This window comes from Paenibacillus gyeongsangnamensis (assembly GCF_027533625.1).
Classification (GTDB): domain Bacteria; phylum Bacillota; class Bacilli; order Paenibacillales; family NBRC-103111; genus Paenibacillus_G; species Paenibacillus_G gyeongsangnamensis.
Genome location: NZ_JAQAGZ010000011.1, coordinates 115,343 through 230,685, shown reverse-complemented (window position 1 = coordinate 230,685; position 115,343 = coordinate 115,343). Strand labels below are relative to the sequence as shown.

Here is a 115,343-nt window from a genome sequence, read left to right as displayed (position 1 = left end):
CGAACCAGCAGGGCGAGCGCCGTGTAGGACTTGGCTCGATGGGCCTTGCGGAGCTGATGATCAAGCTTGGCATCCGCTACGGAAGTCCGGAATCGCTTGAATTCCTGGATAAAATATACGGCTTTATGGCGAAGGAAGCGTACCTCGCTTCTGCGGATATAGCGGAAGAGAAAGGCTCGTTCAAGCATTTCAAAGCCGACAAGTTCCTGCTAAGCGGCTTTATGAAAAATATGGTTGCCACATACCCTGAAGTCGGCGCGGCCATTCAGAAGAAAGGCATGCGCAACGTGACGGTCATTACACAAGCGCCGACGGGAAGCACAGGAACGATGGTCGGCACGTCTACGGGCATCGAGCCTTATTTCGCCTTCGAGTACTACCGTCAAAGCCGTCTCGGCTTCGACAAGCAGTACGTGCCGATCGCGCAGGAGTGGAAGGATGCGCATCCGAACGAGGAGCTGCCGGATTACTTCGTAACGGCGATGGATCTCTCCGCCGAGGACCATATCCGGGCGCAAGCGGCGATCCAGCGATGGGTCGACAGCTCGATCTCCAAGACGGCGAACTGTCCTGCCGATTTTACAGTGGAAGAGACGAAGCGGCTTTATGAGCTGGCCTTTGACCTTGGCTGCAAAGGCGTAACGATTTACCGCGACGGCAGCCGTGACGTTCAGGTGCTCAGCACCGATAAGAAGGAAGAGAAGACGGAACAGCCTAAAGAGGAAACGGCCGTTGCAGCGCCTGCGCCTGAAGCGAAGCCGGACGAAGATTCTCTGACGAACCTGACGAAGTCGCTTGCCGTGAACGTCGACGCCAAGACGGAGCAAGTGTTCGACAAGCAGTACAAGAAACGTCCGCAGGCTCTGCGCGGCGCGACCTACAAGTACAATACGCCATTTGGCATGGCTTATATAACGATCAATGATATGAACGGCAGCCCGAGCGAGATTTTCCTCAATGTGGGCAAAGCCGGCTCCGACGTCTTCGCGATGTCCGAGGCGCTCGGACGCGTATGCTCCCTGTTCCTGCGCTACGGCGATCACGGCAACAAGGTGCAGCTGCTCGTGAAGCACCTCAAGGGCATCGGCGGCTCCGGCGCGATCGGCTTCGGCGCGAACCGCGTCGAATCGATCGCCGACGCCGTAGCCAAGGCGCTTGAAGTCCATGGCGAAAGCGGCGAGAACGCAGACGATTACGTGACGGCCACGCAGGAGGTCGTCATGGAGACGACGGCGCAATACGCCGTCACCCGCAGCGCGGCCACTTCGCTGGACCTGTGCCCGTCCTGCGGTTCCGCCTCGCTGATCAACAGCGAGGGCTGCAAGAACTGCAGCCATTGCGGCTATAGCCGCTGCAGCTAAGAAAAGAGGCCTTCGGGCCTCTTTTTTGTTGTGAAATTCCAAAATTCATAAGAATTGTTCCAGAGTTCGTAAGAAGCTTTGTTCCATAATTCATAAGAATCGAAAAATATTCATTTATTTGTATAAAAATACAATAGGTTAGGCAATGATGATGTTCATTGCCTAACCTATTTTTGTGAAAAGAGATGAAATTCAATTGAAGCCTTTGTTAAACCGTCCCCAAATTTACACCGATGAGTCTGTAGAGGGGTATATGTATAGATTAGCCCAAGCGAATCATAGAGAAGTTAGCGAGTTAGAATTGAAGTATCCAACTCTAAATAGTGAAGAAAGAGACCAATTTCTAGTTAATTTGATCAATTTATCACGGCAGAATTTTTCTGATGCTAATTTATTATATAACTACCGTATAAACAGGTTAACATTGCCACAATGGAAGGAAAATCTTTACACAAGATTCTGTCCCAAATGCTTAGACAAATCTGCATATCATCGGATAATGTGGTGCCTAACACATCATACTTATTGTGTTACTCATTTAGTATATTTAGTCGATTGTTGCCCTAGATGTGATACAAAAACAACAATTATAGATACAGTAAAGGGAGTTTGTAGGTGCGAATATAGGCTTTCTCTAAGTAATACAGAAAGTATTGATATTGAATCCGGATTTTTAACTAATGAGGGAGAATTTAAACTTGTACAATCACCGTTTCTAATGTTAAAACTTACACCAACGGAGCAGATAAAAGCAATACAAAGATTGCTATATTGTCTACTAACGAAAACTAGTTTGGAAAAATTAGAACTTTCTCGTAAAGAAATAGATCTTCTTGCTTATGGATATTATTCAGACATCAAGATGTTGCATTTTTATTTGAATTTTGTCAGGGACCTTTTGAAGGATTGGCCATCATAATTAATTCTTTTTCTAAATAATAATTTAAAGAAAGATAAGGATGTGCAAGACTTCATGTTTGATTTAATTCACTTGATCTCAGATTCTCAACTCAAGAAAGAATTAATGAAAACATATAAAAGAGAGAAGAGTTTTTGTGGTAGATTCGTCAAATTTTTTCCAGAGCATATCTACTTTGATCGAGAGTTTGTTCCAATAATTGACCTTATGGAAAAATTCAATTATTCTCATAAGAGTTTATCGCTTATCATTAGAAAGCATGAAATTGAAACGATAGTCCACCCCCGTAATAAATTAATTCTTATTAATCAAAAATATATCAATATATTAGAAAATGAACCTATCCTAATAGAAAAATTAGAAGATTATGTCTCGTCCGCTAGGGTTTCTGATATTTGGAAAACAAGCGAATGGTCAGTAAAAATTCTTTGTCAAATGTTAAAAATATCTAGCAAGAAAATATTTGACGATAATTGTTACCCTTTTAAAAAAATAGAGAAATTAACCAAGAAGGTAAAAAATTATATTACTTCATATGATCTTAAAGAAAAATATATGTGGGATATAGAAACTTTGAACAGACATTTAAAAAGGAAAAACATTGAACCTATTCATTCTGACGATTCTTGGCAAGGGTATGTTTATTTAAAAGAAAAAGCACTTCAAGGAATTTATGATTTAAGTAATAACAAAGAAGATTATTTAAATCGAATTGGCACGATCGCCTTTCTAGGTCAGAAATTGTTTGAAACAGCTAAATTAGATATATATTATATATCATACGGAACAAGTAGATATCCTCATTATTTAAAATCCGAAATTGAGAAAATAAAAGAGCTTTATGATGATCTATGTAAAATTCACGATGAACAATCTATTTATAGGCAGGTGAAAGTATTAAGTAAGGAAAAGATTGTTAGATGAAAAAAGTTTTTCAGTAGTTTTCACCAGCAATATTTGATGTGTCTGGAGATAAAATAACTATGTCGCTGAATTCTCGACTATACGTTTCACTTTGCAAAATAGCATTGTTTATAATGGTAATGATACCGAGTTAAAAAATATGGAGGATATTTATGTCTGAGATTGATGATGATCTTAAGGTTGTTCCTTTTATAACCTTAAATAAAGTAAAGGAAAATCTAAGAAAACTTGAAATGACAGCAGGAATGACATTAGAAGAATTAAAGGAACAGATTTTGAAAGGAAAGATTTTGAACTATTCTCACGCTACCTTGGAAATATAGGAGGATTTTGAGACACTACGTAAGGAAATGGAGGAAAGAAATCCGAATGAGCGACTATTTGATGCGTAAAGATAATCGCGGAAGCCTTTAAGTAAGGTAAAGGTATATTGTGGCGACGTAGAGTGACAGCGTTCATTAAGCTCTAACGAAGAACGATAGTTCAACATCAAAACGGCTGCCGCGGGGTAGCCGTCATTGCGCTACCGAAGAACGAGAGCTCAAAAGTAAACCACGACAAGGCTGCCGCGAATGATCGGCAGCCTTTGTTAACCTAAACCATTCCTGTTAGGGCTAAGAATAGCCTTTGTCAAAAAAGGAGCACCTCGGTATGATGGGTTTGTCGACGGGTTAATCACCCAACACCATCAAGGAGGCGCTCTTATGGGTGCTGGCGACCTTAGACAGTATGCTCATGGACGTCAATTATTGCGTAAGGCAGGCTTGAACCTAGCCGAAAGCACTTCCGGGAAACGCAAGGGACAGATCGTTCTATCTAAAAGGCGATGCTGTTCGATAAAAATAAAGTGTTAGACTGGACTCCTTGAATTTACGGGCTTTATGAACCGAAAAATCGTCAACACCCTGAAAATAAGTGTTAGACTGACTCAAAAAAGAAACAGCGGCGGACTAGGACCCTAAAAATAAAGTCTTAGACTGTCGCTGTTTTATTACGCTATCGTCTTCCGTTTGTTCAAGATACACTGAAAAGTTCATTGCGGTTCTACCGCTGTTTACGCTCCAAACGGTTAATTAAGCGAATTGCCTTGCTGATGTCAGGGAGACTGTTAGCCAACGCATCTTCCGCACGTTCAAATTTATTACGGTTAACAAATCGCTTTGCTGCATTCAAATCCTTAATTGCACCATTGATTGCTCGTCTCGTTATGTCACAACCTCGTAAATTAGGACAACCAATGAAGCGCATTAATCTGACATTTCCTGTCACTGCCCTTTTATTATTCTTTTTACAAGAACAAGCCATAGCCATCTCACCTCCCCTTCTTAAAAGGAGATGCAGATTTATGGAAATTTGATTGGACTGTGGCAGACGATACCGTAAAACACTTCCACTTCTTCAGTTAACCTGCCCGTTTAATCCCCAAGTCTAGTCTATAACTCTATTTTCTCAGACGCTCCAACTCGTAGGGAATCATCCTGTGTTCCGACAGCTGCATGAGAATAATGTTCAAGTTAAGCGAATGAAGAAGCAGCAGTCGGTATTTAAACTGCTTGGAAAATTGGCACGCATCATCATCGGCATCGTTCAACGGGCAGAATCGTTTTCTCCTGAAAAAGCAGCCCCTACATCCATTCAAGCTGCCTAAGACGGATTAAACGATCACGTATATTGACTCATTCGCGGGATTTTACAAAGAAAGCACGGAGGACCGAGTTACTGCCCGATAAGGGCTCAGACCCGTCAGCTAAACGTTATCGGTCTCCACGCCTTGGACAGGTGTAACGAAGCATGTAAGGGCATAGACCCGTAGAGTCATGGGATGGTGAACCTCCAAGGAGATTGTGGAGTATGCGTGCAGAAGAATAACACTTGGAGAATTGTTCCGCACGCTTCTTCTGTTCCTGCATGCCCAGGATTGGAACAACGGTGTCTACTGAGCTTACTTTTCGATCAGCAACTTATTCCAAGGCGATGAAATCCTGCGAATGAGTGAGTATATGTGAGATAACCTTTAAAACCGAGGGACGGGCAGTAGAGCGTGGCAACAACCGGCTATTTTTGTTTGCTTATTTTTTGTTACATCTTGAGATCGCAGAGGCAGACGCTTTACCCTACTCGGTTTTATTATCACCTATTGGAACTGGGTCAGCATATTTTTTTAAGAAAGTAATATACAGCAAACTCATAATATGATAATAATAAAGCCAATGGAAGAAATAAACCTCTTCAATAAGGATGATCCTGAATGTCAACTCGTTGTAAGAACTGCGTTAAGACTACAGAATTAAAATATAAGTATGGTAAAAATAACAATAGTACTATTGAAGCATTCTCTCTAGAATTCTGTGATGACTGTTTTGTAACCATTTATTCGAACAATTTATTTAAAGAAATGACCAGTGGCAACAATTTGTTTAGGGTCTTAATGTTTTCGTTATTCGGCGCCCTAATTATAGCAATGGCTATAATACTAATACTTTATGGAATTATTATTGTAAATTTTGAATTATTAAATCCAAGTTACCTCTTAACGTCCTTGTTTTTTTTATTTTTCGGGATTTGGCTTGTAAGCATTCGTTTTTTATTAATAAATGTTACTAAATTCAGGACAAATATTAAGGTTAGAAAAAAGTTATCAGAAATAAATGATTTGACAAAACTTATTATTCAAGAAAAAGAAATAGCTGATCGAAAAAAACAAGAACAAATAAAAAAAGAGCGAGAGCGGACTGAGCGGGAAAAGCAAGAGCAAATTTGGAGGGAGCAGCAAAGGCAAGAGCAATTACGAAGAGAACAAGACAGACAAGAGCGGATTCGAAAAGCCCGAGAGAAAGAATATAAGATAAAAAATTGTGGGATCGAAGAAATAGATAAAATGGATGGAATTGATTTTGAAAAACGGTTAGAGAATTTATTTGTTGTCTTAGATTATAAAGTAACAGTAACACCTAAATCTGGAGATCAAGGTGTTGATTTGATTCTAAAAAAAGATAGCAAAAAAATTGCTGTGCAAGCTAAAAGATATAAAGGCAAGGTTGGGAATTCTGCCGTCCAAGAAATATTGGCCGGAAGAACATACTATGATTGTAGCGAGGGATGGGTAGTAACCACTTCGTATTTCACCGAATCGGCTAAAAACTTAGCCTCTAAAGTGAAAATTAAACTTATTGATAGGGAAGAACTTATTAAATTACTCATTCAACAACAAGAAAAGAGAGCTTAATTATGTTAATAACTGAACACAAAAGGAACTGATAATAATGGGAAACAATGAATTTACTGATTATTATAATATTTTAGGAGTTCACCAAACTGCTTCAAACGAAGAAATAAAGAAGGCTTTCCGATCAAAAGCAAAACATAAGCACCCTGACAGTGGAGGGCTAGAAAACGAGTTTATTTTATTAAAACAGGCTTATGATACTCTCACGGATCAATCCAAGAGGATTGAGTATGACAAGGAATTCAATACATACAGGGAGACTTATAGGAAAAATGATTCAAATTCAAATATTAATAATGTAATCGTTTCAAGTGGTTCTGATAATGCACCAAGTAAAAAGTTTCAGATGATTAATCTTGTTAAATATGTAGGTGCGTTTTCTGTCTTAATCGGAATAGTTGTAATGTTTTTTGCTTTTCTTAACAATGCTATTACCTCAAAGGCACATGTTCTGTCTTCTGTGGAACAAAAGCAGTGGATAGAAAACGATAAAATACTAAAGACAGAACCGCAACCGACTGCTGATAAAATAGAAGGGAAGCAATCGGAAAATAATGTCCCCAAAAAAGAATCACAAACAAGCGCCGTTAATGAAAGCAAAGAACCAAAACTAGATGCACAGAGTAGTAAACCTCAGATTGAGGGAAAGATCGAAGGGAACCCATCGAAAAATAATATTCCCCAAAAAGAACCACAAACAAGCGCAGTTAATGAAGGCAAAGAACCAAAATTAGAAGCGCAGAGCAGTAAACCTCCCATACAGACGACGGAACCCAAACCCTCAAAAGCTGAAACAAAAAACGAAGTGACAACAGTTGAAACTAGGGCACAAGAAGATACAATCCAAAGGGGCACATCGAAAGAAACTGTCAAAGCGATAATGGGAACACCAACGCGAATACTTGACGTCGGTCCTATAGCAACATGGTATTATGGAAGGTCTACAGTAACATTTACAAATGATAGGGTGACTGGCTGGGATAATAGTGGAGGCAATTTAAAATTGGTACAAGCGTCAACTGAGAGCGGAGGTTCTTTATCTACGGGTTCGACAACAAATGATGTCAAAGCGATAATGGGAACACCAACGCGAATACTAGACGTTGGTCCTATAGCAACATGGTATTATGGAAGGTCTACAGTAACATTTACAAATGACAGGGTCACTGGTTGGGATAATAGTGGAGGGAATTTAAAATTGGAGCAAACGTCGACTGAGAGTGGAGGTACTTTTTCTACGGGCTCAACGACAAAAGATGTCAAAGCGATAATGGGAACACCAACGCGCATACTTGACGTCGGTCCTATAGCTACATGGTATTATGGAAGATCGACCATATCTTTTACAAACGACAAGGTGAGTGGTTGGGACAATAGCGGCAATAATTTGAAATTAAGACATTAGGTACGATGGAAGTAAGCAACGGGTCATAGCACTTAAAATTCCATCCTCCAGGAGGACGCTCTACTATGAAGTTTAAATCACAAGACCGGCAAAATCAACTCATCGAAAAGATTACCGCTGAGCATTTGGTCGTCGGGATCGACATTGCGCAGGAAACCCATGTTGCACGTGCCGTAAACTTTCGCGGTATCGTGATCGGCAATCCATTATCCTTTTCAAATGACGAAGCAGGTTTTCACCAGTTCCTGCAATGGATCCAGCAGCTACAGACTGCCCATAAATTATCCATAACGATCGAGGGTATGGAACCGACCGGACACTACTGGCTCAACATATCCAAATGGCTTACAGAACGCCAGTTTGAAGTCTTTTTGGTGAATCCTCATCTCGTGAAGAAGAATAAAGAAAACCGTGACAATACGCCCTCAAAGAGCGATAAAAAGGATGCGCTTGTCATTGCCGACATGGTGAAAAACGGGTATTACTCATTCACACGCACCACTCCTGAGGCGTTTGAAGAGCTCCGTGTCTTACTCTCGAACCGAGACTTTGTGGTTAAGAGAATCGTATAAGTGCGAAAAACCAAATTCATCGCTGGGTTGACATTGTTTTTCCTGAGCTGCGTCAAGTCTTTAAGGACTTGATGTGTACCGGTTCCTTGGCCACACTTCGTCTTTTCCTAACGCCAGATGAGCTAAGTGAATTACAGCCGCAGGACATGATTCGAGGCTGGAAGTCGCTTATGAAGCGGCACTGTGGTGAGCGAAAGGCTCGCACTCTAATCACGCTGACTGGATGTTTTGTCGGTTCCAGACAAGCTACGCAAGCCTACAAGCTTCACTTGAAGCAACTGCTTGCAGAGTACGACCTTGCTTGTGCACAACAGCAGAAAGTTCTGCCTCTTCAGCAAGCTGCTAAAACTTTAATACCCGTTTCGTTGCACGTAAATTGGCTTATTCGCAGGATTTCAAAGAAAGTACGACGTACCGATGTGATTGAACCAAAGGGCACCGACCCGTAACGATAGCAAGACCGGCCTCCACCCCTTGGAAAGGCGTAACGAATGAGAGGGCATAGACCCGTTGTGACATGGGAGTGAGAACCTCCAGGGACGTCGTGGAGAATGCGTGCAGTATATGGAAATATATGGGGTGTTTACCTCACCCTCTATTTTAGTACGCCTTCATGTTGCCAAAGTTTAAAACGGGGAATCTCCTATTAACTTTCTTTCCTTTTAACAAGGGAAAATCCTGCGAATAAGCGAGCATACGTGAGAAAAGTGAATCGTACAGGAGGGAATTCAATAAAACAGCGGCAGTCTAGGACTTTAATTTTCACGTCCATGGCTGCCGCTGTTTCTATTTGCGTATTCCGGAAATGTTTGGACACTCATTCCGAAAAGATTTGGACACCTATTCCGGTAATATGTAGACAATCATTCCGAAAAGTATTGGACACTCATTCCGGAAATGTTTGGACAGTTTTTCTTTCCAGTTTCCCCTCTCAAGATGGCATCCACTTTTATCAAAGGTGTATCATTCCAATCTCGCGAATGTCTTCCGGGACACCAGCAGAAAGGAGTATACAGCAATGCCCAAACAAAGGAGGAGCGCCTTGCCACGCATCTTAGATGTTCTTCGCTTGGATGCCGAATCGGATCTAAGCGAAAGAGCCATCGCCCGTAGTTTATCTCTCTCCCCAAGTACCGTCGGCAATATCCTAGCCCGAGCTAAAGAAGCCGGTCTCACTTGGCCCGTTCCAGCACATTTGGACGAACGTAAAGTGGAATCCATGCTATTTCCAAAAGCAACGGGAATACCGAAGATACGAACAGAACCCGATTGGAGTCACTTGTATCAGGAGTCCAAGAGAAAAGGGGTCACCCTGCAGCTTCTCTGGCTCGAGTACAAGAACCTTCACCCGGAGGGCTACCAGTACAGCCAGTTTTGCGAGCGGTTTAACCAGTGGAAAAAGACGCAACAGCTCACCCTTCGGCAAGAGCACAAGGCCGGTGATAAGCTATTCATCGATTACGCGGGTCCCACAATTCCCGTGATCGATGTGGAAACCGGTGAAATCAAAGAAGCTCAGTTGTTCGTTGCCACGCTTGGAGCCAGCAATTACACCTATGTAGAGGCCCAGTGGGGACAAGATCTCCAATCCTTCATCAACGGCCACGTACGAGCGTTTCAGTACTTTGATGCTGTCCCTGAGCTTCTCGTGCCGGATAATCTGAAAGCCGCCGTCAAGCAAGCCGACCGTTATGAACCTGGGATCACTCGCACGTATTACGAACTGGCGTCCCACTATGGCTGCGCTATCCTGCCTGCCCGGCCGCGCAAACCAAAGGATAAAGCCAAGGTTGAGTCTGCAGTTCTGCTCGTAGAGCGCTGGATCCTTGCCGTGCTGCGAAACCGCCGGTTCTTTAGACTAGGCGAATTAAACGAAGGGATACGCGAACTGCTTGTCCGACTCAACGAGAAACCATTTCAAAAAATGGAGGGGTCTCGGAAGAGCTTGTTTGAGAGCCTGGACAAGCCCGCTATGAAGCCTTTGCCAGCTAAGCCTTATGAATTTGCCGTTTGGAAAATGGCCCGGGTTAACATCGACTACCATATCACGATTGATTATGTTCATTACAGCGTTCCCTACACGTTGGTGAAGCAAGAGGTGGATGTCCGCATGACCGAATTCGTCGTGGAAATCTACCACCACGGTAAACGCGTTGCCAGTCACCGTAAAGCCCATCGGAAGGGGCAGATGGTCACGGAGCCTGCTCACCGTCCGAAATCTCACCAAAAGCATATGGAGTGGACACCTTCTCGCTTGATCCAGTTGTCGAAGATTTCTTTCGGATTAAACCGGCGGTTAAACCGAAAGCAAAATTCATCAAAGTAAGACTGCAGATATGTTGAACCCAATCCATGATAGGTGCCCTGGATATAAGCCTTCACGTTTCCGATGATGATATGTAGCATCTTCAGAAAATCGTCTTTGTCTTCCTTGTAATAAGCTTTCGCTTCATGAACGAACCCAACTTCCATCAACCGTTTATAAGAACGGTGACCGTCCGAAACGATCATGCTGCCTGGTTGGATATGCTTTTTGGCTACCCGTTCAATCTCTTCGATCGTGACACCGTTGATCGTTTCGATCTTCAAAAATTCAGGGTGATTTTGGGCGTCTTTGGATAGAGCAATGACAGCCTTGGATTTATCGCTTCCGCGGCCGTCTTTTCCTTTACGGGGGGCTCCAAAGTAAGCATCATCCATTTCCACTACACCAGAGAGCATATAACCAGAGTCCCTGTCTTTCATCGCAGCGCGGATTTTCCGTAGCATATTGAACGCTGTACGGTAATTTAAGCCGAGAACATCAGAAAGCGACAATGCCGATTTACCGCGTTTGTCATGGGCGACAAGGTATATGGCCCAGAACCAAACCGTCAATGGTTGCTTGGTTTTATGGAAGAGTGTCCCCGCAGTAATAGACGCTTGATAATGACACTTACGGCACTCATAGAGCTGGCGCGTGCGAATGTAATAGTATTCCGTGTGGTTACACTTCAAACACGAGAAACCGTCTTTCCAGCGTTTACTCATGATGTACTCGGCACAATTTTCTTCTGTGCCAAAATACTTTAGAAAATCTAACAATGACAATGACTCTGCTTTCGCCATTTCAATCACACTCCGAACATATGTTTGTATCCATAATACCACACAAATGTTCGTATTTGAAGAGGCTACTGAGCAGAGTGCATAGTCAGAACAATAGTTCTTATAGGAGGAAGATATATGGTAAATTCCTTTCAAAAGTACTTAAGCAGAACCGTAGAAATCATATACTTCGGCTGCGACAATAAGATCACCCAGCGGCGAATCGAAGTCCGGGCTATCACCAGCCGGGACATTAAAGCGGTTTGCCTTGATCGGAAAGCGCCGCGGACTTTCTTGATCAGTAATATCTTGGCCGTGCAGCCATTGCGGAGGGCAGCATGAAGAACAACAAGTTGACGCCAGGAGGGAACCTTGTCTGGGAAGGGTCGCGCATGATGTTGCCCGAGCACAAGCAAGCTCTAATCAAACAGCGAATTAGCCTTAAGAAACAGACGCGGCCAGAATTGACTGAAGAAGAACAACAGGAGATGTTTGGCCGGCTGAAAGCATCTCGATCGGAGAAAATTGAAGTCACGATCACGGTTTACGGCGAGTATGAGAATCAGAGTTTTACCGGAATCGTTACCGGTATAGATCCTCGCCTTTACCTTGTTAAGTTAGAATTTAATCACGATTGGAAGTTATTCGATTTCACGGACATCATAGGGGTGGAATAACGGAAACTGCTACGCATCATCGCGAATTATTCAGCCGGCCTCAATAGGTATCCGTCCATCCATGAGCTTGAGATTAAGACTGGGCGGGATCCCAAGGTTATAATGGATTCTCTTGAGATCTTAACAAATGAGGGATACATTGAATGATCTCGGCAGGACCCGGATCGATTTCTACTTATCCAGGCATGGGAGCCGAAACAGTCTTTCCAGCGGACTAGTGAGGGATGGCGGTCTTGATGGGGAAGTCTGCTGTACGGATCGGAGTCTCGTTGGAAATATACGCGTAATTGTACTGTCTAATGAAAGTAATCATGCTCAGCTTCAATGGGGGATTTGAAAGTTGAAGGAATACATCTTGCTAATCGGAAGAACTCGTCTTCACTCGCTGAATTAACCATTCCGGACCATTACCGTTGGGTGAGTGTTATGCTTCTATGTTGAATGCCGCCACGCATGTCTATCGGTAACCATGATGCCGATTTCAACCGTCACAGGGACGCCATTCGGTTTGCTAAGGCTGCCATGGAATCGACAAGTCTATTGGAATCTTGAAATAGTTGGATGATTATCTTACAAGCTTGTCTTACAACGCAGTCCCTTGGGGAACAAGGGGTTAAAGAACATTGTAAGACAAAATGGGTTATGATCCCTTTATATTAGTAAAATGTGGCTGTTAAAATTATTTTTGTGCTTTTTATGGCCAGTTTTTTGGAGTTTGTCTTACAAGATTTATTCATACTGAACCTAAGATAAAGGCATCTTGTAAGACAAGTTGTAAGACATTTGGTTATTGTTTTTAGATGCTAAAGTGTTTCTTTATCAGTTTATCGTGTTTTTTTCTTGGCGAAACTTATTCTAATGAATTCTGCAACAAGGAAGTGAACCAATGAGGGTCCCTGCTCGAAAGATTAGGCCAGTTAGAGGAAGGAATTATCGATGTAAAATAAGCCGATCCAAAAGTCTCGGAATCACACACTCAGAAAGTTTGCTTGAGCGTGATTATGTAAGACTGTGTAACTTTGATCCGACAATTAAAGAGATACATTTTCAACCGATAGGAATTCGCTTCCATTACAAGGGAAGGAAAAGAAGATACTTTCCGGATTATTTAGTAATAACTAATGATAATGGTTATGTTCTTGTGGAAGTGAAACTTAAGAAGTTTGTGGATACCAACTTAAATAAAGCCAAATTCCTAGCAGCAAAGCAGTTATGCTCGGAAAAAGGATGGAATTTCCAAGTTGTAACCGAAGATCAGATTCGACCTGGGTATTTACAAAGGAATATAAAATTGTTGCTGGAGGTTAAATGTTTCGAATTAACCCCGTCTGTTTCTGAATACATAAAAACGATCATTAATTACCATGGTCCTTTAAGCGTAATGGAATTAAGAGAGGTATGTAAAATTGTCGATGCTTCACTAGTGATGCGAAATTTATTCAAGCTGATTTATGCTCAAGAAGTTTGTACGGAATTAATCGAACAGCAACTTACTGATAACTCGTTGTTATGGGTTCCACAATTTAGGGGGTCGTAATATGGCTAGATGCAGCTTTTCTTATGGAACAAAGTTTTTGTTAGATGATATGGAACACATAGTCAAACGAACAGAAAGAAATAGAGTTGTGGTGGAACTCATAAAATATAAACAGTTAAAAACATTTTCTTTACATGAATTAGAAGAAGCATGGGATGAAGAGCGACTAAAATTTGAGGACCCCGATAACCGCTTAAGTAATGTTAAGTTTGATTTGGAACAGTTAACTTTAGAGGAAAGAGCCAAAATAAAAATGAAATTAGAGGTTTTACAACCGATTATTAAAGGATACTTCCACACCATTAAATTAGATGAGTACCTTAGTTTACTTGTAAAGGAAAAAGGGATTAAAGTAAGTAAAGCAACATTTTATAAATGGAAAAAACTTTGGGAAAATCACGGGGACGGTAGATATTTGCTTGATCGTAAATCCGGTCCTAAAAGTCGATGGACTGAAACGGAAGTACTTGACTCACTAGAAAAAATTATGGAGGACAATCTTTATTCTGGTGAAGACATTTATTATCGATACGTGTATCGACTTTACAAAGATAGTATAAAAAAAATCAATGAGCTAAGAGAGGAAGATCAAAAAATTACATTAAGGTCTTTCCAGACAATATGGAGAATCATAAGAGAGAAGAGAAACCTGTATCGTCAAACTGTTGCAAGGGAAGGACATGTTGCGGCTAGACTTCAGCGTGATGGAGCGAAGAGTATGGTTGAACGACCAGAGAGACCATTACAAAGAGTAGAATTGGACTGGACACCGGTTGATATTTATTTAGTTGATCCCAAGAGTTTGGCCAGAAAAAGACCATGGTTGGTGTTTGCAATCGACGTGTACTCTGGTAATCCTTTGGGGTTCTATATTACATTCGAATACCCTGATTCCCTAGCTATAAAACAGTGTCTGCTTCATTGTTTTTTACCAAAAGTTTACCTTAAAAAGTTGTACCCTGATATACAGAATGAATGGACGGCTTATGGCATTCCGCAAGAACTTGTTATTGACAATGCGCCCTCGAACAATTCGAGAGAACTCGAAGAAGTATGTGAGATGTTTGGGATTGTTGCGCTTTACCCAGAGATCGAAGCAGGACATAAGAAAGGGACTGTTGAGAGATATTTAAAAACATTTAATGATCATATCCACACGCTAAAGGGTACAAGTTTTGCAAATATATATGAAAAAAAGAACTATGACTCAGAAGGGAAAGCTTGTATTACATTACAGGCATTCTATCATATTGCGCATATTATTATAGTTGACATGATATCCCACAACTGGAGCCATAGTCGTATTGGTGGGACACCTCATCAAATCTGGGAAAAGGCATATGATGAAGATCCCAGCTTAATGAAGGAATTACCGTTTACAAAAAAGGAAATTATAGTGGTACTCTGCGCAGGTAGAGAGAAGAGGATAATTCAAAATAAAGGGGTTGTTTTAGAGGAAGCTTGGTACTGGAGTGAGGAATTAATGAAACTTAGGTACCGAATGATTCAAGAAGGTGAAGAAAATAGACAGGTAACCATTCGATTTGATTATTCTAATGTAAAAAAAGTGTATGTTCAAAATCCTTTCGATAATACTTTCATCGAAGCATTTCTAGACATAAATGCAATTAAACAATTTGAAAAACATTATGGAGTAGAACCCTTACTTCCTATTCCTTTTCAGCAAATTAAAGCAATATGTCTGCAAGAGGGACGTAAACGTCGAGCTTTTGATGATACCCATATAATCGAAGCGACCAAACGAATTAAGGCAATCCAGGAAGAACAGGAAAAGGATAAAAGAAAAAAATATAAACAGACTTTAAAAGAAGAGGCAAGTATAATTGAAAATCTTGCTCTTAGTTCTTTTGATTATGAAGAATTAGGGGCACCTGAGGAGATAGATACTTTCCGATATGTTGGTGAACTCTCTGAAGCCGAGCTTAAAATTAGAAGGAAAAAAAGTAAAACAACTGATATTTATCAAGCTCAATCGAGAGATAATGTTATTGATGAAGAAGTGCAAAACAGCAAAACTGTGAATCTGCAACTCCCTTCTGATGATGACGATTTACCAATGTATGAAATTTCTCAATATAGGTAAGAGGAGGTGAAACATTGAATAGTAATACATATAACCGACTAGAGGGGAATCCAATTGAGGAACAGGAACTTAAACAAAGATTAAACGATTTCGATAAGATTGTTGTCCATCACAAGCTCTTTCAAGATCTCTATCAAGCAGTTCGGGAATGTCATGTATTGAAAAGAGGTGTGGTTATTCTAGGGGATACCGGGGCTGGGAAATCAACCTTATTCAAAACTTATGAAAGGGATTTTCAGAGAAAAACCAAGGTTAGAGTAAGGAATAAACATGAAGAAAATTACGAATCCGTTCCGGTCCTTCGAGTAGAGTTGGATTCAAACTCGAAACCATTAAATGTGGCTTCAAAGATGCTCGAGGAACTTGGTGACCCGTTTCATTATAAAGGGACAGAGAAGCAGCTGACATCAAGACTAAAAGCACATCTTATTGACGCTGAAGTAGAGTTAATTATAATTGATGAGCTCCAGCATCTAATTGATACTGATACACAACGAGTTATTAGAAAAGCCGCGGATTGGTTAAAACAACTGCTAAACGACGTGAATCTGCCTATAGTGTTCGGTGGTATAAAAGAGGATGCAAATCGAATATTTGCATCAAATAAACAACTGGATGAAAGATTCCCACACAAAGCCACATTTGATGGATTTATGTATAGAACTGAAGAGGAAAAGAGAGAATTTCGTGCTTTTCTAAAAAGTATCGATTACAAGATGCCCTTCCCAGACCGGTCACATATTTATGATCCACTATTAGCTGAAAAGATATATTATGCAACACTTGGCATTCCAAGGACATTAAATCATCTATTTCACCATTCTATTAAATTTGCATTGAAACAAGGTATGGATACGTTGGCGGAAATGCATTTAGAATATGGTTTCAGTCTTTTATCTTTTGAAACAAGGCCAAAAGTAAGAAACCCCTTTGATGGAAAAGCTTTTGATCTTAAAGTGGCTCTTGAAAATGAGAAGACGAGCAAGGGGGTCTAGCTCAATCGCGGCTCTTACAATCGTAAAGGCAACTTTATTATAACTATAAACGAAAGAAGAGCTCGTCTAAGTCTCTTCTTTTAAACTTTCTTTTGAAAAATTTCACTTAAAATAATTTTGGCCCTACGTATATCCTTAGGTTCCTGTTGAAGCATCAAATCTAATATATCCCTAATATCTGTTTCTTTGGTACGTGAAATGTCTTTTAGATTTCTGGAATAGCTAAATAGCTCATGAACTCCAACGCCTAGGGCGATAGCTATTTTCTCAAGATTAAGAAGGGATATATTTTTTTCTGCGCGTTCAATACCACCGATATATGAAAAATGGAAACCAGCCTTTTCCCCAAGCTGCTCTTGCGATAAACCCCGTTCTTTTCTCAATTCCCTTATCTTGATTCCGACTAACTTTAGAATGTTATCAGACATCAGCTACACCTCTTATTTGAAGTGTAGACAAAGCTAATTACAGAAAACATATGGCGTATATTATCGAAAATAAATATTGATACTAATAAGTATCATTTCTTTAATTTACGTTAATAATACTATTCAAATAGATTGCTAGTTTTATAGATTCATATCCTAGTTAGGGGTGATTGTAATGTTTATTTTTTCAAGTAGCTTAGATTCTGGGGAAGCAATAGTTACTCCGAGAGGTATTTATTTCAATGATAATTATTACTCTTGTACATTTGCAATAAAAGAAGGCTGGTATGAGAAGTCTCACCTTATGAATTCATGGTCAATTCCCATTTATTACGATCCAAAAAACCAGGAAATGATTCTAATTTCGAATAGCCTTGGGAGTTTACTAATTGCTAATAAGGTTGAGTTGTCCGATACTGAGTTAGTTGACCCCGTGTTGATTGTAGAGTATTTTGAAAAGTTTATTAAGTTGAAAAAATATTATAAAAATAAAAGAAAGAAACGTTGGTAAATAAATGGAAAAGCTTCTTATTAGGACGAAGATTTTATTTCAAGAAAGTGCGGCTAGCTATTTATATAGGGTAGCATCCGTTAATCACTACTCAAATATTTACTATCTCGCAACCTGCATAAACTCGACTATTGCAAAAATAAATAATAATTTCTTTAATGAAGAACAATTGAACAAGATTAGTTTTCTATCTGAAGTTTGTAAGGATACGCTCCATTTATCAACCCATAACAAGCTTAATAACTACCTGGGTCCAAAGTTATTTAACCAAGTTATAATGAGGAATAAAATAAAATTTTGTCCTCAGTGTATTTACGATTCACATTTCCATCGGTATACATGGGGAGTACTTTCAATAAACTTATGTACTGACCATTTAGTTGAATTAATTGACTGCTGTCAGGGCTGCGGAAAAGCAATTCCTTTGAGCTCATTCATGAATGGATGTTGTACTTCCTGTGGTTTTAAATTTCTATCTTCTAAAAGTGTAGTATTAAATCGTAACGAACTATTTTGCAAAGCACAATTAGCATTATACAACGCATTTTTTATTGAACACTATTCTAATCTCCCTCTTGGTTTATCATTAAAGGATTTCCTGTTGCTGTCTTTTCACACATTTCATTTACTTGAGGGTATGAAGAGTTACATATCAAATAGCGAAGAAACAATTCAAATATTTCATAATAAATCAATGGGTTATCGTAAGAGCTCCGCTATGGCATTAGCTTTAGGAAACGTTTATTGGATGCTTCAAGATTTCCCTAATCATTATTACAGGTTACTGACTGACTTTTGCAACAAGAATTACAATAAAAAGCAGCGATTTTATGAAAAAAAGAAACGTTTTGAGGAGTTATTTGAAACAGTAAAATATGCTTCCTTAAAGAAGGTATATGATCAGTTTTGGCTTGAAAAGTTAGACCAAGGTGTTATAAGGAGGGATTTTTCGGTATTTAGGGATGCCCCTGAGATTTTACAACAAAAAAAATATGTTAGTAAGGACGAGATAAGGACGAACATTGGCATGTGTTACGATACGGTTGAGAAATTGAGTATAAACAAAAAGCTAGTCATGAGGACTACTCAAAAAGGTGCGATTAAACGGTACATGGTTGAGAAAGACTCATTAAATTTAGCTCTAAAAGAAAAGATAATGCTCATTTCTAAAAAGGAAGCTGCCCTCATTTTGGGGATTCAACGAGATTCAGTACCTAAGTTAATTAATGCCGGATTCTTGAGAACATATAAAATAACTCCAAACTCTGTAGAGAAATTAGAACTTCAAGAAGTGAAAAACTTAGTAATCCGTTGCCGCGGCGAAGTTGTTAAAGGAAAAATAGAAGGAATTAGCTTTCATGAGGCTTTAATTAAATACTCCGTGAATGGACTTAAAATTATTCATTTAATTCAGTTTATTCTCAATGGTGTACTGCAACCATTTTCCGATACCGAAAGTGGAAGCCTTGCTGATAACTACTTTAAGATACATGAACTTGAAAAATGCATAATGTATATAAAAGAAGCTCAAATCAATGATGTGGGATATTTCATGTCTGATTTGAAGCGATTACTTCATGTAGGTAATAACACCATAAGAAGGCTGGCTATACAGAAAGTTCTTGTACCCCAAAAAATTATTTACATTAAAGATGGCCGTAAACGTTATTTGTACAACAAAGAGGAGGTTGAAGCTTTTATTGAGAATAAAGCCTAAACATTTCCGGAATACGCAGCCTGATGATGTGTGTTGAAGGTTTATGTTTTTTTTTATCGAATAAAATAATGTGTATAAGTAAATTCTGGAGGATCATAAACGATGGGTAAACAAGAAAAAACTCACAGTTTTAGTTTTACATAATCATTATTAAAAAAATTGATGCAAAGTATGAAAGAACATCAGCGGGGGTATAGAGATGCAAGAATTAAACAAGAACCATGAGTCATTTAAAGTAAATTATTCTTTGCTAATTAGGGCTTGCTGAACGGGTCACGTTTTATGGTGACACGCGCAAGCGGATCGTGAACCTCAACAACAGCCATTGCAAAACAGGCAAAAAGAGAACTCGTAGTCTCTTTTCGAGATTCATTACCAGCAGTTGTAGCCCGATCACTGTCTCGCTCGTCGCCTGAAGGTGCGCTCGAATACGGCCAAGCCCATAGCTGCGCTTGCCTTCTCCGAACTTTCCTTCAACCGCATTACGAACGGCTGCATCCGCCTTGGCGATTTTCTTCTGCTCCTGCTGATCCGCTGATGGCCGTCCGAGTCGAGGTCCGCTTAGGCGAATTCCGTTCTCCTTGCAGTATCGCAGGTTGTCCCGCGTGCCAATGTTTCGTTAAACGTACCGGTCGGCTTTTTCTGTGGATTAAGCCTGACTAGCGTCCAGATATTCTGAAGATGTAAAATTTGTAGTCGTGGCGGGACTCTTTTAAAAAGCTGGTTAACTGAATAGTTCCCAGGAGGCTACCTTTGGCCTGTGATGTATATTCTCTGGAGTTTAATAATGTAAATAGGAAAATGGCCTAGAGGAATTTATAAAGTTGATGAAATACTCGGAGATTCATTGTAAAGATTTTGAATTTGATGCTTCTATACTTGATCTTCTATACAATTGACGGTTTATCTAGATAATTGACTGAGACGTTAAATCTGCAGTTTCGTGTTACGAGGGACACTAATAGAACAGTGGGCATAGGTAATCATTCCGCAACAACCTTACCGCTCTGCTTTTATTCAAATAACAATGTTCTAATAGAACATGCTGAAAAAGATCCAACTAGATCTTAAAAAGTTAGTTTATCATCAAGGGCATTGGCCTCAGATTACTGGATATTTCTGAAATGATTTGCCAATAGAGTTTCCAGTTAACAGGAAATGTTTCTTGCATGTCGAATAATTAGGTTTGTTGGAAGATTCATTTAATTTTTGAACTTTTTTAATCGATTTTTTGATGGAGGTTTAAGCGTGGTGCGACCCCCTATTATATTTGTTACTTATTCTAGAGATAGTGAAGAACATATAGAATTCGTAAATTCTTTCACCGAACTATTAAATGAAAATGGATTTAACGCAAGAAATGATATATCACTTGTAAAAGAAGAAACAGCAATAAGCTTCCCCCAGATGATGTACAAAAACATTATTCATTCAGATAAAGTTATTGTTGTTCTTTCCGCGGGTTATAAGGAAAAGGCAGATAACTTTACTGGTGGAGTATCTTTTGAATTTGAACTAATTATTAAAGACATCGATGATAATCCATTGAAGTATGTGTTAGTATGTCGAGATGAAAGAACTGTAGATATTACTCCGCTATTTTTTAAGGACCGTGATATTTTAAGTTTACGGGAAGAACAATTAAGTAACTACAAAAATCTATTTGAAAAATTAAGAGTTGGAGATCAAATTATTAGAGAAATTCCGCAACAAATTATTGGTCGAGAAGGCAAAGAGTTTTTGGATAAGGTTCAATTTTATTCAGTAAGAATAGGACAATTTGTTAATACTGAGGTTAAGAAACTCCCGTTTTTCCCGGGATTTGACTCAACTATAATTAAAGATAAGCTACTAGGGGGATTTCTAACATCTAAAACCTGGAGAGAAGAGCTCATCTCCTTAGTGAGAGAGTTTAATAGAGAGTATAATTCGATACCAGGACATAACGAATTATGCAGACGGCTAATGATAGTGCTGGATGCTGAATTTAATTATAGAGAAATAGATTTTAGTTTGAACAGAGAAATCAATCAGTTCCTTTTAAGCCATGATAGAATATCCGAACATTATGAAAGGTCAATAAATGGGCTGTATAAACTTTTAGCAGATAGCTATAATAAAGTGTTTATTATAAGTGGTGAATCTGGAACAGGGAAAACGCATATTGCATTTTCAGTATTATACGATAATAGAATAAATGTGAATTTAAAGGAAATTTCAATTAGAATACCCGTGAAAGTCGATGATTTTCGAGAATGCGATATTGAGAACGCATTACTAAAAAGCATAAATTATTTTATGAATACTAATTATCGAAGTCTAAAAGAAATAAATAATATAATTACAGGTTTAATTGATTACTCAATAAGATTTCTATTTGTAATTGATGACTTCAACCAATGCTGCAATTTAAGAAAAGAATTTTTCCGGGATTTTAAAAATTTCGTTGAAGATTTCACTAAATATGATTGGATTAGCTGGTTGTTATTTATTAATGAATACGAAGAGTATTGCATTATCGATGATAGTGATTTTATTGAAAGGTATTATATAGACCATAGTTATGATGATGAAAGCAGTAATACTGGAGACAATGTGGTAGTCTATCCTTTTTTGAACATGTCTGAATTAAACAAAAAGTATAACACATTGACTAAGATACTAGAATTCTATAAGTTTCAATCTAGTGTTAATGAAGATTTTTTTCCAGAAATAAACACTATATTTGAATTGTTTATAAATCCATTAATAGTTCATGTTTATGCAAGCACAGTGAGTGACTCAGAAAAAGAATTACTTAATCTGTGTTATTTCGATTTTATAAATAGATATACAAAGATAAAAATGAAAAAGATGCTGGATATATCATATAGAGATATATCTAATAGAGATGAATTGGAAATAGAAGTTTTGAACGACATGAACAAAGTTATAAATTATGCTGTAGAAAAAAGCACTTTATCATTTAATGTAAAAAGTCTTTCCTTTTTAGGTAGTAATGCAAGTTATGCATTGTATGAATTGATAAATACACAACTGGCTGTTAAGCAAAAGGTTACACAAAACTATCTTAATGAAGAGATACTTATACAAATGAATATTCAATTGCTGTTTAAGATGTTTTGGGCTTACAGAATATTTATTAGATATATTGGCTCAAATGAATGGGAGCGTTTTAGAATGATCAGCAGATCATTTGATGAGCTAGGACCAGAATTGCTGATCTACGAGATACTTTACCTAGAGAATGAAAAGCAAGAAGATGATTTATCCCAACTAATTGGTTCAGAACTAATCGAGAAGGAAAGGCTAGAAACTCTACTTTTTACATCTATAAAGCTAAAAACAAAATACCAGCAAATAATATTCGAATATTTATTTAAAGAAAATATAGTAATAAAAGGGAAAAGGGAATTGTTTTCTTTGTTATATTTTTTGAAATATACCAATGCAAACATTCCTCAAAAATGTTCTGTGATAGCAAAATATATAAATGAAATATCAGATCATGGCTTAGGGCTATATTTAAAAGTCATTATGAGGACAAATATGAATAAATTAAGTAGCTTGCAAAAACTAAAGAGATGCATTTATGAATTTATTGCTTGCAGTAACGATAAGATGAATAAAATTATTGCGGAAATATCAGCTGATAATTTCCAAAGAATTTTATTATATAATGAATATAGCTTGGAAAGGTCAGTTGAATTGATAATAGATTTATTAGATAAAAAGACAATTGAAATAGAACTTAGTACCTATATCGCTCCAACAGATGATGATAGTTATGTAGTTACATTTACTGAACTTTTTCTTAGATATCTTTTCTCACATCTCATATATAAAAAGGGAAATGAGAAGATGGAACTTCACAATATACTTCTTCGTAACGATTACTACTATTTTAAGAATAATAAAGTAATATCTCATATTATTCGAACTGGGGCTGCAGTAGCTTATGGGTACGTGTATAAATCATTAAAAGGAAGCCAAAAAGATTTTTTTAAAGCCAATTATATCGAAGCTATATCTAAATTAAGTGGTTCTAATAATATTCGGCTCAAAAAATTAGCATTTCATTTTATTTCCAATACGTTATATGATCAAGATAACCCAGAGGAATATTTAGAGTGGGAGTTTATTGAACCATTGATTGATGTAGTTCGAGACAGTCGCCTAAAAGAGTTTTGTCTTAATAGAAAGACCTTCATTAATAATAATTTTAAACATCATTCGTTAGAAGTAATGATTTAATGCTGCATAGTTCACTGAAGATAAATTTTTAGGAGGTTACAAAAATGACTTATCAGGGAATCAGACGAAAAGTTTTTATTTCACATTACAGAGGTGATAGAAAAGAAGTAGACGAGTTCATACAAAAGTTTGCAAATGAAGAAAAAGTATTTATCCCTTACGTATTAGGTGCAAACGACAATGATGATTTTATTAACAGTACAAATCCTGAATACGTGATGACTCAAATAAGGAAAAAGTACCTGGAAGATACAACTGTAACTATTGTACTTATAGGGAGATGTACACACAGCAGAAGATACATTGATTGGGAATTGAAAAGTTCATTGCGACAAGGTGAATACACCCCAAATGGTGTTTTAGGAATTATCTTACCAAATCAAGGGAATGCTGCATACCTTCCACCTAGGCTAAAAGCAAATTGGTCGTCGGGGCATCATGATTGCTACGCTCGATATTGGACCTATCCCAAAACAGCCGTAGCATTAGGCGAATTAATTGAGGAAGCATATGATGCAAGGACTTCTAGAGCCCATTTAATAAAAAATTCTCAAGTTATGATGCAGTACAATAGTAAATGCAAGGTCTGTGGAATAACACATTAAGGAGATTAAAAAATGAAATCATTTATTCCTCCGCTTTCGATATACTTTATTTGGCACCCAGCTGATGATCCTGTTGTAAAACCCTATTATGAATACTGCTTTTCACTGCTTTCACGTGATGTGAACAAGCCATTCTCAAGGTCCATGAATTTGCCATTTTTCTATAGAACAAGCACTAAGCAGACGATTCCTAGTACTATAAATCTCAAATCTAAAAAAACAATGATATTTGTTTTTGTAGGAACGGAAATGGTGGCTGACTATAGCTGGTCTAAGTATTTACAAACAATTGACCGAAATGAAAATAATGTAATAATCCCGGTGGCACTAGATAAGACAGCTTTTTCTTTAAATGAACTATTTGGTGGAATAAACTTCATTCGGTCGTACGAATTCGATCCGAGACATATCAAAGAACAGTTGTTTATTTCTATCTCACATGAAATTTATCGTTTCACACTAAATGAATCTTCAAGGAAATTAGGTAAAGAAAATGCTTTAAAATTATTCTTGAGCCATGCAAAGGACGGAAACAATGGTGTTACGTTGGCGAAATCCTTAAAGAGCTTTATTGATAATAGTTCTATGAGAAATTTCTTTGATGCAACGGACATATCCCCTGGTTATAAATTTGATGAAGAGATAATCGGACATATCCAAGAATCTACTCTAATTGCAATTCATACGGATTCATACTCATCCAGATATTGGTGCCAGAGGGAGATTCTTTGTGCCAAAGAGAATAACAGACCTATGCTAGCTGTAGACTTATTGGAGCAATTTGAAGATCGAAGATTTCCCTTTGCTTCAAACATCCCTGGAATACATATTAATTTAGGGAATGAATCTCCAAGTGATACAGACCTCTTGAGAATATTAAGCGCCACGTTATTAGAAACCATCAGATTCTTTTATTCATATAAATTATTAGAGGAGTATAAGAATGCCGGATGGATTGAAAGTGATGCAGTAATATTTTCACGTCCGCCTGAGGTATCGGATATTGAGAAGCTGTTGATTAAGAGTGGGGATTATTTAGAATATGCTAAGACTAAACTAATATACCCGGAACCACCTTTATATATCGAGGAATTATCTTTTTTAAATAAAATAGGAATCCAACTTAGCACGCCAATAACAATTGAGCTAGGTTCATTGGCTAACAAACAAATTGGAATTTCAATATCAGATCCATCTCATGAAGATTTTGTTGATCATGGAATTACAAATAAACACTTAGTCCAATTATCACAGGATATAGCTCGTCATTTATTGTCACGCGGTGTAGTTCTAAATTATGGCGGAGATCTTAGAGAGGATGGATTTACCGATTTTTTGTTTAATGAAGCACTTGCATTACAAGCAAGAACACAACAGAAAGACATACATATTAATAATTTCATAGCTTGGCCGATTTATACAAACGACGGCAGTGAAATGAAGATATGGAAAGCAAAATATCGCACAATTGCTAAAATGGCTGAAGTGCCACCGCCAACAGATGTAAAAGACTTAATTCCCAAGGATGACGTCTTTTTACCTCCAACTAATAGCCAAAACTTATACGTATGGAGTCGCTCACTTAGTGAAATGCGGAAAATAATGATTAATCAATGCAATGTTCGAATTTGCGCAGGTGGCAGACACTCGGGATATAAAGGGCGTATGCCGGGTGTCTTGGAAGAAATAATGATTGCTATTGAACACAACATACCGCTCTATCTGATTGGTGGATTTGGTGGAGTAACTGCGAGTGTTTGTGAGGTAATCCTTGGAAAGGATGTTCCAAAGGAACTAACAGAGACGTGGCAAATTGAAAATAATCCCGGGTATAAGGATTTGCTTAATTTTATTTCACAGCGCGACCGAACCCAAACTGTAAATTATGACAATATAATAAATATATTGAGAAGAGTAAAATTTAATAACGGACTTAATGACCAAGAAAATGAGAAGTTGTTTACCACACAATTTATTGATGAAGCAATCTATCTTGTTTTTAAAGGATTTAAAAAAATGTACTCTGGTCTTACTCAATAATTTGAAATATTTTTAACCACTTGAAATTCAAGTGATACAAAAAGATTTTTTAATTATTACTAAAATAACTTTTGAAAATTGTTGTTCTCTGCTACTTCTCATTAAGACCTGTTGGATATTAACAGGCAGGTTTTTGTAATCATTAAAATATATATCGTCATAGAGCTGACTCATCAGCATGAAAGCCTATGTAAAGCTTAATAACATCTAGAAAAAATTAAGGGAGGTTTTATGAAAAGTTTTATAATTGGTGGATTAACTGAAGATATATCTCAAAGTAATTTTATAAATGCTTGTGAAGAGATTGGGAAAAATCTAGCCAAACTTGGAAATTCTTTGGTGATCTGTAGTCCATTTCAAGATAGCGCGGATTACTGGGTACTGAAAGGATTTGTTGGGGAAGAATTAAGTGAAACTCAATCAATTGATATTATATATGTAGATTCTAAAGAAGTTACAGAAAAAGTAAATGATTTAAAAAAAAATTTAATACTTAAAAATTTAAATATTATACCTTGCATATCTTCATCTTTAAAGGGGGAGTATTCGTGGCTATTATGTCAATTGCAGGCAATGGATTTATGTCAGACAGTAATTGCTATAGGCGGTAAAAACAATGGGGCTGCTAACATGCTTCTATTACTTGCTGAATCTAAAAGAAAAAATGTATTGCCGTTTCCGTTTTTTGGTGGTGCTGCTTCTGATTCCTTCGAGAGAATCCGCTATCAATTAGAAGATAAAATGGGGAATATGCACTTAAAGCTCTTAGACCCAAATAAAATAAGTGAATCACTTGAGCTATCAATCAAAGAATCAATTCAGAACAATATGCTGAATAAGCAAATAGACAAAAATATTTTTTTTATAAGTTATCCAAAAGCAAGGCCGCATGAGGCAGATTATATTGAGAATATACTCAGACGGAGAAACCATATAGTATATAGGGACGAAACTGAGTTTGGTGTTGGAAAGAATATATTAAATGAGATTGAAAAAAATATTCGCTCTGCAAATATATTCATTGCAACATGGTGTAAAGAGTACGCTTGTAGTCCATGGTGTTTTGACGAACTGGAACTGGCACTAGATCTAAGTGAGTCAAGGGGAATGAAAGTATGGATATTTAATGTTGACGGCACAAGATTAATACCAAAAAGAGCAAGGAATATACTCACTTATCCTGTTCGGACAAGAGAAGAGTTAGAGGGAACCCTTTTATTACTACTAGGTAGTAAAATAATGAACACTGATTAGGGGGAGAAAGAAGTAACAAACTATTTCCTGAGAGTAAATTTAAGTTAAATACCTATATAAGTAATTATTAAAAATACCATCATTATAACATAATACTTTGAACCACGGTATATATAATAATATATTTACTTGAGTCTTGCGAATTTGGCCCCCATGTCCCTCAGAAGGGCAGACCTGTAGCGTAGTCGGCGGTGCCACGCTTTAGGCCGAGAGCTTGAGGTGCTTGAGGATGTCGAGAAGAGGTTTTTTCTCCAGGGCTTGTTGGTAAACGTAGACAATGATTTGCCCGAAGAATTCTTCCCGGATACGTCGTACGACGTCACCTAGCGTCAAGTCTGCCTCGCCCCTCATCCATTCCTGACGCTGAGATTCAAGAAAATTCTGCGTCAAGAACTTGATGGCCCAGAACTGCTGATGCCGTGAAGGAAAGCAATTGGTATTGATCAAACCCCAGCAATTCCTTGAAATAACGATACCCCGTCTCAATGTTCCAGCGTACGTGATAATATCGCTGAATCGTAACGAGATCCAGCGACAAATCCGTACAGAGGAGACAAACCTGCGGTTTGCTCGAAGCGGTGTAATCGTCTTTCCAGGAGAGCAGCAGTTTGACGTTCTCGATTTCGCTGACCGGTCCCTCGTAAGGGTATACCTGATACACGCCCTGACCGTCCACGGTAACGGAGTGGAGATCGGCTTTACGGATGTACTTCTCGGCGAAATCGCTGATGGAGATCGAAAGGCCTGAAGGACAAATGAGACGGTTCGTCCTGATGGCGGCAATCACATGGAATCCCTTACGGATGACTTTCTCGCTGGTGTACCAGCTGTCCATCAGGACATAAACACGCTCGTCATCCCTTGCTGGGAAAGCCTCAATTATTTCGACAGTCAGATCATTCTTGCTCTTGAAGGTCATGAAGGTCAGCCGCTGTGCCGCACAGTAATCCTTCTGGTAATAAGGACGGAAATCCCATGCGTAAGAACTTCCGCTGCTGGCCACATGAGCGGTGACCAGATTGTGGCACGAGACGGACTTGCCGTCCTCATGAGAATACTGAAAGCTAAGCGCCTCCATTTTCTTGGTTGACTTGTCCTTCTTGCAGCAGGTATCGTCCACGATGAGGAACACTAGTTTGCTGGCATCGCCGTTCTTCAATCGTTTGTTCTCTAGCCGCTCCATAATCCATTGCATGCGTCTACGCTGCATCCGATTCATGCACCATGGAGAGTGATTGGAAAAATTCGTCATGTTGCTCAGGTGACGATCCCCTCGGGCAGCATTCCGGATTTGCGTCATATTCTTACGTCCGGCACACAGAATGATGCCATGGACGAGGGTAAAAGATGGCCGAGCTGCGGTTTAGAAAATTCCAACCTCAGCGCCAAAATGAACTTGACGATAGGCAAGTAGAGGGATTCCATGAGATTGGGACATCTCCTTTTACTGGAAATTGTATGCGTGATAACCGACAATTTCTCTATTCCAAGGCGATGTCTTTTCTTCTATTTACTCATTCGACGAAGCTTCTAAATTGCTGCTCTTATCTGGCTTTAACCGACGACGATTTTTTCGCAACACTCAAGTATATTTATATAACAAAGCGGAGCCATTCGGGATTATAGGCTCCGTTTTCTAATAAATACTATTATTTCTTTTTTGTTTAAGGAAACTATTACATATGCTGTATTTTTTTGTTGTAAATAAGTATAATTAAAGTAATTGTCGAATGATAATATTATACAAAAATACAAAGTTGACTTGGAGTGGTAATTGAATGAATCCTAGGGTTTTTGTCAGTCATGCAAGAGTGAAGACAAGAACTCCCAAACTACGAAGATATCTAGAAAGTAAATGAGTGACGTATTATAGAATAAGGGGATGTAAACCGATGAAATGGATTATAAGATTATGTTTCGCTGTAATTACGATTGGAATTCTTTACTGTATAATTTGGTTAGATTTAAATGCATTAAATGACACTCGACTAATGAAAAACATTAGAATATTATCGGCAATTTTGTTTTTAATTTTGCCATTAATTATATTAGTGGGTATCCTTCTGGGACTATTAACTAAAAAGTGGGCATTAAAAATTGAAAAAGTTAGTCTAGGGGGATTTAACTTACTCTTTGATAATCCAGTGAAACTCTATATACGGGCTGTACGCTCCTTTCTTGATACAAAGAGAACTTTATTCTATATTGATTTTGAACGTGATAATTTTGATGAAACACTCACGTCATATTATAAAACATACGAATTTTTCCGTAATGAAATGAAAGTTCTTGAAAACGAAAAAAAGAGTGGCCGTTGGAATAAGAAAGAACAACAAGAATTATATCAAATAACCAATAAAATTATTCATAAATTAAATGACTTTTTGACTACCTATCAAAATAATTTTCGAAGATGGTATAAATATGTTTCCGACAAAAATGAAGTTAAATGCATTGGCTCTGACAAATCATTGGAGTTTCATATGACACCTATTTCAGAAATTCAAAAGCAATATTACCAATACAATGAGTTGTGTTCAGGTTTTAAGGAAATTAACGATTTTTTTGAGAATGAAGTAAATAAACATTTTCAGGTCAATATTGAAAAATGGAAAGAAATTGAATAGATGCATAAAACTTTTATTAGCTATCGACATCTAATGAGCAGGAACTTAAGGATCAAAATTTTAGCTGTGAAGACTTCATTGATAAGTTAGTACAGTATTGACTTTTATCTTGAACCCAGTATACATTAATGCAGAGTTTGAGAAGAGAAATTCTAACCTTGAGATTAAGAAAAAGTTGTCTCTGGAACCCAGCAAAATTTAGAAAAATTAACGGTCCAGTGCTACCAATTAAGCTATAACAACTATGACATGGTAGTAAAAAAATGCCCGTAAAAGTCAGAAGTTTGCCGAGTACCTTTCTATTGGCTCCTACCCATCGCAAATGCGAATTTATAACTCGATTATTAAATCTTATGTATTTTTATTCAAATTGTTTTTTTAGCTGATTATTTTTTTTATAACGAATTATGGAACAAACCGCCTATTCTGCAGCGGCGTATTTCAAATTCTAACCAATTATGGAACAATCAAAACGGAGCCACGCGGGATTGCGGACTCCGTTTTCTAATTAAATCTGGAATATCACATTGTGTGTGTGTTGTTGTGTATTGTTGTTGTGTATTGTTGTTGTGTATTGTGATTTTTCATCAAAAGATGTAAATGGATCACAATAAGCTGTAAATTTTGTTTCAAAAATAATCGTAAACATATTATGCAATTTAATGTATAAATGTACAAAAAGGCTTAGGGACTGTTCCCCAAGCCTTTTTGTCTCTGCCTGTTAAGACAGACGTTCCTGTGAACGTTGTAAAAACAATTCCGTGCTCGAACGATAAATGTCAAAGGAGGTGTTTAAAGAGGAAGTATCTTGGATATCGTGTTATGAAGAATTAACTCCATTAAGAGTAAAAGGGGAATAACTTTGAAGAAGTTGTTGGAACGCCCGGAAATGTACGATGACGAAAGCTTGAGCGGTTATCTTATACGAGTGTCCAAAGATTTATTTCCCCTTATTTACGTCTATTCGATCTTGAATTATTTAAAGACACAAGGATTCAGAATTACAACGTTGATTTTAAGGAATTATCGAATAAAGACTTGAGCTACCTAGCGGGACTTTGCCAGGTCAGTACCGACATTATAAGTGGCATGCTTCTCAAGAAGCACGAAACCTTGCACGGTTATCATATGCATGACTTCGATTCCGGCAATTGTTTTCTCTGCAGTATTAAAAGACTTAAATCCCATCATTGGTTTAATAACTTTCTTTATGAATCGATGGTCTTGTTCAATTATATTGTTTAGATATTTCTGTTGTCGTAGTAATGTTTCTTGATTCAAGGCTTTCTCGTCTTTCAATTGTTGGACTGCGATAGGGTAAGCTGGATTTTTATCGACGGTGATCACGCGCGGCGATTGATTATGTGGTGAGGTCAACGCTTTCTTGAAGAATCGTCTGGCCGCGGAAGTATCTCGATTTTCAGAAAGCATGAAATCAATCGTATTTCCGTTTGAATCCACTGCCCTGTAAAGATATTTCCATTGTCCTTTGACTTTGATGTAGGTTTCATCCGTTCGGTAGGAATCGTTGGTCGGTTTTAGAAAGGGACGAATTCGCTTGTCTAATTCCGGCCCAAATTGGTGAACCCATCGCATGATGGTTGTATGAGCCATGTGTAGTCCTCGTTCCATCATCTCCACTAGATTACGATAACTAAGGCTATATTTTAAATACCATCTTATTGTCAGCAAGATAATCTCTGATTCATACTGCTTCCACTTAAACAAATCTAATTCCGTATCCAATGTAATATCTCCATCTCATGACTTCATTTCAATCATGTTATCATGGATTTAAGAGCTTTGCACCACAACCAATATGTGGATAATCGACTGGAACGGAATTGGTCGTGGACGGAGGACAAATCTGCCAAGATTTGCACCTTTCTTATATTTAGATTTCAACGCGGTTTGTACTATAATAAAGACATCTTTGACAAGTCGGGAATTAAAAAGAACCTCCGAAAACAGAAGGCCAATTTGCCGACTTGCTATTCGAAATAGCTCTATCATCTATTTTAGTGGAGGTATGTTGATGGAAACCATGGTGAACCCCTTGGAAAAACGCCGTCTCGGACAAACGGAAATGAATGTGACGGCCATGAGTATGGGAGGAGCGGGTATCGGCGGGATTTTCGGGGATGTGTCCGACGCCGACGGAGTGGCCGCGGTTGAAAAAGCGCTGGAGCTGGGCATGAACTGGGTGGACACATCGCCCTTTTATTTTGAAGCGGAAAGGCGAATCGGAATTGCATTACGGGGAGTACCGAGGGAACGCTATTATCTCTCAAGCAAAGCAGGTACGCACCGGGACCGTTTTCAGGACTATTCGGCAGACGCCATTTATTGGAGCGTAGAGAACAGCCTAAGAACAATGGGTGTCGATTATTTGGATATATGTTTAATTCACGATCCGCTTCCCCAACACATGGACAAAGTGTTGGGACATGGCGGCGCTATAGAGGCACTCGTGGAATTGAAAGGGCAGGGAGTCATCCGCTCGATCGGCATCGGCGTCCGCAGCCACGAAACGATTCGAAGGGCCATCGACACGGGGCATTTGGATATGGCGCTTACCTTTAATGATTATACTTTACTGAGGCAAACCGTTCTGGAAGGGGTTTGCGATCATGCGGATGCGCGCGGGGTGAGCGTCGTGAATGGGGCTGCACTCGGCATGGGACTGTTCTCGGGACGCGACCCCAGAAGTGTCGGCACTCCGCGGTGGACCCCTCGCCAGGATGATGTGGCAGCCGCCGTTCGTGTATTTGAATGGTGCAGGGAGCAAAATGTTTCGATTCTCGGGCTTGCGCTCCAATTCAGCCTTCGGCAGCGGCGGTTGACCTCTACACTGATCGGTGCTTCCTCTGCCAAGGAAGTGGAGGAGTGCTGGATTGCTGCCACTTCCCCTATAGCCGAACAGACTTGGGAGGCACTGAACGACCTGTTGATAAAATAAGGCGCTTATTTGTAGTGGGGCTTGACCACTTATCTACATGGCTCTTTTTTTCTTTGGAAAGCGCATATGTTTGTGTCGCCGAACAATTAAGACCCGCAGCCTATATGCGGGTCTCTTTCTGCATATCGGAGATTTTCACAAAATAAGATGTTTGATACATATGTCTGTGTTCGTCGCTCACCTAACGGGCAGATTATAGGCATTTGGGTCATGATCTAATCCTTGTTTACGAATTTTTTCAAGCATAAAAAAATAAGTTTCATCGATCTCCACCCGACTCGTTTCACCAAAATGACTATAAACTGCATATTCGCGGATCGGCAATGTGGCAGTTACCATTTTCTCAGGAGTTAATTTTGGATTCGCAACTTCTATTCCAGCAATGTAATGGTATACACGATTTCTGCTGAGTGAAACTCCAACTCTGTTCTCTTTGCTCATGAAGTTGATAATTTCATGTTCCCTGCTATTTAACTCTTCCCACAGTATCGGAATATGGACTTTTGCTATATAAACAGCCGTGAAAGGTGCTTGAAACTCTATTCCTACTATATGTGTGACTGGCTTTATAACTCTGTTGAAAGAAAGATTTGAGTTTTTTTGTGATGAAGACTTTAATATACTATATCCACCATGCTTGCCCACCTCGGAATAGAGAGGTACTCCCATTCCGCTTAATTCCTGTAAATATCTAAGCATAGTTCGGTAGGATACTTGGAATTCTTCTGCAAGTTCATCAACCGTAAATTTCTGTTTTTCATATACTCTAGCCATTACTTCATTCAAACACTGAGTTTTTGTCAATATAATCACCCATAAAGATTAATCTGACAGTTTTTGTCACAGTTCTATTGTAGAATGTAAGTAGTAAAGAGTACATAACTTTTTGGAGGTTGAAACCGTGGAGCAAATAAATGAATCTAAGTTAATCACGAAAGACTCGTTTCACGCAGTCGGGTTAAAATGGGCAGGAACTTTTGCTGAGGCAGGAGCAGGTGGAATTAGGGTTATTCATACGGAAATGCAGAATCGTTTAAAAGAGATCGAGAACGTACTTCATCCCGAAACATTACTTGGGTTTTCCTACCACAACATTGAAGGAGGTTTTACCCACTATGCAGTTGTTGAAGTCGAAAAAATCGAGAATATCCCAGAAGGAATGCTAAGCAATACCCTTCCAACATTAACTTATGCAAAGTGTGAACATAAAAAGGGGCAGAATATAGATACTTCCTATCACAATATTTCTGCTTGGATTGAAAGCCACGGTTACAAGGTGTTACTGGGAGACATTACTCATTTTGAAGAATACCCAATGAGTCAAGATCCTTACTCTAAAGATCCAGAGTTCGTTATCATGATTCCAATTGAAATATGATTTGTCTCTCAATTTGTACATTCGCAGTGGCCGATCGTTGAACTAACGAGTAATTTAGTTTAACGACAAAAGCTGGTAAAGGCTTTACGCCTTCGCCCGCTTCATAATATCGTCGAACCATTCCTTGTCGCGGGTATCAAGTACCATATCGACAAGGGTTGCAACGTCCCTCTCGTCAATCTTGGCGCCAGTTTAAGGAAGGGGCTCCCCTTTCTTTTTTTATTGAATCAATTCTGATATAGTAAGTAGGGCTTGCTGAAAAATAAAAAAATCCTTATTCTACAAGGGTTTTCGACCAATTTCGTCGAATTTATCTGCAAGGAAACCATGGAAAATCGATAAAAAACCTTGCAGATGGAGTGAATGAAATTGTTCGTGCTGAATCGGAATATGGCGGATCTGCTCAAAAAGTTCTATTTGCCCTTTGGAGGAAAATTAAACCCCGCGAATCGCTGGGTTCAGCTTGCTTCGTTTATTCCTTGGGACAAAGTGGAAGAAAAATATATGGATTCCTTTCAGTCTCCAGCCATTGGACAAAAGGCATATTCCGTTTGAGTTGCACTCGGATCACTCATCATCAAAGAGCGCCTGGTGATAAGCGATCGCGAAACCACGCAGCAGATTCGGGAGAATCCCTATCTGCAGTTCTTCATTGGTTACTCGGAGTATGTGGATGAAGAACCGTTCCACCATTCACTCATGACGCATTTTCGGGAAAGATTGGGCATTGAGATCCTTGCAGAGGTCAACGGTTGGATTGCCCAAGCAGCGCTCAAAGCAGAGCAAGAAGAAGCAGCAAAGTCCAAGAAATCATCAAGCCGGGACAATGACGACGACAACAACGATGCCGGCGGTTCCCAGTTGACCATGGAGGTAGGGGAAGCTCTCACCATTCCGGAGGAAACTCCCGCGACGGCTAAGACACCTCGTAACATGGCGAAGAGGTTCCGCGTATTGTCACCAGCATCTGCACCAGCTGCAAATGTCACGAATAAGGGAACCCTCATGCTGGACGCGACATGTGCGCCTGCGGACATCAAATACCCGACGGACCTGGGACTGCTCAATCACGCCCGTGAAATTCTCGAAGACATCATTGATGCACTGCACCATCCCCATATCGGATCGATGGAGAAGCCGCGCACTTACCGCGAGAAAGCAAGAAAATCGTATCTGGGCGTATCCAAACAACGCAAGGCATCGGGCAAGGTGATCCGCAAAGCGATCAAAAAGCAACTTGGCTTTGTGGGACGGGATTTGCGGATCATTGAAGTACTCGTAACACATACACCCCTCACGGAGCTGAGTAAAAGACATTATCGCTTGCTCTTGATCATCTCGAAGCTCTACCGTCAGCAGCGCGAAATGATGGAGAAGAAAACCCATATCATCGCCGATCGCATCGTGAGTATCGAACAGCCACATGTACGTCCGATGGTTCGGGGCAAAGCCGGAGCGAACGTGGAGTTCGGCGCCAAAATCGCCGCCAGTTTGGTGGACGGATACGCTTGGATCGAAACGGTACAATGGGACAGCTTCAACGAAGCAACAACGCTGCAAGTATCAGTGGAAGTGTACAAACAGCGATTTGGGTATTATCCTGCCGTCATTCTAGCCGACAAAATCTACCGCAACCGAGATAACCTGAACTATTGCAAGGAGCTTGGGATTCGCCTCAGCGGCCCGAAGCTCGGCAGGCCCTCGAAAGATCAAAGTGAAGTCTCTGATCGTGTGCAAGAGCGTCAAGACGCAGCAAAGCGCAATGCGATCGAAGGAAAGTTTGGAGAAGGCAAACGCAAATTGGGACTGGGTCGCATTCGGGCGCGTGGCGCCGAAACAAGTCTGACCGTCATCGCACTTCAGTTTCTAGTCATGAATCTGGAGCGGCGACTGCAGGTTAATACCCTTTCTTACAAGAAACATTATCTAGGTTTGTGAATAAAATAAAATTTACAATTATGACTGGAAGACCAATTGAATGGATGGAATCCGCAAAAAAGTGGATTAAAGAAAATGATATTATTGTTGAATCTTCACTATGTGCATCGCAATTTGAGAATGGGAAGCTAGAATGTGCAAAATTAAATGGGGTATCACTTTTTATCGAAGACCATCCAGCACATGCTCTCACCTTTAGCTGATGGTGGTATCAACGTTCTATTGATTGATAAGCCATATAATCAAGAGTGTCAACATGATAGGATAACGAGAGTAAGGGATTGGAAAGAGATTGGTGATATTCTTGATGCTTTTGTATCATAAAATTTAAGTACAATTTCGATAAGAGAAGTTTCATGCAAATCACCACAAAAACGAAAAGCGATCAGTGATTTTCCAACTGACCGCTTTTGATTAGCTAATTATTCTGATAGTTGATGACCTTTAACAAATCCGAAATGGTGGTTGTATGCATCATTTCGTGTACAATGGCAAAGCCGATCACATCGCCAACCGTTTCAAGCTTAAATTCACGAATTTGGAATGGATTTTCTAACTTTTCTTCTGCTCTATTGGCAAAGGTTTCGTTTAAGTCGTTAGATTGCTGCTTCAACAGAGTTATAAGTTCATCTTTTGAAGGAGGAGTAGTCGTCCAATCAGAAGGCTTTGTACCGCCTTTAAAAAGGTCTACAAATCCTTCAGGAAGCTTTGACGATTGACTAATGCGTTTGAACACTAGTGAATCCATAACTGCGATTAGATGACCTAAATTCCATCTAATGGTGTTATTGAACTGCGGGGGTTGTACATCAAAAAATTCTTCGCTGACGGATTCAACTTTTCCAATTGTCATAAGACGTGCAACATTAACTGTGTTGATTATGGCGTGAGAGCTCAATGGTATGAACCTCCAAATTAGATTTTTTGCTTACTTCTAAATTGTAACTAAAGAAGCTGCTGGTATGCAAATTTCCCATTCCATGAAATAGAACTCATCCGCTGAAAGATAATGCCCAATTGCTGACGGGATTGCCTATCCGAGAGTTGCTGAATATAATGACCGATTACAGAAAAGGAAAAGGATGCCTCCCATGAATGTGTAGGCATTGCGTGGACAGATTGTCCGTCACCAGCAGGACAACTTACGCCGTCAACTCGCGGACATTATGCGTTAGCAGTAACACTTGAATATCAGAAAAATTGGACTAATTCTTCATTGTAATACGTAAATTTTAATTGAAAATAGATTATAATATAAATAGACCTGTATAGGAGGTAAAAAACATGTACCCAAATAGTTATACTGGCTCGTCGAGAGTTACCATGGGGCACATTTTTCCAGCCCTATTTTTTAGCTTACTGTTTGCTTCTGTAGGACTTTATATCGGTGAATATGTGCCAACGGCTTTATTTTTACCACTGATGGTGGTGGAACTAATTATGATTATTGCTGCTACGTTCATTCGTCGAAGTAAGAGGGTGGGTTATGGTTTTTTATATTCATTTACAATTATTTCTGGAATAACCTTATATCCAGTTATAGCAAATTATGTTTCTGTAATTGGAGCTTCAATGGTTCTGCAAGCATTCGCCGTAACAGTGATTGCATATGGCGGAGCTGCTTTATATGCAACAATCTCTAAGTCAGATTTTAGTTTTCTTAGTGGGTTTCTCTTTATCGGAATAATAGCTTTATTGGGGATGGGTATTGTCAATTTTTTTGTTCCTTTTTCAACAACCGCTGCATGGATTTACACATTGCTTGGGATACTGATTTTTATTGGATATACGTTATTTGATATATCACGAATCACCCACTATGGTGTAACTCAAGAAGAGATTCCATTTGTTGTATTATCTTTGTTTTTAAATTTCGTTAATCTATTTTTGTTTATTTTACGACTATTCGGTTTGAATTTAAAGCGTGATTAATGATAAAGGTTGAACCTCTGTTCAAATACTTTTAGCATAGATTAACGTGCTTTTAAGACTAAATTAATTAACATACCCTATAATAAATGTCGCTTCCCCGTACTCTCCATGCGGGGATTTTTATTACTTTTTTAGTATTAAGTTCTTAGAATAATATTCATTTGGTTAATAAGTACAATTGTAAAATAATCTCGTTTGGACGATAAAACAACCAAAAGAAGTTTTTGTCGTATATTACAGTTTTTATTTAATTTATAATAGTTATTAAGTAAGGAGTGAGTAATATGCTTTCTTCTTACTATTCGTTTAATTCGAGTAGATTATTGATTAATTTAACTTGGGATGAGAGTACCAAACAGTTCAGCGGAAGATAAGCAATGACTAACTACTCGTCTGATCCCATAATATGGGAGGCGGTTTTTTTTATACCCTAACTCTTCTTGAAAATTTACATCCGAGATTGAATATAGTAAAGTATTCCTGCTTATATTTCGAAAAATAAAGGAGCAATTACCATGAATAAGTTGTTACTTCTTGCTATGTCAGTTGTTTTGGTATTTAGTTTTGCAGGATCAGTATCCGCGGCGGCTCCTCATAAAAGCGTGAAAGCGAAAACTCAGGTGTCCTCTCATCAGGGCAAACAAAAGGTTGCAAAGAAAGCAAAGCAAACTAAGCAGGGAAAAAAGAAACAACAGAGTTCAACAAAATAGTAAAATCAATAATAAATAAGGTGCTAATCCAATTACGGCCTCTATTACATTTTCCATATAATATCTCCGCTCTATTCGGTTGGCGGGGATTTTTGTATTTTTGAGGTAACACATTTGTGTCAAGAAGAATCTCCTCATTAATTTTCACGAATTTTTAATGTTTTCATGCCGTTACTGTCGGTGACTTAACACAGGGTCATATCTTAAACATTACATTCGAGCGACATAAGTATTGAAGTAATTTAAAACGCATTCAAGTCGCTATTTACCATTATTTTATGATATTCAATCGCCTGTTCGTGGCTATATAATTACAGAGTTGATATCAAAAGGGGGGGCCTTATGACTAGAAACATTGTAAGCTTTACTATGCTATTGATCCTTATACTTTCATTTGGAAACTTAGCGGAAGCTGCTACTTATACTGTCCATGCCGGAGATACTCTTTCCAAAATTGCAGACAATAACAATATTACTTTGGAAGATATTGTGAACCATAACAAGTTAAATTCTACATTACTTAGCGTCGGTCAAACATTAGATATTCCTCAAGCAAGTATTTACAAAGTCATTTACGGCGATACATTTTACAAAATATCTGTTAAGCTAGGAGTTTCCTTAACGCAACTTTCTCGGGCTAACCTACAAATAAAGAATAAAAATCGAATTTATCCAGGACAATTTATTAATGTTCCAGAAAAGAATTCAGTTGGAATGACTTATATGGGGTCAAGCAGCAAGAAAGTAATAGCCCTTACCTTTGATGATGGTCCCGAGGACATTTATACGCCAAAAATTTTAGAGATTTTAAAATCCAAAGGAGTAAAAGCAACCTTTTTTGTACTAGGAGAACAAGCTAAAGCGTTTCCTCTATTGCTAAAGCAGATTAAACTTGAAGGCCATGCGATTGGCAATCATACTTGGAACCACCCTCAATTACCTACTTTAACTAATTTACAAATGATTAACACTGTGCAATCTACTACTGCTGAAATTGAAAAAATCACTGGATACAAAACCAATTTGTTCCGACCTCCATATGGTGCAATCAAAGACAATCAAATCGAAATCCTAAATAAGTTAGGATATCGTCCAATTTCCTGGACAATTGACTCATATGATTGGAATGGAACACCGGCAAATGAAATATTATCCAGAATCAATAAAAGAGCTGTACCAGGCGGAATTATTCTTATGCACAATTTTAAAGTACCTGGAAGGCTTGATGGAACAATAGAGGCATTGCCTAAATTGATTGACAGCTTACGGGCACAGGGATATGAATTTGTAAAAGTGCCTCAGCTATTAGACAAATAGATTAGATTGTTAAATATATGGCCAATACTTTATCTTTTACTCGGTTTTTACGAAAATTCGTGGCTTACGGATATAAGCAAAGAAGAAGGACCGTTCACATCGGAGGCCACTGAAAAAGTCCGTCTCATGAAAAAAGGTGCAGTTCCTCAAGAAAGTAGAGGAGGCTGTACCTTTTTTCGCTTATAATTAAGGTATCATGGAGAGCAGGTGAGCGGATGATTAGGCAACAACAAACCTTAATGCTAAGTCCTTATGCGGAATTGTATAATCTCGTGGGGTTATGGTGCAAAGCTCTAATACATGATAACATGATTGAAAATGAATTCATGGGATGGAGCAATTACGTTGGAAATGGAATTAGATTTGTTTAAATGGAAGCAGTACGAATCAGAGGTTATCTTGCTAACAGTAAGATGGTATTTAAAATATAGCCTTAGTTATCGTGATCTAGTGGAGATGATGGAAGAACGAGGACTACATATGGCTCATACAACCATCATGCGATGGGTTCATGAATTTGGGCTGGAATTAGACAAGCGAATTCGTCCCTATTTGAAGACGACCAATGATTCCTATAGGACGGATGAGACCTATATTAAAATCAAAGGACAATGGAAATATCTTTATAGAGCAGTGGATTCAAAGGGAAATACGATTGATTTCATGTTGTCTGAAAACCGAGATGCTCCCGCAGCCAAACGATTTTTCAAGAAAGCGTTGAATTCACCACACAATCAATCGCCGCGCGTGATCACCGTCGATAAAAACCCAGCTTACCCTATCGCAGTCCAACATTTGAAAGACGAGAAAGCTATGAATCAAGAAACAGTACTACGACAACAAAAAAATCTAAACAATATTATTGAACAAGACCATCGATTCCTAAAGAAAGTCATTAAACCAATGCTGGGATTCAAGACTTTCGGTACTGCAGAGAAAACAATTGCCGGGATAGAAGTCATGCATATGATAAAGAAAGGGCAGGTCGAATGCCATCATTCGTCTGTCCTTTCTGCAGTTGAATTAATCAATAAAATGTTAGGTTTGATAGCATAGTCAAACAACATATGGTGACTAACTTTGATCAGTTTTAATCGTTGCACCAAAACCCTATTTATCATCCTAATAGGATTTGATATGATAAAATAGAACTAGGAAAAATCTAACAATGGTGTTCAAGTTGAAAGGACAACAAAAGAATTCAGCTAATGAACTTCACATTGGGCAGAGAAAACGAACCACACACGATTGAAGCATATGATCCTACAATCTTATATTAAAGAATGGGCTCGTATCTTAGAAGGCGCTAGTTTTTCAAATGGCATAGAAGATATTTATTATATCGACGGTTTTGCAGGGAGAGGGATTTTTTTAGATGGGGAGCGTGGATCGCCGTTAATTGCGGCTGAAGAAATGCTGGCCGTACAAAAAAGACATAATGATAAATTCCCAGAGAAATCTCTTCGATTTCATGTTTTGAATATTGAATGAGAAAAAAATAACTATTCGACGGCTACTTTAATGGAATGATTCCGAAAAATTTTTGGGATCTGTATGCACTATATTCGGCGCTGATTATGTTCGGAACCATCACTTGGACGCTCCAAGTCGTGCCGGAGCAACTCGATTCGATGATGGCCAGCATTCGTACGGTACTGGACGATCACCGGAATTTCGAAAGTGCCATACCGATTTGGTACAAACGCTAGCCAAGACACTCAATTAAGAACGGGACTGAGTTGGCCGTGATTCTTTGCTCCCGTCTTGGGAACAGCACCTGTGGAAGACTAGTTGGAAGGGTGGGATCCGCGCGTAGTGGAAGCATATGTGGAAGAAGCCCTGGCTAGCGATAAAACAAGAGGTGATCTTATGCCTCCGAGCTTTCGCGCTACCAGCGGAGCAACGGAAGACACGTTCTATGTCGCGTCGGGCAGACAATTTTGGGATGCGTCACTCTTTAGATACATAACACGACGAGGCTGCCGCGTGATCGGTAGCCTCGTTGCGCTATAATACGATCGGGCAGATTAGTTCAATATTATAATGTCAGGTTCCTGCTGCTGCTTATGGCGCTTGCGGGTACGTATTTACTGACCTTCGGTATCCTAGCCCCCTGAGCAGCTTGTCCGGCCTAGTAGTGGTCGGTGGCCTGTTCTCCATCGGCGCCGCCGCGCTCTGGGGCGGTTCCACTGTGAAGGGTCGGTTGCTGCTGTGCAAGATGCAGTTCGAAATGATCTCCGCGCTGCGCTTCGCCTGCGCGCTGCCGCTTTTGTTTACCCTCTCTTCGAGGGGAGGCGGGAGCGAACTGCAGCCCTTGACACAGGCAGGCGAGTGGCTGGCCGTGTTGGGAAATCTACTGCTGCAGGCGTTCCTGCCTGGACTTCTGAGCTTGCTGCTGTACTACCGCGGCTTGTCCGGAACCAAGGTGTTTTACGCCACCTTCCTTGGCGGAGCTCTTTTTTCCGGCGGTAGGACTGCTCATTAACTGGCGCTGGTCTTCCACCAACCCGTGACGGCAGCGCAGCTGGCAGGGTTCATGCTCATTTGGGTCATGCTGATTCAATTATCCTGACAGAAATAATGGATTAATAAAAACGGGGTGCCGCTTTCGGGCGGCACGGTGTCTTTTAATTTTACTGAAATAAAATCAGAAAAGCATTTTCAGTCAAATTCGTTAAAAAAGAAAGCGGATTCAGATAATGCTTTTTTCAAACTAAATGGATAAGATATAAGAAACCAATGTAGCACAAGCAACAAATTTTCGAGGAATCATACTTACCAAGAGGCATCTTTCTTTCTCAAATACAATAGAAGGTTATATGAAGTTAGAACGATGGATCCATGAAATTCAACAGAAGCTTAAAGAACGTCATAATCGGTATGGAACCAACGGGACACTATGGATATAACCTTGCCAATTGGCTTGCTGACAAGGGCAAAGATGTTGTAATGGTGAATCCAGCTACCACCAAACGAAACAAGGAAAACTGCGATAATTCCCCTTCCAAGAGTGATCCGAAGGATGCACTTGTCGTTGCTGATGTGGTTAGCCGAGGCTTCTATTTTGATTACGCTAGGCACGCTACTGTCTTTCAAAGGTTGCAAACGTTGATGAGTGACCGGGAATTTTGGGTAACGAATAGTGCACGATTTCAAAACCGGATTATTCGCTGGTTAGACATACGACTCCCAGAGTATTTCTCTGTATTTAATGACTGGACAAGCAAGCGTTCGTTAGCCACCCTTAAAGAATTTCCCCTACCGCAAGATATAGAGTCCATATCTGTACCAGAAGTGATTACAAGTTGGCGGAAGCATATGAAGCGAGCTGGTGGCTCTACCGGCATGCAAAAAGCAGCACAGCTTATTGCACAGCAAAGCAAAGTATAGGGGACACAACAGCTTTACTCGAAGCAAAACAGGATCTCAGGCGGCTATTAGAAGAGTTTGAACGGATTATAGAAGTACTAGATACAATTGAAAAGGATATCGAAGTATTGCTTAGTGGTATTCCCATGGCCAACCAATTACGTTCGATCGGCCTGGGGTCTATCTGTATTGCAGCAATTCTGTCAGGGACTGGTGATCTCAGACAGTATGATCACGGACGCCAGCTATTACGTAAAGCAGGATTAAACCTAGCTGAAAGCACCTCAGGAAAGAGGAAAGGCCAGATCGTACTCTCCAAGAGGGGGGACGCTACGTTGCGTAAATATCTATATCTAGCTACGCTGCAGCTCATTGGAAATAATCCTGTGTTTCAGCAACTCCATCAGTACAATGTTCAAATCAAGAAAATGAAGAAGCAACAATCGGTATTTAAAGTGATTGGAAAATTGGCCCGAATCATCGTTGGTATAGCAAACCGAGGAGAGGTCTTTTCTTCAAATAGAGTTGTTCCTCCATATAATCAAGCTGCTTAAGACAGATAAGAAACCATGTGTATTGACTCATTCGCAGGATTGAAACAAGAAAGCACGGAGGACCGAGTTTCTGCCCGATAAGGGCTCAGACCCGTCAGCTAAACGTTATCGGTCTCCACGCCTTGGTCAGGTATAACGAAGGAATGTAAGGGCATAGACCCGTAGAGTCATGGGATGGTGAACCCTAAGGTAAGAGTGGAGTGTGCGTGCAGCAGAATAACCCTTGGAGAAATGTTCCAACACTTCTTCTGTTCCCGTATGCCCAAAATTGGGATAGCTACGTCCTCACCCGATACTCTCCTAAACACAATCGAACATCAGACCTGATGTTGAGGAAGGGCTATCATCATGAAAAGCCCTTGTAAATGGGCAAACTAAGCCGCCCAGGAATATTTTAGCCCAAGCGGGCGAGTTCGATTGAGACGACGAAGAGCCAGACGTATGTGGACAGCAAGAATAGACGCTCGAAAAGTCCGAAGAAATTTTTCAGCCGAGGAATGATGAGCGCAAGCACAACGGCGATAACAAACCAAAACATGACCCAGGGGACGATGGTAAGAAGGCTTTCGGCGTCTTGAAAGCTAGGATAATGGCTCAGATTCGTCCACAATCCCCTTGCTGCCCACACGAGCCCTCCGAAGTTGAAAATGGCCAAGATCATGTGGATAGTCCCTTGTACCGTCTGAAATCGACTCCCTCCCTGGTCGGTAGCGAAAAACGGCAGGAGAAGCCGCGCCACTGTGGTTACGAGCAGAGCCATGACTTCGTGCGTCGGGGTAAATGGGCGTAGTAGGCTTAGGGATATCGCGAGGAATAAACAAGCCATGCCACCCGCAACGACTTGCAACCAAAACCAGCCACGGTAGGAACCGACGCCATATCACTTACGGCATCAAGAATCGGATTGTACCTCGTGGGAAGCACATGCAACACAATCAAGGTGATCATCGCCACTGCAGTCATAAAAGCAGCGATATTGCTAAGCGTTTCAATTAACTGAAGATTCATGTCCATTCTCCCTTCTATAATTCAACGCAAAGAAATGGACGCAGCAGAGTCAGGGTGGATCGTATTTAATACTTCCACGATCGATGATTACCGAAATCGACGGCGTTCCGCACGCGCGGCCAAATGGTCTGTTCGTGCCTGTCGTAGAGCTTCTGGATGCTGCAGTACGAGTATCACTGCTCGGCCAAGCAATAGACCAGTGATGGAGAAGAGGTATGGGAGCACGGCCGCCTTTCCGTGAAGGGCTGCGCCTTCGCCTAGGAGTGGTACGAGTAATAATCGTAGGCCATAGCGAATCGGAATGGAGACTAGCCACAACATCAAGCCCTGCAATGACCCGGCGACCATCCAACGACCATTTTCACTCGTGTAACTCGGCCGCGAATCAAACCGACAAAGAAACTTAAAACCACCGTTAACAGAAGTGAAATCCATCCTGGGATTTGAACCGTCGGATTTCCTGCTGCTGCATAGAGTGCGTAAGCGCCGAGAATGAGCGGCAAAAGCAGAAGCCGGCCACTTAATGGACGAGGTTTAAGTTGTCGTTGTGCCACCAATACCAGGATAATAATACCGAGTATAATGTCTTTTGCTGGCATTGAGTCGAGTGCCTCCTTATCGTTGAAGCGCCAGACTTGGAATCGTAAATTATGTATAGATTGGATTTATGATACCCAAATTTAAGGATTAGAATGTACCCGCTAACAGAGAAATTTAACGTAATTGATTGATCCTTAAATGTAACGCTCAATATGGTAATATATTGTAAAAAGTGCCATACCTCCAATGAAGATAAAAAAGCTAAAGCTGCTGCAGATGCAAAGGCGAAGGAAGAGGAGAAAGCCAAGAACCCAACATGGAATGTGAAGGTACTATTGGCAACCCAAAATGGTAATGTTCCACTTGCAGTAAAGATGCTAGTTGGGGATGTTTCGGAGAATGGTCAAGATGCTGCTACTGGAGATGTTTTGAAAACTCCATGGAATTATTATGGTAGGCCAGTTAAGTTCTCTGGTACAATCGGAATCTTGCATGGCTATCCTCCTGGAAGTGATTTTGAAAAGAGAGGTATCCTATCACAAGAGGAGGGAAAACAACCTCAATTGGCTGTTGTTACAAATAAATTAGAGTAAATATGGAGGCTGAACTTATCAATAGGTTGGCCTCTTCCTTTTTTAGTCACAACTTGTTGATATCAATTTCCAGTGCAACAATTTGTCTCTTCTAACCGTTTATGTAGTGTAGTCACTCAAATTTAGAGGAGAGAATCGTGTATGATGATCTTGAAGAAGACCATTGTTATACCCATGCTGGTTACGAGTATGATGATGTTCACCGCATGCACATCTTCGGTAAAGCCGTTATCGAATACAGGAGGACAGGCTACGGCTGACGCACCTGCCTCAACACCTGCACCCAGTCCATCAAGCACATCAATAGCGCCTACACCTGTATCTGCCCAGGTGCCTGACAATAGCAGTTCTGCTGCAAAGCCTGATACGACACCGGTAAAATCCAGTGCCGCTTCCGCGTCCGGATCTGTATCCGCCTCCGTATCCGATCAAATCAAGCGAATGTTGGAATCAGCTCAATCAGGCAAAGTGGAAGGCATAGCCTTTGCTGCAAAAACCAATGTTATAGATGACGTGGAAAAGGCATGGGGACAAGCGGACAAAAAAGATTGGACGGGAAGCAGATTGTATGCGATTTATTCGAAGAAAAATGCTGCCTTCGGCTTTAACAAAGGCAGCCAAATTATCGATGTCCGTTCCTATGACCCTAAGCTGCATACGCTGACGTTGAAGCAAATTGAGCAGACTTTAGGGAAGCCTGCGGATACCAAAGTAAATGGCAATGACAACATTTATATCTACCAAGCATCGGATACATTCCAGCTGAAATTTATTATTCCGAAGACTACGGGCTATGTCGATCACATCTCTGTATTCGATACCAAGGATTCAGTTAATTATATGGTGAACTGAGAAAATGGGGCTGTCCCAAAAGTCATCATAGATGACTTAGGGATGCCCCTTTTTGATATAAATCCTAAGCTTTATGATGTGTTCTTATAGAAATGAGTATAATTTTGGAAAGACCATGTATTGTTAACGTCGTTATTCGGGAAAATCATTGGAGAGTTTTTGAATGCTCAATACACTAAGTAAAATACTCCGCTGCAAGGAGTAGCTCTAATCTATAAAGTAAAATTAACACCAAATTTTCCACGCTCCAGCATAAGTATTCAATCTTCCTACACCATCCTTTATTGGAGAATATGATGGTTTCGAAGGCTTTGCATTTATACCAAATGAGATTAGCTGGAGATTCACACTGTATCCAACACCAGAAGAAGGTGGTCCCACTTGGGCAGGTAGGTTTGACGATATAACAGCAGATTTAGCAAATAGTAAAATAGAGGTGCGTTTTTCCAACTCAAAAACTGGGAAGCTAGGACCTGTGGTCTTAGCGAGTAGCGTAAATTCTTGTAAATAATATACTTATTGAACTATCATGAAAGAACGGATTAACTTTCATGCTCTGTGGTGCAGCACAGGATTCATGGATGGCTAACGGGGGACGATTGTTCAACAAAAGAGAAGTTTCATTAAACAAATGGGCAGGTTACTCAACAAGAGGGTAGAGTACCAAGGGCATAAACTATCTCTTTACACCCCCAAGATTTGGTGTATATTTCCAAAAAAATGAATGCTTTTCTCTATGTTAAGGGGGCACAACATCGAATGTGTTGTGCCCCTGTTTGTGTCCTCGCAGGTCTTTTTTGTACATAAATACGGAGGTAGTATTATGAATCAAGAATTAGGTTTTAATGAAACAGACGATTAGTAAATATTAATGCAGATGATTTTGGAGTAACGCATTCTACGAATGACGCTATCGTGCAAATGTTCCAAAATAATGTCATCTCATCCACATCAATTATGATTCCAGCCAATGCTGCATGTGAAGCAGTGTCCAAACGGCTTGCCGGCGCCCTCGAGCGCCTCACCGATCGTCTCGGCGGCGCGAAGATCGGCTGCGACCGCGGCGCCGTAGTCCGAGAAGTCGTGCTCAAAGGCCAGGGTCTACTGCAACGATACCGCTACGAAGGCTGTCGAGGTCGTCGAGGGTCCCTTGGTGTACTTCGGCCCCAGCGGCCGTAAGCCACGCGTCTGCCCTATCCGAGCGGGCAAGCCCGACAACTTGATGCCCTGCCTCGAGGAGCTCGCAAACAACCGCAGATCCGATAAGCCTGTCGCACCCGTGACAAAAACACGCCCAAGCCTAAGATACTGACTGAGCTTTTTTTGAATCAGAAAGCATGTGCTTTAACTGTACACAATTTCGTGCTCTTCGCGTTTTTCATACAGCTCCCAGTATTTCTCTGCGATTAGTTCGGGGGCAAAGCGAGTGCCCGGTGCGACGATGCCGGCAATCGTAACTGTTCCAACAAAAACGCCTTGAGGCTTCAGTTCTTCAGCCAAAGTAAAGGCCAAGGTACGTAGCGCTGCTTTGCCTATGGAAAGAGCAGTGTAGTCTGCCGAAGGACGCAGCGCAAAGTTGCCACCTGTGAAGAGGATTGTTCCCGCTTTTTGAGCCACTTGATCCGGGATAACTTGCAATGCGCAATGCAGAGCACCGGCTACGTCAACCTGATAGTGAGATACAAGAGACTCTGCCGTCAGTGAAGTTGGTTTTCCGCTTTTCAGAACAGCAACGTTGTACACCAGCACATCGGGTGAACCGTAGTTTTTCTTGATTTGTTCAAAAGCTGCCGTCAACGAGGCCGAATTTGCTGCATCGGCCGCTAAGGCGTAAGTTTCAATTCCTTCCGAGCTAAGCTCCTTCGCATATTGATCAAGTGCATCCTGGTTACGAGAAACTAGGACGACCCGGAAGTTATTGGTGCCGAATTTTTTTGCACATTCCGACACCTGGACCTGCTCCAACAACAACGATAAGCTTCTTACTCATCTGTTTCATCGTCCTCCAAATTTAGTATTCGAAGTACTAGACAATTTTTGCCGATGCAATCGGGCTAGAAGAATGCACTTGTTCTTAGAATTTCCTTTTCCAATTTTTCATACTCCATTGAATTGTCAATAAAGGTGCCAACCGGACTAACAGGAGGAGAGAGTCAAACGACACAAATTTGGGGATATTATCATCATGAATCAGAATTCAGCAGTCCAAGGACACAAAAGCGGAGTCGGAGCAGATTGTAATTGGAACACGTGGTTTTTGTCATGTATCGGTTCAAGTTCTTGTCATTTCGGATAATAATGTAAATTGACACAATACTTCCCTCATTAAGAATCTGTTTAGATTCCAGTCAGGATTGCACCACCCTCAATTTGAATCACAGAACCGGTCGTATATGAATTATTCGCCAAATACACATATGCCTCAGCAATCTCTTCCGGCTTTGCAATACGCTTCAGCAAAAGTGACTGCGCAGCCCTTTGGAACATCGCTTCACGACTTTCGGTGTCCATTCCACTGAAAACGGGTGTATCCACCACTCCTGGTGACACAACGTTGACTCGAATCGGTGCCAAATCCATCGCCAAAACACGGGCAAGGCCCTCAATGGCTGAGTTGATCGCAACCATCGTAGAAGCGCCTTTTAACGGGCGTGCGGCATATGCACCGGAAGTCAACGTGATCGAACCGGACTTTTTGATGTAAGGCAATGCGGCTTTCACTGTTACGTATTGTCCCCAGAACTTGCTGGCAAACGCAGCCTTTGCATCATCGATGGATAAAGCATCAAAGGGTTCCCTGGCCGCCCCCCCGGAAGCTGTGACAACGAGGTGATCGAAGGTTACAATGTTCTCAAAGAACTGTTTCGTCTGGCTTTCGTCTTGGAAATCTAGGACGTACCCATGTGCTGTCCCGAGCTCTTTCATTGCCACGTCTACTTTCTCTTGTGACCGACTGGCAACAATTACCTGGGCACCTTGCGCGAGAAATGATTTGGCGACCGCCAGGCCGATACCCGAAGTACCGCCCACAATAACGGCGCGATGATTTTGCAATGACATGTTTTATACCTCCAGTATAAAGTGATAATTCCTGAAACGGAACCATTACTCCGTTTATTATACGGAACGGAAACTCCGTTTGTCAATTTAGTGTATAATGTAATCGTGAGAGGAGTCATTCATATGCCAATAAAGGAGCCCTCGCGAGCTCGAGATGATGTTGGTTCGAATTCAATCGATTCAGTTACAATGGGAAAATCACTACGAGCGGACGCCAGACGAAACAGAGAGCGTATACTCGACGTTGCAACGAAAGTTTTCGCCACTGAGGGATTAGACGTTCCAATTGATGAAATTGCCAATCGTGCAGGGTTGGGGGTTGGAACTGTATATCGTCATTTTCCGACGAAAGAAGAATTATTTGAAGCTGTGGTTTTCAGATTTAAGCAACGTCTTATCGACAAAGCAATGGAAATGCTTGAACATGATGATCCAGGTCCGGCTTTTTTTAACTTTCTGTCACTGATTGTGAGAGAGGGCATGGGAAACAAAGCACTTATCGCCGCTCTAGCCAGTGGTATGGACATTCATCGTCCGCTCTCTGGTATCTCACTGGATTTTCGAAATGCACTAGGGGAACTACTGAATCGCGCGCAGCTGGCGGGTTCAGTTCGCAATGACATTCAGGTAACCGATATAACTGCTATTCTATGTGGTGTTGTGCGAACTCTGGAATACAATGATGATTACGGATTATCTGAGCGCATCCTGTCCGTTGTATGTGACGGGTTACGTGGCCGCTGCAATTTGTGAAACGGTCTAATTAAAGATGTGAAATAAAACTCAATGATGCGAAAAGTTGCTAGCAGACGACTCAAGTAAACAGCACCAGCGTCGCCCCTGAGGGTGACCCAAGCCGGTATTAGGGCAAATAATTATAAAGTAATTCCTCATACACTGCGACATACCTGCGCAACCGTTATATATAATGTGCGGAAAATGGATACAATTATACACGTAGTTTCACTAACGGGTACGTTAGTTGAATAAAGACACCGCGGCAGCCGGCTATGACCGATCGATCGGCTGCCTTTTCCACGAACGGGCAGCAGTATAGTTGAAAAAGGAACTTAAAATAAATCTCGAATATCTAAAGTAATCGGATACCTAAAAATTTGATGACTGACTGTAGTTAGATACGATGATAAAAGGTTTCGGAGGAATATTTTGGAGAACCAAGAATCTTGAAGTTATAATAAAATGGTACAGTGAAGCGATAGACGTCATCTTATTACGAAGTCTATGGGATTGGATAACCGGCTCCATTAAATGCAAATTTTTTCAAACCTATCTCCTCCTATATTATGGTATGCGTAGAATTTCAATTCTTCCTTTAAATTAGTAAATGGAGTATTGACCAAGTCAATACTCCATTTTACTCCATTTACTAATTTCTCGAATACTTTTTAATAGGGTTACGGTGTTACTGTAACCTCGTCAAATTCAACAGTGTCATTTGTAGCTTTTAGAGCAATTTTCCCTGACGTAAAGCTTGAGTCGGTAGCCGTCAGCTCCAATACATCATTTACGTAGAATTTAACCTGAATTTCGAAAGCCCATGATTACAGACAATCGTCATTGAATTAAAGCGGGGTAGCTGTAAAAATCAGGGTGAGTTTCCTCTGCATTCAGAGCCTTTGATGGAATTGAGGTATACTTTCCCCTACCCCATCACGACGGGCTTTTGGATTTCCATGTTAAATTGTGTAACTTAATCATTCCAGTAGGGCTATCCTTGTCTCGATTTGCTTCCAGGCATATCGGTTCGCGAAGTCTTTCGCCAGCTTCAGGATGATCTGTCGGCTGTGTCGGATCAAGGTTGCGGCACAGTGAAAGAATTCCAAACGGAACCGGGCAATCGAATACCCCTGATGAATCGGGTCGCAGCAGTCTCGTTTGAACCGTTCGTAAAGGTTGTACGTAAGCAGTTTAACCAAAAGGTCGATTTCGTTTGCTTCAAAATTACTCGTCGCAATTCGGTCTATGGAAAACCCGCGTTTGGCTTCCTTGATGTAGTTTTCCATACAGCACCTCTGGTTGTAAAATCGCCATAAATCAATGGGCTCCCATACAAGATTCGTGACGATCGCCTCATATTGCCAGTCCGTATCTAGCAGCAGGCAAGATTGATCATTCTGGATTACTTGGGCTTTTCGAATCACGGCAACACGACGGGGCTTCTCCCATGAGGTGGCTTTATACCATAGCGTAATGCCCTCGATGATCCAATCTTCATCCACGAATCGAGTTCAGTACCGACAGGCTGCTACTTCAGAGGCTAAGCGCTTCGTCCATTTCAGCTTGCCTACGTAGCCGATGTTCCGTTGTTCCCACAAGCTGTAGAAGTCTTCACCGCCAAAACCCTTGTCAAACCGGGCGTACTTGACCGGATGTTTGCCAAGGAGCTCGAACGTTTGAACGGTTTGTCCGGGGTGGCGGCGCAGTGGTCGCCGATGGGTTATGCGCAATGAAAGACGAGAATGGCCATATCGATAAAGAAGCGCTGCAAGCGGCAGCTAGGCTGTTCGGCTCTCAAGTACAAGATGTGGAGACCGGTCTCGAGTCCATCCGGCTAAAAAACCGGTCTGTCGAAAGAGAAGGGTGGTTTTATCGACTGCCGTTACGAACTACAGAGGCTGAAGCTGTGTATCGGTTCGATGACAGCCGACCTGCAGTGACCGAATGTAAGCTCGGGAACGGACGTGCGGTCCGGATTGGCACGAATTTCTTTCAAGCGTACTTCACCAGGCCCGACAAGGAAGCGGGGAAGTGGCTCGCTTCGCTGCTGCCGCAGACGCTGCATGATAGTATCGCGCTTGTCAACTCTCGTAAAGACCTAAGGCTTCGCCAATTGGATCATCCTCAAGGCAAGCTGCTGATCCTCTTAAATTACGATTCCGCTGCGGTATTCGCCGAAATACGATTCGAAAGCTCTGGCGTGCTGTTGCATTTGAACAATGGAGAGCCGCAGCCCGTACAGGCAGGGGAAACGGTGCGTCTCCAGGTCGATGCCAGAAATACGGCGCAATATTTTTTCGAAAATAGATGTGCAAGAAAATAGGCTTTATTATGATATTGAGAAGAAATATCAATCAATATAAATAACCCTTCAATATTAGGATTGTTTGTAATTGCGCTGATTACCCAGACCAATCCCAATTTTTTGCCGATGGAAAGCCCAATTGAATCAAGTAAAGGCGTGGATCAAAGCTGATGAAATGATGGAGGATGTTCACAACAGCCAATTTAGCAGCGGCGCAAAGCAAATTCTAATCAAATATGTAACAACAATAACGGAGCCACGCGGGTTTGCGGGCTCCGTTTTCCATTTAATTATGGAATATCACTTTGCATAGTAGAAAGGATGGGGGAGGAGAGATGAGAATTGAAATGGATATTCTTGAATTTAAACCCGAAAAGGTCTCAAGCTTATTTGGTGTAGGTAAGCTCCAACTTCTACTTAAGATAAATACAAAAAACCTCTAAGGACAATACCTTGAGGTTTCGTTGGCCGGGGCTTCCGCTTACGGAAACGGATGCGGATAAGGATTAAGCTCCTCCATCGTCAGCCTGTGATTTACGTAACCAAGCTTCATCGGTACCTCAAGGATCCTGTCAAGGCCCGTCAAGCGTCTAATATGATGTCCGAACGTCATAGGCAGCATTCCTGGAAACAGCACTTTCACACAGCGCAAACCGTTGCGGAGTGTCTCGCTTGACGACTGTTCGACTACAATGACATCCAAATGAAGACTGCGAAACGTCTGAAGAACTTGTTTTAAATCTTCCGCTAAATCCACATGCGACGGCACGGAAGGGAACTCTTCTTCGAATGTACGGATAGAGCGCCGTTCATCCAGCAAAAACCGGAGCCGTTCCTCCGCTTGCGGCAAACAGTACAGCAGAGCATGATCATCCATCTGCTGCACAAGGAACGAATCATTGAACATGGCTTCGGCTTCCGAGCTTCGTTCGGTCCATCGTTTTTCAATCCGCGGGATCAATCCCGCTAGCTCGAATATGGCACTCTTGGCCGCCCGAACCGGGTCGAGATGAGCTCCTGCGGCACAAATTAGGTTCACTCTGTGCTCTGTCCCCCCCTTCGCCAACGCCCATATGCTCGGAATTCCGTTTTCCACCGTCGTATTGTACAAGTATACCTCATATCCCGTGATCGCCCTAATACGATCGATCATTATCGACAGCTCCCGGTCCCCCGACGAGTTATGTTCTAGCCGAGAAACTGGTAGTCTGGCATACCAGGTCATCAAAAAGGAATCGCGTTCAACCACCTCGAAAATCCCGTGCAAGATCGCCTCCTCCAGACTTCCTCCGATCGCACACCCGTTGGAGGTTTCAAATACAAAGCCCCCTTCATAGCCCAGGCTGTAATACGCCAACAGTTTGGGAACCAAGACCGGACGTTCCTGTAGGAATGAATATCCCCAAACCCATTCCATCGGACGATCGGGATCAAATGGTATGAATGGAAAATCCGGTTGTTCGTACTGCTCCTTCGCATGAAACCCTACCTTAAAAGGATCCATTGCATCAACCTTAAGACGGGAATAGCTGTCGAACACAGCCGTCCGTTTGCCTAGGGGAGCGAAACCGCAATATCGTTCCAAGCCCTCTAGTATAGCTGTGAGTCCGCTTTCCGCATACGAATGCGAACGGCCTGACGTCACCTCATAGTGAAAGCCTAATGGGAGTTTTACGGCCATGCCGGCAAAGGCTGATACGAGATCCAACCACTTGTCATTAAAGATTCCGGTGCGGCTGTCCAAATAATCCTTTAACAAAACCTCTTGCAAATCGCCCAACGAACGGCATCGGTAACTATTGTTAAGTTTAAGGCACTCCATTAGTGATATTTCGGCGGCTTCCGGCGAATCGTCCGGCAATCTGCCGCAAACCGGACAATTCCCATCGGGCAAGACATAATGGATGGAGCAGTTCAAATTTCTAAAGTTGATTAAATAAACATGTCCTTCCGTATTCGCCTTTTCGCCCCGCAGCACCTTAGCCGTTTCCTCCGCTATGATATATGCCATATAACGATATCCCGCAGGGGATAACGCTTTAGTAAAACGAGGAGTAAAATCGGGTGTGACCAGCTTTTCTAATAACTCTTCTGCCTCTTCGAGGTTGCCTCCCGCCAAAGATAGCCGTTTTTCGGCACATTGGGAGCACCCGTCTCTCCCCGGAAAGATCAGCGGTCCTACCACCCCTTCCCCTATAGATGCATAGGCGCATAGCCAAGGAATGCCGAGCGGCCGCAGCATCTCTTCCGCTTCAAAGTAGGAGTTCTCTTGATCCTGCAGCACTAAAACAAGCTCTGCTGCAGGTATAGCTTGACTGAAATCCGATCTATGGACTATGAAGAACCCGGACAAACGCTTGCCTACCATATCCGCAAGCATTCCCTCCCCAATAATAACGACATGATTCATGGAATCTCCTCCTCTCCGAGCAGTACTCCATATATTAGAAACGTTCCTTTGCCCAGCAAAGATCCGCTCCGCATATCAAACAATTCGAGGCGTTTTTGGTGCTGCTTCAATGTCTGAATAGCCGACAGCACCAATGGAGCATAGATCATCGGATCGCTATTGGGAATCGTAATGTCCTGAGCTTCATGATCTTTAACAGCGGCTGAAGAAGACGCTACGCGTGCTGTCTTATTCAGCGCCTTCTGCAATGATTGGCGAAGTGCATGTGTGAGGCTAAGGTCTACGCTGCCATACCATGAGGAACCCGAATAGACCCACACGACCGGAAAGCCGAGCAGAGGCTCGCCAACTGCAATTATAGGTTCTCCTTCAATGATGCTAAGCGCTCGCAAATAATACCGGCATCGAATATCTTCGATGTGCGTGCATACTATGCGCGTGACAACTAGCTCATTAGGAAGCATCCGCTTATCCAATTCTTTGGTTAAACAAGATCTAAGCCCGCGTCCAACCGCTTCAGCGATGGTACATCCCGCCCCGATGCCTATGCCTTCCCGCTGATATGAAGGCAATCCGGAAAACAGCATTTGCTTCATTCGGGCAGCATAGGCTTCAAGTCCAGCTAATCCCGACTCGAGCCGCGCCTCCTCATGCGTCAGTCCGCTGCGGACGATAGCCGGCAAAAGATGTGCAGGTCCTTCCGACAACAGGTCAACCGGTTGAACAAGACACTGTGCTAACGGGAGTTGGATCAAATCCGCCTCTTCCCATACATGGAAAACGCCTGTTACCGGTGAAGTCAGTCGGTTGAAACAAGAAAACCATTCCTCCGGATCCATCGGTTCATGACTTCTTTCAAGGCTTTGCTCAATATTTTCCACTGGACATGCTGTCTCATAACCTGATACCAGGGGATGAGCGAGGAGCGGATGCCAGTTACCGGTTAATGTCACCGGGTCCAGTATGAAACATTGATTTTTGCATTCCGGTTCTTTCTCTCCCGCAACCGTTTTATGCCATTCATATACGATAAGATTAGATAATACGTCTGCGGCCGCAGCTGATAGAAGCTGCTGATCCCGTTCCTCGGGAAAAACGGACGAATGAATTCGCCGCCATGCCGACTCAAAGCGTCCGTACCCGTCAGGATGAAGCAGCGGGCCTGCCATCCCCTTTCCTCTTAAGGCCAAGGCTGGGAGCATCTGCTTCCTTTCCTCTATACAAGCATTCTGAAGTTTCTGGAGTTCCTCCAAATCGCCATGCTGCGAAACGTAAAAAATAAATGAATACGGCCGAACGATCGTCCTCCAATTCGGATCCTCGTCATCTGTTGTTGTAAGGATATTTAGTAAAGCCCCTGGGTCATTATGAAGAGCATGTTCCCAAAGCTTTGTGAGTTTTGCCGTATCAGTGGGCTGTGAATTCGTTACAAATACCGTGAATTTGGATAAACCTGATTCGAAACACGATTCAGCAAGAGAGAGCAGAATGGAACCGGAACCGACTGCGAGTACCTCTTCTTCCTGACTCATGCAAAAACCTCCCATAGTCATTTTATATGGTTTTTTACCATGCTATAAGTTATAGATGAACAGTCCGATTGATTGGACGAATAACTATCCATTACAAAAAATTATGGATTTTCAACGGTAATCATACTTCACCCCACCTTATTCGTGACATGAAGAAGCATTTCTTATAGGGCTACTTAGCGGCTAATCCTTTGCCCAATCCTTTTAGAAAATGAATGCCGAAGCCCATGGCCCGGTTGATATCCGGATCATGCATTACCTTAAGCAGATCGAACGTTCCTATTTTTTTATTCGATTGCAGATGCTCCTCCGCTTCATTCATCCCGGCAGCAACGCTGCTTAACAGTTTTTTCGTAACCTCCGGCTCCAATTCCGTTAGCATTCCGGCAGCCTCCATGAGATTGTTAATCATGTTCGTGACCGGTTTGCGTGTCGCCTGGCCGAGGGCGATTGTAGCGATGCTTACTTTGGCTTTAAGCATGGAGTGAACGGCTTCCAGAATTCCGCTGTCATGCAATTCCCGTACAATTTCCATCGTTTTTTTGAGAGCGGCATCGTTTTCCGCCAGATCAGCTGTGAGCTGATCCAGCGACTGCTGTTTCCTTTCGCTTTCCGTTGGCATGATCTTATGAATGGCTGCAATTGGTTTAGCCATGGCCTCTGACCTCCTTATTCTTGATCCACTAGGGCTACATAACCGGGACGGTTCCACTTCCGATGCACTTCTACCCCGTTTTGCGGATGACGCTTTTTATTCCTCGGATTAATAGGTGGCAGGGGACTGCCTTCCATTTCCAAGATTTGCATCCGCACCTTGATTTGTTTGTAGGCCGGCGTATGGGTTTTCACGTCAACCGCCCCTCCGGTCAACAGGTTCACTGCACTTTCATGGCTAGTCGAGTGCATAGGAACATAGATGTCTTTTCCCTTCATTCTGTCGGTCACAACCACACGGAGCTTAATAGCGCCATAGGGCGATTCCAGACGTACCAGCGTTCCGTCCTTGACACCACGTTCCTTGGCCAATTCCGGTGATACTTCCACAAACACCTCCGGAAGCTTGAGCTGGATGCCTGCGGATTTGGTTGTCATATTTCCTTCGTGGAACTGTTCAAGCAAACGTCCATTGTTCAGCGTGAGATCAAACTCCGCAGGGAATTCCGTCGGCGCAATATACTCGAAGAGCGCGAGGCGCCCTTTTTTATCCGGAAAATTGAATCCATTCTTATGGAGAAGCGGTGTGTTGCTTCCATCCGGAGATTCCCAGTGAAAGCTGTTCCAGCCTTCCAGCACGTCATAGTTGCATTGCGAGAAGAATGGAGTAAGGGACGCCATCTCCGCGAAAATTTCACTGTGATGAGTATAATTCCAATCAAATCCCATACGTTTCGCTACTTGACTGAAAATCCACCAGTCGGGTTTGCTGTCACCGATCGGTTCCAGCGCTTGATACAGCCGCTGCACACGGCGTTCGGTATTCGTAAACGTCCCCTCTTTTTCTAACGATGGAACAGCGGGGAGGATGATATCGGCAAATTCAGCGGTTTTGCTCAGAAATACATCTTGAACGACCAGGAATTCAATATTCGCAAGCATCTCTTGGGTATGAAGTGAGGCAGAGGATGGGAGGCTGTGATCCCTTCGGCTAATCTGCTTCCGAAGGCTTGTTGAAGCTCGATCAATGTTGAATTCTGTAAGCGAATCTTCTGCTGAGTCTCCCCCCAAAGTAGTTTCAGATCTTGGGAGGATGGCAGAAGTAAAAGAAGCATTGACAAAAGCGCGGTAAAGCGCGATGATTATAGGAAGTAGGAAGATGACGAATTTGCAGAGCAAACAACGAATGAAATGAACGTGGGATTCGCGTGCGTTTTATTCCTCGCAACACCTGAAAGATTGATTTTTCTATATTTTCATGTAGAATAATTAACCAGCATTTAACCAATTCCTTCACTTTGAAGAATTCGTTTAGTGCTGTTTTTTTTTCGTCCAAACTAGAAACAAAGAGACGGGTTGAGGTGATGATGATGGGACTTCAGATCGCAGATCAACTGAATCGCCCCTTACGAGACTTGAGAATATCCGTAACCGACCGATGCAATTTTCGCTGCCGTTATTGTATGCCGGAAGAAATCTTTGGTCTTGACTATCCGTTTTTACCAAAAGATAAGATACTGACGTTTGAGGAAATTACGCGACTAGCTGAGCTGTTTGTTTCCTTAGGCATAACTAAACTTCGCATCACAGGAGGAGAACCCCTCCTAAGAAAGGACCTGCCCACGTTGATTCGTTCGCTGAGTCATATCGAAGGGGTTGGCGATATTGCTTTAACTACAAACGGCGTATTTCTGCCTAAATATGCGGAAGAGCTTCGAGCGGCGGGTTTGGAAAGAGTCACCGTAAGCCTGGATTCACTAGATGACGAACGTTTTCGTCAGATGAACGGGGGGAAGGCCGGAGTCCAAGCCGTGCTGGATGGTATTCAAGCAGCGGCGCAAGCGGGATTGCAAGTGAAAATTAACATGGTCGTACAAAAAGGGGTTAACGATCAAGACATTTTGCCCATGGCCGCTTATTTTCAAGAAAAGAAGATCAACCTGCGGTTTATTGAGTTTATGGATGTAGGGAACACGAATGGATGGAAATTGGATCAAGTGGTTCCCAAGCAGCAGATCATCGATTTGATTCATGAACAGATGCCGCTGGAACCTATTGAGGCCCGGTATAAGGGAGAGGTAGCGACGCGTTATCGATACCAAGGAACCGATCAGGAAGTCGGGATGATTTCATCGGTTACCGATGCCTTTTGCTCTACGTGCACACGGGCGCGGATTTCTGCGGAGGGCTCGTTATACACCTGTCTGTTCGCATCCAAAGGATACGAGCTACGGGACATGCTGCGATCAGGCCAAACCGATGATGAGATAAGAGCTTATATTGAGAGGATCTGGAGAGGCCGGACTGACCGCTATTCGGAAGAGCGATTGAGCCATACGCAAGTGTCGTCCAAGATTGAAATGTCTCATATCGGAGGATGATCCGGATCCTTATGAACGGGTTAAATGATTGCTAGGGAGTTGAACGTATGGGGAAGCCAACCGAGGTGAAGCGCCAGATCATCCGTTACCGGCACGGTGAAATCGAGCGCTTGCAGGATACCGTTGTGACCGAACATCCGGTTACGATTAAAATCAATAAGCAGGAATTTGCGACTATGGTATGTACATCGGAGTATATTGAGGATATGGCAGTAGGATTCTTGGCCTCCGAGGGCGTTATTCAAAGGTATGACGATATTGAAGATATTTGGTATGAAGGGAGAGAAGGATTTGTTCACATTACTTCATGAACGATGCGAAGATGGCAAAAACCATGAGAGATGTTCATGTCATATTGTCTTTTGAGGACATCTTTCGTTTAATGCGCTTAATGCAAAGTTCGGCACGAACGTTCCAAGATACCGGGGGAGTTCATAACGCCGCACTCTGCGATAAAAATGAGATCGTCCTGTCAAGGATGGACATAGGCAGGCATAATGCTTTGGATAAAATATACGGATATTGTTTGAAGCACGATATCTTATTGCAAGATAAAATTATCGTGTTCAGCGGACGCATTTCGTCCGAAATCTTATTGAAGGTCGCAAAGATCGGGTGTGAGGTGGTCTTGTCCAAATCGGCTCCGACGGAGCTTGCGCTTCAACTGGCAGAGGATCTCGGAATAACTGCCGTGGGATTTGTGCGGAATCAATCTTTAAATGTGTATACGCATCCTCAAAGGATCGAAGAATTGGGAAATTTGGGTTAGAATGGATTATTCAAGGAATTGATCTTGCCCTCTTGCGAACAGCATAAACAAGACCCCGAGGGAAATCACAACAAGTAGAATAGGCGCAATCATAAGCATAAAGAAATCCATGGCTCATTCAACCTTTCTTGGAGGGATTCCCTCTCACATATTCTGCATCGAATAGGAACAATCGCATTAACAAAACAAGGGATGGAATAAGCAGAGACAAGCCGGCAAGGAAGACGACAATGAGGGAGATGGCCATAGCATCGTTAGTGAAGCCTTGGTGAATGGTAATAAACGGATAAAGAATATACGGCAAATGGGAAGCTCCGTATCCGAAGAAGGCAAAGGCGAATTGCAGCATGACAAGAATAAAGGCCCAACCAAAGCCTTCTCGTTTATAAATCAGATACACGGCACCCACGAAGCAAAGAAGCGAAGCGACGAACATCCAGGCCAGGTCAAGCATGGCTTGGAAATGCTCCGGATTGTGCCAATCGATAGCGAAAAAAACAAATATACTGCAAACGATCGTCGGCGGACTCCAGCCTAGTGCGTAGCTCCGGACGATTTCAAGTGCTTCAACATCCTGCGCCTTGTGGGCGTAGTAGGAAAGAAACATCGCAGAAATATAGAGAACGCTAACGAGCGCAAGCAGCACTACTGACCAGGAATACGAGCTTGTAAAGAGCTTGCCATAGTGTAAAAGAACTTGACCGTTCTCTTCCGTCATGTAGCCTCCTTCCGATATTGTCAGAACGGTTGATAAGGAAGCGGGAATGAGAAGGCCGGTTGCTCCATACAAAAACGTATACAATCGGCTTTGTTTTTGCATTTGTCCATAAATACTAAAAGCATAATATGAGCCGCGAATCGCAAGCAGAACAATCGCGATGCTGCCTGGCACTAAAAGGGCCGTTCCGAAGTAATAGGAGCTATCCGGAAAGAAGCCGACTATGCCGACAAAGAAGAAAACCAGGAACACATTCGTAACTTCCCAGACCGGAGAAAGATATCGTTTGATGATGTTTTGAACTAAATGCTGTTTCCCGGTAACGTAGGAGTAGTAACTGAAGAAGCCTGCCCCGAAATCAATGGAAGCCACGATAAGGTAGCCGTACAAAAATGTCCATAGGACCGTAATGCCGATAATCTCGTATCTCATTGCGCAGGTCCTCCCTCAATCCCTCTGTTCTTGAGTTCTTCATGTAATTCGTTGTTGATGAACATTCTCCCTAGCACTTTGACCAAAGTAAACCCAATAGCCACGTATAGGATACAGAACAACAGAAGCATTAAATCCACTTGGTTAGAGGTTGTTGCTCCATGAGCTGTCTTCATATAACCTCTAAGGATCCACGGTTGTCTGCCTACCTCGGCGTAAAACCAACCGAGCTCGGTTCCCAGCAGGGCAAGAGGGCCTGACAGGGCGATCAGCCTAAGCAGCCAACGAGGATATTGCACGCTTTTTAATTTGCGTACCATCCAGACCGAGAGCATGGAAAGCACCATCAGAAAGATGCCTATCGTTACCATGGAGTCGAACAGGTAATGGACCATCAGCGGCGGACGTTCATCGACAGGCGTGTCATTTAAACCCTGCACAACGGAATTCGGGTTGTCATGAGCTAGAATGCTTAGGGCGAATGGGATTTTTAACCCGAATTTAATCTGATGATCTTGCGTTAATATCCCCCCAAGAACAAGCGGTACCTGTCTAGCTGTCTCAAAATGCCATTCGGCAGCAGCCAGCTTCTCGGGTTGGTATATCGCCAGGAATTTCCCGGAAAGATCCCCAATGAGTGCGGTTGTAATAGAGAAAACAAGGGCAGCGATCATCGTTAGCTTGAGCGCTTTACGGTGATAGAGCGAATCGCGCTTCTTAATCAACGCGGCGCCGGCTATCGTCGCAAGAACGAAGGCGCTTGTCATATAAGCGGAAGAAAGCACATGGGCGACCTTCGTCGGAGTAGCGGGATTGAACATGGCTACGAGCGGCTGAATGTCGGTAATCGAGCCGCCCTTCAGCGTAAAGCCCTGCGGGGTATTCATAAAGGCGTTCACGGTTGTGATAAAAAAAGCCGAAGCCGAGGATCCGAGCATGACTGGAATAAGGAGAAGAAAATGAGAGACGGGCCTCCGGAACCGATCCCATGTGTACAGGTAGATCCCCAGGAATATGGCTTCGAAGAAAAAGGCGAAGGTCTCCATAAACAAAGGCAAGGAAATGGCTTGGCCGGCAACGCGCATAAAACTTGGCCACAGCAGGCTGAGCTGCAGACCTATCGCGGTTCCAGTGACGACGCCGACGGCTACGGTTATGACGTAGCCTCGGGTCCAGCGCCGCGCGAGAAGCAAGTAGTAAGGATCGTTTCGCTTCATGCCTGTCCATTCGGCGAATGCGATCATGACGGGAATACCGACACCCACGGTAGCGAATATAATATGAAAGGCGAATGTGAGCTCCGTAAGCATTCGGCTGTATAGCACCGGATCATAAGCCATATGATATCGAACTCCTTTTCAGTTTGAAACTGACTTGGGAAAGCAGCAACTACAATGTTGCGAGCATCTGTCGGATCCAGGATAAAAGCATGACTAGAGCGACAAGAATACAGAGCCGGGTTAACCATTTTTCTTGCTTTCTGTATTTATCTATAGGGATCACCTGCTGTATACGTCCATTGATGGGTAAATCAGAATTTATCTTAGATTAGAATTCCAATTATTATGAAGTTCATTCTTCTGACGAAGTAAATGACGTATCTGCGTACTTGTAATGGATTCAATTTTTAGTATGATAAATGAGTATTCCAGTCAATTTTTAGGAGAGCGGTGTATAATGAGAAAGGAAGCAGGATTTAATGAAATCATTAGAAAAGTTCGGAAAGATTTGTTCGGGAAAGGTCCTGAACGAATTCATACCACTTTCGTAAATAATATGGCAATCAGTATGCTTCACGGGAATTTAACGCCTACTGAAAAGTTTATTGCCCAAGAGGCGGAAGGTAAGCAGATGGTGCACGCTGCACGAACCAAAATGGTACAAAAGATTTATCCTTCGCAATTTAAGAAGGAGCTGGAGGACTATATGAACTCCAAGCTGGTACATCTATTTTCGGATATTAAAATTGAAGAAGATGTGGCCATTTCCGTTTTTATTTTTGAGGATAAAATTACGGACTAGGAGAGAGCCGTGTTCATTTGAACTGCGAAAGAGTTTGACGATAATAATCATAAGCCGCTTAGTATGTGTGACTAGAAGGTCCGGCGGACCTTCTAGTCACTTTTTATGTTATAGTATGATTTTTTGTCATCTTCACAAAATAATCCCAAATGATATTAAAATATGGACAATTCAGGCGGGTGAATTATGAAGGACAGTATTGTTTCAATACATATCGACGGTAACGAGTTCGAATGTCAATCCAACCAAACGATATTGCAGGCTGCAGAGTCTCATGGTTACTACATTCCCCACATTTGTTACCATTCCAACCTAGGCTCCATCCAATCCTGCGATACCTGTATAGTTGAGGTTAACGGTGAATTAAGACGTTCCTGCGCCACAGAGGTTACACCGGGAATGACAGTCAATAGTCTGTCTGTGAAAGCCAAGGCAGCACAAATGGAGGCCATGCAGCGAATCCTCGAAAATCATGAGCTCTATTGTACCGTTTGCGATAACAATAACGGAAATTGTACCCTGCACAACACGGCGGAATATTTACAGGTAGAGCATCAAAAGTATGAATTTAAACCGAAGCCCTATCCTCCGGACAACACCCATCCGTTTTACCGTTATGAGCCTGATCAATGTATTTTGTGCGGTCGGTGTGTAGAGGCTTGTCAGGATCTGCAGGTCAATGAAACGTTAACGATCGACTGGAGTTTAGACAGGCCCAGAGTATTGTGGGACAATGGAGTACCCATTGATGAGTCATCTTGCGTTTCGTGCGGACATTGTGTCAACGTTTGTCCTTGTAACGCATTAATGGAAAAGACGATGCTGGGTGAAGCGGGTTTCTTAACCGGTATTCCGAATGAAGTATTAATGCCGATGATTGACCTAACCAAGGAAGTGGAGCCTGGTTATCAAGAGATATTTGCCATTTCAGAAGTGGAGGCGGCTATGCGGACCTCCCGCATTAAGCGGACAAAGACGGTTTGTACCTATTGCGGAGTGGGCTGCAGCTTTGAGGTATGGACGAAGGGTCGGGAAATTCTTCGAATTCAACCGGATGAGAAAGCGCCTGTTAACGGCATATCCACTTGCGTAAAGGGGAAGTTCGGATGGGATTTTGTTAACAGCAAAGAACGATTAACCAAACCGTTGATTCGTCAAGGTGACAAGTTCATCGAATCGACCTGGGATGAAGCACTTACTCTGATCGCGGACAAGCTTGGTGCAATTAAAGAAACCCATGGCCCGGATTCGATCGGCTATATCGCATCTTCCAAGTGCAGCAACGAGGAAAATTTCCTTTTTCAAAAGTTTGCGCGTGCCGTAATGGGAACAAACAATGTAGATAACTGTTCGCGTTATTGCCAATCGCCTGCTACGGCTGGGCTGCTGCGTACGGTTGGAATCGGTGGAGATTCCGGGACGATCCGCGATATTGCCGGCTCGGAATTGGTCATGGTCATTGGCGCCAACCCTGCTGAATCCCATCCGGTATTAGCGACAAGAGTGAAGCGCGCACACAAGCTTCACGGTCAAAAATTGATCGTGATCGATCTGCGAAAGCACGAATTGGCCGAGAGAGCGGATCTGTTCCTGCGCCCGAAGCCGGGGACAGACTTGATTTGGCTGTCTGCCGTAACCAAATACATTCTTGACCAAGGCTGGGAAGACAAAGCATTTCTTGAAGCTCGTGTCGAGGGAGTAGAAGCTTACATTCAATCCTTACAAAAGTACACGCTTGCTTATGCAGCTGAATATACAGGCTTCACACAAGAAGATATCATTCAAATAGCGACCATGATTCATACGTCTAAGTCGGTTTGTGCCTTATGGGCTATGGGGGTTACTCAGCATACCGGGGCAACGGATACTAGTACCGCAATATGCAATTTATTGCTGATTACCGGGAACTTCGGTCGTCCCGGTACAGGAGCTTACCCGCTCAGAGGGCATAACAATGTACAAGGTGCTTGCGATTTCGGAACGATGCCCGCTTGGTTTCCCGGCTATGAAGCCGTACAGTCGGAAAGCGTTCGGAACAGGTACGAGAAAGCGTGGGGCGTCAAGCTTCCGGAGAAGCCGGGGCTGAACAATCATCAAATGGTGGAGGCCATCCATGAGGGCAAATTAAAAGCCATGTATTTGTTCGGGGAAGATATGGCTCTTGTCGATTCGAATGTAAATCATGTACACGCTGCTTTTAATCAACTTGATTTTTTTGTCGTACAAGATATCTTCTTCTCCAAAACAGCGCAGTTTGCGGATGTTGTGCTGCCGGCGTCGCCAAGTCTTGAGAAAGAAGGGACCTACACAAACACAGAACGTCGCATCCAGCGGTTTTACCAAGTATTTGAGCCATTGGGGGATTCAAAGCCGGATTGGGTCATATTTCAAGAGCTTGCGAATCGCCTTGGTGCGGGTTGGAGCTACAAGCAACCGGGTGACATTATGGCTGAAGCTGCGAGCCTGGCGCCCATTTTCGCGGGTGTTAGCTATGAACGGCTGGAAGCATGGAACAGCTTGGTCTGGCCCGTTGCCCCTAATGGGCAAGATACACCTTTGCTATTCACTAAAAAATTCGGCTTTCCAAGCGGGAAGGCCAAATTGTTTCCTGTTGCATGGACACCGCCTTATGAAGCAGGAGTTGATTTCGATTTGCATTTAAATAACGGCAGGCTGCTTGAGCATTTCCACGAAGGCAATATGACATATAAATCCGAGGGCATTTCACACAAGGTTCCTAGAGAATGGCTTGAAGTATCCCCTGAGCTAGCTGAAGAGCGAGGGATTCAAAGCGGGGCGCTGGTACGACTGACTTCACCTTATGGTCATGTAAAAGTGCGCGTAGAAGTGACGGACCGTGTAAAAGGGAACGAATTATATTTGACGATGAACTCAGCAGAGGGAGATTCAGCAGTGAACTATTTAACGAGCAGCTATCATGACCGTATCACTCATACTCCAAGCTACAAAGAGATGGGAGTGAAAATGGACATCTTGGAACCAAAGGGAGAGCGGCCGCTCCCGCGCGTGAATCATCGCTTCGGCAATCGAGTACCTCAGCTTGGCGTTAAAGTGGAAGACAAATGGAAGCGGGCCGACTATATACCGATTGCGGAAACAATTCAAGGGAGGGATAGCATTGGCGACGGCGATTACGGGCATTGAGAAGAAAATAGCTAGCGAAGTGGATGAGGAAAAACAATCGATTGAGGAGCTGCTGCAAGCGGCTAGGCGTCATAAGGAACCGCTCCTTGCATTCCTTGATATTCTGAGCGAAATGCATCAGTTCGGGCTCTTAGAAGCGGCGCAAGCCCTATTGAAGAATAAAAAACAAATTGTTCTCATCGGCCTTGACCAAATGAATAAGCCGGGAGCTCATCGGATTATAAAGAATGGGATGGGCGCTGTAGAATTTCTGGCTTCAATCGAACCTGCAAAGCTTCAAACCCTACTGAACGGGGTATCAAAAGGGGTTGAGCTCGCCGCGGATCCGGATCGAGACCATAAACAGCCAGGAATATGGGCAATGGCAAAATCATTACGCCAACCTGAAATGCTTGCATCTTTGTCGATGATGATGAACTTTTTGAAGGGTATGGGACAAGGTCTGCGCAAAACCCATTAAGGTTGGAAGGGGCTGTTGACTTGATTACAAAAATGATGATTGTCCAAGGATTGACCAGACAAAGCGATGCCGATAAGGTGAGCCATGCCCTGCGTGAAATATGGGGTGTGAAAGAGGTGGAGGTTAACCTCAACCGAAAAGAAGTAAAATTCTCGTATGATGAGTCTGCAGCTTCTTATAAGGATTGTCTGGAAGCCGTTGTAGAGTCAGGATATCCTATCTCATTACAGGATGATTTGCAAAGCCATAGCTTGCATGACTGGCAGCTAGAAAAGGATTCAGGAGGAATAAAGAATGCCCCTTATCTGTGAAGTATGCGGAAATCGGGAAGAGGCTGCCGAAGCCAACCTTTCGAAGGATCATTTGCATGTATGTTCAAATTGTGTCAAAGACCGTGAACATCCGGATGTGCCGGAAATCCCTGACATGCAGTAGGATAGAATATAGGAATTACCAGGAATTGGGATAAACTTAGCGAGGCATTTGTATATGTTCTTCAAATTGGAATAAAGCAAACCCTAAGGTAGGTAAAAAAGGCTTTTCAATGTATCGCATTCACATCGAAGAGCCTTTTTTTGATTGCCATTTTTGATTCATAATGCCCCATCAGCAAATTAAATGCAAGCAAAAATCTAAATCCGCCTGCAAATGTTGTTTCATAAGAACTTCCGCTTGGTCGCCGTCTCTCGCTTTGATGGTCTCATAGATCTGCTCGTGTTCATCAATTAAGCCTGGGCGGTTGTAGTAGACAACGGTACGGCGAAAAAGGTAAATGATGGAATGCATACGATCAATGATATCAATCATAAACGAGTTATTGCTTGCCTGCACGATGATCTCGTGGAATTTCTCATTGGCTTGCATAATTTCTTCGATTTCCCCGGTTCGGCCAATTCTGACACATTCAAGCAATGATTCAAGCTCGCTTTCGGGCAGGTAGGTCGCTGCACATCTAGATGCGTGACCTTCTAACAGCATACGAACCTGAAATGTATTTCTCAAATCCTTTTCTGTCGGGTTGATGACCATTTTGCCTGCGATAAGTCCTTCTTGCTCCAGTTTACGGATCGATTCACGTATTGGTGTCCGGCTGACGCCTAATTCGGCGGCGAGCTTTTCCTCAACAATTTTGGTGCCGCGAGGAATGTCGCCTTGCAAGATCATATCGCGAATAATTTCATAGGATTGGTGGTAAGCGTGGCGAGATTTATCAGTATTCTTGGGCAAATGATCCACCTCTTTGTAATCCGAGATCTTAACTAAATAAGTTATTATAAAGTATTTTTTTAAAAAAGTATAGACTGGAACTTTAATTGAAATGAGAATATTATAAAACGTATCCGAAATAAATTAAATTGTATACAAAAAATATAATATTGAATACATTTCGAAACCGTAACAGGAGGGAATAGAATGAGTAAAAAAATTGGCTTTGTAGGCTTAGGCATCATGGGGAAACCCATGTCGATCAATCTTTTGAAAGCCGGATATCATGTAACCGTATTCGATTTAAATAAAGAAGCAATAGAGCAAGTTGTTAAGTCCGGCGCTGTTGCCGCCGCATCTCCTCAAGAAGCTGCGCAGCATAGCGATATCATCATCACCATGCTCCCGAACGCAAATATCGTGAAAGGTGTTATTTTTGGGGAAAACGGAATTGCGATGGGCGCTAAAGAAGGATCGGTCGTGATTGATATGAGTTCGATCTCACCTGTAATTTCTCAAGAAATTGCCCGCGAGCTGGCGAAACAAGGGGTCAATATGCTGGACGCTCCGGTAAGCGGAGGAGAACCGAAAGCGGTTGACGGTACATTGGCTATTATGGTGGGCGGTAAGGAAGAAGCTTTTGAAAGCGTTAAAGCTGTTCTTCTTAGCATGGGAAGCGCTGTAACTTTAGTGGGCGGCAACGGCTGCGGCTCTACAGCCAAACTAGCCAATCAAATTATCGTTAATCTCAATATCGCCGCTATGTCGGAAGCGCTTGTACTCGCTGCAAAAGCCGGAATCGATATCGATAAAATGTATCAGGCCATAAGAGGCGGACTTGCTGGAAGTACAGTACTTGATGCGAAGGTGCCATTGATTCTCGACCGAAATTTCGTCGCCGGGGGCAGAATCGATATTAACCTTAAGGACTTAACGAATGTGATGGAAACAGCGCATGAAATCGGCGTTCCGCTGCCGTTGTCCAGCCAGCTTCTGGAGATTTTCCATGCATTGAAGGCAGACGGCAAGGCGAGTGATGATCATTGCGGGATTGTTCAATACTATGAAAAACTCGCACACGTTGAAGTAAGGAGGGCGTAATTCATGAGTACGAGCACAATGAGTTTCTCTTCTTTAGAATCTCAACTGCCGCCCGAGTGGAAAGCCAGCAATCTTCGTGAGCAAATAAAGCAAATCCATCAATCCGGCGGCAAAAAGATTATTGTGCTGGACGATGATCCAACAGGCGTTCAAACGGTCCACGACATCGACGTGTTAACGCAGTGGGATAAGGAATTATTGCAGGAAGCTCTCAATAAACCGGAGGCGGTTTTCTATATTTTAACCAACACACGCGCTTATCAAGCGGCCGAGGCGGAGCGTATTAACCTTGAAATCGCCCGGAATGTTCAGGCTGTTGCCAGTGAAACGGGAATCGACTTCGTCTTCGTCAGTAGAGGGGATTCTACACTCCGCGGGTATTACCCCCTGGAAATCGATACGCTAACGGATGAAATTCGCAGACTGACCGGACTTGAATATGACGGGCATTTGATCATTCCGGCTTTTTTTGAAGCAGGCCGTATGACTTATCAGAGTACCCATTACATCAAAGAGGGCGACACGCTGCTTCCCGTCCACCAGACGGAATTTGCGAAAGATAAAGTGTTCGGCTATGAACACAGCGATTTAACGCAGTGGGTTACGGAAAAAACGAATGGACGAATCCAGCCGGAAGACTGCGTGGTCGTTACGCTGGACCAGGTGCGCCGCGGACCGGATGCAGTGGAAGAAATACTGTTACAGGTTAAAGGGAATGTTCCTGTCATCGTGGATTGTTTATCTTACGCGGATTTGGATGTCCTTTCGTATGCACTATTGCAAGCCGAGAATAAGGGCAAGAAGTTCATTTATCGCACGGCAGCCTCTTTTGTGAAAACGTATGGCGGCATCGCAGATCAGGACATTTTGCCAAAAGAGAAGCTTGTAGCTAAAGGGCAAGAATCGCACGGAGGGCTTGTGGTCGTCGGCTCTCATGTGCAAAAGACAACGCGCCAACTGGAGCAATTGCTTGCGGGTACGGATATCTTTTCGCTCGAGATGGATGTGAATAAGATTTTGAATCCGGCTGAGCAATCGGGTGAAACGACGCGGCTCATTTCCGAAGTCAATGAGAGGCTTACGAGAGGGCAGAATGTGGTTGTATTCAGCAGCCGCAAGCTCGTTGCCGTCGAAAGCTCGGATGGAAATTTAAACATCAGCCAAACCGTATCGGAATCGCTGGTGAAAATCGTGAACTCCTTGAATATTGTACCTAAATTCATCATTGCAAAAGGAGGAATTACCTCCAGCGATGTCGCCACTAAAGGACTCGGCATTCGCAAAGCAAGAGTCATCGGACAGGCTGCGCCCGGTATACCGGTTTGGCTCACGGGTGAAGAGGCCAAATTCTCAGGAATTCCTTATATCGTATTTCCGGGTAATGTAGGGAGCGATACAACGCTTTTGGAAACCGTACAGAAAATCGAAGGTTAATCATTAAGGGCGTATCTCATTATAAATATCGTGAGCCCATGATTATCGCATTGGGAGAACGCTACTTCCCTACTGTCGATGTTGAAGGCTTTGCTGAGATGGTTAAAGCTTTGGCATCCAAGGCTAGTGTGCCTGTTTCAACTCACTTGGATCATGCCTACGAGAAGGAATCCATCATTCGGCCATACAGAATGGCTTTACATCGGTGATGTATGACGGCTCCAAATACGATCTGAACGAGAACATTTTACGGACAAAAGAAATCGTAGACCTCGCTCATCAGGCGGGCGTATCCGTTGAAGCGGAGATCGGTTCCGTGGCAAGAGGCGTTTTTTCGGATGAAGAAGAAGGTGACGGGACGCTTACGGATTCGCAATCCGCGAAGGAATTCGTAGCGGCTACCGGGGTGCTGTAGCTCCAATTGCCGCAACGATGCCCGGTGTCAGTCCAGAGCTGCTAGTGCTTGCAACAGGAGCAGGTTCCGTCATGCTTTCCCATGTGAATGACTCAGGGTTCTGGTTGATTAAAGAATTCTTTAATATGTCGGTTGCTCAGATATTAAAGACGTGGACTGTCATGGAAACGATCCTATCCTTTGTCGCCTTCGGTGTGGTGGTACTTCTCAGCTTTGTTATATAGGGTGGGTATATGAAGATCAGGGCTGAGGCTCTGATCTTTTTCTTCTTTATAGTTACTTGCCTCTGTAGACGAAATAATTTTTAGATAAGGAGTAGATCCATTTAATTTAAATTGCTTTTACGGTACTGCAATGGAGTTAAGCCCGTTATCTTTCTAAAGAGACGGCAAAAGTAGGGGAAATTAGGTATTCCGACTAAGGATCCGATATGCTCTACGGATTTCGATTCTGTTTTTAACAGCCAACAAGCTTGTCTTATTCTTCGAACAATCAAATATTCGGTGATGCTTCCCCCTGTTTCGTATCGGAATAGATGTGAGACATGATGCTTGGAAAGATGGAGTTCCTTGGCTAAGTCGCTGAGATCAAAAGGTTCAATATAATGCTCCTCTACCCAATTCATAATTTTTTCAGCATGGCTCTCAGAACGAGCAACTCCACTAAAACCACCATTATGCAATGATTTTAGATAATCTAAAATGTTAAGTATCAACATAGACGCAGCGTCCAGGTCTTCATCCCCGTCCCACCCCGATACCAAATGATTAAACCGTTCAAGAACCCCTGTGATATAAGCCACGTTGTGATCCATACGGAACACCTGATTGGATAGCTGTTCTTTCCACAACTGCTCAAAAAAACGAAACAGCACAGGAAAATTTTTAAGAAGAGGTGCAAAGGTGGAGGGCTCAAAGGTTAAAGTCGTACGCTCATAAGGAAATTGATTATTTGTATCAAATTGAACACGGTGCAGTTGAAAGGGTTGTAAAATTACTACGCATCCTGATTCGAGGTTATAAATCTTGCGATTGAGGGTCAAATTTCCTTTACCGCGATGGACAAATAATATCTCGATCCCTTTGTGATAATGGTAATAAACGGGGACGTTTTCTGTGGAAATAATTCTATACCGTAGCTGTATTGCCCTTGAATTTAAAACATGAAACACTTTAACGCTTTTTTCAATTTTTTTCGAGTGTTCCAACCATTCCCACCCCCAATAAACCTTATTTCAATTATAACAATTGAGTGATATTTTGTAACAGAAGAATATAACTTTTTATTTTAAAAAAAGGCTACGATTACATTAGTGATGAGGACTAATTGTACGTTTTTGTGCTGGAATAAGACGATATTTTTTATACTCAGATGCACCATGATTGGAGGGAGAGCATGAGTATCACTTTAGCTATCCTAAAAGAAAAGGAAAACTCCGAGCTATTGGTTGGAATTAAAGAATTATTGAAAGAAAGCTATCATATTTCTGAAGACGAAGCAATTTTGATCATTAAAAAGGGAATTGAAAAAGCGGAAGGGTTGTTATTCGATTATTTTTCATATGTAGACTCAATCCAAGAAATCAGTAGTAGAATCAGGGACACGCTAAACGAACATCTGAAACAAGTGGATCAGGAAGAAGAAATGGTTTTGAAGATGATAAGTGAAGCTGCTGTATGGCACGCGTTTGAACGGATTAGATGTTATTACAAGAACATGGCAAACGTGTTTTAATCTTACCTTGCGTGTAAGCTAGAATTTAAAAATTTTATTTATTGACGTAAGGGGAATCAACATCGATTCCCCTTGTTTTAGCGCCTATATTCAAACTTGCAGGGACATGGTTCCTCTTTATGGCTTAACCATTAATTGTTATTAACGGCTGAAGTCATGGTTTCAAACATCGCATTTCCACATAAAGAATTCAAACAAATCTTGAAAAGAATTTACATTCCAAGAATGAGTTGTAATCTCTAAAATCATTGTATAAGCAATAATACTTAGTAAAAAAGAGAGGAGAAAGAAATGAGTTTTAAACATCTTAGAAATGTTCAGCCTTCTATAGGAGGTGCCGGAAAGGCTGGAAATATCCTGCCAAATGTGAATTGGATGCCCTATATATTGATCTCTCCGGCGCTAGTACTGATTATTGGTTTCTTGTTTTATCCGATGGCAAACGTATTTTATTACAGTCTTCAAGAGTATAATCCTGCCAAGCCCTATTATAACCATTTTGTCGGTTTGGATAATTTCTCCTCCATATTTAGGAGTGATGAGTTATTTTACTCTAGTATGTTGGTTTCCTTAAAATGGGTGAGCATTGAGGTGATTCTTCAACTTATTTTTGGTCTACTTATAGCGTTGCTGCTTAATCAAACTTTCCGGTTTCGCGGTTTATTTCGAGCGATTGCGATCCTGCCCTGGGCTGTATCCGGAGTTATTACTTCAACGATGTGGTCCCTCTTATTTAACGAACATATAGGTCTAATTAATGATTTGCTGCTAAAGACTGGAATTATTCATCAAAAAGTCGCTTGGGTGGCGAGTATGGAAACCGTATTCTCGTCCGTAGTGGTTACTGAGCTTTGGAGAGGGATTCCTTTTTTTACTATTACGATGTTGGCAGCCTTGCAGACAATCCCTAAGGATCTGTACGAGGCGGCTACAGTGGACGGAGCAGGAAGGTGGAAATCGTTCAGACATGTCACACTCCCTTACTTAAAGAACCAAATCATATTGTCAACTCTTCTCCGATCCGTATGGGAGTTCAACAATGTTGATATGATTTTTACCATGACAGGCGGCGGTCCGGCGAATAAAACGACAACGTTAACTATGTATGTCGCCAATCAAGCGATCATTGCTCAAAATTTTGGTTATGGCTCAGCTTTAACGGTAATCGGGTTTCTCGTTTTGTTAATTTTTGCTCTATCTTACTTGAAAATTAGCGGCTTTGGCAAGGAGGCATAAGCAGTGCTGAAAAGGCTGGATAGAACGTACACTTTGTATCTTCCGCTATTCGTAACGATGTTGTTTACCATCTTTCCCTTGTACTGGACTATAGTCACTGCTTTAAAACAAGAATCAGATGTGACTGAAATTCCCATTCGTTATTGGCCTAAGTCGCTTACCTTTGAAAACTTTATCATCGCATGGGAGAATGTCGGATTCAGAGTCTTTTTCAAAAATAGTGTATTTGTTTCAGGTATGACTATATTCATAGTACTTATTTCTTCTGTACTTGTTGGTTACGCGCTCAGTCGATATAAGTTTAGAGGAAAAGGCGCGTTTATGATTACGCTTCTGTGTACTCAGTTTGTACCGGGTGCCATGTTGTTAATTCCTTTGTTTATGATCTTCAAATCTTTAGGTTTAACGAGCAGTTTATTTGCTCTTGTGATTACTTACAGCACATTCCAATTGCCGTTTAATTCTATTCTGATGAGTGGTTTTATTGCAAATATACCAGTAGAGCTGGAAGAAGCTGCAATGGTGGATGGGTGTAGTCGTTTAAAAGCGGTATTTTTAGTCATTTTCCCTATACTATTACCGGGGATCGTAGCTACGACGGTTTTTGCTTTTATTAATGCATGGAATGAATTTTTGTTTGCCCTCATGTTCATAAGTAAACCTGCTTACTTCACATTACCGGTTGGCTTACGTTATATGCAGGGCGAATTTGATATTCACTATGGAGCGTTAGCAGCGGGAAGCCTAATCTCTTTATTGCCGGCAGTCTTGCTGTTTGCCTATGTACAGAAGTACCTCGTACAAGGTATGGGGGCTGGGGCAGTAAAAGGCTGATGGAATTTGCGCTAGTTCTTCCTGCAAGGGATTAGAATATTAAAAATGAGAGGATGTATAAACATGAATAACAAGTCTGTGACGATGATAGCATTTACTCTGTTTAGCTGCTCCATATTATTATCCGCCTGCGGTGATGGAGGCAATAAACCAGAATCCTCCTCGAAAAGTGACAACAATGTCCAAGTTAAGTCAAAAGAAAATGTGAAGCTGACGTTCTGGGATGAAAATGCAGGTCCCGACCGGACTCCTTATTTAAAAGAATTAATTAATCGTTTTCAAGAAAAAAATCCTAACATCACTGTTGAATATGTGGGTATACCCAATGCATCGAATAAACAAAAGTATGATGTAGCGATATCGTCCAATGAAACTCCGGATATCGGGGGAGTCAATGCCGTATGGATTTCTGATTTTGCAGCAAAAGGCGCGCTGATACCTTTAGATTCTTATCTCGATAAATGGAATGAAAAGAATAAGATAGACAAGAAGTTAATCGACTATAACAAATCCTTAGCTCCGGACAAAAAGTTATACCAAATTCCTACAACGATGTATATGGATGTATTTTGGTATCGTACGGACTGGATAAAAGAGGCCGGTTTAAATCCACCGACCACATGGAATGCATTTTTTTCAGATGTAGAAAAACTTAAAGACACCTCTAAAAATCGCTACGGGTATAGTATTCGTGGCGGTGATGGAAGTATTAATCAATTGACAACGGCGATGTATGCTTACTCTGGGATCGGTAATTATTTCGATTCTAATGGTAAATCCACTGTAAATGATCCGAAAAACATCGAATTTTTGAAAAGATACGCCTCTCTCTATAAAAACTTTACTCCGACAAGTGATATTACTAACGCTTATAAAGAAATGGTAGGCACATTCGATGCCGGGACAGCTGCAATCATTCAACATAACTTTGGTTCTTATAATAACCATCTGCAAGCTATAGGAGAAGGAAAGTTCGCTGCAACGATTTTGCCGAAGTCTGATAATGGCAAACGTGTTATTTCTCCTACGGCCAATGGATATGGCATCTTCAAAAATTCGAAGCACCCGGATGAAGCATGGCAGTTGTTATCCTTCTTATTGTCAAACGAAAGCCAAACTTATTGGAATGAAAAAATCGGTCAAATGCCAACAAACTCGGATTCGCTTCAAAGCGATTATGTGAAAAAAGTCCAGCATATTCAAGAGGGAGCTCAAGTACTTGCAGATAAAGATACCGTTGTGCTGGATGTGCCCCTGAATCTTCCTGATTACAGCAATATAGTTAAACAACTACTCGAACCCAATTTCCAAAAAGTGCTGGCTGGAACGATGACACCTGAAAATTTCCTAAGTAGTTGGGCAAGTGCCATAGAAAAAGCTAAAGCGGATTATGATAAAAGTATGAAAAAGTAACGGGATTGGAACAAATCGAGGAACATGTACTTTCCTCGATTTGTAATCCAAATTCTCATATCCTGGATGAAGAGCCATTTTAATTGAAGCATTTGAGGTGGATACTGTGCCGTTCATACGAATCCGTTCACTAAAATCGATCATTCTATGGCTGTTCATTCCCATAATTATTTTATTTCTGTTGATTTCGGGCCTGCTATCCTCCCAAATGGCATTACAACAATTAAAACAAAATGCGTATACAAGCATCTACGACACCGTTTCTCAAACCAAGCAGTTTATGAACGAAAAGCTCTCCGAAATTGCGACTAATATAACGATTTTAGATAATGATTCCGACTTAAACAGTCTGCTGAATCGCTCAGACGATTCTGCGTTTGAGTTAGAACCACTGGATTATGTCAGTTTAAATAAAAGCTTGGAGAAAGTTTTTATCCATCGCAACGGAGTAATGGACTCCATTCTAGTATTTTATAACAATGGAAAAATTGCATTTCAAAAAAACGAGGAAGTCATAAATAATACAACTTTACCGTTAGAATATTACATTTCCAGAATCGATGAAGATAAGAATCTGTCATCTAATCATTGGTTAATGCAAACAGATTATAACCAAGACAATGGACATCAGGGTTATGTAAGCGCATTTAAATTGCTGGGCAAAAAACGTGACTTCATTAAGGGAGTCCTGTTATTTCAAATCAGGCCATCCTATTTCAAAACCATTTTAGGTAATCCGACTATCAGTCAAAATGGGTATTTGTGTCTTATCAGCAAAGACGGGGTGATGAGATTTAAAGATATTGATCCCAAATATGAACTAATCGACAATGAACTAAAAAATACTATTCTAGATGGTCATCAGACGCAGGGTAAAACCAGCATTATGAACAGCAGTGGAAATCAAATGCTAGTTATTTATGACACACTGAGCATCAATAAGTGGATAATAGCTGCAGTCGTTCCTGAAAACGAACTTTATCATAAAGTAGACTATATGAAGTATATTAATTTGGCCATGATGTTCATTTTGATTATTATCGCCATTTTTTTGGCCAACCTATTGGCTAATGTGATTACGAAACCCATTATTCATCTTACCCGCAAAATAAACAATATTGAACAAGGTAATTTTGAGATTACCTTCTCGGATAAGCAAAATATTAAAGAGATTGATGTCTTGAATCGGGGCATACGAGACATGATACATAGGATTAGCGATTTAATAGTTAAATTAGAAACAGAACAGGAAAAAAAACGTTTGGCTGAACTAACAGCGCTTCAGTACCAAATCCAGCCTCATTTTTTATATAATACGTTATTTTCAATCAAACAATTATGTGAGATGGGGGAGACCAAAAAAGCAGGGAGCATGGTGCTGGCTTTATCTAATTTTTTTCGAATCAGCATTAGTAAAGGCAGTGAGATCATCCCCATTTCTCAGGAAATAAAACACATAGAAAATTACTTGCAGATTCAAGAAAGCAGGTATGGAGATAAATTTAATTACAGAATTGATATACCGGAGGAGATGTTAAATTATAAAATCTTAAAACTGACCCTACAACCGTTAATAGAAAACTCACTTTATCATGGGATTAAGCAAAAAAATGAAAAAGGCACGATATATGTTAGAGGGATTGAAATGGAAGATGATTGCTATATATGGGTTGAGGATAACGGGGCAGGAATGTCACCCGAAAAGCTAATGGAATTAAACAGTAGTATTCATGAGGACAACGTTATAGAGAATCCTGTCGGCTTTGGAGTCGGTAATGTTCATAAGCGGCTTCAGTTACATTTCGGGAACAATTATGGTCTTTTTTACGAAAGTGAAGAAGGACTAGGAACTGTCGTAACCGTGAAAATAAAGAGGATACAGTAAGGAGGAGATTATGTACAAAGTTATCATTATTGATGATGACTGTATCATACGTAAAGGTTTAATGAAATTGATTCCATGGAACGAACATGGCTTTGACCTGGTAGGTTCGTCCGACAATGGAAAGGCGGGGCTTGAATTAATTAGAACGCTTCAGCCTCACTTAATTATAACCGATATACGCATGCCATTTATGAATGGTCTTGAACTCACAGAGATAGTAAAAAAAGAGTATCCTCAGACTAAGATCATTATGCTGACAAGTTATGATGACTTTGAATTTGCAAAGCAAGCTTTAAAGCTAAAGGTATTCGAATACTTGCTTAAACCTTTTGATAACGAAACCATCCTGAAAGCTGCCACCTCAGCAATGAATGAGCTATCCTACGAATATAGAATGAGTCAAAAAGTGACAGAAGCTTTGCCGATATTACGACAAAAGTTTTTAGAAAAGTTGATTAAGGGAAAGTTATCAGAAGTTGAGATACGATCCGGGGCTGAGCTTTTGGAACTTGCTCTGCCGGACACGAGTTACGCAACCATCGTGCTAAAGGCCGACGATTACTCCTATCCAGATTACCAAAACCGTTTTGGGAAAGAAATGCTCAAATATTGTGTGTTGAATGTTGCAGAGGAAACATTAGGTTCGAAAGGGCAAGGGATATTATTTGATTCGGTGGAAGATGAGGTTGTGCTGATCTGTTTTATCAATGAAAACGAAGAACAAGCAAAAGAGAAATGGTTTGTTTTAGCTGAAAGTATTCGAAGGAATATCGAAAACTGTTTAAAGACAACAATCACCGCCGCAATTGGGGATGTTTACCGAACCTATGAAGGTATCTCTCATTCGTACAAGGATGCACAAGCAGCATTAGAATTCAGACATATCATGGGCACTAATCGAGTCATAAGAAGGTTTGAGCACAATGAACCATCTGGAAGTATGGATATACTTAACCTCAAAAATGAATGTATTTTGAACGTTAAATTAGGATTCCTCGATAAAGCGTTATCGAATTTATATGACATCGAGCGGTCGATTTTGGAAACAAAAAATATATCATTACTTGGAGTCCAACGGATATCCATGGAAATTACACTTCTCCTTTACAAAGAAATGGAGATTTACACCAAGGGAGATGAAAACCTCGACTTAGCATTTCACAAGATTCAACAGTTTCAAACGGTTCATCATATATTCCTATTTATTGCAGATTTGATCACTACTTTTATCACATTAGTTCAAAGTAAAAGTGATTCTCAGACGAAGCGTATTATTAATCAAGCTGTTGTTTATATGAAAGCTTATTTCCATAATGAAAATTTATCGTTACAAAATGTTGCTAAAACGGTGCATATAAGTCCAACTTATTTAAGCATCATTTTCAAGAAAGAGATGAACATTAACTTTAGTGATTATTTGCAAAGCATTCGAATGAATGAAGCCATGGAACTCCTGCGGAATAGTAATCGGAAAACCTATGAGGTAGCAGAACGGGTCGGATTTAGTAATCCTCAGTATTTTAGCGTTTGGTTTAAAAAAAACACAGGGATGTCGCCAAAAGAGTTTAGGTCCCAATCGATTATGGAGAATTATGTAAGGGGGTGAATATGATGAGTAGTCCGCCTTAAATAATGCAGCTATTTAAGAGTAAAATGAAAGCGTTTTATTAAAAAGCAGGAGGAATAAAATATGGTATTATTACCTAAACATTCTAAAATACTTATGCTATCATCGCTTGTCTTATCGTTGCTGTATTCTCCGCTTGTTGCAGGATCTTATGTCAGTGCGGCAGCCGGTATAGCTCAGCCCGAAATCTCCCATCATGTCAAGAATATTCTAACCATTGATGGTTTGAACTTCAAAGATTTAAATGGGAATGGCATACTGGATCCTTATGAAGATTGGAGACTCCCCGTTGACAGCCGGGTAAACGATCTTGTCTCCAAGATGACGCTTCCGGAAAAAACCGGGTTGATGCTTTCCATGTCGCACTATATGGGGAATAGCAAATCTTGTCCGGCGCCAGCTGCCGGCGGCACTCCCAATGGCATCCTGTGTGAGAATGACCAGTGGCAAACCATTAACAACTTTGCTGTTCCAGGAAGCGAGATGTATAATCTTGATCCACCTGTTCTCTCCGCCTCTGCTGCTACAAAAGGTATTACGGAACGTAACTTGCGCTATTTTATCATTCGCGACAATCCAAGTGCAAAAGATTTAACGATATGGACTAATAAAATCCAGGAGGTAGCGGAGGGTACAAGGTTAGGTATCCCAGCCACCATGATCTCGAATCCTCGTAACCATGCGGGAAATTTGGCTTTCGGGTTTAGTGAGGCATCAGGCAAGTTTTCTTTATGGCCGGGCGAATTGGGTATGGCTGCAACGAATGACGCGGACCTGATGAAGCAATTCGGGCAAATCGCTGCGAAGGAATGGGAAGCGACGGGTATTCGCAAAGGATATCAATATATGGCGGATGTGGCTACAGATCCTCTTTGGATGCGGTACAATGGAACATTCGGCGAATCGCCTGATCTATCCTCGAAAATGATTTATGCGGTTATTAAGGGTTTTCAAGGCGAGCAGCTCGGTCCGCATAGTGTCGCCCTGACCACCAAGCATTTCCCTGGCGGCGGTACGCGTCTGAACGGCCATGATCCTCATTATTCTTGGGGCAAACCCAATCCCTATCCGACGGAGGGCAGCTTAATGAAGTATCACGTTCCCTCCTTCCAAGCAGCTATCGCTGCGGGTACCTCGGCTATTATGCCGTATTACGCTAAATTCGATAATTCATTGAATGCGCCTCAACTTCCAAACGGACAGTCGTTTGAAGAAGTAGGTTTTGCTTACAACAAATACCTCATTACAGACATTCTGAGGAATCAGCTCGGATTCAAGGGGTATGTGAACAGCGACACCGGAATTATTACTGCTATGCCTTGGGGCGTGGAGAACTTGACTAGGGTGCAGCGATATGCCAAGGCAGTGAATGCAGGTGTGGATATTATTGCTGGAGATCACAATCCTGCCGACCTTTACCAAGCCGTTGCGGACGGTTTGATTACCGAGGAAAGAATTAACCAGTCCGTAAAACGGCTATTGACGGAAACATTTACATTAGGACTGTTTGAAAACCCTTATAGAGATCCCGATGCCGCTCAAAGAATTGCGACTGACCCGGTTTCGCAGCAAATCGCGGATGAAGCGCATCGCAAGTCGGTCGTGCTCCTTCGTAACGACAATAATATGCTTCCATTGACTGACATTAAGCTCGCCAATCAGAAGCTTTATGTGGAAGTCGTAACCAAATCAGGTGCAGCGACTCAAACGGATAATTTGAAAGCTGCCATCAAGAAATATGATCCTGCCATCGTTCTTACGGATAATCTCGACGAAGCAACGAAAGCTTTAGTGTATGCTATTCCTAGTGGTGTAGGGGATACTCCGGACAAGCCATTAAAAATAGCGCTGGACGCCGATACCGGTATCGATGTTGCGAGGATACAAGCGATTGAAGACAAGGTTCCTACTATCCTGACTATTAATATGACTAACCCTTGGCTGATCGGGGACATAGCAGAGAAGGCTGCTGCCGTCGTGAGCGTGTTCGGGATTAAAGCAGAGCCGCTCTTAGATGTGCTTCGCGGTCGCTTCAATCCAAGCGGCAAGCTTCCCTTTACGATTCCTGCTAATCAAGCAGCGGTTGACAATAACAAGAGCGATGTGCCGGGCTACGATGAAGATGCAAGCTACGTCTATCGCGACAAAAATAACAACGCATACGGGTTTGGCTTTGGTTTAACTTATAACGTAGCAAATGCTACTCTGACCGGTAATAATTCCGTTTCGGGAGGAAAACCCTTTAACTTGAATTATGGCCTGAATAAAATAAGCGAAAGTGTTAGTCAAGGAGTATATGCACAGGATTTGACCCTTAATTATGATCCAACGCAGGTGGAATTTGTCAATGCACAGTCTTTGAAAACCGGGTTATCCGTTATAAGCCAAAATGTTACCGCTCCAGGTAAAGTCCGACTACTGCTCGCAAGCTTAGGAGCAAGCAATGCGGTAAAAACGGATGGCGACCTCCTAAGCCTTCAATTTAAAGCTAAGTCAAATGTGCAGTCGGATTTTGCAGTCGTTTCGTTAACTAACATCATTTTATCTGATGGAACTGGTGTTGAAACAAGGTTGGCCAACGTCTCGCAAAGTATAAAAATGAATTACATTATAGGCGATCTAAATGGTGACGGAAAAGTGACCATAGGTGACCTTGCCATCGTTGCAGCGGCATACGGAAAAACATCAAGCAGTCCGGACTGGGCTCAATTTAAGTTAGCGGATGTGAACAATGATGGGGAGGTTGACATTGTCGACCTTGCATATGTAGCACAATTCATCAATTAAATGTTAAGCAGGGGGAGAGCGAAACCTTTCCCCACTGCCTTTATTAAAGGAGGGCCTATATTTTGAATCGAAAATTGCTTTCGCTCAGCTTATCATTACTAATGAGTTTTGTGTATTTGCTTCCGCAGGGTACATTAGCAGAGGGGATTCCTTCGTTTTCTTTAACACTGGATAACAACCAGGTGACGCCAGGAAAGGAGATTCAGGTTACCGTTATTGGAAATAATTTAGCGGATGTGTACGCCTACGAAATGAATCTTGATTTTGATCATACATTGCTGCAGTTTAAGGGAATTCAAAGCGGCATTTCAGGATTTTCAATCGATCCACAGGTAGATGGCGATCATCTGAAATTCGCAAGCACGAAGATAAGTAAAGTAGCCGGTGAGAATGGAACTCTTAATCTGAGCACCATTACGTTCAACGCGATCGGACAAGGGAGTGCTGCGCTTCAGTTGAAAAATGTACACCTCGTCGATAGCCAATTGACCTCTCAAGTAATTAATACAGCCGCAAAGGCAACGGCACTGATTGTTGCTAATGGAGGGAGTTCAGGGGGAAGCGGAAATTCGGGAGGCAATGGCAGCGGGAGTTCAAATCATGCAGGTAGTGGGAGCGGTAAAATAGATAATAAAGACGGACAGAATGTTCAATTAGAGCAGGGGACAGTAGTTGTAATAACTCCGGATGTGAAGATGGATACGGCAACAAAAACAGCAACTTCAATCATAAACAAAAGCGCCTGGGAGAAGGCCGTTCAACTATCAGCTTCCAATGAGAATGGGATCAAGAAAATCCAAATTCAAATCAAGGAAGTACCGGGTGCGATAGCTTATGTCCAGCAATTCCCGACAACGGTTCTTTCAAATAATAGAGTATCGATTCAAATTGAAATCGTTTCGCCATTTGCTGCGGTCGTTATCCCGAATAATATGCTTCATGCCGGTGAATTCACCAGCGAAGCTGTGGGGCTGAGAATTGGAAAAGCCGATGTGAGTAAACTAGATAAGAGTGTATTAAACCAAATAGGTGACCGTCCCGTAATAGATTTAAGCATGCAATCCGAAGGTAAAACGATTTTATGGAATAATCCGGAGGCTCCAGCGGCAGTACGCATACCATATTCGCCGAATGCTGTGGAAAAGCAGAACCCAGAGCATATCGTCGTATGGTATGTAGCCGGTGATGGACAAGTCGTCTCCGTACCTAACGGCCGGTATGACGCCAAAACCGGGACAGTCCTCTTTACGACCACACACTTCAGTAAATATGCGGTAGCCTTCGTTCAAAAAACGTTCGATGATATCGCTTCCTTGGATTGGGCGAAAAGTCAGATTGAAGTACTGGCATTCAAAGGGATCGTGAGCGGGGTCTCGGACAATATATTTGACCCTGCTCAGCCTGTCACTCGCGCAGATTTTTTAGTCTTGTTAGCACGCACTTTAGAGCTGGACCGTAGTAAGGGAATGGGCGGCAAATTTGCAGATGTCCGTGAAGGTGATTACTACGACGAAGCTTTGAGAATCGCTAGAGGAATGGGCATTACGGAAGGCGTCGGCGATAATTTATTTAAGCCGCATGAACCTATCACAAGAGAAGATATGATTGTATTGACAGTGCGTGCGTTGAGAGTGGCAAAACAAATGACAAGCAAAGCTAAAGAAGAGCAACTAAGGCAATTTAACGATTATACAGCGGTATCCGCTTATGCTGCTCAAAGCGTGGCTGCACTAGTCGAGATGGGGCTGGTTCATGGTTATGATAATGCTCTCCATCCTAAGGAAACTACGAATAGGGCACAGGCGGCTGTTTTGATGTATAACATTTACACCCATTTTTATAAGTAATTCTTGTGGAGTTCACTTCATTAATGAATCTGTTAATTATAGGCTACAACAATTAATCGATCCACAAACCCCAATCAGTATACCGTTTTTTAAACAAAAGACGTTAGTCCTATCTGTTATCGTTTTGATTTTTATGACGACGATATTTTTGTATGGTAGTATTTAAATGACAGAGGAATTCAAAATAATGAGATTGGCACGCTCAACCATCGGTTGAGCGTTACCTAAACTTGTGATTGTCGAAGGTACCGTCAGCCTGCTTGGGCCATGCGTACGGTTGAGCGCATTTTTAACCAATGATATGCATTTCCAAGCATCAGACCTATAAACAGATACATCAGTCCGCCGAAACAAACATAAATTACAGTGCCCGCGGCTGCAACAATTATACCGAAAATAATTTGATCGTTCACTTTGGCCGGAGACGTAGGCGGATCGGTGAGCATAAAAAAACCAAAGTAAAGAGCCGCGTTAATAAAAGGCGGTCGAAGCGCATCAAACACATCCCCCTTATGAAACAACCCGAGAAGGAGTAACAGCATAAAAAGAGTTCCAAAAAACGAAAACACTTGAGGATATTTATGGATCCGGTTCGTGATGGCATATCCGCCGATCAATACCAACACAGACCATGCAGGCAGATCCGAGAATGCCCCCCACCAGCTTTGTCCCGCTCCAAAAATTAAAACGGATGCAAGCAGTCCCATGACCGCCGGATTAAAAATCGGCTTTTTCCTATAAACAAAGAAATACTTGGACAAAATAGATATGGCTGCTGTGGCCGAAACGACGAGCCAAGACGTAGTCGTGCTTAAGATCATGGAAATGATTAGCCCTGTAATGAACGCACTGTCTGGTATAACCAGCTTTTTTTTGACGATCCGCGAGCAAATAATGTCGACCGCCACGCAAACCCCGACGGCCAAAACTGCCTTGACGACTCCCGTGCCGTTTTGCAGCCCTATAGAAGCGATAACAGCATAAGCAGCCATGGCGATGGCGACATATCCCTTTGGTGTTTTGATCCATTGGCTGATTTTCATCTATATCCCTCCGACTGTGACGATCTGTAGATCGGATGCGATCCAAATTGCTTTTAAGCCAGCTTGTTCGATCAGCATCCTTCCTTTTTTCTTGCCCATTAGGATAGAAGAGGTCGAAAATGCGTCCGCCATCATCGCAAAAGGGGCTATCACACTGCAGCTGACCCACTCAATGGGCGACAAACCGGTTTTGGGATCAATGATATGGTGAACGCCGGGCACTTTTTCGCTCTTGCGTTCATATCCTCCCGAGGTGCAGACCGCCTCGTTGGAAATGCTCACCGAGCAGATCATTTCATCTTTTCGCTCCGGGTGCTGAATACCGATTTCCCACCGTTTTCCGCTTTCATCAAGCCCGCTCGCAAACAGATCACCGCCGGCATTGACCAGAAATCCATAAAACGGCTTCAATTCTCTCGCCGCCAAGTCGATGGCGAAGCCTTTGGCCACCGCTCCCAAATCGATGATAAGCGGTTTACGTAAAAGTACGGTACGATCCCGTTCATTTAAAACGATATCCCGGTAAGTCGGCGAATCAGCCATAAAACTTTCGATTTCAAAACTTTCGATTCTTTGCCCCGTTAAATAATGGCGGTTGAAGCCATAATCCTCCATCCTCTTCCCAATGGCGGGGTCAAACGCGCCTTTCGTCAACTTGGCCATCTCCAACGCCAGTTTAAGCGGCTCGAACAGAAGCGGACTTACCGAAACCGGGGTCCCGACCCGCGCGCACACCTGCATTAATTCACTGTCAGGGCTAAAACGGCTGCAGGCCTGCTCCACCTGACGAAACGCCTCGAATGCCCGGTTTATGGCCGTTTCCTTCTCTCTGTCGGTTCTTCGTGTTGTGCCGGCAACCTGTATATCAACTACCGTATCCATATACAATTTGCTTTTTCTCATCATGCCCCTCATCCGATTTGCGCCTGGGACAGCGCATTTTGCACGGCGTCCTCGAAGGCTTGGGTGCTGTACGTCGCGCCCGACACATTTTTGACCTTCGCGCTTTGTATTTGGATGACTTCGTTCGGCAGCCCAACGACATCGCTTTCGGAGTAATGCATTGCGAAATCGCTGATCTCCACATCGGTTATTTTATCGTTCTTAACCGATACAGCCACTTGTATCGAACCGCGACGATTTCTTCCAGTACCGGTAAAGGTTCCGTCTTTATACTTTTTGCCTTTGACGCTCTTATTGGCGGAGTCAGTCGCGCTGGGGCTGCTGCTCGGTTGAACGTTTGCCTGGACATGCTGAGGCTGCTGCATAGCGTCTTCCGTTTCGGTCGTAACATATCCGGCGGCATAAACCGCAGCTAGGGCCGCAGAGCATAGGGCAACCCATTTTCGGTTCATTTTTGCCATGTTGTCTTCTCCTCGTTCGTCAATTTCTTTACCTTGACAAGGCAACCTCAGTATATAGGAGTATTATTTAAATTTTCTTAAAAGCAGATTTTTCATAAAAGCCGGATTTTCTGATAAAATAAAGTTCATAAATTCCAGGCAAAGGCGGGAAACGGCATGCGTGTTCTGGTCATAGAGGATGATACTTCTTTGCTTAAGATCATCAGAGATATTTTCGAAGGCGAGTCTTTTGTGACGGATACCGCCGAGACAGGTGACGAAGGTTATTATTTGGCCGAGCAGGTGATCCATGATTTGATTGTCCTTGATGTGATGCTTCCGGGGACGAGCGGGATTGATATCGTCAAAAAATTAAGGGAGGACTCCGTATTGGTGCCCATCATTCTTCTGACGGCCAAAGACGCGGTGGAGGACAGGGTAGCCGGATTGGATGCAGGAGCTGACGATTATATAACGAAGCCGTTCGCCGTCTCCGAATTACTCGCAAGGGTAAGAGCCGTCTTGAGGAGAAAAGGGACTATTGGCAACGAAGGCGATATGTTCTGCGGGTCCATCCGGCTGATACCCGGATCAAGAGAAGCACTTATTGGAGAAAATGAATTGAATTTGACGACGACAGAGTATGACTTGCTGGAATTTTTCTTATGCAATAAAGATCGAATATTAACCCGCGAGCAAATATTTGACCGGGTCTGGGGCTTTGATTCGGGCTCCGCTACCTCCGCTGTAGATGTATACGTACATCATTTGCGCAAAAAGCTTGCGGCCTGCGGGGCCGGCGCGCATTTGCGGACGGTGCGGGGAATCGGTTATATGTTAAAGGGAGAGTCTGATGTTTAATATCATTCGAAGAAAGCTTGTCATCATTAACGCCGCGGTCCTTCTGCTTGTTTTTATCTTAATAAGCTGCTTGCTGTACGCCCATATGCGTTACCGATTGTTTCATGACACCGACGAAATTTTGATACAGTCCCAAAAACGTATTCAATCGTTCCGCAACCTGACCGAGATGTTTCGATCAGATCATCCGAATCTCCAGCAGGAAGAAAGAACGACCTACTTGTTTTGGGATTCGGAAGGAAAGCTTCTTGGCCAATCACCCCAACAATCCTTCTCTGAAGAAGCGGCGAATCAATTCAGAACAGCCCTGGAGCAGTCGCCGCCTCATACGGTAATCATCCAGCAGATTAGCTACCGGGTCATGCAAATTCAGGTTCAGCAAAGCAGTTCTAACGGGATTGCATCGATCGGGATCGTTCGAAACTTAAAGGATGTGGACAGTACGCTTCGTTCCTTACTGTGGGACATTGCTGCAGGAATCATTGCTAGCGCTGTTATTTCCATTATGGCTGGACTATTTCTGGCCGGGCGCGCGCTTATCCCTATTCGAAACGCTTGGGACAAGCAGCAGCGCTTTGTGGCCGACGCCTCTCACGAACTGCGTACCCCAATGGCAATCATCCGCGGGAAAACGGAGCTTCTTCTCCGGCATCCTGTGAGTACCATCGAACAAGAGAGCCCCAATATTGCCGTTATTCTAAAAGAAAGCAAACATATGAGCAAGCTGCTGGATGATCTGCTCACACTCGCCAGGTCCGATTCCAACCAGCTGCAGATTCAATCGTCCAGATTTGCATTGGATTCCTTATTGCGGGAATTGGCGGAGCAATTCCGGCTGCTAGCGAACACAAAAGAAATCGAAATCCAAACGAATATTCAGGAGTCGTTGTCGTTATGGGCGGATGAAGGCAGGATACGCCAGCTTCTCATCATCCTTTTGGACAATGCTTTGAAGTACACAGCGTCATCGGGACGAATCGAGATTTCCGGGTGGTATCAGCCGAACGCGGTATATATCGGCGTATCAGACAATGGCTGCGGTATAGATGAATCGGATTTGCCTCATGTCTTTGAACGATTTTACCGCGGCGACAAAGTGAGATCCCGTGCCGAAGGCGGAACGGGTCTCGGGTTATCGATTGCCGAGTGGATTGTGACCGCACACGGAGGTACGATCCGTATCGAATCCAAACTTAATAAGGGAACCAAAGTGGAGCTACTCTTTCCGAGACATCCGGTGAAAAAATAAAAGCGAGAGACGGAAGTATCGCTAAACAAGAAGGCTTAAATAACATTGAAGGGCCCCAAGTTTTCGAGGGATTATAGAAAGGAATTGATATTATGAGCATGGGGATCGTGGTTGTTGAAGTTTGCGACCGAAATGAGATCTCATTGAAACCATTAGAGGATTTCGAAACGAAGTATCCGGAGGTTGCGGTCATACGAACGAATTGTCTGAACAAGTGTAATTTGTGCCGGGCAAGACCGTACGCACTTGTGAATGGGAAGAGAGTGTTTGCGAAAACAGCGGAGGAATGTATCCGGGAGATCGAAGAGGTGGTTAAAGAAGAAATTAAAGAGTTTTACGGCATATAAAAAAAGATCGCTCTACATATTAGGTTGTGGAGCGATCTTTCAAACGCGGTTTAATTTTATATGTGCAATTGTGGTCGCCTTTAGCCAAACAAGTGCTTCTCTTGACATCTGCGTCAAGCAGGGATTCAAATAAATCAAGCTCGCAATTGCAGGCATGTTCGTATTGGTTTGCGATATGCGAAATAGGGCAGTTATGTTCCGTGATGATAAATTCTTCTTCATCGTTTGATGACTCGAGCTTTTCCCATTTTGCCATATAGCCGCTTTCATTTTGGATATCGGCCAGTACGGCGACTCTGTCTTCCAGCTTTTTACCCTTAATTTGTTCTGCATATTTCTGCTGAAGTGTTCCTTTACGTCTCTTGAAAAGTACATCCACCATGTCGGGACCTGTTTCTTGAATGAGCTCATGAAGCAAGTCTAGCGCGAGCAAGTGATATTTTTTGGGGAATAAATCCTCCGCTGCATCCGTCAGACGATAAACGGCTGTCGGTCGTCCCATAGCTTGATGAACGATCCTGTCGCATTCTATTAACCCGTCTTTCTCAAGCGAGTTTAGATGTCGACGAAATACGGACGGATAATCGTTTAAGCACGCGGAAATAGCCATTGTTCCGAACGAAATGGCTGATTTCTTTCTCCTAACGGTATGGTCGCGGAAACCTGTTATGCTCACTTCAGTCGCTTTTGCCAGCCGCAATTTTTTTTGCTCCGATACAAATCGGCTTGACAAAGGTAAACATGTTCATGTATCATTAGTTATGAATAAAAAGTAAGTATATTATCATAAATAATATACTTACAAAATATATTAAAAATTTAGGAGGAACGATCGTGAGTCAAGTTAAATTAGCCGTTGTGTACTACAGCGCAACAGGAACGAACTACAAGCTGGCCAAAGCCGCTGAAGAAGGAGCCGTTGCGGCAGGGGCCGAGGTTCGCGTCGTGCGGGTGCAGGAGCTTGCTCCGGAAGCAGCCATCGCCTCCAATCCCGCGTGGAAAGCTCACGCCGACGAAACTCATGGCGTCGTCCCGGTCGCTACGCTGGACGATCTGGTTTGGGCGGACGCGATCATCTTCAGTTTCGCGACTCGTTTCGGCGCCATTCCCGCCCAGTTGAAGCAGTTTCTCGATACGACAGGCGGCCTCTGGTTTCAGGGTAAGCTGGTCAACAAAGTCGTTTCGGCTATGAGTAGCGCCCAAAACATGCACGGCGGCCAAGAAGCGTCAATTTTGTCGTTGTATACGACCCTATATCATTGGGGTGCCATCGTAGCAACTCCTGGCTATACCGATCCGATCCAGTTCCAAGCCGGCGGCAATCCATACGGCGTTAGCGCTACTGTGGACCAGCAGGGCAATTTCGACCCGATTGTACTCGAAGCCGCCAAAGTCCAGGCGAGACGCGTCGTTACCGTTGCCTCTTGGGTAAAGCAAGGCATGAATGGGTAAGCTTCCGTCATAGTCTCATCAAGCAAGGCCGCCGCAACAGGAGATTTGAGCTACAAGAAAGGGAACTTTCTTGTAGCTTTTTAATCCTGTTCAGAAAATATAAAATCCGAACGACATTCTTCGCCGATAGAGAGTGGAGTAGAATTCATGGCACATCGCCCGTTCCCGGCGGCAAGTCAAGGATGAGATAACCGAGCTCCCCCCAGTGGCTTCGGCCATGAACATTTTTCTCATTCGGCAAGTCATGATCGCGATTCCGAAGGAATTGTACGAGAGCGCAAGGGTCGACGGCAGCTCGGAGTGGGGAACCTTTCTCCGCATCGCCGTTCCTCTGTCGATGAGCGGCGTCGGCATCGTAGGGCTGCTCACGTTTATGCATTCCTGGAACGATTATTTAAGCCCGCTTATTTTTTTGGTATCCGAACATAAAATGACTCTCTCCGTAGGAATATCGACGATGAATAATCCTTACAAAGAGGACTACGCGACGCCGATCACCGGAGCTTTCCTTATGGCGGTTCCGGTGCTCATATTGCTCAGTATTATCGGGCAGAAAATATTTTGTCAGCGGCTTGGCGGCCGGAGCGGTAAAAGGTTGACCGCTGCAAAAATGCGGAAAAGGCCCGGTTTGCTTATAACAACAGGCCGGGCCTTGATTCGTTGCATTTAATTAAGCAGGGCGCGCCGCCATGCCTCTTCCATCAATTCTTTGAGGACGAGCGATTGCTCCCAACGGTTCGATATTTCCCTGACATTTTGACCGTAATTATCCATAGTGATGGAATATGAAGGGGGACCGAGCTCCGAGACAAACGGAAGCACGTCGCCTGCCCCGGCATCCCGCAACCAATAGCGAATTCCACGTTCCCACCAACGCATAAAATGATGAACCATGGGATGGGTTGCATCCTTACCGATATCGACCTGGATTTGCTCGCCGTTAGAGATGCGCGCATGCAAGGCGGACGTTCGCTCGAGCAGCTTATCGAGGAAAGGCTCAGCCTGATCAGAGCCGTTAACCATTTCGCCTGCAACGACATAATGGGAAAAATCGATTGTTAATCGCAACCCGGCAATCGCACTTACATAATCGACTGTGCGGTGCAAATCTTGGGTAATTCGGCCCCGGTGCGTTTCGACAAAGTAAGGCATTCGCTGCAATGCCGCCTCATGAACCAGATCGTTTAACAGCGAGACAGCTTCATTGCCGATTGTAAAGGAGTCCATTACTTGGGAGTTCACATACTGAACGCCGAATGGTTTGGCTTGTTTGAGAAGCGAGCTCAGGTCCTCCCGACTGGCCGGAAAAGAGTGGATGCCGAAGCTAAACCGATACTGCTCGAGGAGGCGTTGCCAGCGATCCGCTTGCTCGGGCGAAGGGAGCGAGCCAAGTATTCCTGTAAATCCCGCCTCGGCGATCTTCTCGAATTTCTCCTCCATGCTCCATTCCCGAACGCCGTCTCCCAAGCCGTTCATGGCCCACCATGATTGCTGAATATCCAGCCGAGGCGGCTTGGCCGACCCGTCGTTGATACGGTAGAGCGTTTGAACGTTTCCCATATTAATTCACCTCTGTCGGTTTAATTACGATGTTATAGCTTTCTTTGCGTATGTCGCTTGGCGTTTTTCCGGTATGGCGCCTGATGGTGCGGGCAAAATGATATGAGGTTTTGAAACCGGCTTGTTCGGCGATTTCTCCGATATGGAGGCCGGTGCTTCTTATCAGCGCCAAGCCTTGCTTGACCCTGTACAGCCACAAGTACTGGATAGGAGACATTCCTTCATCCCGCCGAAATAATCTTATCAGGTGTTCGGGAGTCTTCTGCACGGCTCTGGCTATGTTCTCCAGGGACAAATCCTGCGAAAACTGCTTGTGTATCATTTCCTTGGCAAGCAACACTGCCGGATGCTTGGTTTCATTCGCGTTCAAACGCTCGCATTCGGCTATATACAGCAGTATAGCGGATCTCCCCAACGATTTCATGATTTCTTCATCCGGTGACCCTCCGCTGTTCAATAAGGAATAGATGATGTCGGTAAGCGAGTTCATTTTATCCGAAAGCGGGATCGAGAAGGGAAGCTCATCCAGCTGCTTCAGGCAGGCAGAGTCCATCGTTTCTACCCCGACTGCAATCCATCGATGCCACGTTTCCCGCTTTTCATCGAAGAAAAAATGCTCGTTGCGTCCCGATTTGAGAAGAGCTACGTTGCCGCTTTGGACGGTATGCCTTTCTTCATCGATGTTCACGAGCATCGATCCGGTATGCATCAGAACGAGCTGAAGATCCTGCTGTATTCGCGGACCGTACGTTCCGCCCGGTCCATAAACGACCGTCCCTGAAGTAGCACTGGTAACAAGAGGCGGAATATAATCCGCCTTTATCTTTGTTTCCATTTCCAACCCCACCCTTGTATAAACTGTCTTGCAGCCTATTATACAAGAGATATTTTGCGCTTTAAATCTTCCCTTTCGATGGTAGAGTCGTGACGAATATAATGGCATACATAGGAACGTCTCCACCGCTCGGAGCGGTTTCGCGTAGAAGAATGAATCAACAGGCTGTCAAATAGGAGCACGTCCCCTTTGTTAAGCACTACAGGTATTTCGCGGGTCAGATCGATACCTTCCACCTCGTCCGTCCAGGCTTCGTGCTCTTGCAAATTTTTTACGGCTCCATGGGGCAACAGACCAAGCTTATGAGTTCCTGGAATGACCCATAAGCAGCCGTTTTCTTCGTTGGTGTATTCCATTGCAACCCATGCTGCGGTTAATGTATTAGGCTCATTACGGATGTAATAGTAATCCTGATGTGCAGCTTGCCCCGGGGAGCCGGGTTCTTTATAAAAGTACATGCTCTGAACGCCGCATGCCTCGTTTCCCAACACCTGGGCAAGTGCGCCGCGAACGACGGGAAGCTTCATCATTTGCAAGGAAAAACCGTCGTGGAGATGAGGGTTGAACAAGCGAACGGAGAAACGGTCTTGATCGCTGGCCTGCTCCTTTCCTTTTCTTGGCTTTGCCCAATCCGCTATAACGTCCGCAGACCGTATGGAGTGAATGTGGGCGTTGAACGCATCGATCAGGTCATTGCTACAGCCGCCTTTGATTATCAGATAGCCGTCCTTGTGGTACGTTCTCACTTGCTCCTCGCTAAGCGGCGTGAGCCTTGTCGACTGTATGGGAATTCCCATAGTTATATCCTCCCAGTGTATAAAATTATGATTGAATAGCGTTTATATTCCCATTCTAAGTGACGTAGTGGTTCTTTTAAATGCACGAGTCCTATTCTTTTTGTATCCCAAATTGATATTTGCTACTATGCCTGCCGTGAACGATGGCGGGAAAGCGGCGGGAAGGGTTCCGACGCTGCGTCCTATGGATGCGGGTCTCTTGTCGCATGGATGGATATGGAAATTCTTAAAGCTCCTACTTCGTATCTATTTCAGGGGGACAACCAGAATAGAATCTGATTTTTAAAATATGATAATTAATATGCTTGAAAGTGAATCATATTTCGGAAGGAGTGAGTATGCATGTCTTGGAAAACGCTTACGACTCTCGTTTTGATCGGTGTGCTGCTGTTTTCCACAGCGGGCTGCTCCTGGCAGAACAGCCAGACAGATCCCGGCGGGAAGGTCACTTTGACGCTCTGGTACTGGAATCGATCGATTGACGATGAGCTGTTGAAGCGGGTAGAGAAGCAGTTTCCCCATATTCATTTGAAGGCCGAGAAAATCGGAGGTGACTTTAAAGCTAAACTGATGTCGGCGTTTGCGGCAGGCTCCGGAGCACCGGATATCGTGGGATTGAACTCATGGATTGCCAATTTCTTTCCCAATAAGGAGCAGTTTGTCAATTTGTATGATCTGGGGAGCAAAGAGCTGGAGTCCTCATACCTGGATTGGAAATGGAAGCAGACGATTACGCCGGGCGGCAATTACCAAATCGCACTTCCTATGGACTCCGGACCGACAGCACTATTCTATCGGGCGGATCTGTTTCAGCAGGCCGGCCTGCCCACGGATCCGAAGGAAGTCAGCGCGAAGCTGAAAACCTGGGACGATTACATCGCTGCAGGGCAACAATTGAAAACGGCGTTCCAGAATAAAGTGTACATGTTTGATAATATTAGCACGGTATTTACCCAAATGCTGGCCCAAAGCGATAAAGCTTACTTCGACCTGCAGGATCATTATATCGGCGACCAGTCCCATATGAGAAAGGCCTGGGAAGCGGCGGCTAAAGTGAATCAGCTGGGCCTCAGCGCAAAAATCAATCAGTGGACTCCCGAATGGAACGCAGCCATGAACAACGGAGCTGTCGCCTCGTTCGTGGGAGCCGTGTGGATGAAACAGGTCCTTCAGGACGCAGCCAAGGATACTTCCGGCAAATGGAAAATTGCGCGGGCGCCGGGCGGAGACGGGAACAGCGGCGGTTCTTTTATCGGGATCACCAAACAGTCGAAGCATCCGAAGGAAGCGTTTGAGGTCATAAAATGGCTTGAGAATCCTGAAAATCAGTTAAATTCGCTCGGAACCATGAACCTTTTTCCTTCTACGCCGAGCATTTACGGTGATCCGAAAATGTCCCAAGCGGAGAAGTTTTTTGGGAACCAGCAAACCAATGAAATTTTCATTGAATCGGCAAAGCATGTGAAAGATCAGTACTCGGGTCCAAAATTTTCAATAGCCGACAGCATTATCAAGGAAGAAGTTTCCAATATGGAGACGCAAAATAAGCCGCTGGAAGAAGCCTGGAACGATGCCATTAAGCGTGTAAATAAGGAACTGCTTCTTTATTAACGGCTGATGCCGATTAGGATAGCTAAAGGAGGGATTCCAATGAACGAATTAATGACGGGCGTCTCTACCGCAAAGCCTGCGGGGAAAACGGGGCTTTGGCGGGAAATTGTGAAAAATCGCGGATTATACTTGTTTATATCACCGTTTTACATTCTTTTCTCCGTTTTCGGACTGTTTCCGATCCTGTTTTCCTTTTATCTAGCCTTTAATAAATGGGACGGCATTGGAAAAATCCAGTTTACCGGTTTGAATCAATTTCGATACCTGTTAACTGACGCCCAGTTTTGGAAGGCCATCCGCAACACATTGGAAATTTGGGTATATTCCACAATCCCTATGCTGATTCTAGCCCTGCTCATTGCATTTCTATTGAATGCTTCCTTTCTGCGGTTCCGTACCTTTTACCGGATTGCCTTCTTCCTGCCCAATGTAACGTCGATTGTTGCGGTTGCCATCGTTTTCGGAACGCTGTTCGGCAATAAGTACGGTTTTCTCAACTATATCCTGACCTCCTTGGGAGCGGAACCTGTTCAGTGGCTTAATTCGGCTGTAGGCATCAAATGGGCCATCGCCTCCATGGTGATATGGCGTTGGACGGGATATAACGCCATTATTTACTTGGCCGGACTGCAGAGCATCCCTACCGTACTATACGAAGCGGCGCGGATCGACGGGGCCAATACGTGGCAAACTTTCACGAGAATTACAGTTCCTCTTGTCCGGCCCATCATTTTATTTACAGTCATCACTTCCACTATAGGCGGCATGCAAATCTTTACGGAATCACAGGTCTTAACCGGTAACAGCGGGGGGCCGGGTGGGGCCGGGATGACGATCGTATTATATTTGTACCAGCTGGCTTTCGTCAAATACTTATTCGGTTACGCTTCCACCGTAGCCTGGGGATTGTTTGTGATCATTGCTGCATTCTCGTACTTGAATTACATCTTAGTTCAAAAGCCAGGTGCAAAATAAGGAGGGAGGAAAAAGCATGGTTGGTCAAAATCCTTTAAAAAAGCTCTTGCTGCATCTGGCGCTGCTAATAGTCGTCGTGCTGTCCATCTTTCCGTTCTATTGGCTCACCGTTATGGCTACCCGTACTACAAGCGAAATTTATCGCTTTCCCCCTGAACTCACATTCGGCGGAGAGCTGATCAAGAATATCCGTAATGTCATAAGCCATATCGATTTTTTCGGTTCCTTCTTCAATACCTTGTTTGTAGCCGTTACTTCCACATTATTAGTGCTTTTCTTCTGCTCCTTAGCCGGCTTTGCGTTTGCGAAGTTTGAATTTCCCGGTAAAAAAATATTGTTTACGCTCATGCTGCTTACCATGATGATCCCGCATCAACTATCGCTTATTCCCTCCTTTATGATTATGCAAAAGCTCGGTTGGGTCGGCTCGTTCAAAGCGCTGATCGTCCCCGGGATGGCCAGTGCCTTTGGCATCTTCTGGATGAGACAGTACGCCACCGGTGCAGTGCACGACGAACTGCTCAGTGCAGGGCGGATCGACGGCTGCGGGCTTTTCCGGCTGTACTGGAACGTGGCGCTGCCGATATTGAGACCCGCGCTCGCTTTTCTGGGCATATTCAGCTTTATCGGCTCGTGGAACGATTATATGTGGCCGCTTGTAATCTTAACCGACCCGGCAAAATATACGCTGCAGGTGACGCTTTCTCAGCTGAACGGCATTTACAATACCGATTACGCTATGGTCATGGCCGGAACCTTAATGGCTACGCTGCCATTGATTGTTATCTTTTTGATGGCCAGCCGCCAATTCATCTCGGATATAGCCGCCGGAGCGATCAAAGATTAGTAAAGAGTATTACGTTGGAGGCGTAGAGAAAGGATAAGCAGACTGGGACTCCTAGAAACCTATGGAGTCCCAGTCATGTGCCTGAGGCAGGGCTTGCGGATGTAGGAGGACGCTCTTGAACGCAAACTCAATAAGGAAACTGCGAAGAATACCCGCTAAATTGCTGATGGGCCTGCTGGAGTTTTTGTTGCTCCTCGGCCTCAAGTTTATACCAGCCGTTTTGAAACATCAGGTTATACAGCTCGCGTGCGCTGTGATGCGTTTCCGTCAAAATTTGGAGCATGTCGGCATGAAGCTGTTCGTGGCTGGCTTCGCGGACAGCAATATTCAGGCTGTCGGTTAAGTATTTGCACGTAGCGAGACCGTCGTTCAGAAAATCACGGTCGTTCATCTCCGGTCCTTTGACTTGCGGCAGTTGTCCGGACTGCGGATTGGCAATTTGATTATGACTTTGAGCTTGCTGCGTTTGCATCGATTGAATCTCCTTTACTGTGATGCCTGCTGCGTCTGTTGCGGACGAGGCAGGCTGGCCATTGCGGTATTGTTGTCCACTTGCAGATGGGTAAGAAGTTTTTGGTAATGACGCTGATGCATTTGACCCGCTTTATCAAGCGCTTGCTTGATTTGTGGACTTTTCGCCTGTTGGGCGAAGAAATGAAATTTCTTATATGCCTCTAACTCCCAAGATAAAGCGTCTTTCAAGTAGAGCAGATCTTTCGTTGTAATGACACGCGGCGGAACCGGAATCGGTACTTGGGCTTGCTGAGCCGGAGGATTCATTGTGATCGCCATAAGGAAGCTCCTTTCGTTGTTCCGTACTCATCATAGGATTGTACAATAAAGGACCGAATATGCTTTGGAATGCATCAAAATCTTTGGACCCGATATACTAGCGGCTCTTTTTGCATTAAAACCTGGGGAATTGCATGCTCAATGACTGTTTGGGAAAACTAGTCAAGGTCGGATATTCACATCGGGAATCCTCGATTCTGACAGTCATTTATTTGGAAAAGAGTTGATTTATTAAAGCTATGGTACAGATTACGCCAGAGGTCAAAACGACACAGCCGGTGAATGCGAATCTACCCAAATCAACCCAAAGCCTTAACGTATCCCGATTCCTAATTGATCAGTTGGCATCTTGGGGAGTTAAACGAATCTTCGGGGTCATCGGTGATGCTACTTTATTTTTATTGGACGAGTTGGCAAAGCAGAATAGAATACAATATATTGCCTGCGCACATGAGTGCGGAGCCGCTTTAATGGCTTCGGCGGAAGCGAAACTGACGGGTAGGATTGGTGTTTGTCTTGCCACCAGCGGGCCGGGGATTGCTAACCTGCTGAACGGTTTGGGGGACGCATCTATGGACGGCGCAGGGGTGCTTGCGATTACCGGACAGGTGGAAACGAAGAAAATCGGCACAAGCACGAAGCAGTATATTAATCAACAGCGATTGATCAGCCCTATCGCCGAGCAGACGGAGCTGCTGACACACCCGGACGCATTACCGGACTTATTGCAAAAAGCGCTGATCAATGCTCAAGTGATGGGAAAAGTAACTCATCTTTCTATTCCGAAAGATTTGTTTCAGCAGCAGGTTCAAGGTGAAATTTATACTTACAACGCCCACCTGCATCAAACGCTTATGACTCCCGTAGAGCATATCCAAGAAACCGTCAATATGTTGAAAAGCTCCCAAAAACCCGTGTTTTTGCTTGGACGCGGTGTTAAAAATTCAGCCAGTTCGGTACGAGAGCTGGCAGAGAAGCTGCCCGCGGCGGTCATTACTACAATGCCGGCCAGATCACTGTTTCCAAATGATCATCCATTATTTGCCGGGGGATTGGGAGAGGCGGGGAGCGAGGCGGCAAGCCTGCTGCTGGCGGAAAGCGATTTGATTCTCATCCTGGGCGGCACCTGGTGGCCGGATGATTATATCCCAAACCATTTGCCGATTGTACAGATGGATAAGGTACCGGCGCAGATCGGATTGGGCAGAGTTGTAAAAAAAGGTATTGTTGGCGATTTGCAAATGGTGGTTCCGCAGTTGTTAAAGGAATTTAAGTCCGATTCGTCCATTCGTACGGATTGGGAAAAACGGATTGCTGAAGTTAGGGGCACCTGGAAACAGCAAATTGAGAAGGAGGCTGATAGCGAAGGAACGCCTATCCCGCCTCAGCGTGTCATCAAGGCAATTGCTGACTACGTTGATCCGGATGCTGTTATTGCTCTCGATACAGGTGATCATACAATTTGGTTCAACCGGATTTTTCAAGCAAAACGGCAGGATATTCTGGTCTCCGGGCGTTGGCGTACGATGGGTTTCGGACTACCCGCAGCGATAGCCGCTCAGTTGGAATTTCCGCTCCGCCAGGTGGTAGCCGTTGTCGGAGACGGCGGCGTTCTGCAAACAATGATGGAATTTATTACCGCCGTACGGTACCAGCTTCCTGTAATTGTTATTGTGATGAATAACGGTTCATATGCGATGGAGAAAAACCGGATGGAGGTCAGCGGATTAAACACGATGGGAAGTGAACTTGGCTGCCCGGACTTTGCCATGATCGCTCAATCTTGCGGAGGTCGGGGACTTAAGGCAGACAACGCACAGCAGTTTGAGGAATTACTGCGTCTGGCATTGCAGCAGCGCAAACCGACAATCATCGATGTCAAAACCGCTGACACGTTAGTGCCTCATACGAAAATATAATACAAGCTTCAAAAGGAACCATGGGCTTTTTATGAGGAAATATTTGGTTTCACTAAATACTTATCTGATAAAATGGAATTTTCAAAAAATAAAATTTACAAAATTTCCCCAAGGTGATAAAATACAATGAGTTAGAAAGCGTTTACAAATTAATTGAAAACGGTTACTAATAAGGTGCAGGAATGGAGCTCGATATCATGTCAGTGCTTATCGGCGCAACAGGATATTATTTGGACCAATCGGAAACGGGCAACCTCGGTTCGATCGGCTCGCTTGGACGCGATATGGCCGTTATGTCCTACGATTATACGAGGTCGTTGGAAAGCGCCGGCGCCATTCCTATCATGCTTCCGGTACTAGAGGATAAGAAGCGGATCGAGACGCTTCTGGACCGCCTTGATGGCTTGCTGCTGACAGGAGGCAGCGATGTCAGCCCCCTTCTTTACGGAGAACGGCCAAAAGCAAATCTCGGCAAGCTGTCGACGGAGAGAGATTCGTTCGAGCTCGCGCTGCTCGACTGCGCGTTACGCCGAGATATGCCGGTTTTCTGTATTTGCAGAGGCTTGCAAATGTTAAATGTAGCGCTTGGAGGAAGCTTGTATCAGGATTTGGTGACCGATCTGGGGGCAGAGCATTTTCATTCGCATAAACAGTTTCGCAAGTGGCAGGCTACCCATACCGTGCAGATCGACAAAGATTCGAAGCTGTACCAGATGTCGGGGGTCGAACAATTGGGGGTGAATTCCTATCATCATCAAGCGATAAAAGCGCTCGGCGAACATTTGAAAGTAAGCGCTTTATCGGAAGATCACATCATTGAGGCGGTGGAATCGACCTATCATCGGTTTGTCGTTGCCGTTCAATGGCATCCGGAAATGATGTCCGAGAAAGATAAGCTTCAACAGTCTTTGTTCGACCGGTTTGTTTCCTATGTTCGTACACAAGGTCTCACTTCTTAAATAAGCAGGGGGCTGTAGATGAATGACTTCAAGATTATTGGAAATTAATGACCTGAAAACCCATTTCATCATGGACCGGGGGGAAATTCCTGCCGTTGACGGAGTGGACCTGTACATAAAAGAAGGTGAAGTTCTTGGGATTGTGGGGGAATCGGGTTGTGGTAAAAGTGTGACCTCCCTTTCCATCATGAGGCTAATCCCGGAACCTCCGGGCAAGATTGTTGGAGGAACGATCCGTTTTTTTGGAGAGGATTTGGTGAAAGCCAAAGAGAAACGGATGAAGGCTTTGCGCGGCAATGAAATATCGATGATTTTTCAAGAACCGATGACTTCTCTCAATCCTTTATTGACCATAGGTAAGCAGGTTGCGGAAACGATCAAAATTCACCTTCGCGTCAGCCGAAAGAGGGCGCGCGAGTTAGCGATCGATATGCTGAAAAAAGTAGGCATTCCGCGGGCGGAAGCGATTATGGACGAGTACCCGCATCAATTGTCGGGAGGCATGAGGCAGAGAGTCATGATTGCCATGGCGCTCAGCTGCGAACCGAAGCTGCTGATTGCCGACGAGCCGACTACGGCGCTGGATGTAACGATCCAAGCCCAAATATTGGATCTGATGAAAAAACTAAACAAAGATACTGGAACGGCTATCATGTTGATTACCCATGATTTGGGGGTCGTCGCGGAAATGTGCAACCGGGTGGTTGTCATGTATGCGGGCAAGGTGGTCGAAGAAGGAAACGTCTTTCAAATTTTTAAAAATCCGAGGCACCCCTATACAAAAGGCTTAATCCAATCCATTCCGAGAATGGATACGGAAAACGAGACTTTGTATTCGATTCCGGGTAACGTGCCTATGCCGGGAGCAATTAAAGAAGGCTGCCGGTTTGCTCCCAGGTGCGATTGGGCAACCGACCGATGCCGCATCGAGCTGCCTGAATTAGTCGAGATGGAGTCAGGTCACAGCAGCCGCTGCTGGATGAATCGATAAGGGGTGATGAAGTGAGTCCGAATCTTTTGGAAGTGCAAGGCTTGAAGACGTATTTTCCGATCAAGACCGGCTTGCTGCAGCGGGAAAGCGGAAGCGTAAAAGCCGTTGATGATCTGTCGTTTTTCGTGAAAAAAGGGGAAACGTTCGGGCTTGTAGGCGAAAGCGGCTGCGGGAAGTCGACAACCGGCCGATCATTATTGAGGTTGATCGAGCCTACAAACGGAAAAGTGATGTTTGACGGGCAAGACATTACGTCAATGTCCGAAAAAGAGCTCAGGAGAATCCGTAAAGATATGCAGATCGTCTTTCAGGATCCCTTTGCTTCTTTAAACCCGAGGCATACGGTTCGTAAAATATTGGAAGAACCGTTTATCGTCCACGGTATCGGCAGTAAAGAAGATCGGCTTGACCGCGTTCTGAAGCTGATGGAACATGTCGGCCTGAACCCTTCGCAGCTGAATCGTTATCCTCACCAATTTTCGGGAGGACAGCGGCAAAGAATCGTCATTGCAAGAGCACTTGCCCTAAACCCCAAGCTTATTGTGGCCGATGAGCCAGTATCCGCCCTCGACGTATCCATCCAGTCACAAATTCTTAACCTGCTCAAACAATTGCAGCGCCAATTCCAGCTTACTTTTATTTTTATCGCTCACGATCTTAGTGTAGTCAAACATTTTTGCGATCGCGTTGCCGTTATGTATTTGGGTCGTATCGTAGAGCTAGCCGAGAAGCGCGAACTGTATTCGAACCCGAAGCATCCGTATACGCAGGCGCTCCTTTCTGCGGTTCCTGTTCCGGACCCGTTTGTGAAGAGCGAAAGAATCATTTTGGAAGGCGATGTCCCGAATCCGGCGAAGGCGCCGCAGGGCTGCGCGTTTCATACCCGTTGTCCTTCCGCTTCGGAACGGTGCAGGACGGAACGGCCTGGACTGCTTCAGCTCAGCGAACAGCATCAAGTCGCGTGCCATCTCTACTCCTGATCTCTTTGGTCCGGGTAGGATCACATATTTTATTAGAAAATAAAACGTGGAGGTTCATTTTCTATGAAGAAATGGGCAAAGCTCGGAATGATGTGCGTTCTAGCCATGTCGTTTACGCTAGCCGGGTGTACAAGCGGCGGAGACAAAAAGGGAGATCAGAAAGCGGGGGAAACGCCAAAGCAAGAGACCAAGCAGGAGGCTCCTAAAAAAGTGCAGGATACCCTTATCGTAGGACGCGGGGGTGATTCGGCATCGCTGGATCCGTCTATTGTAACGGATGGGGAATCGATAAAGATTGCGCAACAGGTATTTGACAAGCTGCTGGAATATAAGCCGGGCACTACGGAAGTCCAGGCGGGACTGGCGGAAAGCTGGAAAGTATCCAGCGATGGGCTTCAATATACATTTACGCTGAGAAAAGGCGTAAAATTCCATGACGGAACCGACTTCAACGCGGATGCCGTCGTATTTAACTTCAACCGTTGGAGCGACCCGAAGAGCCCTTATAAATTCCAGGGCGATTCCTTCGACTATTACACCTCCATGTTTGGAGCCGATGACAAGCGAGTTATTAAAGAGGTAAAAGCCATTGATCCGAATACGGTTCAGTTCACGCTGAACAAGCCTTCAGCCCCGTTCCTGCAAAACGTTGCCATGCCAGCGTTCAGTATCGGCAGCCCGAAGGCGATTCAAGAGAAAAAAGAAAAGTTCAAATCAGAGCCGGTCGGAACGGGCCCGTTCGTATTTAAAGAGTGGAAGCGCAACGATTCCATTACTCTGGAGAAAAACCCGAATTATTGGAAGCAAGGCTTACCGAAGCTGAACAAAGTCATTGTTCGTGCGATTCCGGATAACTCGGCCCGTTTTACGGCTTTGCAAAACGGCGAGCTTGACCTTATTGAAGGCATAAACGCGGACGATCTGAAGACGCTGGAGGGCAATAAGAACTTGCAAAAGGTGATTCGTCCTTCGTTCAACGTCGGTTACTTCGGTTTTGTGACGACCAAAAAGCCGTTCGACGATCCGAAGGTGCGTGTAGCACTGAGCTACGCCGTTAACAAGAAAGCCATTATTTCCGCTTTCTTCGGGGGATTGGCAGAGCCGGCCACCAACCCGATGCCTCCTTCCTTGTGGGGATATAACAAAGACGTTCAAGACTATCCTTACGATTTGGAGAAAGCCAAGTCGCTTTTGAAGGAGGCCGGCTACCCGAACGGATTGCCTGGTGAATATGTGTTCTATGCGATGCCTGTTTCCCGTCCGTACATGCAGGATGCTAAAAAGGTGGCGGAAGCCATTCAAGCGGACTTTGCCAAAATCGGCGTAAAAACGAAAATTTCTTCTCCGGAATGGGCGACGTATTTAGATGATGTGAAAAAAGGCGAGAAGGACGATCTGTTCTTGCTTGGCTGGACCGGAGATAACGGAGACCCCGACAACTTCCTGTACAACCAATTGGATAAAGACAACATTGGCGGCAACAACCGCAGCCGCTATTCCAACGACGAGGTCCACAGCCTGCTCATCGAAGCGCAGTCCGCAACGGATAAAGCAAAACGCGAGGATTTGTACAAAAAAGCGCAGGTTATTATGAAGAAGGACGCCCCATGGATTCCGCTTGTTCACTCTACGCCGTTGCTTGGAGCAAAAGCCAATGTGGCCGGCTTCGTACCGTCTCCGACCGGCTCGGAAGCCTATACGGAGGTTTACTTCAAGTAACTTGACAGTGGAGGGCGGCATATGTTCGGCTGCCGCTCTTTTTTTAAAAGAAAGCGGGGGATCAACATCGTAAACTACATCATTAGGCGGCTGCTGCAATTGATTCCCGTATTAATCGGGATGACCATCATTGTGTTTGGCATCATTCATGCGATTCCTGGCGATCCTGCGGAAATTATTTTAGGAGAAAAGGCGAGCGTTGAATCCGTAAAAGCATTAAGGAATGAGCTCGGCCTGAATGAGCCGGCCTATGTCCAGTACTATGAATATATGAAAAAGCTGGTTTCCGGAGATTTAGGAAACTCGATCCGCACGAGAGAAGCGATTTCTAAGGAAATTTTTCCATACATGGCTGCCACGCTGGAGTTGACGCTAGTTAGTATGCTGTTTGCCGTATTCCTGGGGATTAATGTCGGGATATTCAGTGCGCTCAAGCAAAACTCATGGTTTGATTATGCAGGAATGTTAGTGGCCCTGGTTGGCGTCTCCATGCCGGTGTTTTGGCTCGGATTAATGGAGCAATGGGCGTTTGCGTTGAAGCTGCAGTGGCTTCCTTCTATCGGCCGTATGGATGTGAGGGATCCGATCGAGGCGGTCACGAACATTTACATGATCGACGCCTTACTCGCCGGAAGCTGGGATCAATTTTGGACGGTTTTAAAGCATTTGATCTTACCGGGCATTGCGCTCGGCACGATTCCTATGGCTATTATCGCCCGAATGACCCGTTCCGCCATGCTGGAGGTGCTGCGTTCCGATTTTATCCGTACAGCCAGAGCAAAAGGATTGTCGCAGTTTTTCATTATTTATAATCATGCTTTTCGGAATGCGTTTATCCCGGTTCTGACGGTTATCGGCTTGCAAACCGGCCACCTTTTAGGCGGAGCGGTGTTGACGGAAACCATTTTCGCTTGGCCGGGAGTGGGACGATATATTTTTGACGCGATTAGTTCCAGAGATTATCCTGTCATTCAATCGGGAATTTTAGTGATTGCACTCATTTTTGTTTTGATTAATTTGGTCGTCGATTTGCTCTACGCGGCGATAGATCCTAGAATCAGCTATAAATAAGGGGGGAATGGCATGCCGCAATTGGCAACAAACGTGAAATTGAGCAATGAAGCAGCCGAGCGTACGTCAAACCCCTTGTATGATACGTGGAGAAGCTTTGCCAAAAATAAGCTGGCAATAACCGGGCTGATCATTTTGTTCCTATTTATCATTATCGCCATCATCGCTCCATTCATCACTCATTATGATTATAAAGAGCCCGTTTTGTTGGACCGATTGCAGCCGCCTGGAGCAGCTCATTGGTTCGGTACGGACGATCTGGGCAGGGACGTGTTTGCAAGGGTTGTGTACGGTTCGCGTATTTCATTATGGGTCGGTACGGTATCCATTGTTTTTTCCATTGCGGCTGGAACCATGTTGGGCATTTTGGCCGGTTTTTATGGGAAATGGGTGGATATGGCCATCTCCCGCTTTTTTGATATTTTGCTCGCATTTCCAGGAATTCTTCTTGCTATTGCGATTGTCGCTGCTTTGGGGCCGTCTTTACAAAATGCGCTGCTCGCCATTGCCATTGTGAATATCCCTGTGTTCGGTCGGCTAGTGCGCGCCAAAGTGCTCAGCTTAAGAGCCGAGGAATATATTATGGCTGCAAAGGCTTTAGGAATGAAAGATTCGCGAATTTTATTCCAGCATATTTTGCCGAACAGCCTCACTCCGATCATCGTACAAGGGACGCTTAGCATTGCGCACGCGATTCTGGAATGTGCCGCTTTAGGATTTTTAGGTTTGGGGGCACAGCCCCCCGAACCGGAGTGGGGAAAAATGCTGTCAGATTCGAGGCAGTTTATTCAACACGGATTCTGGACGTTGTTTTTCCCGGGACTATCCATCATGCTGACGGTATTGGGATTTAACCTCCTCGGCGACGGGCTGCGCGATGCACTCGATCCCAAGATGAAGCAGTAGCGTTTGTGGAATTATAGCTTTTAAATAATGGCGAACATTACTTCAAGGCATGTTGACACCGTCAGCATGCTTTTTTTATTTATTGATTTATCTTTAACGAAATGGTCAATGATGTTATGTAGAGCCTGTTTTCTTTGGTGTTATCTACATGAACGGATTGGCAGGGGAATGATTTGCAGATCAAAGTAATTACGTTTAATATTCACCATGGAAAAGGGATAGATGGAAAACTGAACCTGAACCGAATAGCGGAAGCTGTAGAAGAAAGTGAAGCGGATTTCATCGCTCTCAATGAAGTCGACAGATTCTTTTCAAAAAGAAGCGATTACGCGGATCAAGTATCATGGCTAGCGGAACGGTTGAAGATGAATTCGGCCTTTGGAGCAGCGATCTCATTAAAACCAAAGAACAGTGACGCAAAAAGAGAGTATGGGAACGCCCTGTTATCCCGTTACCCGATCGTATCGGTGAAAAACCATCTTATGGACTCCGGTATAATCGAAGGCCGGGTTTTGCTGGAAACTGACGTACTTATGAAGGAGATAAGTCTCAGAATGTATGTCACTCATCTTAGTCTGAATCCGCTAAGCCGTAAAAAACAAATTGATTTTATTGCGGATAAGATTACGGAGGATCGCCCGCCCGTTATTATCGCAGGAAATTGGAATATGAAACCCGGAGGTAAAGCATGGAGAAAAATATCGGGGATTCTTAAGGATTGTTACGCGACTGCAAGTACCCCTTGTCATACGTTTCCATCGCTAAGGCCCGTAATGAAAATCGATTACATATTCACCAGTCGGAATATTCATGTCGCTTCTGTAGAGGTCATCAAAAAGATTCCGGCAGCCTCGGATCATTTACCGTTAATAGCGACATTAATCCTAAACTGATGCGATTTGGCGGGATGGATGACAGAAACGCCTACGGAACGATAGAATGGAGTAGTATGGCCAATATATTGAGTAAAGGAAGTGGATGGCAGATGGCTAAGTTGACACCTTATTTTTATTCCGAGGATGCCAGAGCGCAGGCACAGTTCTATGTGCAAGCACTGGGAGGGGAAATTCACAATCAGATGACGTATGGACAAGCCCCTGGTACTGATGAAGCGATGAAGGACAAAATCATTCATATGGCATTCACCGCGGCAGGCGTAAACTTCTTCATCGCCGACACCATGCACGAGCCGCCGGGACGCAGCACCGGCTTTGACCTGAACCTCGAGTTCAAAACGGATGAGGAAGCTCAGCAAGCGTTCGCCAAGCTATCGGAAGGCGGCAGAGTGATTATGGCGCTAGAAAAGCAATTCTGGGGCAGCCTGTTTGGCCGTCTGGAAGACAAGTTCGGCATCAAATGGCAGATCAGTACGGAAGCACAAGGGAATCAGGGATAAGTTTGGGTTTGGTGATTTGGTAGGCAGGGTGGCCCTACGAGCGACATCTTCGTTTTTGAGATGCCGGCGGTAGGGCTTTTTTGTTGTGTAAATGATACGCTGCTTCAGCATTCCTGCTAAATGAGCGGCAAAAAGATTGTAAACGCAGTTCCTTGTCCAATGATACTTTCCACTTGGATCTTGCCGTCATGGCCGGTCACGATTTTATGACAATACGACAATCCGATCCCCCAGTTGTTTACGGAAGATTTCGTTGTGAAAAAAGGGTCGAAGATCGAATCCAAGTGCTCCTCCAGTACCCCGGGACCGTTATCCGAAATGCGAATAATCCCCCATCCGTTCTGCTCGGCGGTTTCCACTTTAATAATCCCGTCCTCTTGATAGGCCATAGAATCCATTGCATTTTCCAGCAAGTTAAAGATGGCTTCGGCTAAATGGTGCAGATCCATATAAGCAAGGGATTGCACGCGTCCGGAAATCATACGAATGTCTATCTTGCTCTCTCGCGGATTGAGTAAAGCCAAGGCTTGTTTCACAGGCCGATCCAAAGCATGCGGCTGGAGATTCAATTGGATATTTTTCAGTTTATCGGCGGCTTCATTGATGCTTCCCATGGAGGAGTCGCACGATTGGAGTATAAGATCAAGGCTGTATATCGAATCCTTGTCTTGCGCATGACGCTCTTTCAAATATTCAGCTTCGGACCTGATGGCAAGCAGGTGGTTTTTTAATGCATGTGTAAAGGCTCGAGCACCCAGCGTAGCGGTATCGATGCTTTTTTTAATTTGAATGTCCTTGTTTTTGCGGTAGTTTTCGATGGAATTGTATTTGTATATGACGGCGATCATGAACGTTAAAGCCAAATACACGGCGTAAGGTAAAATCAATAAAACCATCGGATTTGATCCGAGAGGCGGCTGAAGATAGTTATAGTAGCCCTCCAAATATGTCGCCTTGACCAAATTTTTCGGGGCCCACCAGAAAAGCAGGATATGAATGATGATAACGGGAATGAGTCCCAATATATTCAATAACGTCAGGTTTTTAATAAATTTGATTTTGGGGTATTTGAGATAATCGTTGATAAGAATGATGAAAGCGATCGCTATCGTGATAAATCTTATGCCTCTCAAAGTCCGATCCACAATATCGAAATTCAGTCCAAAGGGCATCCGGTTTTGCCATGCAATGTTGAATAAAGGATCATAAGCGATCAATTCAAAAATGAAAAGGAAGGTAACGGCTGAATAAAACATACGCTGCGCTTTGGGTTTCGGCCCTTGGGCAAGAGAAACGATAAAGCATAGCATCGAGCATTGGAACAGAATAACCCCGTCGTTGAACATGCGAATCAACAGATTCGGATTGAACTTCGTCAGCACGAGATAATTCCATGTTCCGGGGCTGAAGTTGAAAAACGAATAAATGATATTGTAATAATAATTAAATTTGCTTAAGTAAAGGGTAAACGAAACAAAGGACAGAATCCATCCGATAATGATGCCATACATGAACCGGGTCGAAATGTTGTTCAGTTTTTTATACGTAAACAGGATGGAGAAGGTAAGAAACAACAGGCTTATGAAGATCATGGCTGCACCCTCTTAGCTAAAAAGCGGAATATAGAATAGATCACTATAAAGCGCATTCAAATCATAACAAATGCGATTCAAGTTTGCAAAATGAATTCTGATCGGCAGGGGGAATAAAACATTCCCCTTTTTTTGCGTTGAATTTTGCAAGTACAATAAAGTTAGCTATGCTGATTCAAGCGGGAACAGAGGCAATGGATGAAGCCTCAAGGTGCGGAAGTGCAGATTTCGCATATGCGTAGAACAAAACCCGCCTATATACACTCGACCTGCGCTTTGCTTAAATAAAATATTGATCGTGATTAAAACGGGCGGACGCCTGACGCAAAGAAGAATTCGGCAATTTTGAGAAAAGGGGGAACGGTGATGGTCATATTCAGTTTTGAAAGCGGTATCCCGGCATGCTTTTCATGCGATGGGCAATCCCGATTGTCGATCAGCGACCGTCATTATAAAGACGGGGCATCCAGCCTGCAGTGGGAATACGGGGAGGCTTCGTTCATTACGTTGAAGCAGCCGATCGGCTACCGTCCGTTTCAAGAAGGAGCGAAAAACCAGGCGCGCGACTCGTTCGCCGTTTGGATTTATAATCCGGCGCCGCATGGCGGGAAGCTTGCGTTCGAATTCGGCCGAGGCGGGCAAACCGTCGATTGCTCGTTTGAATTTGAACTGAATTTCCGCGGATGGCGGGCCGCATGGGTCGCTTACGAACGCGACATGGGGGGGACGCCGCATCCGGATATGGATACGCTGACGCTGCGCATGCCGAAGGGAGCGGAGCCCGGCACTTTGTTCATCGACCAGCTGATGCTGAACACGCCGATCGATCCGCGTTTCCATACGCGGGATTTCCAGGTTCCGTTCGTAAACACGGGCGCGGACGTTTCCGCCAATGCGCATTGGCTTGCGTTGTATGCTTTCGAGCAGCTGAAGCCGCTGCGGGCGGTACCGGTGGCCGTGACCTCGGAGCAATCGGTGGCGCATGCGCGAATGAACGAACGGTTCGAGGCTCTTTTTTACGAAAAAAGCGCCGTTACCGTAACGCAGGAAGATGTCGAAAGCCTCCGGCGCCGTTTTGCCGAGTATGGGATCGTGCGCAGCGGGGATTCCATTATGGGACGGCCGGTCGAGCTGCCGTTCTTCGACCATTACCCGCAGCCGCTGAAGGAGGAGCTGAAATCGCTCTCTAGCGGGGTTCAGCTTAGCGAAATAACCCGTTTTCTAATGAAAACGGCAGTCATCTTCCGGTCCTCTGAGCGGGAGGAGCAGCAAGCCGAGCTGCAGGCGATGTTCCTGGATGCGCTCGACCATTTGGACGACCAGGGGTGGACGTACGGCAGCTCGCAAGGGACCGTGCATCATTTCGGCTACAACTTCCGCGACTATTATCCGGCCGTCTTCCTGATGAGAGACGTGCTGAAGGCGGCGGGAAGACTGGAGAGGACGCAGCGGACGATGCGCTGGTACAGCGGAGCCGGCCGCATTCATACGCCGCTTGCCGAAGTGGAAGGCAATATCGATATCTTCAATACGACGCTGCACGGGATGATAGCCAGCTTGCTGATCATGGACGAAACGGCGGAAAAGGTGCGGGAACTGGAAGCGTTCCGCGATTGGCTCAGCCAATCGCTGCTGCCGGCTCCAGGCCTGCGCGCAGCTTATAAAATCGACGGCTCCGCCTATCATCACGTGAACCACTATCCGGCCTATGCGGTCGGAGGCTTTCAAGGCGTGACACCGGTGATGTACGTGCTGAGCGGAACACCTTACCGCGTAGGGGAACAAGCGCATGAAACCATACGCAAGGCGCTGCTCGCGATGCGGCTGTACAGCAACAAGCGCGAATGGCTGCTCAGCTTAGCCGCTCGTCACCCGACCGGCAAATGGGCGCTGGATCCGGAGCCTTTCGGCTTTCTGGCGCAGTCCGGCACATCTGACGGTACCGGGGCGATTGACGAAGAGGCTGCCGCCGCTTACCTGCGGCTGCTGGGGCCGGACGAGCGTACGGAAGCCGCGCGGCGTTTTGAAGAGGCGGGCATTGTCCCGGAACCGGATCCGAGCGGCCATTGGACGATGAACTATGCGGCACTGGCCATTCACCGACGCGGCTCGTGGCTTGCCGGCATGCGCGGGCACAGCCGCTATTTATGGGCGAACGAAACGTACGTGAACGCCAATTTGTACGGCCGCTACATTACGCATGGGCATCTTCAGATCATGAGCCAAGGCGAGCCGGTCAATAACGAGGATAGCGGCTACCATCACGACGGATGGGATTGGAACCGGTGGCCCGGGACGACAACCGTGCATAAGCCGATAGCGGAGCTGCGTTCGGATGTCCGCAATGTCGACACGTTCAGCGGCTTCGAAGAAATGCTTCTTTCCGATGAAACGTACGCCGGCGGGCTCCATCTGGAAAACCGCAACGGGATGTTCGCGATGAAACTGCACGAGCATCCGAAATACGAAGGAAGCCACCGCGCCCGCAAATCGGCGTTCTTCTTCGACGACCGGATCGTCTGTCTCGGTACCGGCATCGAAAACGATAACGGCGCATGCCCGACCGAAACGACGCTGTTTCAAAACCATTTGACCGCTCCCGACCATCCGATCTGGGTGAACAGTACAGAGCCGATAGCCGTATTCGGTTATTTCCAAAGAATACAATTAACCAAGCCTGCGTGGATAGTAGACAATAAGAGGAACGGGTACTACGTGGCGGCCGGACAAACGCTTTCCATTTCCAAAGAAACGCAGCATTCCAAGCATCAAGCGACGGACGCCGATACGTACGGTGATTTTGCCGCGGCGTGGCTGGAGCACGGGACTGCACCCAAGGATGGCAGCTACGAATACGCCATTCTGGTCGGGGCGGACCGCGAGCGCATGCTTGCCTTTTATAAACATATGCAAGCACCGGAAACGGCTGCTTATCGCGTATTGCGCCAAGACCGTGCGGCGCATGTCGTCCGGGACGCGGAGAGCCGTACTACCGCCTATGCGCTTTTTGAAGCGGACGATCCCATAGATACCGGACATCTGGTCGCAGTCGACAATCCGTCGATGGTCATGATCCGGGAAGACGGCGACAGGCTGATCATCAGTGCGGTCAACCCCGATCTGCGTCTGTACGCGGGAATCGAAGCGGATCAATATGATGAGCATGGCGTACGGAAGGAAGTCAGCGTCTATTCGCGCAAATGGGTGCATCGGGCAAGCATGGCCCATACGATGCGTATCACGTTGAAGGGGCAATGGATGAAGCAAGCGGCGGCAGACGGCTTCAGCGTCATTGCGGGCGAGGCGGGGAACACCGTCATCGAGCTGACGTGCAAGGACGCGATGCCGCGCGAGTTCGCGCTGGTAAAAGCTGCAATGAACTAACATCATGAACGAAGCGGGAGGCGATTGGATGAAATCCGCGATGAACCGGCTTCCGATCTTTTATCGATATCTTTTGTCCTATCTTGCGCTGTTCTTGCTGCCGCTGCTCTTTTTGGGGACGACCGGTTATTACCAGCTGGCCGATATCGTCGGCGGCGAGGTGGAGAGAAACAATCGGGCGTTGCTAAATAAGCTGCAAGACGAGGTGGATCGCAAGCTCATATTGATGAACCGCATCGCAGGTCAATTATCGGGTGCTCCCGAGCTGTCTCCTTACGAGCTGACGAATAACATGTTCAACCTCTATCAAGGAAAAAAGGTGTTGGAAAGCAAAGTCGTCGACGATAGCATCCGGGAGATCGCCTTGCATATTCGCGGCACCGACTATTTGATTTCGTCCTTGAGCATTTACAAGGTAAATCAATTCGTCGGCGGATTTTACCGGTATACCGACTGGACGGCACAGCAGTTTAACGACGATTTGAACAACCTGACAACTCCTCTGCTGCGGCCGGCGGAAGAAGTCAAAATCGACGGGTTGCCCGATCAGAGGCTTGTCACCTACGTTGTGCCGATTCCGATCAACAGCCTGCATCCGTACGGCACGGTCCTGTTCGTGCTGAAGGAAGACGCGCTGCTTAAAGGGCTCAATCTCGAATTGTCGATGCCAAGCGGCAACGCACTGGTGTTTGACCGGAAGGGGCGTGTATTGTCAGCGCAAAAGCAGGCGGACTATTTGAAGGACCCCGCTTTTTACAGCGAAATCGTTGGTGACGACACGTCCTATCGGGTGAAGACGATTCAACAAACGAAATATGCGGTTTCGTTCCAGAAATCGGACAAAAGCGGGCTTACCTATGTGACGATGCTGCCCGAGTCTTTCCTAGTGGCACCGATCGACCGAGCGATATGGCAGTGGGTGAGCCGGATGGCGGTCATTTTTCTCGCCGGCTGTGCGCTTGTCTACTTGCTCGCGGTATTTAACTATAATCCAGTCAAAAGGCTGGCGCTGCTTGTCGAGGCGATTCGGGGGCACTCGATCCGCAAAGCGAATGAATTCGAAGCGATCGGCAGGGTCATTCACGATATGGCCGATTCGAATCGGAGCCTTGGCCGCAAGCTGGAGGAAAACCGTTCCGCCATCAAGGAGCACTTG

Annotated in this window: 101 protein-coding genes and 12 pseudogenes (2 of these 113 running past the window's edge); 76 read left to right on the top strand and 37 right to left on the bottom strand. The window is 43.7% G+C overall.

Annotated features, from left to right (window positions below; all coding sequences use genetic code 11):
- The 4 genes from O9H85_RS18405 to O9H85_RS18390 all read left to right on the top strand — a co-directional run.
- Window positions 1–1,361 carry the 3' portion of an adenosylcobalamin-dependent ribonucleoside-diphosphate reductase gene (locus O9H85_RS18405; protein ID WP_269882874.1) on the top strand. The gene continues 1,237 nt to the left of window position 1, outside the view, so only the last 1,361 of its 2,598 coding nucleotides appear in the window; its start codon lies off the left edge, out of view; the stop codon is at window positions 1,359–1,361.
- 196 nt (window positions 1,362–1,557) lie between these two features.
- Window positions 1,558–2,280 carry a TniQ family protein gene (locus O9H85_RS18400; protein WP_269882873.1) on the top strand — a complete coding sequence of 241 codons (723 nt, stop codon included), beginning with the start codon at window positions 1,558–1,560 and terminating at the stop codon, window positions 2,278–2,280.
- A gap of 54 nt (window positions 2,281–2,334) precedes the next feature.
- Window positions 2,335–3,204: a hypothetical protein gene (locus tag O9H85_RS18395; protein ID WP_269882872.1), complete on the top strand. Its 870-nt coding sequence runs from the start codon at window positions 2,335–2,337 to the stop codon at window positions 3,202–3,204.
- A 152-nt stretch (window positions 3,205–3,356) separates the two neighbouring features.
- The gene (locus tag O9H85_RS18390; RefSeq protein WP_269882871.1) at window positions 3,357–3,527 is read left to right on the top strand and encodes a hypothetical protein; all 171 of its coding nucleotides are present in this window, start codon (window positions 3,357–3,359) and stop codon (window positions 3,525–3,527) included.
- Window positions 3,528–4,248: 721 nt separating this feature from the next.
- Here the strand turns inward: O9H85_RS18390 and O9H85_RS18380 are convergent.
- Window positions 4,249–4,515 (bottom strand): hypothetical protein, encoded by a 267-nt coding sequence (locus O9H85_RS18380; RefSeq protein WP_269882870.1) that lies wholly within the window; start codon window positions 4,513–4,515, stop codon window positions 4,249–4,251.
- A gap of 169 nt (window positions 4,516–4,684) precedes the next feature.
- On the opposite strand from O9H85_RS18380, the gene O9H85_RS18375 reads away from it, so the two are divergent.
- The 5 genes and pseudogenes from O9H85_RS18375 to istA all read left to right on the top strand — a co-directional run bounded on the left by O9H85_RS18375 (window position 4,685) and on the right by istA (window position 10,733).
- On the top strand, window positions 4,685–4,852 hold the full coding sequence (locus O9H85_RS18375) for a hypothetical protein (protein ID WP_269882869.1): 168 nt from the start codon (window positions 4,685–4,687) through the stop codon (window positions 4,850–4,852).
- 600 nt (window positions 4,853–5,452) lie between these two features.
- Entirely contained in the window at window positions 5,453–6,430 is a 978-nt protein-coding gene (locus O9H85_RS18370) for a restriction endonuclease (RefSeq protein WP_269882868.1), read from the top strand.
- Between the two features lie 37 nt (window positions 6,431–6,467).
- Complete coding sequence (locus O9H85_RS18365; protein ID WP_269882867.1) at window positions 6,468–7,835, top strand: J domain-containing protein; 1,368 nt, start codon at window positions 6,468–6,470, stop codon at window positions 7,833–7,835.
- A gap of 65 nt (window positions 7,836–7,900) precedes the next feature.
- A pseudogene (locus O9H85_RS18360) lies at window positions 7,901–8,730 on the top strand (IS110 family transposase); the annotation flags it as partial.
- Between the two features lie 719 nt (window positions 8,731–9,449).
- A complete protein-coding gene (gene istA / locus O9H85_RS18355; RefSeq protein ID WP_269882866.1) occupies window positions 9,450–10,733 on the top strand; it encodes an IS21 family transposase in 1,284 nt (427 codons plus the stop codon).
- On the opposite strand, the gene O9H85_RS18350 is transcribed toward istA, so the two are convergent.
- Complete coding sequence (locus O9H85_RS18350) at window positions 10,628–11,515, bottom strand: IS1595 family transposase (RefSeq protein WP_269882865.1); 888 nt, start codon at window positions 11,513–11,515, stop codon at window positions 10,628–10,630. The two genes, istA and O9H85_RS18350, sit on opposite strands and share 106 nt — an antisense overlap.
- A gap of 117 nt (window positions 11,516–11,632) precedes the next feature.
- Between O9H85_RS18350 and O9H85_RS18345 the strand changes: the two genes are divergently transcribed.
- The 5 genes from O9H85_RS18345 (at window position 11,633) to O9H85_RS18325 (ending at window position 16,807) form a co-directional block, all read left to right on the top strand.
- Window positions 11,633–11,836 (top strand): hypothetical protein, encoded by a 204-nt coding sequence (locus O9H85_RS18345; RefSeq protein ID WP_269882864.1) that lies wholly within the window; start codon window positions 11,633–11,635, stop codon window positions 11,834–11,836.
- Entirely contained in the window at window positions 11,833–12,171 is a 339-nt protein-coding gene (locus tag O9H85_RS18340; RefSeq protein ID WP_269882863.1) for a YolD-like family protein, read from the top strand. The genes O9H85_RS18345 and O9H85_RS18340 overlap by 4 nt, the downstream gene beginning before the upstream one ends.
- 886 nt (window positions 12,172–13,057) lie before the next feature.
- Window positions 13,058–13,708, top strand: coding sequence for a TnsA endonuclease N-terminal domain-containing protein (locus O9H85_RS18335; RefSeq protein ID WP_269882862.1), 651 nt, complete (start codon window positions 13,058–13,060; stop codon window positions 13,706–13,708).
- A 1-nt stretch (window position 13,709) separates the two neighbouring features.
- Window positions 13,710–15,812, top strand: coding sequence for a Mu transposase C-terminal domain-containing protein (locus O9H85_RS18330; RefSeq protein ID WP_269882861.1), 2,103 nt, complete (start codon window positions 13,710–13,712; stop codon window positions 15,810–15,812).
- Between the two features lie 14 nt (window positions 15,813–15,826).
- A complete protein-coding gene (locus O9H85_RS18325; RefSeq protein WP_269882860.1) occupies window positions 15,827–16,807 on the top strand; it encodes a TniB family NTP-binding protein in 981 nt (326 codons plus the stop codon).
- Between the two features lie 80 nt (window positions 16,808–16,887).
- Here O9H85_RS18325 and O9H85_RS18320 read toward each other — a convergent pair whose 3' ends face one another.
- Entirely contained in the window at window positions 16,888–17,235 is a 348-nt protein-coding gene (locus O9H85_RS18320) for a helix-turn-helix domain-containing protein (RefSeq protein ID WP_269882859.1), read from the bottom strand.
- A gap of 175 nt (window positions 17,236–17,410) precedes the next feature.
- Between O9H85_RS18320 and O9H85_RS18315 the strand changes: the two genes are divergently transcribed.
- A complete protein-coding gene (locus tag O9H85_RS18315; protein WP_269882858.1) occupies window positions 17,411–17,746 on the top strand; it encodes a hypothetical protein in 336 nt (111 codons plus the stop codon).
- 4 nt (window positions 17,747–17,750) lie between these two features.
- Window positions 17,751–19,463: a helix-turn-helix domain-containing protein gene (locus O9H85_RS18310; protein WP_269882857.1), complete on the top strand. Its 1,713-nt coding sequence runs from the start codon at window positions 17,751–17,753 to the stop codon at window positions 19,461–19,463.
- A gap of 280 nt (window positions 19,464–19,743) precedes the next feature.
- Here the strand turns inward: O9H85_RS18310 and O9H85_RS18305 are convergent.
- Window positions 19,744–20,070 (bottom strand): annotated as a pseudogene (locus O9H85_RS18305) (transposase); the annotation flags it as partial.
- A 641-nt stretch (window positions 20,071–20,711) separates the two neighbouring features.
- On the opposite strand from O9H85_RS18305, the gene O9H85_RS18300 reads away from it, so the two are divergent.
- The 4 genes from O9H85_RS18300 (at window position 20,712) to O9H85_RS18285 (ending at window position 27,616) form a co-directional block, all read left to right on the top strand.
- Window positions 20,712–23,717 carry an SEFIR domain-containing protein gene (locus tag O9H85_RS18300; protein ID WP_269882856.1) on the top strand — a complete coding sequence of 1,002 codons (3,006 nt, stop codon included), beginning with the start codon at window positions 20,712–20,714 and terminating at the stop codon, window positions 23,715–23,717.
- Between the two features lie 44 nt (window positions 23,718–23,761).
- Window positions 23,762–24,322: a TIR domain-containing protein gene (locus O9H85_RS18295; RefSeq protein WP_269882855.1), complete on the top strand. Its 561-nt coding sequence runs from the start codon at window positions 23,762–23,764 to the stop codon at window positions 24,320–24,322.
- 12 nt (window positions 24,323–24,334) lie between these two features.
- Window positions 24,335–26,362, top strand: coding sequence for a hypothetical protein (locus O9H85_RS18290; RefSeq protein WP_269882854.1), 2,028 nt, complete (start codon window positions 24,335–24,337; stop codon window positions 26,360–26,362).
- Between the two features lie 231 nt (window positions 26,363–26,593).
- A complete protein-coding gene (locus O9H85_RS18285; protein WP_269882853.1) occupies window positions 26,594–27,616 on the top strand; it encodes a toll/interleukin-1 receptor domain-containing protein in 1,023 nt (340 codons plus the stop codon).
- A 201-nt stretch (window positions 27,617–27,817) separates the two neighbouring features.
- Here O9H85_RS18285 and O9H85_RS18280 read toward each other — a convergent pair whose 3' ends face one another.
- Both O9H85_RS18280 and O9H85_RS18275 read right to left on the bottom strand, forming a co-directional pair.
- Complete coding sequence (locus tag O9H85_RS18280; protein WP_269882852.1) at window positions 27,818–27,949, bottom strand: hypothetical protein; 132 nt, start codon at window positions 27,947–27,949, stop codon at window positions 27,818–27,820.
- 37 nt (window positions 27,950–27,986) lie between these two features.
- Window positions 27,987–28,946 (bottom strand): annotated as a pseudogene (locus O9H85_RS18275) (transposase); the annotation flags it as partial.
- 562 nt (window positions 28,947–29,508) lie between these two features.
- On the opposite strand from O9H85_RS18275, the gene O9H85_RS18270 reads away from it, so the two are divergent.
- On the top strand, window positions 29,509–30,243 hold the full coding sequence (locus O9H85_RS18270) for a hypothetical protein (RefSeq protein ID WP_269882851.1): 735 nt from the start codon (window positions 29,509–29,511) through the stop codon (window positions 30,241–30,243).
- Between the two features lie 1,047 nt (window positions 30,244–31,290).
- On the opposite strand, the gene O9H85_RS18265 is transcribed toward O9H85_RS18270, so the two are convergent.
- Window positions 31,291–31,989, bottom strand: coding sequence for an IS6 family transposase (locus O9H85_RS18265; protein ID WP_269882850.1), 699 nt, complete (start codon window positions 31,987–31,989; stop codon window positions 31,291–31,293).
- A 289-nt stretch (window positions 31,990–32,278) separates the two neighbouring features.
- Here O9H85_RS18265 and O9H85_RS18260 point away from each other — a divergent pair, with 289 nt between their 5' ends.
- Entirely contained in the window at window positions 32,279–33,202 is a 924-nt protein-coding gene (locus O9H85_RS18260; protein ID WP_269882849.1) for an aldo/keto reductase, read from the top strand.
- Between the two features lie 177 nt (window positions 33,203–33,379).
- On the opposite strand, the gene O9H85_RS18255 is transcribed toward O9H85_RS18260, so the two are convergent.
- Window positions 33,380–33,772, bottom strand: coding sequence for a GyrI-like domain-containing protein (locus O9H85_RS18255; protein ID WP_409348166.1), 393 nt, complete (start codon window positions 33,770–33,772; stop codon window positions 33,380–33,382).
- Window positions 33,773–33,814: 42 nt separating this feature from the next.
- Window positions 33,815–33,976, bottom strand: a pseudogene (locus O9H85_RS18250) (HTH domain-containing protein); the annotation flags it as partial.
- Between the two features lie 127 nt (window positions 33,977–34,103).
- Between O9H85_RS18250 and O9H85_RS18245 the strand changes: the two are divergent.
- Both O9H85_RS18245 and O9H85_RS18240 read left to right on the top strand, forming a co-directional pair.
- Entirely contained in the window at window positions 34,104–34,580 is a 477-nt protein-coding gene (locus O9H85_RS18245) for a GyrI-like domain-containing protein (RefSeq protein ID WP_269882848.1), read from the top strand.
- 363 nt (window positions 34,581–34,943) lie between these two features.
- A pseudogene (locus O9H85_RS18240) lies at window positions 34,944–36,518 on the top strand (IS5 family transposase).
- Between the two features lie 418 nt (window positions 36,519–36,936).
- Here the strand turns inward: O9H85_RS18240 and O9H85_RS18235 are convergent.
- Window positions 36,937–37,416 (bottom strand): DinB family protein, encoded by a 480-nt coding sequence (locus tag O9H85_RS18235; protein WP_269882847.1) that lies wholly within the window; start codon window positions 37,414–37,416, stop codon window positions 36,937–36,939.
- A gap of 386 nt (window positions 37,417–37,802) precedes the next feature.
- On the opposite strand from O9H85_RS18235, the gene O9H85_RS18230 reads away from it, so the two are divergent.
- The 9 genes from O9H85_RS18230 (at window position 37,803) to O9H85_RS18190 (ending at window position 44,400) form a co-directional block, all read left to right on the top strand.
- Window positions 37,803–38,450: a Bax inhibitor-1/YccA family protein gene (locus O9H85_RS18230; protein ID WP_269882846.1), complete on the top strand. Its 648-nt coding sequence runs from the start codon at window positions 37,803–37,805 to the stop codon at window positions 38,448–38,450.
- A gap of 515 nt (window positions 38,451–38,965) precedes the next feature.
- The gene (locus O9H85_RS18225; protein ID WP_269882845.1) at window positions 38,966–39,160 is read left to right on the top strand and encodes a hypothetical protein; all 195 of its coding nucleotides are present in this window, start codon (window positions 38,966–38,968) and stop codon (window positions 39,158–39,160) included.
- Window positions 39,161–39,502: 342 nt separating this feature from the next.
- Entirely contained in the window at window positions 39,503–40,477 is a 975-nt protein-coding gene (locus O9H85_RS18220; RefSeq protein ID WP_269882844.1) for a polysaccharide deacetylase family protein, read from the top strand.
- A 345-nt stretch (window positions 40,478–40,822) separates the two neighbouring features.
- Window positions 40,823–41,533 (top strand): IS6 family transposase, encoded by a 711-nt coding sequence (locus tag O9H85_RS18215; protein ID WP_269882843.1) that lies wholly within the window; start codon window positions 40,823–40,825, stop codon window positions 41,531–41,533.
- A 192-nt stretch (window positions 41,534–41,725) separates the two neighbouring features.
- On the top strand, window positions 41,726–41,968 hold the full coding sequence (locus tag O9H85_RS18210) for a class I SAM-dependent methyltransferase (RefSeq protein ID WP_269882842.1): 243 nt from the start codon (window positions 41,726–41,728) through the stop codon (window positions 41,966–41,968).
- A 35-nt stretch (window positions 41,969–42,003) separates the two neighbouring features.
- The gene (locus O9H85_RS18205; protein WP_269882841.1) at window positions 42,004–42,186 is read left to right on the top strand and encodes a hypothetical protein; all 183 of its coding nucleotides are present in this window, start codon (window positions 42,004–42,006) and stop codon (window positions 42,184–42,186) included.
- Window positions 42,187–42,668: 482 nt separating this feature from the next.
- On the top strand, window positions 42,669–42,962 hold the full coding sequence (locus O9H85_RS18200; protein ID WP_269882840.1) for a hypothetical protein: 294 nt from the start codon (window positions 42,669–42,671) through the stop codon (window positions 42,960–42,962).
- A 356-nt stretch (window positions 42,963–43,318) separates the two neighbouring features.
- Window positions 43,319–43,867 (top strand): IS110 family transposase, encoded by a 549-nt coding sequence (locus O9H85_RS18195; protein WP_269882839.1) that lies wholly within the window; start codon window positions 43,319–43,321, stop codon window positions 43,865–43,867.
- Window positions 43,783–44,400 (top strand): transposase, encoded by a 618-nt coding sequence (locus tag O9H85_RS18190; protein ID WP_269882838.1) that lies wholly within the window; start codon window positions 43,783–43,785, stop codon window positions 44,398–44,400. Before O9H85_RS18195 ends, O9H85_RS18190 begins: the two co-directional genes overlap by 85 nt.
- Window positions 44,401–44,794: 394 nt before the next feature.
- Here O9H85_RS18190 and O9H85_RS18185 read toward each other — a convergent pair whose 3' ends face one another.
- From O9H85_RS18185 to O9H85_RS18175, 3 genes are all read right to left on the bottom strand, one after another.
- Complete coding sequence (locus O9H85_RS18185) at window positions 44,795–45,061, bottom strand: hypothetical protein (RefSeq protein ID WP_269882837.1); 267 nt, start codon at window positions 45,059–45,061, stop codon at window positions 44,795–44,797.
- Between the two features lie 134 nt (window positions 45,062–45,195).
- Window positions 45,196–45,408, bottom strand: coding sequence for a hypothetical protein (locus O9H85_RS18180; protein WP_269882836.1), 213 nt, complete (start codon window positions 45,406–45,408; stop codon window positions 45,196–45,198).
- 320 nt (window positions 45,409–45,728) lie between these two features.
- Window positions 45,729–46,007: a hypothetical protein gene (locus O9H85_RS18175; RefSeq protein WP_269882835.1), complete on the bottom strand. Its 279-nt coding sequence runs from the start codon at window positions 46,005–46,007 to the stop codon at window positions 45,729–45,731.
- Between the two features lie 153 nt (window positions 46,008–46,160).
- Here O9H85_RS18175 and O9H85_RS18170 point away from each other — a divergent pair, with 153 nt between their 5' ends.
- The 3 genes and pseudogenes from O9H85_RS18170 to O9H85_RS37810 all read left to right on the top strand — a co-directional run.
- Entirely contained in the window at window positions 46,161–46,541 is a 381-nt protein-coding gene (locus O9H85_RS18170) for a hypothetical protein (RefSeq protein ID WP_269882834.1), read from the top strand.
- A 141-nt stretch (window positions 46,542–46,682) separates the two neighbouring features.
- Window positions 46,683–47,393, top strand: a complete 711-nt coding sequence (locus tag O9H85_RS18165; RefSeq protein ID WP_269882833.1) for a YjgB family protein — start codon at window positions 46,683–46,685, stop codon at window positions 47,391–47,393.
- An 867-nt stretch (window positions 47,394–48,260) separates the two neighbouring features.
- Window positions 48,261–48,374: pseudogene (locus tag O9H85_RS37810) on the top strand (ChbG/HpnK family deacetylase); the annotation flags it as partial.
- 106 nt (window positions 48,375–48,480) lie between these two features.
- On the opposite strand, the gene O9H85_RS18155 reads toward O9H85_RS37810, so the two are convergent.
- From O9H85_RS18155 to O9H85_RS18145, 3 genes are all read right to left on the bottom strand, one after another.
- Entirely contained in the window at window positions 48,481–48,657 is a 177-nt protein-coding gene (locus tag O9H85_RS18155) for an NAD-dependent epimerase/dehydratase family protein (RefSeq protein ID WP_269882910.1), read from the bottom strand.
- Window positions 48,658–48,737: 80 nt separating this feature from the next.
- On the bottom strand, window positions 48,738–49,364 hold the full coding sequence (locus tag O9H85_RS18150) for an SDR family NAD(P)-dependent oxidoreductase (RefSeq protein ID WP_269882832.1): 627 nt from the start codon (window positions 49,362–49,364) through the stop codon (window positions 48,738–48,740).
- A gap of 366 nt (window positions 49,365–49,730) precedes the next feature.
- Window positions 49,731–50,453, bottom strand: a complete 723-nt coding sequence (locus O9H85_RS18145) for an SDR family oxidoreductase (protein WP_269882831.1) — start codon at window positions 50,451–50,453, stop codon at window positions 49,731–49,733.
- A gap of 123 nt (window positions 50,454–50,576) precedes the next feature.
- On the opposite strand from O9H85_RS18145, the gene O9H85_RS18140 reads away from it, so the two are divergent.
- Both O9H85_RS18140 and O9H85_RS18135 read left to right on the top strand, forming a co-directional pair.
- Window positions 50,577–51,206, top strand: coding sequence for a TetR/AcrR family transcriptional regulator (locus O9H85_RS18140; protein WP_269882830.1), 630 nt, complete (start codon window positions 50,577–50,579; stop codon window positions 51,204–51,206).
- 388 nt (window positions 51,207–51,594) lie between these two features.
- Window positions 51,595–51,678: pseudogene (locus O9H85_RS18135) on the top strand (VOC family protein); the annotation flags it as partial.
- 490 nt (window positions 51,679–52,168) lie between these two features.
- Here O9H85_RS18135 and O9H85_RS18130 read toward each other — a convergent pair.
- Window positions 52,169–52,870, bottom strand: a pseudogene (locus O9H85_RS18130) (transposase); the annotation flags it as partial.
- 50 nt (window positions 52,871–52,920) lie between these two features.
- On the opposite strand from O9H85_RS18130, the gene O9H85_RS18120 reads away from it, so the two are divergent.
- Window positions 52,921–53,514 carry a hypothetical protein gene (locus tag O9H85_RS18120; protein WP_269882827.1) on the top strand — a complete coding sequence of 198 codons (594 nt, stop codon included), beginning with the start codon at window positions 52,921–52,923 and terminating at the stop codon, window positions 53,512–53,514.
- 463 nt (window positions 53,515–53,977) lie between these two features.
- Here the strand turns inward: O9H85_RS18120 and O9H85_RS18115 are convergent, their stop codons facing one another.
- From O9H85_RS18115 to O9H85_RS18100, 4 genes and pseudogenes are all read right to left on the bottom strand, one after another.
- A complete protein-coding gene (locus O9H85_RS18115; RefSeq protein ID WP_269882826.1) occupies window positions 53,978–55,906 on the bottom strand; it encodes a TOMM precursor leader peptide-binding protein in 1,929 nt (642 codons plus the stop codon).
- Entirely contained in the window at window positions 55,903–57,438 is a 1,536-nt protein-coding gene (locus O9H85_RS18110; protein ID WP_269882825.1) for a hypothetical protein, read from the bottom strand. The genes O9H85_RS18115 and O9H85_RS18110 overlap by 4 nt, the downstream gene beginning before the upstream one ends.
- 172 nt (window positions 57,439–57,610) lie before the next feature.
- On the bottom strand, window positions 57,611–58,093 hold the full coding sequence (locus O9H85_RS18105; protein ID WP_269882824.1) for a helical membrane plugin domain-containing protein: 483 nt from the start codon (window positions 58,091–58,093) through the stop codon (window positions 57,611–57,613).
- A gap of 14 nt (window positions 58,094–58,107) precedes the next feature.
- Window positions 58,108–59,076, bottom strand: a pseudogene (locus tag O9H85_RS18100) (molybdopterin oxidoreductase family protein); the annotation flags it as partial.
- Window positions 59,077–59,462: 386 nt separating this feature from the next.
- On the opposite strand from O9H85_RS18100, the gene moaA reads away from it, so the two are divergent.
- Window positions 59,463–60,473: a GTP 3',8-cyclase MoaA gene (gene moaA / locus O9H85_RS18095; RefSeq protein WP_409348165.1), complete on the top strand. Its 1,011-nt coding sequence runs from the start codon at window positions 59,463–59,465 to the stop codon at window positions 60,471–60,473.
- 47 nt (window positions 60,474–60,520) lie between these two features.
- Window positions 60,521–61,242: pseudogene (gene fdhD, locus O9H85_RS18090) on the top strand (formate dehydrogenase accessory sulfurtransferase FdhD).
- Window positions 61,243–61,248: 6 nt separating this feature from the next.
- Here fdhD and cydS read toward each other — a convergent pair.
- From cydS to O9H85_RS18080, 3 genes are read right to left on the bottom strand one after another with little or no spacing between them, the layout of a single operon-like run.
- Entirely contained in the window at window positions 61,249–61,341 is a 93-nt protein-coding gene (gene cydS, locus O9H85_RS37805; protein ID WP_409348164.1) for a cytochrome bd oxidase small subunit CydS, read from the bottom strand.
- A gap of 19 nt (window positions 61,342–61,360) precedes the next feature.
- A complete protein-coding gene (locus O9H85_RS18085) occupies window positions 61,361–62,392 on the bottom strand; it encodes a cytochrome d ubiquinol oxidase subunit II (protein WP_269882823.1) in 1,032 nt (343 codons plus the stop codon).
- Entirely contained in the window at window positions 62,389–63,732 is a 1,344-nt protein-coding gene (locus O9H85_RS18080) for a cytochrome ubiquinol oxidase subunit I (RefSeq protein ID WP_269882822.1), read from the bottom strand. The genes O9H85_RS18085 and O9H85_RS18080 overlap by 4 nt, the downstream gene beginning before the upstream one ends.
- A 337-nt stretch (window positions 63,733–64,069) precedes the next feature.
- On the opposite strand from O9H85_RS18080, the gene O9H85_RS18075 reads away from it, so the two are divergent.
- The 4 genes from O9H85_RS18075 to O9H85_RS18060 all read left to right on the top strand — a co-directional run bounded on the left by O9H85_RS18075 (window position 64,070) and on the right by O9H85_RS18060 (window position 68,350).
- The gene (locus O9H85_RS18075) at window positions 64,070–64,414 is read left to right on the top strand and encodes a Na-translocating system protein MpsC family protein (RefSeq protein WP_269882821.1); all 345 of its coding nucleotides are present in this window, start codon (window positions 64,070–64,072) and stop codon (window positions 64,412–64,414) included.
- 186 nt (window positions 64,415–64,600) lie between these two features.
- The gene (gene fdhF / locus O9H85_RS18070; protein WP_269882820.1) at window positions 64,601–67,579 is read left to right on the top strand and encodes a formate dehydrogenase subunit alpha; all 2,979 of its coding nucleotides are present in this window, start codon (window positions 64,601–64,603) and stop codon (window positions 67,577–67,579) included.
- Window positions 67,554–68,039: a helical membrane plugin domain-containing protein gene (locus O9H85_RS18065; RefSeq protein ID WP_269882819.1), complete on the top strand. Its 486-nt coding sequence runs from the start codon at window positions 67,554–67,556 to the stop codon at window positions 68,037–68,039. The genes fdhF and O9H85_RS18065 overlap by 26 nt, the downstream gene beginning before the upstream one ends.
- A 20-nt stretch (window positions 68,040–68,059) precedes the next feature.
- On the top strand, window positions 68,060–68,350 hold the full coding sequence (locus tag O9H85_RS18060) for a heavy-metal-associated domain-containing protein (protein ID WP_269882818.1): 291 nt from the start codon (window positions 68,060–68,062) through the stop codon (window positions 68,348–68,350).
- A 295-nt stretch (window positions 68,351–68,645) separates the two neighbouring features.
- Here the strand turns inward: O9H85_RS18060 and O9H85_RS18055 are convergent, their stop codons facing one another.
- Window positions 68,646–69,266, bottom strand: a complete 621-nt coding sequence (locus O9H85_RS18055) for a GntR family transcriptional regulator (protein WP_269882817.1) — start codon at window positions 69,264–69,266, stop codon at window positions 68,646–68,648.
- Window positions 69,267–69,452: 186 nt separating this feature from the next.
- On the opposite strand from O9H85_RS18055, the gene garR reads away from it, so the two are divergent.
- The 4 genes and pseudogenes from garR to O9H85_RS18030 form a co-directional block, all read left to right on the top strand.
- Window positions 69,453–70,346, top strand: coding sequence for a 2-hydroxy-3-oxopropionate reductase (garR, locus tag O9H85_RS18050; RefSeq protein WP_269882816.1), 894 nt, complete (start codon window positions 69,453–69,455; stop codon window positions 70,344–70,346).
- Window positions 70,347–70,349: 3 nt separating this feature from the next.
- On the top strand, window positions 70,350–71,780 hold the full coding sequence (locus O9H85_RS18045; protein ID WP_269882815.1) for a four-carbon acid sugar kinase family protein: 1,431 nt from the start codon (window positions 70,350–70,352) through the stop codon (window positions 71,778–71,780).
- A gap of 38 nt (window positions 71,781–71,818) precedes the next feature.
- Window positions 71,819–72,195: pseudogene (locus O9H85_RS37800) on the top strand (class II fructose-bisphosphate aldolase).
- A pseudogene (locus O9H85_RS18030) lies at window positions 72,186–72,419 on the top strand (GntT/GntP/DsdX family permease); the annotation flags it as partial. The pseudogenes O9H85_RS37800 and O9H85_RS18030, both read left to right, overlap by 10 nt.
- 101 nt (window positions 72,420–72,520) lie before the next feature.
- Here the strand turns inward: O9H85_RS18030 and O9H85_RS18025 are convergent.
- On the bottom strand, window positions 72,521–73,402 hold the full coding sequence (locus tag O9H85_RS18025) for an AraC family transcriptional regulator (protein WP_269882813.1): 882 nt from the start codon (window positions 73,400–73,402) through the stop codon (window positions 72,521–72,523).
- Between the two features lie 188 nt (window positions 73,403–73,590).
- Between O9H85_RS18025 and O9H85_RS18020 the strand changes: the two genes are divergently transcribed.
- The 8 genes from O9H85_RS18020 to O9H85_RS17985 all read left to right on the top strand — a co-directional run bounded on the left by O9H85_RS18020 (window position 73,591) and on the right by O9H85_RS17985 (window position 85,558).
- The gene (locus O9H85_RS18020) at window positions 73,591–73,929 is read left to right on the top strand and encodes a hypothetical protein (RefSeq protein WP_269882812.1); all 339 of its coding nucleotides are present in this window, start codon (window positions 73,591–73,593) and stop codon (window positions 73,927–73,929) included.
- A gap of 291 nt (window positions 73,930–74,220) precedes the next feature.
- Entirely contained in the window at window positions 74,221–75,165 is a 945-nt protein-coding gene (locus O9H85_RS18015; protein ID WP_269882811.1) for a carbohydrate ABC transporter permease, read from the top strand.
- A 3-nt stretch (window positions 75,166–75,168) separates the two neighbouring features.
- Window positions 75,169–75,999: a carbohydrate ABC transporter permease gene (locus O9H85_RS18010; protein ID WP_269882810.1), complete on the top strand. Its 831-nt coding sequence runs from the start codon at window positions 75,169–75,171 to the stop codon at window positions 75,997–75,999.
- Between the two features lie 63 nt (window positions 76,000–76,062).
- Window positions 76,063–77,412 carry an ABC transporter substrate-binding protein gene (locus tag O9H85_RS18005; protein ID WP_269882809.1) on the top strand — a complete coding sequence of 450 codons (1,350 nt, stop codon included), beginning with the start codon at window positions 76,063–76,065 and terminating at the stop codon, window positions 77,410–77,412.
- Between the two features lie 208 nt (window positions 77,413–77,620).
- Window positions 77,621–79,297 carry a sensor histidine kinase gene (locus tag O9H85_RS18000; protein ID WP_269882808.1) on the top strand — a complete coding sequence of 559 codons (1,677 nt, stop codon included), beginning with the start codon at window positions 77,621–77,623 and terminating at the stop codon, window positions 79,295–79,297.
- 10 nt (window positions 79,298–79,307) lie between these two features.
- Window positions 79,308–80,903, top strand: a complete 1,596-nt coding sequence (locus O9H85_RS17995; protein ID WP_269882807.1) for a response regulator — start codon at window positions 79,308–79,310, stop codon at window positions 80,901–80,903.
- An 84-nt stretch (window positions 80,904–80,987) separates the two neighbouring features.
- Window positions 80,988–83,711 (top strand): glycoside hydrolase family 3 N-terminal domain-containing protein, encoded by a 2,724-nt coding sequence (locus tag O9H85_RS17990; RefSeq protein ID WP_269882806.1) that lies wholly within the window; start codon window positions 80,988–80,990, stop codon window positions 83,709–83,711.
- 62 nt (window positions 83,712–83,773) lie between these two features.
- On the top strand, window positions 83,774–85,558 hold the full coding sequence (locus O9H85_RS17985) for an S-layer homology domain-containing protein (RefSeq protein ID WP_269882805.1): 1,785 nt from the start codon (window positions 83,774–83,776) through the stop codon (window positions 85,556–85,558).
- A 251-nt stretch (window positions 85,559–85,809) separates the two neighbouring features.
- Here O9H85_RS17985 and O9H85_RS17980 read toward each other — a convergent pair whose 3' ends face one another.
- Genes O9H85_RS17980 through O9H85_RS17970 form a run of 3 tightly spaced genes read right to left on the bottom strand, consistent with a single transcriptional unit; the run spans window position 85,810 to window position 87,965 of the window.
- Complete coding sequence (locus O9H85_RS17980; protein WP_269882804.1) at window positions 85,810–86,601, bottom strand: RnfABCDGE type electron transport complex subunit D; 792 nt, start codon at window positions 86,599–86,601, stop codon at window positions 85,810–85,812.
- The gene (locus O9H85_RS17975; protein WP_269882907.1) at window positions 86,602–87,483 is read right to left on the bottom strand and encodes an FAD:protein FMN transferase; all 882 of its coding nucleotides are present in this window, start codon (window positions 87,481–87,483) and stop codon (window positions 86,602–86,604) included.
- A gap of 29 nt (window positions 87,484–87,512) precedes the next feature.
- The gene (locus tag O9H85_RS17970) at window positions 87,513–87,965 is read right to left on the bottom strand and encodes an FMN-binding protein (protein ID WP_269882803.1); all 453 of its coding nucleotides are present in this window, start codon (window positions 87,963–87,965) and stop codon (window positions 87,513–87,515) included.
- A gap of 156 nt (window positions 87,966–88,121) precedes the next feature.
- Between O9H85_RS17970 and O9H85_RS17965 the strand changes: the two genes are divergently transcribed.
- The 3 genes from O9H85_RS17965 (at window position 88,122) to O9H85_RS17955 (ending at window position 90,401) form a co-directional block, all read left to right on the top strand.
- Complete coding sequence (locus O9H85_RS17965; protein ID WP_269882802.1) at window positions 88,122–88,805, top strand: response regulator transcription factor; 684 nt, start codon at window positions 88,122–88,124, stop codon at window positions 88,803–88,805.
- Window positions 88,798–90,054, top strand: coding sequence for a sensor histidine kinase (locus O9H85_RS17960; protein WP_269882801.1), 1,257 nt, complete (start codon window positions 88,798–88,800; stop codon window positions 90,052–90,054). Before O9H85_RS17965 ends, O9H85_RS17960 begins: the two co-directional genes overlap by 8 nt.
- A gap of 92 nt (window positions 90,055–90,146) precedes the next feature.
- Window positions 90,147–90,401 carry a YuzB family protein gene (locus O9H85_RS17955; protein WP_269882800.1) on the top strand — a complete coding sequence of 85 codons (255 nt, stop codon included), beginning with the start codon at window positions 90,147–90,149 and terminating at the stop codon, window positions 90,399–90,401.
- A gap of 19 nt (window positions 90,402–90,420) precedes the next feature.
- On the opposite strand, the gene O9H85_RS17950 is transcribed toward O9H85_RS17955, so the two are convergent.
- Entirely contained in the window at window positions 90,421–91,101 is a 681-nt protein-coding gene (locus O9H85_RS17950) for a helix-turn-helix transcriptional regulator (protein WP_269882799.1), read from the bottom strand.
- Window positions 91,102–91,235: 134 nt separating this feature from the next.
- On the opposite strand from O9H85_RS17950, the gene wrbA reads away from it, so the two are divergent.
- Window positions 91,236–91,853, top strand: a complete 618-nt coding sequence (gene wrbA, locus O9H85_RS17945; protein ID WP_269882798.1) for an NAD(P)H:quinone oxidoreductase type IV — start codon at window positions 91,236–91,238, stop codon at window positions 91,851–91,853.
- 145 nt (window positions 91,854–91,998) lie between these two features.
- Here wrbA and O9H85_RS37790 read toward each other — a convergent pair whose 3' ends face one another.
- Complete coding sequence (locus O9H85_RS37790) at window positions 91,999–92,094, bottom strand: P-loop NTPase (RefSeq protein WP_409348160.1); 96 nt, start codon at window positions 92,092–92,094, stop codon at window positions 91,999–92,001.
- Between O9H85_RS37790 and O9H85_RS17940 the strand changes: the two genes are divergently transcribed.
- On the top strand, window positions 92,071–92,523 hold the full coding sequence (locus tag O9H85_RS17940) for a carbohydrate ABC transporter permease (RefSeq protein ID WP_269882797.1): 453 nt from the start codon (window positions 92,071–92,073) through the stop codon (window positions 92,521–92,523). The two genes, O9H85_RS37790 and O9H85_RS17940, sit on opposite strands and share 24 nt — an antisense overlap.
- Here the strand turns inward: O9H85_RS17940 and O9H85_RS17935 are convergent.
- The 3 genes from O9H85_RS17935 to O9H85_RS17925 are packed head-to-tail and all read right to left on the bottom strand — an operon-like array spanning window position 92,520 to window position 95,045.
- On the bottom strand, window positions 92,520–93,413 hold the full coding sequence (locus tag O9H85_RS17935) for a sugar phosphate isomerase/epimerase family protein (protein ID WP_269882796.1): 894 nt from the start codon (window positions 93,411–93,413) through the stop codon (window positions 92,520–92,522). The two genes, O9H85_RS17940 and O9H85_RS17935, sit on opposite strands and share 4 nt — an antisense overlap.
- Window position 93,414: 1 nt before the next feature.
- Window positions 93,415–94,248 (bottom strand): AraC family transcriptional regulator, encoded by an 834-nt coding sequence (locus O9H85_RS17930; protein WP_269882795.1) that lies wholly within the window; start codon window positions 94,246–94,248, stop codon window positions 93,415–93,417.
- 38 nt (window positions 94,249–94,286) lie between these two features.
- Window positions 94,287–95,045, bottom strand: coding sequence for a phytanoyl-CoA dioxygenase family protein (locus O9H85_RS17925; protein ID WP_269882794.1), 759 nt, complete (start codon window positions 95,043–95,045; stop codon window positions 94,287–94,289).
- A 342-nt stretch (window positions 95,046–95,387) separates the two neighbouring features.
- On the opposite strand from O9H85_RS17925, the gene O9H85_RS17920 reads away from it, so the two are divergent.
- Genes O9H85_RS17920 through O9H85_RS17910 form a run of 3 tightly spaced genes read left to right on the top strand, consistent with a single transcriptional unit; the run spans window position 95,388 to window position 98,478 of the window.
- Window positions 95,388–96,656 carry an ABC transporter substrate-binding protein gene (locus O9H85_RS17920; RefSeq protein WP_269882793.1) on the top strand — a complete coding sequence of 423 codons (1,269 nt, stop codon included), beginning with the start codon at window positions 95,388–95,390 and terminating at the stop codon, window positions 96,654–96,656.
- 39 nt (window positions 96,657–96,695) lie between these two features.
- On the top strand, window positions 96,696–97,631 hold the full coding sequence (locus O9H85_RS17915; protein ID WP_409348159.1) for a carbohydrate ABC transporter permease: 936 nt from the start codon (window positions 96,696–96,698) through the stop codon (window positions 97,629–97,631).
- A 16-nt stretch (window positions 97,632–97,647) separates the two neighbouring features.
- Window positions 97,648–98,478, top strand: coding sequence for a carbohydrate ABC transporter permease (locus tag O9H85_RS17910; RefSeq protein ID WP_269882792.1), 831 nt, complete (start codon window positions 97,648–97,650; stop codon window positions 98,476–98,478).
- A 127-nt stretch (window positions 98,479–98,605) separates the two neighbouring features.
- Here the strand turns inward: O9H85_RS17910 and O9H85_RS17905 are convergent, their stop codons facing one another.
- Complete coding sequence (locus tag O9H85_RS17905; RefSeq protein ID WP_269882791.1) at window positions 98,606–98,950, bottom strand: spore coat protein; 345 nt, start codon at window positions 98,948–98,950, stop codon at window positions 98,606–98,608.
- 14 nt (window positions 98,951–98,964) lie between these two features.
- Window positions 98,965–99,270 carry a ferritin-like domain-containing protein gene (locus O9H85_RS17900; protein WP_269882790.1) on the bottom strand — a complete coding sequence of 102 codons (306 nt, stop codon included), beginning with the start codon at window positions 99,268–99,270 and terminating at the stop codon, window positions 98,965–98,967.
- A 239-nt stretch (window positions 99,271–99,509) separates the two neighbouring features.
- On the opposite strand from O9H85_RS17900, the gene O9H85_RS17895 reads away from it, so the two are divergent.
- The 9 genes from O9H85_RS17895 (at window position 99,510) to O9H85_RS17855 (ending at window position 109,211) form a co-directional block, all read left to right on the top strand.
- Window positions 99,510–101,189: a thiamine pyrophosphate-binding protein gene (locus O9H85_RS17895; RefSeq protein WP_269882789.1), complete on the top strand. Its 1,680-nt coding sequence runs from the start codon at window positions 99,510–99,512 to the stop codon at window positions 101,187–101,189.
- A gap of 197 nt (window positions 101,190–101,386) precedes the next feature.
- Window positions 101,387–102,148: a gamma-glutamyl-gamma-aminobutyrate hydrolase family protein gene (locus tag O9H85_RS17890; RefSeq protein WP_269882788.1), complete on the top strand. Its 762-nt coding sequence runs from the start codon at window positions 101,387–101,389 to the stop codon at window positions 102,146–102,148.
- Window positions 102,149–102,170: 22 nt separating this feature from the next.
- Window positions 102,171–103,139 (top strand): ABC transporter ATP-binding protein, encoded by a 969-nt coding sequence (locus tag O9H85_RS17885; RefSeq protein ID WP_269882787.1) that lies wholly within the window; start codon window positions 102,171–102,173, stop codon window positions 103,137–103,139.
- Between the two features lie 11 nt (window positions 103,140–103,150).
- Window positions 103,151–104,119, top strand: a complete 969-nt coding sequence (locus O9H85_RS17880) for an ABC transporter ATP-binding protein (protein WP_269882786.1) — start codon at window positions 103,151–103,153, stop codon at window positions 104,117–104,119.
- Between the two features lie 63 nt (window positions 104,120–104,182).
- Complete coding sequence (locus O9H85_RS17875; RefSeq protein ID WP_269882785.1) at window positions 104,183–105,838, top strand: ABC transporter substrate-binding protein; 1,656 nt, start codon at window positions 104,183–104,185, stop codon at window positions 105,836–105,838.
- A gap of 21 nt (window positions 105,839–105,859) precedes the next feature.
- Complete coding sequence (locus tag O9H85_RS17870; protein WP_409348158.1) at window positions 105,860–106,909, top strand: ABC transporter permease; 1,050 nt, start codon at window positions 105,860–105,862, stop codon at window positions 106,907–106,909.
- 12 nt (window positions 106,910–106,921) lie between these two features.
- Complete coding sequence (locus tag O9H85_RS17865) at window positions 106,922–107,815, top strand: ABC transporter permease (protein ID WP_269882784.1); 894 nt, start codon at window positions 106,922–106,924, stop codon at window positions 107,813–107,815.
- A 173-nt stretch (window positions 107,816–107,988) separates the two neighbouring features.
- A complete protein-coding gene (locus tag O9H85_RS17860; protein ID WP_269882783.1) occupies window positions 107,989–108,708 on the top strand; it encodes an endonuclease/exonuclease/phosphatase family protein in 720 nt (239 codons plus the stop codon).
- 92 nt (window positions 108,709–108,800) lie between these two features.
- Window positions 108,801–109,211 carry a VOC family protein gene (locus O9H85_RS17855; RefSeq protein WP_269882782.1) on the top strand — a complete coding sequence of 137 codons (411 nt, stop codon included), beginning with the start codon at window positions 108,801–108,803 and terminating at the stop codon, window positions 109,209–109,211.
- 116 nt (window positions 109,212–109,327) lie between these two features.
- Here O9H85_RS17855 and O9H85_RS17850 read toward each other — a convergent pair whose 3' ends face one another.
- Window positions 109,328–110,803 carry a sensor histidine kinase gene (locus tag O9H85_RS17850; RefSeq protein ID WP_269882781.1) on the bottom strand — a complete coding sequence of 492 codons (1,476 nt, stop codon included), beginning with the start codon at window positions 110,801–110,803 and terminating at the stop codon, window positions 109,328–109,330.
- A 366-nt stretch (window positions 110,804–111,169) separates the two neighbouring features.
- On the opposite strand from O9H85_RS17850, the gene O9H85_RS17845 reads away from it, so the two are divergent.
- Together O9H85_RS17845 and O9H85_RS17840 are read left to right on the top strand one after the other, a co-directional pair.
- On the top strand, window positions 111,170–114,187 hold the full coding sequence (locus O9H85_RS17845) for a chondroitinase family polysaccharide lyase (RefSeq protein ID WP_269882780.1): 3,018 nt from the start codon (window positions 111,170–111,172) through the stop codon (window positions 114,185–114,187).
- A 28-nt stretch (window positions 114,188–114,215) separates the two neighbouring features.
- On the top strand, window positions 114,216–115,343 hold the 5' portion of the coding sequence (locus O9H85_RS17840; protein WP_269882779.1) for a helix-turn-helix domain-containing protein. 1,113 nt of this gene lie beyond the right edge of the window; the window shows 1,128 of its 2,241 coding nt (coding positions 1–1,128); the start codon lies at window positions 114,216–114,218; its stop codon lies beyond the right edge, outside the window.

What these genes read in the sequence shown, in the direction of transcription:
- O9H85_RS17960 (WP_269882801.1), top strand. Translation starts at nt 88,798, where the DNA reads ATGTTTAATATCATTCGAAGAAAGCTTGTCATCATTAACGCCGCGGTC.
- O9H85_RS18015 (WP_269882811.1), top strand. Translation starts at nt 74,221, where the DNA reads ATGAGTTTTAAACATCTTAGAAATGTTCAGCCTTCTATAGGAGGTGCC.
- O9H85_RS17965 (WP_269882802.1), top strand. Translation starts at nt 88,122, where the DNA reads ATGCGTGTTCTGGTCATAGAGGATGATACTTCTTTGCTTAAGATCATC.
- O9H85_RS18370 (WP_269882868.1), top strand. Translation starts at nt 5,453, where the DNA reads ATGTCAACTCGTTGTAAGAACTGCGTTAAGACTACAGAATTAAAATAT.
- O9H85_RS18075 (WP_269882821.1), top strand. Translation starts at nt 64,070, where the DNA reads ATGAGAAAGGAAGCAGGATTTAATGAAATCATTAGAAAAGTTCGGAAA.
- O9H85_RS17925 (WP_269882794.1), bottom strand. Translation starts at nt 95,045, where the DNA reads ATGGGAATTCCCATACAGTCGACAAGGCTCACGCCGCTTAGCGAGGAG.
- O9H85_RS18340 (WP_269882863.1), top strand. Translation starts at nt 11,833, where the DNA reads ATGAAGAACAACAAGTTGACGCCAGGAGGGAACCTTGTCTGGGAAGGG.
- O9H85_RS18005 (WP_269882809.1), top strand. Translation starts at nt 76,063, where the DNA reads ATGAATAACAAGTCTGTGACGATGATAGCATTTACTCTGTTTAGCTGC.
- garR (WP_269882816.1), top strand. Translation starts at nt 69,453, where the DNA reads ATGAGTAAAAAAATTGGCTTTGTAGGCTTAGGCATCATGGGGAAACCC.
- O9H85_RS18145 (WP_269882831.1), bottom strand. Translation starts at nt 50,453, where the DNA reads ATGTCATTGCAAAATCATCGCGCCGTTATTGTGGGCGGTACTTCGGGT.
- O9H85_RS17900 (WP_269882790.1), bottom strand. Translation starts at nt 99,270, where the DNA reads ATGGCGATCACAATGAATCCTCCGGCTCAGCAAGCCCAAGTACCGATT.
- O9H85_RS18290 (WP_269882854.1), top strand. Translation starts at nt 24,335, where the DNA reads ATGAAATCATTTATTCCTCCGCTTTCGATATACTTTATTTGGCACCCA.
- O9H85_RS17885 (WP_269882787.1), top strand. Translation starts at nt 102,171, where the DNA reads ATGACTTCAAGATTATTGGAAATTAATGACCTGAAAACCCATTTCATC.
- O9H85_RS17890 (WP_269882788.1), top strand. Translation starts at nt 101,387, where the DNA reads ATGTCAGTGCTTATCGGCGCAACAGGATATTATTTGGACCAATCGGAA.
- O9H85_RS17895 (WP_269882789.1), top strand. Translation starts at nt 99,510, where the DNA reads ATGGTACAGATTACGCCAGAGGTCAAAACGACACAGCCGGTGAATGCG.
- O9H85_RS18115 (WP_269882826.1), bottom strand. Translation starts at nt 55,906, where the DNA reads ATGAATCATGTCGTTATTATTGGGGAGGGAATGCTTGCGGATATGGTA.
- O9H85_RS18390 (WP_269882871.1), top strand. Translation starts at nt 3,357, where the DNA reads ATGTCTGAGATTGATGATGATCTTAAGGTTGTTCCTTTTATAACCTTA.
- O9H85_RS18175 (WP_269882835.1), bottom strand. Translation starts at nt 46,007, where the DNA reads ATGCCAGCAAAAGACATTATACTCGGTATTATTATCCTGGTATTGGTG.
- O9H85_RS18315 (WP_269882858.1), top strand. Translation starts at nt 17,411, where the DNA reads ATGTTTATTTTTTCAAGTAGCTTAGATTCTGGGGAAGCAATAGTTACT.
- O9H85_RS18295 (WP_269882855.1), top strand. Translation starts at nt 23,762, where the DNA reads ATGACTTATCAGGGAATCAGACGAAAAGTTTTTATTTCACATTACAGA.
- O9H85_RS18195 (WP_269882839.1), top strand. Translation starts at nt 43,319, where the DNA reads ATGAAATTCAACAGAAGCTTAAAGAACGTCATAATCGGTATGGAACCA.
- O9H85_RS18380 (WP_269882870.1), bottom strand. Translation starts at nt 4,515, where the DNA reads ATGGCTATGGCTTGTTCTTGTAAAAAGAATAATAAAAGGGCAGTGACA.
- O9H85_RS18330 (WP_269882861.1), top strand. Translation starts at nt 13,710, where the DNA reads ATGGCTAGATGCAGCTTTTCTTATGGAACAAAGTTTTTGTTAGATGAT.
- O9H85_RS17995 (WP_269882807.1), top strand. Translation starts at nt 79,308, where the DNA reads ATGTACAAAGTTATCATTATTGATGATGACTGTATCATACGTAAAGGT.
- O9H85_RS18395 (WP_269882872.1), top strand. Translation starts at nt 2,335, where the DNA reads ATGTTTGATTTAATTCACTTGATCTCAGATTCTCAACTCAAGAAAGAA.
- O9H85_RS18335 (WP_269882862.1), top strand. Translation starts at nt 13,058, where the DNA reads ATGAGGGTCCCTGCTCGAAAGATTAGGCCAGTTAGAGGAAGGAATTAT.
- O9H85_RS17970 (WP_269882803.1), bottom strand. Translation starts at nt 87,965, where the DNA reads ATGGCAAAAATGAACCGAAAATGGGTTGCCCTATGCTCTGCGGCCCTA.
- O9H85_RS17930 (WP_269882795.1), bottom strand. Translation starts at nt 94,248, where the DNA reads ATGGAAACAAAGATAAAGGCGGATTATATTCCGCCTCTTGTTACCAGT.
- O9H85_RS18220 (WP_269882844.1), top strand. Translation starts at nt 39,503, where the DNA reads ATGACTAGAAACATTGTAAGCTTTACTATGCTATTGATCCTTATACTT.
- O9H85_RS17850 (WP_269882781.1), bottom strand. Translation starts at nt 110,803, where the DNA reads ATGATCTTCATAAGCCTGTTGTTTCTTACCTTCTCCATCCTGTTTACG.
- O9H85_RS18230 (WP_269882846.1), top strand. Translation starts at nt 37,803, where the DNA reads ATGTACCCAAATAGTTATACTGGCTCGTCGAGAGTTACCATGGGGCAC.
- O9H85_RS17905 (WP_269882791.1), bottom strand. Translation starts at nt 98,950, where the DNA reads ATGCAAACGCAGCAAGCTCAAAGTCATAATCAAATTGCCAATCCGCAG.
- O9H85_RS17935 (WP_269882796.1), bottom strand. Translation starts at nt 93,413, where the DNA reads ATGGGAAACGTTCAAACGCTCTACCGTATCAACGACGGGTCGGCCAAG.
- O9H85_RS18350 (WP_269882865.1), bottom strand. Translation starts at nt 11,515, where the DNA reads ATGGCGAAAGCAGAGTCATTGTCATTGTTAGATTTTCTAAAGTATTTT.
- O9H85_RS17910 (WP_269882792.1), top strand. Translation starts at nt 97,648, where the DNA reads ATGGTTGGTCAAAATCCTTTAAAAAAGCTCTTGCTGCATCTGGCGCTG.
- O9H85_RS17940 (WP_269882797.1), top strand. Translation starts at nt 92,071, where the DNA reads ATGAACATTTTTCTCATTCGGCAAGTCATGATCGCGATTCCGAAGGAA.
- O9H85_RS18020 (WP_269882812.1), top strand. Translation starts at nt 73,591, where the DNA reads ATGAGTATCACTTTAGCTATCCTAAAAGAAAAGGAAAACTCCGAGCTA.
- O9H85_RS17865 (WP_269882784.1), top strand. Translation starts at nt 106,922, where the DNA reads ATGCCGCAATTGGCAACAAACGTGAAATTGAGCAATGAAGCAGCCGAG.
- O9H85_RS18225 (WP_269882845.1), top strand. Translation starts at nt 38,966, where the DNA reads ATGAATAAGTTGTTACTTCTTGCTATGTCAGTTGTTTTGGTATTTAGT.
- O9H85_RS18080 (WP_269882822.1), bottom strand. Translation starts at nt 63,732, where the DNA reads ATGGCTTATGATCCGGTGCTATACAGCCGAATGCTTACGGAGCTCACA.
- O9H85_RS18345 (WP_269882864.1), top strand. Translation starts at nt 11,633, where the DNA reads ATGGTAAATTCCTTTCAAAAGTACTTAAGCAGAACCGTAGAAATCATA.
- O9H85_RS18270 (WP_269882851.1), top strand. Translation starts at nt 29,509, where the DNA reads ATGAAATGGATTATAAGATTATGTTTCGCTGTAATTACGATTGGAATT.
- O9H85_RS18365 (WP_269882867.1), top strand. Translation starts at nt 6,468, where the DNA reads ATGGGAAACAATGAATTTACTGATTATTATAATATTTTAGGAGTTCAC.
- O9H85_RS17980 (WP_269882804.1), bottom strand. Translation starts at nt 86,601, where the DNA reads ATGAAAATCAGCCAATGGATCAAAACACCAAAGGGATATGTCGCCATC.
- O9H85_RS18260 (WP_269882849.1), top strand. Translation starts at nt 32,279, where the DNA reads ATGGAAACCATGGTGAACCCCTTGGAAAAACGCCGTCTCGGACAAACG.
- O9H85_RS17845 (WP_269882780.1), top strand. Translation starts at nt 111,170, where the DNA reads ATGGTCATATTCAGTTTTGAAAGCGGTATCCCGGCATGCTTTTCATGC.
- O9H85_RS18045 (WP_269882815.1), top strand. Translation starts at nt 70,350, where the DNA reads ATGAGTACGAGCACAATGAGTTTCTCTTCTTTAGAATCTCAACTGCCG.
- O9H85_RS18165 (WP_269882833.1), top strand. Translation starts at nt 46,683, where the DNA reads ATGATGATCTTGAAGAAGACCATTGTTATACCCATGCTGGTTACGAGT.
- O9H85_RS18105 (WP_269882824.1), bottom strand. Translation starts at nt 58,093, where the DNA reads ATGGCTAAACCAATTGCAGCCATTCATAAGATCATGCCAACGGAAAGC.
- fdhF (WP_269882820.1), top strand. Translation starts at nt 64,601, where the DNA reads ATGAAGGACAGTATTGTTTCAATACATATCGACGGTAACGAGTTCGAA.
- O9H85_RS18120 (WP_269882827.1), top strand. Translation starts at nt 52,921, where the DNA reads ATGAAAGACGAGAATGGCCATATCGATAAAGAAGCGCTGCAAGCGGCA.
- moaA (WP_409348165.1), top strand. Translation starts at nt 59,463, where the DNA reads ATGGGACTTCAGATCGCAGATCAACTGAATCGCCCCTTACGAGACTTG.
- O9H85_RS18320 (WP_269882859.1), bottom strand. Translation starts at nt 17,235, where the DNA reads ATGTCTGATAACATTCTAAAGTTAGTCGGAATCAAGATAAGGGAATTG.
- O9H85_RS17975 (WP_269882907.1), bottom strand. Translation starts at nt 87,483, where the DNA reads ATGGATACGGTAGTTGATATACAGGTTGCCGGCACAACACGAAGAACC.
- O9H85_RS17990 (WP_269882806.1), top strand. Translation starts at nt 80,988, where the DNA reads ATGGTATTATTACCTAAACATTCTAAAATACTTATGCTATCATCGCTT.
- O9H85_RS17855 (WP_269882782.1), top strand. Translation starts at nt 108,801, where the DNA reads ATGGCTAAGTTGACACCTTATTTTTATTCCGAGGATGCCAGAGCGCAG.
- O9H85_RS18000 (WP_269882808.1), top strand. Translation starts at nt 77,621, where the DNA reads ATGGCATTACAACAATTAAAACAAAATGCGTATACAAGCATCTACGAC.
- O9H85_RS18170 (WP_269882834.1), top strand. Translation starts at nt 46,161, where the DNA reads ATGGTAATATATTGTAAAAAGTGCCATACCTCCAATGAAGATAAAAAA.
- O9H85_RS18185 (WP_269882837.1), bottom strand. Translation starts at nt 45,061, where the DNA reads ATGATCTTGGCCATTTTCAACTTCGGAGGGCTCGTGTGGGCAGCAAGG.
- O9H85_RS18110 (WP_269882825.1), bottom strand. Translation starts at nt 57,438, where the DNA reads ATGAGTCAGGAAGAAGAGGTACTCGCAGTCGGTTCCGGTTCCATTCTG.
- O9H85_RS17920 (WP_269882793.1), top strand. Translation starts at nt 95,388, where the DNA reads ATGTCTTGGAAAACGCTTACGACTCTCGTTTTGATCGGTGTGCTGCTG.
- O9H85_RS17915 (WP_409348159.1), top strand. Translation starts at nt 96,696, where the DNA reads ATGAACGAATTAATGACGGGCGTCTCTACCGCAAAGCCTGCGGGGAAA.
- O9H85_RS18085 (WP_269882823.1), bottom strand. Translation starts at nt 62,392, where the DNA reads ATGAGATACGAGATTATCGGCATTACGGTCCTATGGACATTTTTGTAC.
- O9H85_RS18180 (WP_269882836.1), bottom strand. Translation starts at nt 45,408, where the DNA reads ATGAATCTTCAGTTAATTGAAACGCTTAGCAATATCGCTGCTTTTATG.
- O9H85_RS18310 (WP_269882857.1), top strand. Translation starts at nt 17,751, where the DNA reads ATGGAAAAGCTTCTTATTAGGACGAAGATTTTATTTCAAGAAAGTGCG.
- O9H85_RS17955 (WP_269882800.1), top strand. Translation starts at nt 90,147, where the DNA reads ATGAGCATGGGGATCGTGGTTGTTGAAGTTTGCGACCGAAATGAGATC.
- O9H85_RS17875 (WP_269882785.1), top strand. Translation starts at nt 104,183, where the DNA reads ATGAAGAAATGGGCAAAGCTCGGAATGATGTGCGTTCTAGCCATGTCG.
- cydS (WP_409348164.1), bottom strand. Translation starts at nt 61,341, where the DNA reads ATGCTTATGATTGCGCCTATTCTACTTGTTGTGATTTCCCTCGGGGTC.
- O9H85_RS18285 (WP_269882853.1), top strand. Translation starts at nt 26,594, where the DNA reads ATGAAAAGTTTTATAATTGGTGGATTAACTGAAGATATATCTCAAAGT.
- O9H85_RS17870 (WP_409348158.1), top strand. Translation starts at nt 105,860, where the DNA reads ATGTTCGGCTGCCGCTCTTTTTTTAAAAGAAAGCGGGGGATCAACATC.
- O9H85_RS18140 (WP_269882830.1), top strand. Translation starts at nt 50,577, where the DNA reads ATGCCAATAAAGGAGCCCTCGCGAGCTCGAGATGATGTTGGTTCGAAT.
- O9H85_RS18205 (WP_269882841.1), top strand. Translation starts at nt 42,004, where the DNA reads ATGATTCCGAAAAATTTTTGGGATCTGTATGCACTATATTCGGCGCTG.